General features: G+C 65.1%; 117 protein-coding genes, 1 tRNA gene and 2 pseudogenes (2 of these 120 running past the window's edge). 64 read left to right on the plus strand and 56 right to left on the minus strand.

From position 1 onward, the window contains the following. On the minus strand, positions 1–252 hold the 5' portion of the coding sequence (locus FGF80_RS10365) for a hypothetical protein (RefSeq protein WP_006184070.1). The gene continues 48 nt to the left of window position 1, outside the view; 252 of the gene's 300 nt are visible here — the first part of the coding sequence; it begins with the start codon at positions 250–252; its stop codon lies beyond the left edge, outside the window. A 270-nt stretch (positions 253–522) separates the two neighbouring features. On the opposite strand from FGF80_RS10365, the gene FGF80_RS10370 reads away from it, so the two are divergent. The 3 genes from FGF80_RS10370 (at position 523) to menD (ending at position 4,351) form a co-directional block, all read left to right on the plus strand. Next, complete coding sequence (locus tag FGF80_RS10370) at positions 523–1,119, plus strand: sulfite oxidase-like oxidoreductase (RefSeq protein ID WP_138653834.1); 597 nt, start codon at positions 523–525, stop codon at positions 1,117–1,119. A gap of 61 nt (positions 1,120–1,180) precedes the next feature. Next, positions 1,181–2,524: an isochorismate synthase gene (locus FGF80_RS10375; protein WP_138653836.1), complete on the plus strand. Its 1,344-nt coding sequence runs from the start codon at positions 1,181–1,183 to the stop codon at positions 2,522–2,524. 12 nt (positions 2,525–2,536) lie between these two features. Beyond that, a complete protein-coding gene (gene menD / locus FGF80_RS10380; protein ID WP_138653838.1) occupies positions 2,537–4,351 on the plus strand; it encodes a 2-succinyl-5-enolpyruvyl-6-hydroxy-3-cyclohexene-1-carboxylic-acid synthase in 1,815 nt (604 codons plus the stop codon). Between the two features lie 2 nt (positions 4,352–4,353). Here the strand turns inward: menD and FGF80_RS10385 are convergent, their stop codons facing one another. After that, positions 4,354–5,364, minus strand: coding sequence for a J domain-containing protein (locus FGF80_RS10385; RefSeq protein ID WP_138653840.1), 1,011 nt, complete (start codon positions 5,362–5,364; stop codon positions 4,354–4,356). Between the two features lie 677 nt (positions 5,365–6,041). Between FGF80_RS10385 and FGF80_RS10390 the strand changes: the two genes are divergently transcribed. Continuing rightward, positions 6,042–6,659, plus strand: a complete 618-nt coding sequence (locus FGF80_RS10390; RefSeq protein WP_138653842.1) for a DUF4255 domain-containing protein — start codon at positions 6,042–6,044, stop codon at positions 6,657–6,659. A gap of 18 nt (positions 6,660–6,677) precedes the next feature. Here FGF80_RS10390 and FGF80_RS10395 read toward each other — a convergent pair whose 3' ends face one another. Next, a complete protein-coding gene (locus FGF80_RS10395) occupies positions 6,678–9,581 on the minus strand; it encodes an ATP-binding protein (RefSeq protein WP_175417019.1) in 2,904 nt (967 codons plus the stop codon). Positions 9,582–9,772: 191 nt separating this feature from the next. On the opposite strand from FGF80_RS10395, the gene FGF80_RS10400 reads away from it, so the two are divergent. From FGF80_RS10400 to FGF80_RS10490, 20 genes are all read left to right on the plus strand, one after another. Further along, positions 9,773–11,158, plus strand: coding sequence for an eCIS core domain-containing protein (locus FGF80_RS10400; RefSeq protein WP_138653844.1), 1,386 nt, complete (start codon positions 9,773–9,775; stop codon positions 11,156–11,158). Between the two features lie 5 nt (positions 11,159–11,163). After that, positions 11,164–12,114 (plus strand): hypothetical protein, encoded by a 951-nt coding sequence (locus tag FGF80_RS10405; protein ID WP_138653846.1) that lies wholly within the window; start codon positions 11,164–11,166, stop codon positions 12,112–12,114. Between the two features lie 13 nt (positions 12,115–12,127). Next, the gene (locus FGF80_RS19915; RefSeq protein ID WP_394348239.1) at positions 12,128–12,664 is read left to right on the plus strand and encodes an eCIS core domain-containing protein; all 537 of its coding nucleotides are present in this window, start codon (positions 12,128–12,130) and stop codon (positions 12,662–12,664) included. A 5-nt stretch (positions 12,665–12,669) separates the two neighbouring features. Further along, positions 12,670–13,668 (plus strand): hypothetical protein, encoded by a 999-nt coding sequence (locus FGF80_RS10415; protein ID WP_138653850.1) that lies wholly within the window; start codon positions 12,670–12,672, stop codon positions 13,666–13,668. Positions 13,669–13,707: 39 nt separating this feature from the next. Further along, on the plus strand, positions 13,708–14,127 hold the full coding sequence (locus tag FGF80_RS10420) for a hypothetical protein (RefSeq protein WP_138653852.1): 420 nt from the start codon (positions 13,708–13,710) through the stop codon (positions 14,125–14,127). After that, positions 14,124–15,062, plus strand: a complete 939-nt coding sequence (locus tag FGF80_RS10425) for a hypothetical protein (RefSeq protein ID WP_238705276.1) — start codon at positions 14,124–14,126, stop codon at positions 15,060–15,062. The genes FGF80_RS10420 and FGF80_RS10425 overlap by 4 nt, the downstream gene beginning before the upstream one ends. A 162-nt stretch (positions 15,063–15,224) precedes the next feature. After that, positions 15,225–16,043: a DUF4157 domain-containing protein gene (locus FGF80_RS19595; protein WP_138653854.1), complete on the plus strand. Its 819-nt coding sequence runs from the start codon at positions 15,225–15,227 to the stop codon at positions 16,041–16,043. A gap of 5 nt (positions 16,044–16,048) precedes the next feature. Next, entirely contained in the window at positions 16,049–16,987 is a 939-nt protein-coding gene (locus FGF80_RS10435) for a hypothetical protein (RefSeq protein ID WP_238705373.1), read from the plus strand. Positions 16,988–17,107: 120 nt separating this feature from the next. Beyond that, entirely contained in the window at positions 17,108–17,248 is a 141-nt protein-coding gene (locus tag FGF80_RS19175; protein WP_175417021.1) for a hypothetical protein, read from the plus strand. Between the two features lie 914 nt (positions 17,249–18,162). Next, positions 18,163–19,386 carry an eCIS core domain-containing protein gene (locus FGF80_RS10440; RefSeq protein ID WP_138653856.1) on the plus strand — a complete coding sequence of 408 codons (1,224 nt, stop codon included), beginning with the start codon at positions 18,163–18,165 and terminating at the stop codon, positions 19,384–19,386. Positions 19,387–19,388: 2 nt separating this feature from the next. Then, on the plus strand, positions 19,389–20,393 hold the full coding sequence (locus FGF80_RS10445; RefSeq protein ID WP_138653858.1) for a hypothetical protein: 1,005 nt from the start codon (positions 19,389–19,391) through the stop codon (positions 20,391–20,393). Between the two features lie 12 nt (positions 20,394–20,405). Next, the gene (locus FGF80_RS10450; RefSeq protein ID WP_238705277.1) at positions 20,406–20,984 is read left to right on the plus strand and encodes a DUF4157 domain-containing protein; all 579 of its coding nucleotides are present in this window, start codon (positions 20,406–20,408) and stop codon (positions 20,982–20,984) included. A gap of 2 nt (positions 20,985–20,986) precedes the next feature. Next, positions 20,987–21,901 carry a hypothetical protein gene (locus FGF80_RS10455; RefSeq protein WP_138653860.1) on the plus strand — a complete coding sequence of 305 codons (915 nt, stop codon included), beginning with the start codon at positions 20,987–20,989 and terminating at the stop codon, positions 21,899–21,901. 155 nt (positions 21,902–22,056) lie between these two features. Continuing rightward, positions 22,057–22,944, plus strand: coding sequence for a 1,4-dihydroxy-2-naphthoyl-CoA synthase (locus tag FGF80_RS10460; RefSeq protein ID WP_006185113.1), 888 nt, complete (start codon positions 22,057–22,059; stop codon positions 22,942–22,944). 42 nt (positions 22,945–22,986) lie between these two features. Further along, positions 22,987–24,165, plus strand: coding sequence for a DUF7350 domain-containing protein (locus FGF80_RS10465; protein WP_006185112.1), 1,179 nt, complete (start codon positions 22,987–22,989; stop codon positions 24,163–24,165). A gap of 65 nt (positions 24,166–24,230) precedes the next feature. Further along, complete coding sequence (locus FGF80_RS10470) at positions 24,231–25,175, plus strand: 1,4-dihydroxy-2-naphthoate polyprenyltransferase (protein WP_138653862.1); 945 nt, start codon at positions 24,231–24,233, stop codon at positions 25,173–25,175. Continuing rightward, on the plus strand, positions 25,172–26,269 hold the full coding sequence (locus tag FGF80_RS10475; RefSeq protein WP_138653863.1) for a mandelate racemase/muconate lactonizing enzyme family protein: 1,098 nt from the start codon (positions 25,172–25,174) through the stop codon (positions 26,267–26,269). The genes FGF80_RS10470 and FGF80_RS10475 overlap by 4 nt, the downstream gene beginning before the upstream one ends. Further along, the gene (locus FGF80_RS10480) at positions 26,266–27,798 is read left to right on the plus strand and encodes a class I adenylate-forming enzyme family protein (RefSeq protein ID WP_138653865.1); all 1,533 of its coding nucleotides are present in this window, start codon (positions 26,266–26,268) and stop codon (positions 27,796–27,798) included. The genes FGF80_RS10475 and FGF80_RS10480 overlap by 4 nt, the downstream gene beginning before the upstream one ends. Before the next feature lie 82 nt (positions 27,799–27,880). After that, on the plus strand, positions 27,881–28,684 hold the full coding sequence (locus FGF80_RS10485) for an NRDE family protein (RefSeq protein ID WP_138653867.1): 804 nt from the start codon (positions 27,881–27,883) through the stop codon (positions 28,682–28,684). A 72-nt stretch (positions 28,685–28,756) separates the two neighbouring features. Continuing rightward, positions 28,757–29,107 (plus strand): helix-turn-helix transcriptional regulator, encoded by a 351-nt coding sequence (locus tag FGF80_RS10490; RefSeq protein WP_138653869.1) that lies wholly within the window; start codon positions 28,757–28,759, stop codon positions 29,105–29,107. A 90-nt stretch (positions 29,108–29,197) separates the two neighbouring features. On the opposite strand, the pseudogene FGF80_RS10495 reads toward FGF80_RS10490, so the two are convergent. The 4 genes and pseudogenes from FGF80_RS10495 to gatC all read right to left on the minus strand — a co-directional run bounded on the left by FGF80_RS10495 (position 29,198) and on the right by gatC (position 32,012). Continuing rightward, a pseudogene (locus FGF80_RS10495) lies at positions 29,198–29,820 on the minus strand (formate/nitrite transporter family protein). A 104-nt stretch (positions 29,821–29,924) separates the two neighbouring features. Next, positions 29,925–30,338 (minus strand): hypothetical protein, encoded by a 414-nt coding sequence (locus tag FGF80_RS10500; protein ID WP_138653871.1) that lies wholly within the window; start codon positions 30,336–30,338, stop codon positions 29,925–29,927. A 124-nt stretch (positions 30,339–30,462) separates the two neighbouring features. Beyond that, a complete protein-coding gene (gene gatA, locus FGF80_RS10505) occupies positions 30,463–31,731 on the minus strand; it encodes an Asp-tRNA(Asn)/Glu-tRNA(Gln) amidotransferase subunit GatA (RefSeq protein WP_138653873.1) in 1,269 nt (422 codons plus the stop codon). 2 nt (positions 31,732–31,733) lie between these two features. Beyond that, positions 31,734–32,012 (minus strand): Asp-tRNA(Asn)/Glu-tRNA(Gln) amidotransferase subunit GatC, encoded by a 279-nt coding sequence (gene gatC / locus FGF80_RS10510; protein WP_138653875.1) that lies wholly within the window; start codon positions 32,010–32,012, stop codon positions 31,734–31,736. Positions 32,013–32,202: 190 nt separating this feature from the next. Between gatC and FGF80_RS10515 the strand changes: the two genes are divergently transcribed. Both FGF80_RS10515 and FGF80_RS19775 read left to right on the plus strand, forming a co-directional pair. Next, positions 32,203–33,192: a transcription initiation factor IIB gene (locus FGF80_RS10515; RefSeq protein ID WP_138653877.1), complete on the plus strand. Its 990-nt coding sequence runs from the start codon at positions 32,203–32,205 to the stop codon at positions 33,190–33,192. Between the two features lie 136 nt (positions 33,193–33,328). Next, positions 33,329–33,454 carry a hypothetical protein gene (locus FGF80_RS19775; protein WP_007108561.1) on the plus strand — a complete coding sequence of 42 codons (126 nt, stop codon included), beginning with the start codon at positions 33,329–33,331 and terminating at the stop codon, positions 33,452–33,454. A gap of 107 nt (positions 33,455–33,561) precedes the next feature. On the opposite strand, the gene nirK is transcribed toward FGF80_RS19775, so the two are convergent. After that, entirely contained in the window at positions 33,562–34,614 is a 1,053-nt protein-coding gene (gene nirK, locus FGF80_RS10520; protein WP_175417022.1) for a copper-containing nitrite reductase, read from the minus strand. Between the two features lie 267 nt (positions 34,615–34,881). On the opposite strand from nirK, the gene FGF80_RS10525 reads away from it, so the two are divergent. The 3 genes from FGF80_RS10525 (at position 34,882) to FGF80_RS10535 (ending at position 38,949) form a co-directional block, all read left to right on the plus strand. Then, a complete protein-coding gene (locus FGF80_RS10525) occupies positions 34,882–35,790 on the plus strand; it encodes an alpha/beta fold hydrolase (protein WP_138653881.1) in 909 nt (302 codons plus the stop codon). 157 nt (positions 35,791–35,947) lie between these two features. After that, positions 35,948–36,391, plus strand: a complete 444-nt coding sequence (locus FGF80_RS10530) for a DUF3054 domain-containing protein (RefSeq protein WP_138653883.1) — start codon at positions 35,948–35,950, stop codon at positions 36,389–36,391. 86 nt (positions 36,392–36,477) lie between these two features. Next, on the plus strand, positions 36,478–38,949 hold the full coding sequence (locus tag FGF80_RS10535) for a heavy metal translocating P-type ATPase (RefSeq protein ID WP_138653885.1): 2,472 nt from the start codon (positions 36,478–36,480) through the stop codon (positions 38,947–38,949). Between the two features lie 381 nt (positions 38,950–39,330). On the opposite strand, the gene FGF80_RS10540 is transcribed toward FGF80_RS10535, so the two are convergent. From FGF80_RS10540 to FGF80_RS10590, 12 genes are all read right to left on the minus strand, one after another. After that, on the minus strand, positions 39,331–40,050 hold the full coding sequence (locus FGF80_RS10540; RefSeq protein WP_138653887.1) for a hypothetical protein: 720 nt from the start codon (positions 40,048–40,050) through the stop codon (positions 39,331–39,333). Positions 40,051–40,134: 84 nt separating this feature from the next. Beyond that, positions 40,135–41,880, minus strand: a complete 1,746-nt coding sequence (locus FGF80_RS10545; protein WP_138653889.1) for a cytochrome c oxidase subunit I — start codon at positions 41,878–41,880, stop codon at positions 40,135–40,137. A gap of 2 nt (positions 41,881–41,882) precedes the next feature. Further along, positions 41,883–42,425, minus strand: coding sequence for a cupredoxin domain-containing protein (locus FGF80_RS10550; RefSeq protein WP_138653891.1), 543 nt, complete (start codon positions 42,423–42,425; stop codon positions 41,883–41,885). Positions 42,426–42,429: 4 nt separating this feature from the next. Continuing rightward, positions 42,430–42,579, minus strand: a complete 150-nt coding sequence (locus FGF80_RS19180; protein WP_162471319.1) for a hypothetical protein — start codon at positions 42,577–42,579, stop codon at positions 42,430–42,432. A gap of 143 nt (positions 42,580–42,722) precedes the next feature. Then, the gene (locus FGF80_RS10555; protein WP_138655517.1) at positions 42,723–43,385 is read right to left on the minus strand and encodes a cytochrome c biogenesis protein CcdA; all 663 of its coding nucleotides are present in this window, start codon (positions 43,383–43,385) and stop codon (positions 42,723–42,725) included. Between the two features lies 1 nt (position 43,386). After that, on the minus strand, positions 43,387–43,917 hold the full coding sequence (locus FGF80_RS10560; protein WP_138653893.1) for a TlpA family protein disulfide reductase: 531 nt from the start codon (positions 43,915–43,917) through the stop codon (positions 43,387–43,389). 3 nt (positions 43,918–43,920) lie between these two features. After that, positions 43,921–44,667 (minus strand): SCO family protein, encoded by a 747-nt coding sequence (locus FGF80_RS10565; protein WP_138653895.1) that lies wholly within the window; start codon positions 44,665–44,667, stop codon positions 43,921–43,923. Between the two features lie 148 nt (positions 44,668–44,815). Next, entirely contained in the window at positions 44,816–45,394 is a 579-nt protein-coding gene (locus FGF80_RS10570; protein WP_138653897.1) for a plastocyanin/azurin family copper-binding protein, read from the minus strand. 226 nt (positions 45,395–45,620) lie between these two features. Then, positions 45,621–47,051, minus strand: coding sequence for a heme o synthase (gene cyoE, locus FGF80_RS10575; protein ID WP_138653899.1), 1,431 nt, complete (start codon positions 47,049–47,051; stop codon positions 45,621–45,623). Between the two features lie 90 nt (positions 47,052–47,141). Continuing rightward, on the minus strand, positions 47,142–47,405 hold the full coding sequence (locus FGF80_RS10580; RefSeq protein ID WP_138653901.1) for a DUF2249 domain-containing protein: 264 nt from the start codon (positions 47,403–47,405) through the stop codon (positions 47,142–47,144). A 76-nt stretch (positions 47,406–47,481) separates the two neighbouring features. Next, the gene (locus FGF80_RS10585) at positions 47,482–47,715 is read right to left on the minus strand and encodes a DUF2249 domain-containing protein (RefSeq protein ID WP_006187302.1); all 234 of its coding nucleotides are present in this window, start codon (positions 47,713–47,715) and stop codon (positions 47,482–47,484) included. A 66-nt stretch (positions 47,716–47,781) separates the two neighbouring features. Beyond that, complete coding sequence (locus tag FGF80_RS10590; protein WP_138653903.1) at positions 47,782–48,009, minus strand: DUF2249 domain-containing protein; 228 nt, start codon at positions 48,007–48,009, stop codon at positions 47,782–47,784. A gap of 135 nt (positions 48,010–48,144) precedes the next feature. Between FGF80_RS10590 and FGF80_RS10595 the strand changes: the two genes are divergently transcribed. The 6 genes from FGF80_RS10595 (at position 48,145) to FGF80_RS10620 (ending at position 53,962) form a co-directional block, all read left to right on the plus strand. Next, positions 48,145–48,819 carry a helix-turn-helix domain-containing protein gene (locus FGF80_RS10595; RefSeq protein WP_006187300.1) on the plus strand — a complete coding sequence of 225 codons (675 nt, stop codon included), beginning with the start codon at positions 48,145–48,147 and terminating at the stop codon, positions 48,817–48,819. 240 nt (positions 48,820–49,059) lie between these two features. Next, positions 49,060–50,724 carry a 4Fe-4S ferredoxin N-terminal domain-containing protein gene (locus FGF80_RS10600; RefSeq protein ID WP_138653905.1) on the plus strand — a complete coding sequence of 555 codons (1,665 nt, stop codon included), beginning with the start codon at positions 49,060–49,062 and terminating at the stop codon, positions 50,722–50,724. Beyond that, positions 50,721–52,073, plus strand: a complete 1,353-nt coding sequence (gene nrfD / locus FGF80_RS10605) for an NrfD/PsrC family molybdoenzyme membrane anchor subunit (protein ID WP_138653907.1) — start codon at positions 50,721–50,723, stop codon at positions 52,071–52,073. Before FGF80_RS10600 ends, nrfD begins: the two co-directional genes overlap by 4 nt. After that, positions 52,070–52,378 carry a hypothetical protein gene (locus tag FGF80_RS10610; protein WP_006187297.1) on the plus strand — a complete coding sequence of 103 codons (309 nt, stop codon included), beginning with the start codon at positions 52,070–52,072 and terminating at the stop codon, positions 52,376–52,378. The genes nrfD and FGF80_RS10610 overlap by 4 nt, the downstream gene beginning before the upstream one ends. Before the next feature lie 149 nt (positions 52,379–52,527). Continuing rightward, positions 52,528–53,619 carry an Mrp/NBP35 family ATP-binding protein gene (locus FGF80_RS10615; RefSeq protein ID WP_006187295.1) on the plus strand — a complete coding sequence of 364 codons (1,092 nt, stop codon included), beginning with the start codon at positions 52,528–52,530 and terminating at the stop codon, positions 53,617–53,619. Between the two features lie 46 nt (positions 53,620–53,665). Beyond that, positions 53,666–53,962: a hypothetical protein gene (locus tag FGF80_RS10620; RefSeq protein ID WP_006187294.1), complete on the plus strand. Its 297-nt coding sequence runs from the start codon at positions 53,666–53,668 to the stop codon at positions 53,960–53,962. Between the two features lie 14 nt (positions 53,963–53,976). Here FGF80_RS10620 and FGF80_RS10625 read toward each other — a convergent pair whose 3' ends face one another. The 3 genes from FGF80_RS10625 to FGF80_RS10635 form a co-directional block, all read right to left on the minus strand. After that, positions 53,977–55,110, minus strand: coding sequence for an asparagine synthase C-terminal domain-containing protein (locus FGF80_RS10625; RefSeq protein ID WP_138653909.1), 1,134 nt, complete (start codon positions 55,108–55,110; stop codon positions 53,977–53,979). Next, positions 55,107–55,790, minus strand: coding sequence for a PHP domain-containing protein (locus tag FGF80_RS10630; RefSeq protein ID WP_006187292.1), 684 nt, complete (start codon positions 55,788–55,790; stop codon positions 55,107–55,109). The genes FGF80_RS10625 and FGF80_RS10630 overlap by 4 nt, the downstream gene beginning before the upstream one ends. A gap of 106 nt (positions 55,791–55,896) precedes the next feature. Beyond that, entirely contained in the window at positions 55,897–56,277 is a 381-nt protein-coding gene (locus tag FGF80_RS10635; RefSeq protein ID WP_006187291.1) for a hypothetical protein, read from the minus strand. A 206-nt stretch (positions 56,278–56,483) separates the two neighbouring features. Here FGF80_RS10635 and purL point away from each other — a divergent pair, with 206 nt between their 5' ends. Further along, entirely contained in the window at positions 56,484–58,634 is a 2,151-nt protein-coding gene (purL, locus tag FGF80_RS10640) for a phosphoribosylformylglycinamidine synthase subunit PurL (protein ID WP_138653913.1), read from the plus strand. 169 nt (positions 58,635–58,803) lie between these two features. Then, positions 58,804–59,391: a response regulator gene (locus FGF80_RS10645; RefSeq protein ID WP_006187289.1), complete on the plus strand. Its 588-nt coding sequence runs from the start codon at positions 58,804–58,806 to the stop codon at positions 59,389–59,391. A gap of 1 nt (position 59,392) precedes the next feature. Here the strand turns inward: FGF80_RS10645 and FGF80_RS10650 are convergent, their stop codons facing one another. From FGF80_RS10650 to FGF80_RS10665, 4 genes are all read right to left on the minus strand, one after another. Further along, positions 59,393–61,246 carry a PAS domain-containing sensor histidine kinase gene (locus FGF80_RS10650; RefSeq protein ID WP_138653915.1) on the minus strand — a complete coding sequence of 618 codons (1,854 nt, stop codon included), beginning with the start codon at positions 61,244–61,246 and terminating at the stop codon, positions 59,393–59,395. 233 nt (positions 61,247–61,479) lie between these two features. After that, positions 61,480–62,712 (minus strand): GNAT family N-acetyltransferase, encoded by a 1,233-nt coding sequence (locus FGF80_RS10655; protein ID WP_138653917.1) that lies wholly within the window; start codon positions 62,710–62,712, stop codon positions 61,480–61,482. Between the two features lie 128 nt (positions 62,713–62,840). Next, positions 62,841–63,998, minus strand: coding sequence for a pyridoxal phosphate-dependent aminotransferase (locus FGF80_RS10660; RefSeq protein WP_138653919.1), 1,158 nt, complete (start codon positions 63,996–63,998; stop codon positions 62,841–62,843). Between the two features lie 2 nt (positions 63,999–64,000). Next, positions 64,001–64,486: an Lrp/AsnC family transcriptional regulator gene (locus tag FGF80_RS10665; protein ID WP_006187285.1), complete on the minus strand. Its 486-nt coding sequence runs from the start codon at positions 64,484–64,486 to the stop codon at positions 64,001–64,003. Between the two features lie 255 nt (positions 64,487–64,741). Here FGF80_RS10665 and FGF80_RS10670 point away from each other — a divergent pair, with 255 nt between their 5' ends. Then, complete coding sequence (locus FGF80_RS10670) at positions 64,742–65,896, plus strand: ABC transporter substrate-binding protein (protein WP_138653921.1); 1,155 nt, start codon at positions 64,742–64,744, stop codon at positions 65,894–65,896. A 180-nt stretch (positions 65,897–66,076) separates the two neighbouring features. Here FGF80_RS10670 and FGF80_RS10675 read toward each other — a convergent pair whose 3' ends face one another. Further along, positions 66,077–66,688 (minus strand): hypothetical protein, encoded by a 612-nt coding sequence (locus FGF80_RS10675; RefSeq protein WP_138653923.1) that lies wholly within the window; start codon positions 66,686–66,688, stop codon positions 66,077–66,079. Between the two features lie 117 nt (positions 66,689–66,805). Between FGF80_RS10675 and FGF80_RS10680 the strand changes: the two genes are divergently transcribed. The 3 genes from FGF80_RS10680 to FGF80_RS10690 all read left to right on the plus strand — a co-directional run bounded on the left by FGF80_RS10680 (position 66,806) and on the right by FGF80_RS10690 (position 68,571). Further along, positions 66,806–67,006, plus strand: a complete 201-nt coding sequence (locus FGF80_RS10680; RefSeq protein ID WP_238705278.1) for a hypothetical protein — start codon at positions 66,806–66,808, stop codon at positions 67,004–67,006. Positions 67,007–67,122: 116 nt separating this feature from the next. Beyond that, on the plus strand, positions 67,123–67,686 hold the full coding sequence (locus tag FGF80_RS10685) for a thioredoxin family protein (RefSeq protein WP_138653925.1): 564 nt from the start codon (positions 67,123–67,125) through the stop codon (positions 67,684–67,686). A gap of 96 nt (positions 67,687–67,782) precedes the next feature. Then, positions 67,783–68,571 (plus strand): HpcH/HpaI aldolase family protein, encoded by a 789-nt coding sequence (locus FGF80_RS10690; protein WP_138653927.1) that lies wholly within the window; start codon positions 67,783–67,785, stop codon positions 68,569–68,571. 51 nt (positions 68,572–68,622) lie between these two features. Here FGF80_RS10690 and FGF80_RS10695 read toward each other — a convergent pair whose 3' ends face one another. After that, positions 68,623–69,741, minus strand: a complete 1,119-nt coding sequence (locus tag FGF80_RS10695) for an NADH:flavin oxidoreductase/NADH oxidase (RefSeq protein WP_138653929.1) — start codon at positions 69,739–69,741, stop codon at positions 68,623–68,625. Between the two features lie 130 nt (positions 69,742–69,871). Here FGF80_RS10695 and FGF80_RS10700 point away from each other — a divergent pair, with 130 nt between their 5' ends. Further along, positions 69,872–70,714, plus strand: a complete 843-nt coding sequence (locus FGF80_RS10700) for a BtpA/SgcQ family protein (RefSeq protein WP_138653931.1) — start codon at positions 69,872–69,874, stop codon at positions 70,712–70,714. Between the two features lie 11 nt (positions 70,715–70,725). On the opposite strand, the gene FGF80_RS10705 is transcribed toward FGF80_RS10700, so the two are convergent. From FGF80_RS10705 to FGF80_RS10730, 5 genes are all read right to left on the minus strand, one after another. Further along, a complete protein-coding gene (locus tag FGF80_RS10705) occupies positions 70,726–71,964 on the minus strand; it encodes a tripartite tricarboxylate transporter permease (protein ID WP_138653933.1) in 1,239 nt (412 codons plus the stop codon). A gap of 724 nt (positions 71,965–72,688) precedes the next feature. Next, positions 72,689–73,585, minus strand: a complete 897-nt coding sequence (locus tag FGF80_RS10715; protein WP_138653937.1) for a halocin C8-like domain-containing protein — start codon at positions 73,583–73,585, stop codon at positions 72,689–72,691. Positions 73,586–74,041: 456 nt separating this feature from the next. Next, entirely contained in the window at positions 74,042–74,389 is a 348-nt protein-coding gene (gene rpl12p / locus FGF80_RS10720) for a 50S ribosomal protein P1 (RefSeq protein ID WP_006187273.1), read from the minus strand. A gap of 18 nt (positions 74,390–74,407) precedes the next feature. Further along, complete coding sequence (locus FGF80_RS10725) at positions 74,408–75,445, minus strand: 50S ribosomal protein L10 (protein WP_006187272.1); 1,038 nt, start codon at positions 75,443–75,445, stop codon at positions 74,408–74,410. Between the two features lies 1 nt (position 75,446). Beyond that, positions 75,447–76,079: a 50S ribosomal protein L1 gene (locus tag FGF80_RS10730; RefSeq protein ID WP_006187271.1), complete on the minus strand. Its 633-nt coding sequence runs from the start codon at positions 76,077–76,079 to the stop codon at positions 75,447–75,449. 275 nt (positions 76,080–76,354) lie between these two features. Here FGF80_RS10730 and FGF80_RS10735 point away from each other — a divergent pair, with 275 nt between their 5' ends. Beyond that, complete coding sequence (locus FGF80_RS10735) at positions 76,355–76,963, plus strand: hypothetical protein (protein WP_175417023.1); 609 nt, start codon at positions 76,355–76,357, stop codon at positions 76,961–76,963. Positions 76,964–77,189: 226 nt separating this feature from the next. Here the strand turns inward: FGF80_RS10735 and FGF80_RS10740 are convergent, their stop codons facing one another. The 4 genes from FGF80_RS10740 to FGF80_RS10755 form a co-directional block, all read right to left on the minus strand. Next, positions 77,190–77,678, minus strand: a complete 489-nt coding sequence (locus FGF80_RS10740; RefSeq protein WP_006187269.1) for a 50S ribosomal protein L11 — start codon at positions 77,676–77,678, stop codon at positions 77,190–77,192. A gap of 98 nt (positions 77,679–77,776) precedes the next feature. Beyond that, positions 77,777–78,079, minus strand: a complete 303-nt coding sequence (gene cutA / locus FGF80_RS10745; RefSeq protein WP_138653939.1) for a divalent-cation tolerance protein CutA — start codon at positions 78,077–78,079, stop codon at positions 77,777–77,779. 59 nt (positions 78,080–78,138) lie between these two features. Then, entirely contained in the window at positions 78,139–78,330 is a 192-nt protein-coding gene (locus FGF80_RS10750; RefSeq protein WP_006187267.1) for an HEWD family protein, read from the minus strand. 130 nt (positions 78,331–78,460) lie between these two features. Further along, positions 78,461–79,972 (minus strand): phosphoenolpyruvate carboxykinase (ATP), encoded by a 1,512-nt coding sequence (locus FGF80_RS10755; RefSeq protein WP_138653941.1) that lies wholly within the window; start codon positions 79,970–79,972, stop codon positions 78,461–78,463. Between the two features lie 356 nt (positions 79,973–80,328). On the opposite strand from FGF80_RS10755, the pseudogene FGF80_RS19995 reads away from it, so the two are divergent. Beyond that, positions 80,329–80,514 (plus strand): annotated as a pseudogene (locus FGF80_RS19995) (disk-shape morphogenesis protein volactin); the annotation flags it as partial. A gap of 45 nt (positions 80,515–80,559) precedes the next feature. Here FGF80_RS19995 and FGF80_RS10760 read toward each other — a convergent pair. Further along, complete coding sequence (locus FGF80_RS10760; RefSeq protein WP_138653943.1) at positions 80,560–80,691, minus strand: rubrerythrin-like domain-containing protein; 132 nt, start codon at positions 80,689–80,691, stop codon at positions 80,560–80,562. A gap of 212 nt (positions 80,692–80,903) precedes the next feature. Here FGF80_RS10760 and FGF80_RS10765 point away from each other — a divergent pair, with 212 nt between their 5' ends. Together FGF80_RS10765 and FGF80_RS19780 are read left to right on the plus strand one after the other, a co-directional pair. Further along, entirely contained in the window at positions 80,904–81,086 is a 183-nt protein-coding gene (locus FGF80_RS10765; RefSeq protein WP_006187265.1) for a DUF7501 family protein, read from the plus strand. A gap of 315 nt (positions 81,087–81,401) precedes the next feature. Next, complete coding sequence (locus FGF80_RS19780) at positions 81,402–81,542, plus strand: rubrerythrin-like domain-containing protein (protein ID WP_006187264.1); 141 nt, start codon at positions 81,402–81,404, stop codon at positions 81,540–81,542. Positions 81,543–81,607: 65 nt separating this feature from the next. On the opposite strand, the gene FGF80_RS10775 is transcribed toward FGF80_RS19780, so the two are convergent. Then, positions 81,608–82,078 carry a hypothetical protein gene (locus tag FGF80_RS10775; RefSeq protein ID WP_138653945.1) on the minus strand — a complete coding sequence of 157 codons (471 nt, stop codon included), beginning with the start codon at positions 82,076–82,078 and terminating at the stop codon, positions 81,608–81,610. Between the two features lie 197 nt (positions 82,079–82,275). On the opposite strand from FGF80_RS10775, the gene FGF80_RS10780 reads away from it, so the two are divergent. Further along, complete coding sequence (locus tag FGF80_RS10780; protein WP_138653947.1) at positions 82,276–83,061, plus strand: HAD-IIA family hydrolase; 786 nt, start codon at positions 82,276–82,278, stop codon at positions 83,059–83,061. A 110-nt stretch (positions 83,062–83,171) separates the two neighbouring features. Further along, positions 83,172–83,399: a hypothetical protein gene (locus tag FGF80_RS10785; RefSeq protein WP_138653949.1), complete on the plus strand. Its 228-nt coding sequence runs from the start codon at positions 83,172–83,174 to the stop codon at positions 83,397–83,399. Positions 83,400–83,604: 205 nt separating this feature from the next. Here the strand turns inward: FGF80_RS10785 and FGF80_RS10790 are convergent, their stop codons facing one another. From FGF80_RS10790 to FGF80_RS10800, 3 genes are all read right to left on the minus strand, one after another. Next, positions 83,605–84,405, minus strand: a complete 801-nt coding sequence (locus FGF80_RS10790) for an ABC transporter ATP-binding protein (RefSeq protein ID WP_138653951.1) — start codon at positions 84,403–84,405, stop codon at positions 83,605–83,607. A gap of 63 nt (positions 84,406–84,468) precedes the next feature. Further along, positions 84,469–86,100: a hypothetical protein gene (locus FGF80_RS10795; protein WP_138653953.1), complete on the minus strand. Its 1,632-nt coding sequence runs from the start codon at positions 86,098–86,100 to the stop codon at positions 84,469–84,471. Between the two features lie 185 nt (positions 86,101–86,285). Beyond that, complete coding sequence (locus tag FGF80_RS10800; protein ID WP_138653955.1) at positions 86,286–86,708, minus strand: SRPBCC family protein; 423 nt, start codon at positions 86,706–86,708, stop codon at positions 86,286–86,288. A gap of 119 nt (positions 86,709–86,827) precedes the next feature. Here FGF80_RS10800 and FGF80_RS10805 point away from each other — a divergent pair, with 119 nt between their 5' ends. From FGF80_RS10805 to FGF80_RS19185, 7 genes are all read left to right on the plus strand, one after another. Further along, complete coding sequence (locus FGF80_RS10805) at positions 86,828–87,748, plus strand: ABC transporter ATP-binding protein (protein WP_138653957.1); 921 nt, start codon at positions 86,828–86,830, stop codon at positions 87,746–87,748. Further along, positions 87,745–89,613 (plus strand): ABC transporter permease family protein, encoded by a 1,869-nt coding sequence (locus FGF80_RS10810; protein ID WP_138653959.1) that lies wholly within the window; start codon positions 87,745–87,747, stop codon positions 89,611–89,613. The genes FGF80_RS10805 and FGF80_RS10810 overlap by 4 nt, the downstream gene beginning before the upstream one ends. Further along, positions 89,603–90,757 (plus strand): ABC transporter permease, encoded by a 1,155-nt coding sequence (locus FGF80_RS10815; protein ID WP_138653962.1) that lies wholly within the window; start codon positions 89,603–89,605, stop codon positions 90,755–90,757. The genes FGF80_RS10810 and FGF80_RS10815 overlap by 11 nt, the downstream gene beginning before the upstream one ends. 94 nt (positions 90,758–90,851) lie before the next feature. Then, positions 90,852–92,714, plus strand: coding sequence for a formate/nitrite transporter family protein (locus FGF80_RS10820; protein ID WP_138653964.1), 1,863 nt, complete (start codon positions 90,852–90,854; stop codon positions 92,712–92,714). Positions 92,715–92,777: 63 nt separating this feature from the next. Continuing rightward, positions 92,778–93,149, plus strand: coding sequence for a hypothetical protein (locus tag FGF80_RS10825; RefSeq protein WP_006186781.1), 372 nt, complete (start codon positions 92,778–92,780; stop codon positions 93,147–93,149). Further along, positions 93,136–94,866, plus strand: a complete 1,731-nt coding sequence (locus FGF80_RS10830) for a hypothetical protein (protein WP_138653966.1) — start codon at positions 93,136–93,138, stop codon at positions 94,864–94,866. Before FGF80_RS10825 ends, FGF80_RS10830 begins: the two co-directional genes overlap by 14 nt. Then, positions 94,850–95,005 carry a hypothetical protein gene (locus FGF80_RS19185; RefSeq protein WP_161605719.1) on the plus strand — a complete coding sequence of 52 codons (156 nt, stop codon included), beginning with the start codon at positions 94,850–94,852 and terminating at the stop codon, positions 95,003–95,005. The genes FGF80_RS10830 and FGF80_RS19185 overlap by 17 nt, the downstream gene beginning before the upstream one ends. 27 nt (positions 95,006–95,032) lie before the next feature. Here FGF80_RS19185 and FGF80_RS10835 read toward each other — a convergent pair whose 3' ends face one another. The 5 genes from FGF80_RS10835 to FGF80_RS10855 form a co-directional block, all read right to left on the minus strand. Then, the gene (locus FGF80_RS10835; protein WP_006186779.1) at positions 95,033–95,254 is read right to left on the minus strand and encodes a YgaP family membrane protein; all 222 of its coding nucleotides are present in this window, start codon (positions 95,252–95,254) and stop codon (positions 95,033–95,035) included. A gap of 247 nt (positions 95,255–95,501) precedes the next feature. Beyond that, the gene (locus FGF80_RS10840) at positions 95,502–95,744 is read right to left on the minus strand and encodes a hypothetical protein (protein ID WP_138653968.1); all 243 of its coding nucleotides are present in this window, start codon (positions 95,742–95,744) and stop codon (positions 95,502–95,504) included. 105 nt (positions 95,745–95,849) lie between these two features. Beyond that, a complete protein-coding gene (tenA, locus tag FGF80_RS10845; RefSeq protein ID WP_138653970.1) occupies positions 95,850–96,527 on the minus strand; it encodes a thiaminase II in 678 nt (225 codons plus the stop codon). 119 nt (positions 96,528–96,646) lie between these two features. Further along, positions 96,647–97,186, minus strand: a complete 540-nt coding sequence (locus FGF80_RS10850; protein WP_006186776.1) for a CBS domain-containing protein — start codon at positions 97,184–97,186, stop codon at positions 96,647–96,649. Positions 97,187–97,373: 187 nt separating this feature from the next. Beyond that, on the minus strand, positions 97,374–97,730 hold the full coding sequence (locus FGF80_RS10855) for a DUF555 domain-containing protein (RefSeq protein ID WP_006186775.1): 357 nt from the start codon (positions 97,728–97,730) through the stop codon (positions 97,374–97,376). Between the two features lie 304 nt (positions 97,731–98,034). Between FGF80_RS10855 and FGF80_RS19190 the strand changes: the two genes are divergently transcribed. Together FGF80_RS19190 and psmB are read left to right on the plus strand one after the other, a co-directional pair. Continuing rightward, a complete protein-coding gene (locus FGF80_RS19190) occupies positions 98,035–98,205 on the plus strand; it encodes a hypothetical protein (RefSeq protein ID WP_175417024.1) in 171 nt (56 codons plus the stop codon). 171 nt (positions 98,206–98,376) lie between these two features. Next, the gene (psmB, locus tag FGF80_RS10860) at positions 98,377–99,108 is read left to right on the plus strand and encodes an archaeal proteasome endopeptidase complex subunit beta (RefSeq protein WP_006186773.1); all 732 of its coding nucleotides are present in this window, start codon (positions 98,377–98,379) and stop codon (positions 99,106–99,108) included. A 163-nt stretch (positions 99,109–99,271) separates the two neighbouring features. On the opposite strand, the gene FGF80_RS10865 is transcribed toward psmB, so the two are convergent. Next, positions 99,272–100,396, minus strand: coding sequence for a Gfo/Idh/MocA family protein (locus FGF80_RS10865; RefSeq protein WP_138655518.1), 1,125 nt, complete (start codon positions 100,394–100,396; stop codon positions 99,272–99,274). A 343-nt stretch (positions 100,397–100,739) separates the two neighbouring features. Here FGF80_RS10865 and FGF80_RS10870 point away from each other — a divergent pair, with 343 nt between their 5' ends. After that, complete coding sequence (locus FGF80_RS10870) at positions 100,740–101,435, plus strand: ThuA domain-containing protein (RefSeq protein ID WP_006186771.1); 696 nt, start codon at positions 100,740–100,742, stop codon at positions 101,433–101,435. Between the two features lie 9 nt (positions 101,436–101,444). Here FGF80_RS10870 and FGF80_RS10875 read toward each other — a convergent pair whose 3' ends face one another. Then, complete coding sequence (locus tag FGF80_RS10875; RefSeq protein ID WP_138653972.1) at positions 101,445–102,737, minus strand: TIGR00341 family protein; 1,293 nt, start codon at positions 102,735–102,737, stop codon at positions 101,445–101,447. Between the two features lie 116 nt (positions 102,738–102,853). After that, positions 102,854–103,705, minus strand: a complete 852-nt coding sequence (locus FGF80_RS10880) for a translation initiation factor eIF-2B (RefSeq protein WP_138653974.1) — start codon at positions 103,703–103,705, stop codon at positions 102,854–102,856. 204 nt (positions 103,706–103,909) lie between these two features. Between FGF80_RS10880 and FGF80_RS10885 the strand changes: the two genes are divergently transcribed. The 4 genes from FGF80_RS10885 (at position 103,910) to FGF80_RS10900 (ending at position 106,348) form a co-directional block, all read left to right on the plus strand. Further along, the gene (locus tag FGF80_RS10885; RefSeq protein ID WP_006186768.1) at positions 103,910–104,230 is read left to right on the plus strand and encodes a hypothetical protein; all 321 of its coding nucleotides are present in this window, start codon (positions 103,910–103,912) and stop codon (positions 104,228–104,230) included. 54 nt (positions 104,231–104,284) lie between these two features. Further along, a complete protein-coding gene (locus FGF80_RS10890) occupies positions 104,285–105,361 on the plus strand; it encodes an Mrp/NBP35 family ATP-binding protein (protein ID WP_006186767.1) in 1,077 nt (358 codons plus the stop codon). Beyond that, positions 105,358–105,633 carry a hypothetical protein gene (locus FGF80_RS10895; protein ID WP_006186766.1) on the plus strand — a complete coding sequence of 92 codons (276 nt, stop codon included), beginning with the start codon at positions 105,358–105,360 and terminating at the stop codon, positions 105,631–105,633. The genes FGF80_RS10890 and FGF80_RS10895 overlap by 4 nt, the downstream gene beginning before the upstream one ends. 112 nt (positions 105,634–105,745) lie before the next feature. Next, the gene (locus tag FGF80_RS10900; protein WP_006186765.1) at positions 105,746–106,348 is read left to right on the plus strand and encodes a uracil-DNA glycosylase; all 603 of its coding nucleotides are present in this window, start codon (positions 105,746–105,748) and stop codon (positions 106,346–106,348) included. Between the two features lie 29 nt (positions 106,349–106,377). On the opposite strand, the gene FGF80_RS10905 is transcribed toward FGF80_RS10900, so the two are convergent. Beyond that, positions 106,378–106,596, minus strand: a complete 219-nt coding sequence (locus FGF80_RS10905; protein WP_138653976.1) for a hypothetical protein — start codon at positions 106,594–106,596, stop codon at positions 106,378–106,380. 111 nt (positions 106,597–106,707) lie between these two features. On the opposite strand from FGF80_RS10905, the gene FGF80_RS10910 reads away from it, so the two are divergent. Then, positions 106,708–107,448 carry a hypothetical protein gene (locus FGF80_RS10910; RefSeq protein WP_138653978.1) on the plus strand — a complete coding sequence of 247 codons (741 nt, stop codon included), beginning with the start codon at positions 106,708–106,710 and terminating at the stop codon, positions 107,446–107,448. A gap of 41 nt (positions 107,449–107,489) precedes the next feature. After that, positions 107,490–107,573: transfer RNA gene (locus FGF80_RS10915), tRNA-Ser, on the plus strand. 183 nt (positions 107,574–107,756) lie between these two features. On the opposite strand, the gene citE is transcribed toward FGF80_RS10915, so the two are convergent. The 4 genes in view from citE to FGF80_RS10935 are tightly spaced (at most 57 nt apart) and all read right to left on the minus strand, a layout consistent with a single transcriptional unit that may run on beyond the window. Next, a complete protein-coding gene (citE, locus tag FGF80_RS10920) occupies positions 107,757–108,800 on the minus strand; it encodes an L-malyl-CoA/beta-methylmalyl-CoA lyase (protein ID WP_006186762.1) in 1,044 nt (347 codons plus the stop codon). 57 nt (positions 108,801–108,857) lie between these two features. Next, complete coding sequence (mch, locus tag FGF80_RS10925; RefSeq protein ID WP_138653980.1) at positions 108,858–109,925, minus strand: 2-methylfumaryl-CoA hydratase; 1,068 nt, start codon at positions 109,923–109,925, stop codon at positions 108,858–108,860. Then, the gene (locus FGF80_RS10930) at positions 109,918–111,195 is read right to left on the minus strand and encodes a methylaspartate ammonia-lyase (protein WP_138653982.1); all 1,278 of its coding nucleotides are present in this window, start codon (positions 111,193–111,195) and stop codon (positions 109,918–109,920) included. Before FGF80_RS10930 ends, mch begins: the two co-directional genes overlap by 8 nt. Beyond that, on the minus strand, positions 111,196–111,968 hold the 3' portion of the coding sequence (locus FGF80_RS10935) for a methylaspartate mutase subunit E (RefSeq protein ID WP_006186759.1). It continues 661 nt past the right edge of the window; the window shows 773 of its 1,434 coding nt (coding positions 662–1,434); the start codon falls outside the window, past its right edge; its stop codon occupies positions 111,196–111,198.

Below are 111,968 nucleotides of genomic sequence, written 5' to 3' on the forward strand. Positions count from 1 at the left end.
GGGCTGGGTCAGCGTCTGCAGCTGTTTGCGCATCCGCCGCTGGTTGAAGTAGCTCGCGAACGCGAGGATCGTCGGGGGCCACAGGCCGACGAACGTTCCGAGTTCGCGTTCGCCCTGAATGAAATAATAGTACAGCGCGAGGCCGACCGACGCCGCCGACGCGACGAACGCGGGCCCCATCGCCTGTTCACCGACTTCCGCCGTTGTCTGTCCGGACATCTCCCGCTCCGTGAACTGTTCTGTGCTTGCCATGCATCGCTATCTCTCGCCGAGACCGTACTAAGTGGTGGCGAGGGTTTCGCGGGAAACACTCGAGTTGTCCCTCGCTTCGTGACCGTTACAGTCAGTTTCGACCCCCGTCCCCGAGTGTCAATCGGGTGTTTCTCGCGGACTGCTTGTGTGTGCGGGCGATCGATGGCTCCGGCCGTCCTGTATCGCGGATGCGAACGTGCCCAGTCGCCCGGCGGTCGGCGACCGACGACGAGGCGTCACATCTACGTCTTTCGGGACGTACCCACGAGTATGGATGTAACGGACGTGACGGATCTCTATCAGGAGTTCGGTGACGAGCGGCTGCCGCCGGGACAGCGCGAAACCAGTGCGTTTCCCGTCCTCTCGAAGAGTGGGACGCCCGACTGGGACCCCGACACGTGGGAGTTCACCGTCACCGGCGCAGTCGACGAGGAACTGTCCGTCTCGTGGGACGAGTTCCGGGACCTGCCAAGCGTCACCCAGCGCCAGGACTTCCATTGTGTGACCGGTTGGAGCAAGTTCGACTGCGAGTTCACCGGCGTCCCCTTCCCCGAACTCGCCGAACGAGCCGGCGTCCACGACGACGCCGTCCACGTCATGTTCTCCGCGCTTGATGACTACACGACGGATCTGCCACTCGAGGACTGCATGCGCGAGGAGGTCCTCTTTACCTGGGCGTTCGACGGCGACCCGCTCCCCGAGGATCACGGCGGACCGCTCCGCGTCGTCACGCCACACCGGTACGCCTACAAGGGTGCGAAGTGGGTCGATGGGATCGAGTTCCTCACCGAGCCCCAACGTGGCTACTGGGAGCGGCGGGGCTACTCGCAGACGGCGGACCCGTGGCAGGAGGAGCGGTACAGTTAGCGTGCCCGTTCCGGTCGGCGAATAGTTAGGCTGAAGGCCGGGCGGTCCTGACGTGCGGTCGATGGATCGATCGTTGGGCGATGGCCGACTGACGGGTGACACGGCGTCGGTTGACGGTGCCGATGACCTCGTCAGCCGGAGTCGCGAACTCGAGGGTGTTTCTTTCAGTGCGATTCTCGACGGGAGCGCCGAGTCACGCGTCCAGTGGGCTACGCCCGGCGGTCTCGAACTCGTCGGTCGCGGCGTCGCCGCTCGCTTCACCGCCGCCGGTCCCGACCGGTTCGACCGTGTGCGAACACAGGCGAGCCGCGCCTTCGACGGGCTCGTCCACGACGGCCCCGAAGCGGCCCGCCCGCGAGCCTTCGGCGGCGTCTCGTTTCACGACGGCCACGAGCCGGCCCCGCCTTGGACCGGGTTCGACGCCGCCTCCTTCGTCGTCCCGCAGGTGCTTGTCGCCAGGACCGACGACGGGACGTGGCTGACCGCGGTCGGAAATCGCAGCGACAACGTCGACGACCGACTCGAGCGCTGGCACGAGCGCCTGACGGCGCTGCCGGCGATGCGACCGAGCGGGTCGACGCCCGGCGTCGCCGCGACGCGGCGCACGACTTCCCCCGCCACGTGGACCAGCCAGGTCGAGGCAGTGCTCGAGCGGATCGCCGACGGCCGCTTGACGAAAGCCGTCCTCGCGCAGGCCCTTTCGGTGACGCTCGAGGGGCCAGTCGACGTTCCCGCGACCCTCGAGCGCCTGCGTCGACGGTATCCGAACTGTTACCGGTTTCTGGTGAGCCACGATATCGGCGGCACGTTCTTCGGTGCGCCGCCCGAACGCCTGGTTTCGAAACGCGGCCAGCGCGTCGAGACGGAAGCGCTCGCCGGGTCGGTGCCCCGCGGGGAGACGCCGGCCGAAGACGAGGAGTACGTCGACCGCATGCGAGCCGACGAGAAGTTCCAGCACGAACACGGGCTCGTCGTCGACGCGATCCGAAAGCAACTCGCCCCGCTCGCGCGCGATCTCACCGTGAGCGATCAGACGATCCGGCGACTGGCAACGATTCAACACCTCCAGACGCCGATCGAAGCGACGCTGTCGGGCGACCGCCACGTCCTCGAGATCGTCGAGGCGTTGCATCCGACGCCCGCGGTCGGCGGCGTCCCACCCGACGTGGCCTGGGAGACGATCCGGGACACGGAGACGTTCGAGCGGGGCTGGTACGCTTCGCCGGTGGGGTGGTTCGACGCCGACGGCGACGGCGAGTTCGCGGTCGCTATTCGGTCCGGCATCGCGGCCGACGGAACGGTGACGCTCTTCGCCGGGAACGGCATCGTCGGCGATAGCGACCCCGACGAAGAGTGGGACGAAGTACAGTTGAAGTACCGTCCGATCCTCGATGAACTACAGTAGTACCTGACTCCGATGTCCGCACCGAACCGCGCGACCCTGTGGGGTCGCATCCTCGCCGACGAATTCGCGAAGGGGGGCCTCGATGCCGTCTGTATCGCCCCCGGGAGCCGCTCGACACCGCTGACGGTTGCGTTCGCCGAGCATCCCGAAATCGATGTTTACTCGCAGTTAGACGAGCGCTCGGCGGCCTACTTCGCGCTCGGACGCGCCCGCCGGACCGGCGAGCCGACGGCGCTGGTCTGTACCTCCGGAACGGCAGCCGCGAACTTCCACCCCGCCGTGATCGAGGCGGCTCAGGCGCGAGTACCGTTGCTCATATTGACGGCGGACCGGCCGCCCGAACTCCGCGACAGCGGTGCGAACCAGACGGTCGACCAGACCAAGCTCTACGGCGACGCCGTCCGCTGGTACGCCGAGCTTCCGGAACCCGAAGCCGACGAACGGAAGGTCCGGAGCCTCCGGACGACCGCCGCGCGGGCGCTTTCGGAGACCCTCGGCGTCGAGCCCGGTCCAGTCCACCTGAACTGTCCGTTCCGGAAGCCCCTCGAGCCGATCGCGGTGCCGGGCGACGTGCCCGACTCCTTTGTCCAGACGACGGCCGGACGGGGACGTGACGGCCCCTTCGTCGATACCGGCGGCGGAACGCGGACGCTCGCGGACGACGATCATCGTCGACTCCAAAACGCGCTCACGGCCGCCGACCGACCGCTGATCGTCGCCGGCCCCGCCGATCCGGCGACGCTCGCGGATCTCGAGCCCGCGGCCGTCGCCGACCTCGCGGACCGACTCGGCGCGCCGGTCCTCGCGGACCCGCTCTCGGGACTCCGATTCGGCCCCCACGTCGGCGGAGCGGACGACGGTGACGACGACTCGCGAACGATCTACGGCGGCTACGATACCTACGTCCCCGAGTTGCCGTCGCCGGATGTCGTGCTCCGGTTCGGTGCGTCCCCCACGTCGAAACCGCTCCGCAACTGGCTGCGGGACGCCGACGCTCGACAGTTCCTCGTCGATCCCGCAGGCGCTTGGCGCGAGGCGACCTTTACCGCGACCGATCTGCTCGCGGCCGATCACGGGACCGTCGTCGACGAACTGCTCGAGACGGTGACGGCCGCAGAGGCGGGATCCGACGACGCGTGGCGGGCCCGGTTCGACGCGGCCGAGCGCCGCCACTGGGCGATCCGCGACGCGGCGCTGACCCCTGACGCACTCGAGTCCGCCCCGTTCGAGGGTGCGATCCTCGCGTCGGTGGTCTCGAACGCGCCGGACCCGGCGACGGTCTTCGTCTCGAACAGCATGCCGATCCGGGACGCCGACCGGTTCGCCCGGCCGCGGACCGCCGCCGTGACGATGCTCGCGAATCGCGGCGCGAGCGGGATCGACGGGATCGCCAGCACGGCGCTCGGTGCCGGCAGCACGACCGACGAGCCGCTGGTGCTCGTGACCGGCGACTTAGCGTTCTATCACGATTCGAACGGGCTGCTTGCGGTCGATCGGTGCGATGTCGACGCCACGATCGTCCTCCTCGACAACGATGGCGGCGGCATCTTCCACGAACTCCCCATCGAGGCGTTCGATCCACCGTTCACCGACCAGTTCAAAACTCCCCACGGCGTCGGGTTCGACGCGCTCGCCGACGCATACGGTCTCGAGTTCGATCGCGTCGCGCCCCCGGCGTTTGCGGACGCCTACCGACGGTCCCTCGAGCGCGCGGGGACACAGGTACTTGCGGTCGAATTCGATTCGGCGGCGAGTCACCGACGACGCGATGCACTCGAGACGCGAGTCGAGGACGCGCTCGACGGGTTCGAGTCCGACCGCGACTGAGTTCAGGGCCGCAGGACCCACCAGAGTGCACCCGCGTATCCGAGCGGAATCCAGGCGAAGGCCAGCGCCAGCAGGCCGAACAGCGAGAGGAGTTCGACCGATTCGAAGCGGACGATGCCGACGGGAAAGAGCACGCTCCAGACCCCGAACGTCACGGCCGCGATCCGCGGCATCGTCAGTAGATAGCCGATCAGTGCGAGCGTACAGGCGGCGACGACCGCGTTGACCGGGAGCGAAAACAGCGGCGTCAGACTCGCGGCGACGAAGAGCGGATAGAGGAGCGCAGCGGTGCCGAGCGAGATGACTGCAGTCTGATCGATCCTCGGCCCGTCCCACTCGAGGTCGACCTCGTCGTTCCAGTCGTGGACGGAGTACGTGGTCTCCTCGGGGTCCGCTGTGTCCGTCGCATCCGTCGTCGCGTCCGACGTGGCCCCCGAGGATGTGGCCGTTTCGGCGCTCGAACGCGCCGTCTCGGTCCCGTCGAACGACCAGCCGGCCGCCGCTTGCCGTTTCGCTCGTTGCCGGCGGCGCTTGGACCGCTGTCGCGCGTGGTGGCTCTTCGTTCCGTCAGTGTCCTCGGTGTCGGTTCGCTCGCTCGTCCGCCGGCCGTTCGCGGTCGTCCGTCCGCTGGCCGTATCTGACTCGGCCGTTCCCCTCCCGTTCGTCGTCTGCCCTCCAGTCGCCCCCGTCTCGCGCCCGGTCGACGTCCGCCCGCCATTCGTTCGGCTCGAGGCCGCGGCCGACCGCGCGGACGCGTCGCTCGAGTCGTCGGTGGCCGCTCCGTCGCCGAGGTCGACGTACGCCTCGTGGCCGAGGCGGTCGTACCGCGCGCGCTCCGTCTCGTCCATGAGCACCGATTTCGCGGTCATCACCCGCTGGAACCGCTCGGATGCGTCGGGGTCGTCGGAGTGATCCGGATGCGTCTCGAGGACACGTTCACGATACGCGGCGCTAATTTCGTCCTGGCTGGCGTCCGGATCGACGTCGAGAACGTCGTAATACGTCTCCCCCATCGAACGGCCGTTCGTTCGGTATCCCTGACCAAAACGATAGGGATTATTGACAGTCACTCGCCGTCCCCGATCAGGCTCGGGGAAACCCGACTCGAGTCCGGACAGCGTGTGGCAGCCCCCGGTTTCGCGGTCTCCCCCGGCCGGCCGTTACACCCGCGAGGTTGGTGTGTTATGGAACGGATATATGATATTACGCTATATGCATTCAGTATCTGATCTTGGCACCGATCTCCCATCACCGGCGACCGAGCGGCGCTGCCGCTCGCCCGTTAATCTCCGGATGACTCTCCGCGTCGAATAGCCGGAGTATAACAGACAGCACGTCAGCAATGGCGTACAGGAGGAGCACCAGTGTCCGATACGGAGACCTATAGTAGCAACTGAAAGTCAATGCACACCTGATCGCACGACGGCGTTGCGATCAGTGTGTAAATCGTTTCAGTTGCTACTATAGACGCCGAGCACGACCGATTTATCCAAGTGCGATTTTGATCTTGATCGATGTCACCGAGCCAACGCTCGGCCATCCAAACATAGTAGTCGACCGGACGTTCACTCGGACGTATGGTCTCTCAGGATCGCCCTCGATTCGCCGCTGGGGTCTCCCGTCAGCAGTCGAATCGTTTCGGCAGTTGTGATCTCCGATTACCGACTTCGTCCCCGGAGGTGTCTCTCTGATGGGGTCGCCGACGGCGTTCAAGGACCTTACGACGCTTCTGGTCGATCTGCTTCGCGTTCGCCTGGCCAGTACCGAAGACGACGACCTGTTAGAGACACACCAGATTCAGCCACTGCCACCCACGGCTATCGAAGACGATTCGAACGTCCGACTCGGCCTCTACTTGCACAGTATCTCCACCCACTCCGGGGAGGGCTCCGAGTCGCCGACAATCGATGACGGACACAAGATTCGACCGCCCCTAGCGCTCGATGGCCAGTACCTGTTGACCGCGTTCCCGAACGCGAACGCCGAAAACGAAGCCGAAGGCATCCACGACCAGCACGAGGTATTGGGGAAAGCAATGCAGGCGTTGTACGATAACAACCTCATCGATCCCGAAACGCTGCCCGACTCCCTTGGCGACCAACAGCTCTCGATCACCTACGATGGCCAGGACCAGCAGGAGGTACTCGAGGTGTGGAACTCGTTCCCCGATGTCCCCAAACAGCCCTGTGCTAGCTACCGGGTCGGCCCAGTCCTCATCGATTCGACCCAGAAAACGGCGTTCGAACGCGTCAGCGAACGCGACGTTCACCTTTCGCGAGGCAGCGAGCAGGATGGAGAGGACCAGTAACGCGTCCCGCGGGCAACCTCACTCCTCGTCGTCGGTCTCGACGGGCGTCCCGTGTGAGATCGACACGATCCGCCAGCGGCCGTCGTCGAGTTCGAGTTCGAACGTCATCGGGATTCGGTGCGAGCCGGATTCCTCGTCGAACTCCAGGGCGACGTGGGCCGGCTCGTCCGTGGTGCGGCGGAGCCTTCCGGCGACCGACGCGTCGTTGATGTTCTTGGCGACGACCTCCTTATACGAGAGCGGGTCGACCGCCGCATCCGAGTGATAGAGCGCCTGGATGGCCTCGTGGTCTTTGGTTCGGATACCGTCGTAGAAGTGCCAGATGACGTCTTCCGGCTCGAGATCGCCGGTGCGTTCGGGGCTCTCGGATGGCGATGCCGGCTCGGCAGCCGCCTGCTCGGCGGACGACGCCTGCTCTTGCTCGGCCTCGCTCGAGGGCGTCCGATCGTCGTCGTCCGTGGCTTTCGGTTCCCGATCCGTGGGTGACCTCGCCTCGGCGGCGGTCTCCGACTCGGACTGGTCGTCGAGACCGTATTTCAGTTTGAACAGCGTCTCGACATCGCGGCCGACGGTCTGGTTCTCGTAAGTCCGGAGTTTGTCCTCGTACTGGAAGAACTCCCCTTCGATGGCGACACCGCCGGCCTCGTTGGCGTACTGCAAGCCGAGAACGACGTGGTCGAAGGTAATGGTGATGTCGTCGAGGGCGGTTGCCGAGTCCGTCAACGGGTGGCCGTCGTGGGCTTCGGTGGCGGCGATGTAGGCCGCATACTTCGCGACTTTCCTGATGACCGCCGGCGTTATCGAGAACAGTCCGAGGAACTCGTAGTCGAAGCCGTCGGTGTCGACGGTGGCGTCGTCGGGCCAGACGTCCTTCCAAATCCGGCGGCGAATCCGTTCCTGCGGAACGTCGAACAGGACCGAATGGGCGATGCGGCGTTTGAATGCCGGGTCGATCCCGCTGCGTTTGTTCGTCGTCAGCAGCGCGACGCCGTCGAACGACTCGAGGCGCTGCAACAGGAAGTTCGTCACGTTGTTCGCGTAGCGGTCGGTCGAGTCGCCCACATCCGTGCGCTCGCCGAACAGCGAGTCGGCCTCGTCGAACAGCAAGATCGCGTTCGAGCGTTCGGCTTCCTCGAGCAGCGCCGCCAGCCGGCTTTCAGTATCGCCGATATACTTGTTGACGATCTGGGAGAGGTCGACCCGGTAGAGATCGAGGCCGGTTTCGTTGGCGATGACCTCGGCGGCCATCGTCTTCCCGGTCCCCGGCGGACCGTAGAAAAGCGCGACGACGCCGTCGCCCCGATCCCCCGGTTCGCCGAACCCCCACTCGCTGGTGACCTGGCCGCGGTACTGGAGGTGGCCACAGAGTTCTCGCAGGTGGGTCTTCGGTTTGTCGTTCAGATAGATGTCGTCGAAGGTATACCCCGGTTCCATCGGCTCGGCCAGCGCCTCGAGGTTGCTCGCCGAGTAGCGTTTACACGCCGCGTAGCAGTGCTCGCGGGTCAACGCTTCGTCGACAGGAGCGAACAGGTCTCCTTCGTGAGCCTCGGGTTCGTCGCGGTCTCCGAGGGCATCGCTGTCAGCCTCGGTGCGACAGAGATAGCGGGCGGTCTCGACGGCACGACGGATGTCCCGCTGTGGCAGCCGGAAGTTCGTGCCGAGGTTCGTCACGAGGTACTCCTCGGCGAACTCCCCGCGGTACTCCTCCCAGACGGCCACCCGCGTCTCGTAGTCGGGAAACGGACAGTGGGCGGTCTCGACGCGATGGTGCTCGAGGTCGACGTCGGGCTTCCAGGGATCGGTGTGGGAGAGGAAGACGTCGCCGGGTGCGTCGTCGAGGCGGTCGACGATAGCGTCGACTGTGGGGCGATCCTCGGCGGCCGTGACCGACACGTCGCCATCGTCGTCGTCGATCGTCGGTCCGTCGTCGCGGTTGGTGACTGCCTCGACCCCCTCAAGATGAATGGCCGCGTTCTGGAGGGCCGCCTCCCGGACGAGTCGGGTCAGCCTGTCGTCGTCCTCGAGAACGTCGACGGCCCTGGCCCGAAGAACGGGCGTCTCCGACGCGGTGAGCGCGCCAGGAAGCCGATTCTTTCCGGTCCCGTCCTCGCCGGAGAAGTAGTAGATCGTCGACCGGTCACCGTCGCTCGAGCGCTCGTCGATAGCGGTGAGCGTTTCGGTGGTCTCCTCGTCGAAGACCAGTTCCGAACGGTCCCGCTCGGAGTGCTCGAGGGAAACGCTGTCACGAAGCGCCGGATCGAGGGTATCGTCGCCTTTCAGATACCGAACGATACGTTCATCGACGACGACGGTATCGAACGGGTCCGGCTGGGTCGGATCGGTCGAAACGCGCTCGAGCACGTTGTACTCGAACAGCGGCGATCGCGGCGAGAGGGCGTCACCGAGTCGGGAATCGGCATCGTCGGTCCCGTGACCCATGGCCATGAGGATCGTCTCCAGCAGGTCGACCGTCGGCTGGATCGATCGGTTGACGCCCCGAACCTTTCCGTAGAGGCTGTACACGCTTCGGTCGAACACCGGTGCGAGTGCGAGCAAAAACGCATCCAGTTGCGCGCGTGAGAGATCGAGGACTCGGATCAGTCGGTCGAGACGCAGTTCGGTATCCGTTTCTCTGGTGGCTTCGAGGTCCTCTTCGATCGACGCTGCTTTGGTCTGGAGGTCCCGCTGGAGGTCCTCGAGACCTGTCGGAGTCCCTGACGCGAGGTCTCCCTCGGCAAGGGACCGGACGTGCGTTCCGACTGTCGTCAGTTCCCCGCCCGGGCGGTCGCTCCGCGAAGCGTGGGCCGATTGCGGGTCGGCGCTCGCTCGGCCCGAGACGAGCGACGTGTCCGAAAGCATCGTAAGAGCGGACAGCAGCCGATCGAACTCCGCCTGCAAGTGGTCCCCGAAGTGGTCGTACATGTCGCTATCCCAGCCCAGTACATTGATAGTATTTTATATTTATTGCCAGCAGGTATCCGCCACGGTAGAAAATACTATCGCCATAGATGAGCACAACAATTATAGTCGCGTGATTTGACCACTCTGGTATGCATTCGCCGGACGCTCTACAAACAGTCGCCCGCGCCGACTGGAGACCGGAGTGGTGATCCATGGGGGAGCACACAAAGCGGGAGCGAACGACGCGTTCGAAGCACTCCACCGACTCCCGGGAGCGTGATTCCCGGACGACCTCGAGGACGGAATCGCGATCACGGACGAGCGATCACCGATCGGGGGAGACCCGCACCCGATCGGCGGACCACGACGAACTGATCGCCGGCCCGGCCGCCAACCCACCGACGGTCCCCGAGGGAACGGCGCTCCCGGCACCGGGCGAACGCGCACGGCGCAAGCGCGAGTGGAGCATTCAGCGCTCGCTCGAGGGCACCGACACGACCGAGGGCGAGGTTCCCGGGCAGGTCCTGGATGTGATCGGCAGCGGGGGGCGGCCGCTCGAGTTCGGTCTCCAGCGCACGTTGGAGGACCGGATGGACGCCGATTTCGGGAACGTGCGGGTTCACACGGGGCCGAAAGCAACCCAGGCGGCCGAGGCGATCGACGCGAAGGCGTTCACCTGCGGGAACGACATCGTGTTCAACGCCGGCGAGTACGACCCGCAGTCGGCGGACGGCCAGTTCCTGCTGGCCCACGAACTCGCCCACGTCAAACAGCAACACGGCGGCGCGCCGCTCTCGATGATGCCCAAGCCGAATGGGGAACTCGAGATCGATCCCGATCCGGGCCTCGAGCGGGCGGCCGACGAGGCCGCGAAAGAGGCGCTGTCGGGCGAAGAGTCGCTGACGGTGAATCGGCTGGGGACGGATGTCCACGTGCAGCGACTTGAGAAGGGCAAGATGTTCAGTGCATTGGCACTGTTTGAGTCGGAAAACCAAGAGGAGGACGTGGGATCGTTCCAGCAATCTCAAAACAGTCGGCGATTCGAGTTTCTCCTCGATGCGATCACAACGTACAAACAGGGCGAGCAGTCTCTCGAGAACGTCAAATCGGGGGCGGCAGCCAAAGAGAATATCGAGAATATGATCGACGTGGCAGGCGGAGCGGTGACTGAAGACGGTGAAATCACCGATATCGATGCAGACGAGGTTGGTCTCAACGACGAGGCAACGACCTATCTGGACATTGATTTCCCCGACGAGACGGAACTCGACCAGCGCAAACAGAACCTCGAACAGGCGTTGCAGGAGAAACTCGACCAGGTTGCGCTGACCGACGACCAGCGCACGGAACTCGAATCCGGGATCGACACTGGCCTGATAGATGATCTCTCCGTAATAGCCGCGTTCCAGCTCGTATCGATTATTAGTCCACGACTGGCTCTATTTGGAAAGCTTACAAAATCTCTGATCACAAACAAGTGGGGCACCCTCGACGGTGATATCGTCGACCGTGCTGCACAACTACAGGACGAAATCGAGGGCGAAATCTCACCTGAAGGCTTCGAGCATGGTGGCCAAGATATTGAAGGGGTCCGGTGATCGAAATGCAGGCAAAAATTGTGGGAGAAAATGAAAAAGGAGTCGGGATAGATGTTATAGATAACAACAATTCAAACCATGAAATTACATTCGAAAGAGGGTCTTTCGAAATAGTTTATCATCAATGCGAGAGATATGCAGACAAACCAGGCGACCGCACGCCGGAAGAAAACGAACACAACAATCAGGCTCGCCGGTATGCGAAGTGGCACGTCTACCGCGAGCGTGGCTACGATACGGTCCCACCGATGGAGAATCCGGACCGCATCGTCGGCGCAATGCTTGCGCTTGCCGACTGTTCGTCGGAAACAATCCAAGAGCAGTTCGGTCGTCTGCAGGTTCAACTCGATCAACACTCCCGAGACACGGGAGTCTTCCAGCTCCCCTTTTCAGATTTCGAACCGGGAGACTTCCTCGTGTATCGACAGGACATCTACGTCCAGCCAGACCCAACGGGAGCTGAGCCACCACTGGTGGATCAGTTCGCCGATACCGTTGCCAGCCCACAGGACACACTCAAACAGATCGTCGGCGACGACGGGCTTTCGTTCGAACAGTTAGCGGAGTTCGTCGGAACAGACGCTGAGCCGAACGTATTCCCTGACTTCGAAATCGAGACGGTCTCGGATCCTCATTATCTTCTGGTCAAGGATGGCGAAGAACGCACACACTGGAGCGAGCAGCCACGTGACCGCGATCCTGATGCACGCATCGAACTGCTTCCGCTGGATTTTGACGTGTTCGACTCCTTCCAGCAACTCCTCCTCTCACACCTGGCCAATCAGGTTCGGGACTACTACCTGTTGATGGGCTGTAAACCGCCAGTTGCGTTCCAGCAACAGGGACTGGGAACGTACACCGGATTCAAACGCCAGCAGATCCTCGACATGTACGAGGAGTATTTCCTGGCAAGCCATCAGCCTGCATCCTGGCAGCCCGGCTCTCTCGAAAGTTAGTCAATTCGAACCCGTGAACGGCCAGTCTCTTTCCACATCCCAGACCGAACCCATCTTGCTCGAGCCAACCGTCCAGTACGTACTGGGCAGCGCTAACAGCACGCCGTTCCATCCCGACTCGCAGCGCTCAGTACAGGAGTTACTCGAGGAGTGGATGGAGGAAGATTTCTCGAACGTACGGATCCATACAGGTGCGAAGGCTGCCAGGGCTGCTGGCGCGGTCGTCTTCAAGTCGGGGGAGTACGATCCGTCGTCACCAGACGAAAAGTCTGCAGTCGAGCGAGCAATCAGTGAGGGAGCCGATGTAGCCGGTGGGACAGTTTCCAGTGTCGTCCTCAACTATCTCTACGGCACAGGATTCGACACTACTTTGGTCGACTTGTTCGAGTCGTTGCTGGAAAATGAGCCAACGGCGTTTGCGGCAGGGGCAATCACCGTTTCGGTCATCTATAAAGGAATCAAAACTGCAAGGGGCTATCTCCGTGACACAGGTGACGAGATCGGCGATATCATCGATACTGATAACACAGACAGTACCCGATTCGATTAGAGACTATGAATGCTGAAATCATTGATGAAGACGATCAAGGAATTGGTGTTAGGGTAGTTGATAATAAAGGGGTTAAGCATACGATCGCAATCGGATTTAGTGGTGAGGTACAGGGTCATTCACAGGAAGGATATCCAGATGATTCAAATCACCGAACACCGGAAGAACATGAGATGATTCATCAGGCTGAAAACTATGCTAAATTCTATATTTCGAATAAAAATAATCATGGAAAATTTAGAATGAAGCCTCAAATCAATCGTTTAGAGCGTGTTAAACAGATAATCTCAAATCTATCAGATACAGAATTTGAGGCATATTTCGGTGATTTGTACAAACAAGTGCTCGGAAAACACCCCGATATCGAACCGCCAGTTGAGAGGCCGCCTGAAGTCGGCTTACACGACTTCGTCCTGTTCGTGGTCGACGTCTATCTAGACGACGAGGAGAACATCGAAGCTGTCTCGGATATTCATCTCGTGTATTACGATGACGAGAAGAATCAACAGGAACTACGAAACGACGATCCATTCGAAGATCGAACTCCAGATGCGAGCGTTCAGTTGGTCGCAGACTTCATTCCGTCACTCGACGTATTCCGAGAGTACGTAATCTACAATCTTCGGTGCCAAATTCGAGATTGTTACCACGAAATGGGACTGGAGCCACCCGAGGAATACCGTGTCTTGGGGCGTGGCGACCACGAAATCGCCAAGCGATACCGGAATGACGATATTCCACAGTACGATCACTATCACGACGAAAGTGCGGAGGTTCCCGGGTACGAACTCGACTTCGACTACGGATTCGGCGATCTCGGGAAAGCCAGTGCCAAATCACTCGTTGACGACGACACTGATTACAGTGACGCCGACATTCAGGCTCTGTTCGATCCAACTGGAGCCAGCGGTGGTGGCCTGTTGGACACTGTCCGGAATGCTATAGGCGGTGAACGCACATCGAACTCGGAGTCCGGTGAGGAAACAGAGACGGGTTCCAAATGAATTGGCCGGTCTGATAACGTCACTCGGGAACGCTCAGAAATGGATGAGGTAACTGCCGACGTAGAGCAAAAAGGAGTCCTCGAAGGCCGCCTCTATATGAAAGAGCACGATATCGGGGAAAAATTGGCGGAACTCAACGACGAACTCGAGGACAAACTCGAGGACGTGGCGTTGACAGACGACCAGCGCCAGAAACTCGAGAGTGGGATCGACACTGGCGACTGGGTTAACCTCGGGACACCCATCGCGTCGTATCTCGTGGGCTCTCTGCTCACGCCGCTTGCAGGGTTAGTCACGGGACTCGGCCTCGTGAGCCTGAAAAACTGGTTCGGCAACCTCGATGGCGATATCCAGGAGCGCATGCAGAAACTCACCAAACAACTCGAGGATCAAGGTTATCTGACTAGTGAAGGTGAGTCGACTGGTGACTTGGATATGGATTCGGAGTATGAACAATGAAGGCAGTTATTACAGGAGAGTCCAAACGAATCGGTGTTAAAGTTCAGGATAATAATGGTGTAGATCACGGAATCGAAATGATATGTGACGGAGAGATCAAGTACCACGAGCAAGACGGCTACTCGGACTACCCAGCAGAGCGTACACAGGCGGAAAACGAGCACGTCCGACAGGCCCGGCGCTTTGCCAAGTGGCACGTCTACAAGGAACGGGGGTACGAGACGCTGCCTCGCCACGAGAATCCGGACTGTCTTGTCGCTGCGATGATCGCGGTGTCAGCACTCTCCAGCGACACCGTTGAGGGGCACTTCGGCGACCTCAGGACCCAACTTGAGAGCCACTACGACGATTCATCGTTGGACCTCCCCTTTGATGACGCGCACCCCGATGACGTGTTCATCTACCGGAAAGACCTCTATCTCTCGCCCGATCCTCTGACAGAGGATTCATCGCTGGCCGAGCAGTACAACGACCTTGCGGCTGAGATTCGGGCAGACCTGAGCGCAGTCTTCGACGAATCCGATAACCTCGAACACCAACTCACGTCTCTGTTCAACCACGAGGACCGACTGGAGACTGAGCTTCCGTCGTTCGACCTGGAAGCAGTGTCAGAGATGCACTCTCTACACACTGACGGTAGAACCGAACAAACCACGACAGCCGAATCACCGCTGGACCGCGAGCCCGATGCACAGATCGAACTCCCGCCGCTAAATCTTGAGCAGTTCGAACTGTTCAAACTCCTGTTAGTGACGAATCTGAGCGCCCAGGTTCGCGATCGATTCTTGATGATGGGTGAAGAGCCGCCGGAAGCGTTCCAACACCAGGGCTTTGGCACCTATCGCGGCACAATCAAACAGCAGATCAATGATATGTACGAGCGATATTATCTGTTTTCTGAGTCACCGAGTACGTGGACCCCTACGCGCTCCTAAGATGGGCAAGCGACGGGCAAACCGGAACGACGGTCACATCAACACCTCGAGACCGATCGTGAAGGGGAGCAAGGGCACACTGCGTTCCGGACTCGAGCCCAAACCCACTCGAGTACTCGATCGACGACGCGCCAGCAGGGGCCCGTCGCACGAACCGACCCGATGCTGGCCCATGAACTTGCCCACGTCAAACAGAAACACGGCGGCGCGCCGCTGTCGATGATGCCCCAGAGGGACGCCGACCTCGAGATCGATCCCGATCCGGGCCTCGAGCGGGCGGCCGACGAGGCCGCGAAAGAGGCGCTGTCGGGCGAAGAACCGCTGACGGTGAATCGGCTCGGCACGGATGTCCATGTGCAGCGACTGCCGAAAGGGAAGATGTTCGACGCGCTCGCGCTCTTCGAAGGTCAGGACGACGCAGGTGAATTCCGGGAGACGCAGAACGAACGGCAGTACGCATTCCTTCTGGACGAGATTGCGACGTACGCAGAGGCGAATAGTCGGTTAGCAGAAGTCGATTCGATGCGCGAGTTCCAGGAACTCGTAACGGACATCGATGTCGAGGAGACCGATCTCAGTGAGAAAGGGACAGAATACGTAGACAAAGAACTCCCGTCGAAGTCCGAAATCACGCAGGCAAAGGAAAACATCGAGAAGTCGCTGCAGGATTCGCTCGATCAGATCGCCCTTACTGACGACCAGCGGGACCGCATTAAGAGCGGGCTTTCAAGCGGTCTCTGGACGGACGTGGGTGCATCGACTGGGGCGACAGTGTTGGCAGCACTGTTGACCAGTTCGACAATCGGCGGGGCGGTGGCAAGTATCGGGTTCGGAACCGTCTATGCCTACGCGGACAACAACTGGGACGGGCTCAGTGGCGACCTAGATGAGCAAGCCCAGCAGCTCATGGAGATCATTAAGGAAGATATCTGGCAGGCCGAAGAGGGCGACTCGACTGGCGATGCCAAGAGTAGAAGGTGATTAGAATGGATGCCCTAATTACAGGAGAGTCCGAGCGAATTGGTCTCAGCATCATTGATAACAATGATGTTGAACATCTGGTTGAAATGGGTTCTGACGGTGAGATCAATTATCATGAAGTGGAGGAATACGCAAACGATCCGGCTGGCCGAACGCCCGAAGAGACCGAGCACGGTAATCAGGCTCGCCGGTTTGCCAAGTGGCACGTCTACCGCGAGCGTGGTTACGAGACCCTACCCCGATACAAGAACCCGGATGCTATCGTCGGCGCAATGCTGGCCGTCGGTGCGACGCCGCCAGCAACAGTCGACGAATACTTCGGCGAGTTCATCGAGTGTCTTCGACTTCACGATGCTGACAGGACTGCGGAGTTGCCCGTCGACGGGATCGATCCAGCCGACATCATCGCCTACCGGCAGGATCTGTACGTCGAACCGGACCCGCTCGAACAGGAGCCGCCGATGACCGATCGGTTTGCCGAGTATTTCAGCGACCCGGCACAGACCCTCGAGAACGTGTTTGGCGATGTGGATCCCTCGCTCGAGGATCTGACGGCGCTCGTTCAGGGCGAGGCGGAACTGGCTGTCTCTCTCCCGGAGTTTGAAATCGAGGCGGTTTCGGACGTGCATTATTTGCATGGCGATAGGATCACTGCCGAGCGAACCACTGGGGACGGCCCCCACGAGCGCGAACCGGACGCGAGTCTGGAATTGCTCCCGTTAGACCCCGAGGTATTCGATTCGACTCGCGAGTTGCTGTTCTCCCACCTCGGGAATCAGGTCCGCGACTGCTATCTCCTCATGGGGTGTGAACCGCCGAGCGTCTTCCAGCAGCAAGGTCTCGGGACGGTCGAAGGAACGAGAAAGCAACAGATGTACAACCAGTACGAGGAATACTACTCGACAGACAGCCCGGTGTCGTCTTGGAAACCAGGCAACGGCTAACGCACAGGCGGATAGCACAGATTCCAGACCGCTCGTCAGGGGTTCTCGAAACCGCAGCCGATGTACGTCGTCCATGATGTGGTCGAATCACGCCAGCGATTAACCGTCCCGCAGTCACTAATGCTAAAGCCGGACTCGGAACTCGAGATCAGTCTCGAGCCGCGATTCGAGCGGGCGGCCGACGAGGAGGCCACAGATTCGGACGATGCGATCATCGGCCAGAACGGGATTCGGCGCTACCCGGACGCCGCTCGAGTGTGAGCCGTCGGTTCTCGACCGGTTCAGGGCACGGGGCCTGCTGCTGAGCGTGTACTCCCCGAAGCGTTCCGGGCATCGGGCTGGGGGGATTGCGGTGGCGTCGTGCGCAGAGGATCTAATCAGTGGGAGGCCACTGCGTGCTGTGTGACCCGTTGTGTACAACTTTCGCCACGAGGCACTGGCTGGTGCCGTTCGACGCCCGATCCGTGTCCGAGAGCCGATCCTTCCAGTTGCTTCCCACTAGATATAAGTCACTCTAGCCGATAGTTTCGATCGGAAGCCGTCGTCTCCAGAACAGTCGCGGGGGGCATGCGCTGAAATGCCCCGGGTGCTACAACACCCGAGACGTGGCTTCCAACCCGGAGAGGTCGAAGCCATGCTTGCGTATCCGCTCCCGAGACATAAACGTCTCGCCCGACAGTCCGTTCGCTCGAGACGAAGAGCGGTGCGTCCGAGGTGCGTTTTCGAGTCATTTCCGACCGGGAGCGATAGCCCTGTCGGCTGGCTCGGACGGCGGCGAAACCGGCGAGGGTGCACCTCGCCGCGCTCGCTCGAGCGGCCGCGTCATGGCGGCGACCGATCCGGACCGCTGCGCTGGACCGCGACCCACGGCCGGACCCGACTCCTCCTCCCCCGTCGACATCGATCCCGGCCGTGACGATCGCGGACGCTTCCAGCCCTCTCCGCCGCCGTCTCGACTACCGATCCGTCACGTAGCGGCGACGGTCTCGCGCTCGCCTCGAGTCGGTGGTGTCGACGGAGTAACGTCTCGGCGTCGATTCTTTGCCCGGCGTCGCCCCGTGTACTACGCGGGGAGAAAGTATTATACTATGATAGGAGCAAGTGGAAGCAAATGAGCCGTCGATTCCGCGACGGACCCGGGACGGTCCGCTACGGCGGGCGAGGAGGGAACAGCGATGGGACATAAGAACCGCACCCGGTCGAACCGCGAGTCCGAGGCCGAGGCGGAATCCAAATCCTCGAGCAGGACCACAACGACGACGAGTTCGGTCCAGCGGACGCGCAAGCAGCACCCGGATGCGGTCGACCGGCCGGATGTCGTCGAGCATCCAGCCGCCGTTGAGTACCCGGACGCTGTCGAGCATCCGGGCGCAGTCGAGCACCCGGCCGCCGTCCCCGCTCTCGGGGACGACGACTTCTCGATCCGCGAGGAGAACATCCAGCGCGCGCTCAAGGGTGCGGACACGACCGAGGACGAGGTCCCCGACGAGGTTCTGGACGTCATCGGCAGCGGCGGCATGCCCCTCGATTTCTCGATCCAGCGCGAACTCGGCGAACGGATGGACGCGGACTTCTCGGACGTACGCATCCACACCGGCGGGAAAGCCGCTCAGGCCGCCGAATCGATCGACGCGAAGGCGTTTACCTGCGGCAACGCGATCGTCTTCAATTCGGGCGAATACGATCCCCGGTCGGCCGACGGCCAACACCTGCTGGCTCACGAACTCGCCCACGTCACACAACAGGACGGCAGCGCACCGCTCTCGATGATGCCCCAAGAGGACGCCGACCTCGAGATCGACCCCGACCCGCAGTTAGAGCGGGAAGCCGACGAGGCCGCCACCGAGGCGTTATCGGGTGAGGAACCGCTGGTCGTGAATCGGATGGGGACAGATGTACACGTTCAGCGGACGGCCTTGGGGAAATTGAATCCGTTCAGTAATTCAGACGGGGAAAAAGCGGGAGACCTAGTCGCTGACGAGGTGAAAGCCGAGCCCGAAGCGTTGGCTGAGGAAGTCCGACGGATCAAGGTCAATCAGGCCAAGTTGTTCAATCAGGTTAACAGTGAGCGAGGGACGGTCGACACTGTCGGTGAAGCTGCTGGCGCAGGTGTCGTCGGCGGAACCGTCGGACTCGCAGTCGGTGCCACAACTGCAAATCCCGTTCTGGGGGCGCTCGCTGGGGGTGCGGCCTCCGATGTCGGCAAGACATTGTATGGCAAACTCTGGGGGAAAGGCCGAGATGCGATCGCCGAAGCCGAAATCCCCGATATCGGCACCGAACGCCTCGACGGCATCAAAGAGACAATCGACGATCTCATCGATGAAAAGCTCCGCAAGCGATTTGGTGGAAACGATCACAGTGGTATTGATGGCGTCGCCAAAAGGAGAGATGATTGAATATGGATGGAATGATAACTGGGGAAAATGACGAATTGATCGGTCTTAGCATCCTTGATAATAATTGTGTTGAGCACCTTATCGAGATAAGGTTTGATGGTCAAATATCTGGCCATCAATGTGATAAGTATGCTGATAAGGCATCTAACCGAACTCCAGAAGAAAACGAACTGAACGAACAAGCCCGACGCTTCGCGCAGTACTACGTCTACTGTGAGCGCGGCTACGACACTGTAACCCCACGACGCATCCACCCGGAACGTATCAACGCCGTCCGTGTCGCCGTTGCATCCCTCTCGGAAGCCGAATTCGAGCGGTACTTCGGCGATCTCTACCGGCAACTCCGGAGTTACGACGACTCAGCGGTCAATCGCGCGATCGACATTCCCGACGAAGCGACAAGCGCTGACTCACTTCTCTACCGGAAACACGTCTATCTCGGCCTGAACCCGCTCGAGACCGAACTCGGTGCCGAAGCCGACGCGATCGCCGCCCGCCACGGTCTTGATCTCGCAGCCGATCGGCTCGATTCCATGTCACCCGAAGACATCTCGGACGCCGAGTTGGACGACTGGCGGGCCGCCACAGCGGAACTCGGCGCACTGGCGGAGACGGCCGACATCGATCTCTCCGAGGGGTTGCAACTGGCCGGGGTGTCGTCGCTACGGGCGGTCTACCTCGACGACAGCGGCGAAGAACACGTCACCGACGCTGACGACCCGTTCGATCGCCAGCCCGATGCATGGATCGAACTTCCAGTGATGGACCCTGGAAGCCTCCCGGAGTTTCAGGCGTACATCAACCACAACCTGGCCTGTCAGGTGCGCGACTTCTTCGTCCGAATGGGACTCGAACCGCCCGAACCGTTCCGAATCCTCGGCTACGGTGATTTCGAAGCCGCAGAACAGTACACGCGTCTGGACCTGTACCCCAACTACGTTGATCCACACGAGGAGACGGCCTTCGCCGACGGGTACACTGGTTCAAACGCGGGACCGACTCAGTGAGATCGCTCGAGGGTGTCCATATCCGATCCCGACCCGCAGTTAGAGCGGGAAGCCGACGAGGCCGCAACGGAGGCACTCTCGGGTGAGGAACCGCTGGTCGTGAATCGGATGGGGACAGATGTACACGTCCAGCGGTATCCCGGCGAGGGAGTGGTTGCCAAAGCCGGCACTCTCCTCGAGAACGGGACGGAGAAAGTCGACGACGCCACACGCAAACGATACCGGCTCAGCAAGGAGCAACTCCTGGATGTCGTTACGTCCGTCGAAACCCCGGCCGGACTCTCCGAGTGGCTCGAGTATCACGATATCGACGTAGCCAGCCGGGTGCAAGATGCGGCCAGTAGCCCGATCAAAGGGATGACCAAAGGCTGGACGGTTGGATCGGCAGTCGGGGCGATAGCTGGACCGGCTGGGGCAGTGGCCGGTGGCCTCGCTGGCGTTCCGCTCGGGGCCGTCCTCACCACGAAATTCGGCCAGCACGTCGCCGGCGAGGTCCAATCGCTCTTGCGAGACCGACTCGGTCTCAATACTGACCAGGAATTCGATCTTGCCGACGATACCGGATCATATAGCGAGAAGATTAACTTCTAACTATGAAAGCAGAGATTCGAAAAGAAACAGACGACGGGTATGGCGTTTCAGTGGTTGATAACAATGAAGTTAAGCATAAAATAGGAGTCTGTTACGACGGCGAAATAGACGGGCATATTCAAGATAGGTACCCGGACAAGGCAGCGGAACGCACCCATAGCGAGGGGGAACACGTTGGGCATGCACGCAGATACGCCCAGTATTACGTCGCTCGAGAGACCGAGCACGACACGATTCCGTGGGATCTGGATGGAGATCGATTCGAAGAGGTACGGCAGGCGCTCGAGGGACTCTCGGACGGGGAGATCGAGACGTGCTTCGGTGAGCTCTTGGACCAGAGTCTGAGCCACTACGACGACGATCCCGAGGTAGACATCGGGGACACGAGCCGTCCGCACGAACTGCCTGCGGAGAAGATCGGGCCCGAGGGGGCGGTCGGGTACAAACAGGAGATCTATCTGGATGCTGCCGGGGAGATCGAGGCGGTGTCGGGGATCGGAATCGAATACTACGTTGCGAGGGGCGAGCGCCGGACTGTCTGGCACGGTGATGGGCTGGAGAGAGAGCCGGATGCCTGCGTCGATATTTTGCCGGCTCCGCTGGTCGATCCCGCGCCGTTCAGGGACTATCTGAGCTACAATCTGCGGTGTCAGATTCGCGACTGCTATCTCATGCGGGGCATGGAACCGCCCGCAGAATACAAAGTGCTCGGACACGGCCAGTATCGCTTTACCGGCAAGTACGAGAACTTCGATCTCTACCCACCTTACCATCTTATCGACGCCGATATCCCCGGCTACACCCACGAGTTCCGCCCCGACCTCCCGATAACCTGGGGCGAACTCGCCGGAATGACCGATCCCGGCCGTGGTGACTCGCTTTACGCACAGATCAAGGGTGCTCTGTTCAGTCGATAGCTGTCCATCAGCGTGAGCCGGTGACACGGGGCCGTTCCTGGGTGGGTGCCCCAATACCGCTACTCCACTCGCCTCGAGTCAGTGCTGGTCGGCGGTGCCGGGATACTGTCGTGGACGCGAACGTATTTCATCCGTCGCGGACCAACCATCGGTCAATGGTTTCGGAACTGTTCGACGCGGAGCAGTGGGAGCCGATCGACGGATTCGATTTCCGGGATATTACCTATCACCGCGCGGTCGATTCCGGGACGGTCCGGATCGCGTTCGACCGGCCCGACGTGCGCAACGCTTTCCGGCCGGGGACCGTCGACGAACTCTACGACGCGCTCGACCACGCCAAGCGCCAGACCGACGTGGGCTGTATCCTGCTGACCGGGAACGGGCCGTCATCGAAGGACGGCGGCTGGGCGTTCTGTTCCGGCGGGGATCAGACGATCCGCGGCGAGGACGGCTATCAGTACGAGGGCGACGAAAAGCGGGCGTCCGAACAGGGCCGACTGCACATTCTTGAGGTACAGCGGCTGATCCGTCACGTTCCGAAAGTGGTCGTCGCCGTGGTGCCCGGGTGGGCCGTCGGCGGAGGGCACTCGCTGCACGTGGTCTGCGATCTGACGCTCGCGAGCGAGGACCACGCGAAGTTCCTCCAGACCGACCCCGACGTGGCCAGCTATGACGCCGGCTTCGGCTCGGCCTACCTCGCCAAACAGATCGGCCAGAAGAAGGCCCGAGAGGTATTCTTCCTCGGGAAGACCTACGACGCCGCGGAGGCCGCGGAGATGGGCATGGTCAACGAGGCGGTCCCCCACGAGGAGTTAGAGGCGACCGCCCTCGAGTGGGGCGAGCGCATCAACTCCAAGAGTCCGACGGCGATGCGGATGCTCAAGTACGCCTTCAACATGACCGACGATGGCATGATCGGCCAGCAGGTCTTCGCGGGCGAGGCGACGCGGCTGGGCTACATGACCGACGAAGCGGCGGAAGGCCGGGACGCGTTCGTCGAGGGCCGCGATCCGGACTTCGACGACGTCCCGTGGCACTACTGACGCGACCGAGCGGGGACGACGGAAGACGAAACTACAGTTGACATGCACCGACGAACGTTCCTCCGGCGGGCGACCGCGCTCCCGGCGACACTGGCCGTTGCGGGCTGTGCGGCACCGGGCACCGAGTCCGGCGGGAGCGACGGCAGCACCGACGGGGCAGGGAACGCGGACGGGGCGGGGATCGCGCCGATCCCGCGGATCGAGAACCCGCCCGAGGCGGTCTACCTCCCCGGACACCGGAAGTCGATGCGGGTCCTCGAGCCGGTCGCGGCCGGCGACTACGCGCTCGCGCCGATGCTCACGTATCCGCATCCGTTCTGGACCGTCACCGGAACCGACCGGCACCGCGTCGACCCGACGGCCGGTCGCGGTGTCCACCTCATGCTCGTTTGCTGGGACCGGGAGACGGGGATCGTCCTTCCCGGGGACGCCGAACCGAGAGTGACGATCACGCGGCGGGGCGAGCGGGTCGCGTCCCGACAGCTCTGGCCCATGCTCTCCCAGGAGATGGGCGTCCACTTCGGCGACAACGTCACGCTGCCGGCGGACGACACCTACACGGTCAGCGTTTCCCTCCCGCCGCTCCCGACGCGGCGGACCGGCTCCCTCGCGGATCGATTCACCGAGGGCGGGACCGCGACGTTCGAGTTCACGTACGATCGGGCGTTCCGCGAGGACGTGGTCGAGGGGATCGACCTGCTCGAGCGGGAGCGCTGGGGAGACCGCGGGGCGCTCGAGCCGATGACAGGCGGCGACGGGAGCGCGAACACCGCGCTCCCGTACTCCGCGCTGCCGCCGGCCGCCGACGTGCCCGGGACGCGGCTGGTCGATCCGGACGCAGCGGCCAGCAGCCTCCCCAGCAGCGGCGACGCGACGTTCGTCGTCACCTTGCTCGAGCCCGACTCACGCCTGGCGGACGGCGAGCGGGGGTACCTGCTGGTCTCGCCGCGGACGCCGTACAATCGCGTCCCGCTGGTGAACACGTCGCTGCGCGCCGCGGTCCGCCGGAACGGGGCGGGAGTCGGCGACGAGGCCCTCGAACTGACGGCGACGCTCGACGCCGAGGTCGGCCTACACTACGGCCGCTCGGTGGCGGACGTCCGCCCGGGTGATTCGATCACGTTGACGGTCGCGTCGCCACCGCAAGCGGCCCGTCATCAGGGATACGAAACGGCCTTTTTCGACATGGAGCCTCTCGAGTTGGCGGTCCCGCCGGCGTAACGCGCGGTCCCGTCAGCGGCCCGCAATGCCAACGTTGACACTCTTTCGAGTGGGACACTCGTACAATGAGTTCGGCCGAGGTCGAAATCTCACGGACGAAGGCGTGGCTGATGGCGGCCCGCCCCCAAACGTTGCCCGCGGCTGCGGCCCCGGTCATCGTGGGGACGGGGGTAGCGATCCACGAGGGCGTGTTCGCGCCGCTGCCGGCGGTGCTGGCGTTCGTCGGGGCGGCGCTGATTCAGGTCGGGACGAACTTCGCGAACGACTACTACGACGCGATCAAGGGTGCCGACACCGAGGACCGCGAGGGCTTTACCCGGGTCACCCAGTCGGGGCTCATCTCCCCCGAGCAGGTCAAACTCGCGACCATCGTGACGTTCGGACTGGCGATCCTCACCGGTACCTATCTCGTCTACGTCGGCGGACTCCCGATCCTCGTCGTGGGGCTCGTGAGCGTCTTCTGCGGGTGGGCCTACACTGGCGGCCCCTATCCGTTGGGCTATCACGGACTGGGCGACCTCTTCGTGTTCGTCTTCTTCGGAGTGGTCGCCGTGACGGGGACCTACTACGTCCAGGCCGCGGCCGTCCGCGCGGAGCCGCTTTCGACGGCGGTTCCCGACGGCACGGTTACGGGCGCGGCCGTCGCGGCGAGCCTGCCGATTGCGGGGCTCTCGACGGCCATCATCATCGTGAACAACGTTCGCGACAGGGAAACCGACGCCGAGACCGGCAAGCGGACGCTGGCGGTCCGGCTCGGTTATCGCTGGAGCCGCATCGAGTACGTCGCCATGCTCGCGCTCGCCTACGTCGTGCCCGGCTGGCTCTGGCTCCGGACGGATGTCGGGCTTGGCGTGTTGCTCCCGCTGGTGACGCTCCCCTACGCCGCGATGGTCGCCCGCACGGTCTGTACACGAACCGACGGTGAGGCGCTCAACCCGGCGCTCGAGCGGACGGGCAAACTACTCGCGCTGTACGCGATCTGTTTCGCCGGCGGGCTGGTGGTGCTATGAGCCTGCCCGACGAACTCGATCTGGAGTATCGGTCGTTCTCGCTGGCGCTGGGCGAGCCCCTCGAGACGGCAGACGGGACGATCGAGAGCCGGGACGGCTTTCTCGTTCGGCTGGTCGACGGCGGCGCATCGGGTGGGAACGGCCCCGGCGACGGGTCGGTCGTCGGCTACGGCGAGGCGACGCCGCTGTCGGGCTGGACGGAGTCGCGCGAGGACTGCGAGCGAGCGCTCGAGCGCGCACGCGACGCGATCCGGACCGGCGGCCCGAGCGAGGCGCTCGAGGCGGTCGACCGGCAGGTCGCGGCCCGACACGCGCTGGCGCTTGCGCTGGCGGACCTGCAGGCGACCCGCGAGTCGACGCCGCTGTACCGCTATCTCGGGCAGGGACCGATGGTCGGCCGGGTGCCGGTCAACGCGACGATCGGCGACGGATCGCCGGCCGAGACCGCCGACGCGGTCCGCGCCGCCGTCGGTCGCGGGTTCGACTGCTGTAAGCTCAAAGTCGGGCTCCGGAGCGTGGATGCGGACATCGAACGCGTCCGACGCGTTCGCGAGACCGTCGGCGACGGCGTCGAACTGCGGGCCGACGCCAACGAGGCCTGGACCTACGAGGAGGCCCGGTCGGCGATCGACGCCTTCGACGACCTCGGTCTCTCGATCCTCGAGCAGCCGCTGCCGGCGGGCGCGCTCGAGGGCCACGCCGCCCTCCGCGACCTCCGGACCGGCGTCTCGGTCGCGCTCGACGAGGGGCTGCTCGAGCACGGCGTCGATGCGATCTGTGACGCCGAGGCGGCGGACGTGGTCGTCCTGAAACCCATGGCGCTGGGTGGGATCGACGTGGCCCGCAAAGTCGCGGCCTGGCTGACCGAACTCGATATCACGCCGCTGGTGACGACCACGATCGACGGCGTCGTCGCCCGGACGGGCGCGGTCCACCTCGCGGCGGCGATCCCCGACGTGCCGGCCTGTGGGCTCGCGACCGGCGATCTGCTCGCGACCGATCTGGGTCGCGATCCCGTGTTGTTCGAGAAGGGGTCGGCCGTCGTTCCGCAGGCGAAAGGACTCGGCGTCGGCGACGTGTGGGGTGAGCGATGACCGCTCCCGTCGACTGGCCGACGCGCGACCTGCTGTCTCATCGTACGTCGACGACACCGGACGAGACGGCGCTTATCGACGCCGATAGCGGTCAGACGTGGACGTACGGGGAGTTCGATCGACGTGTCGATGCAGTCACGGAACGGCTCGAAAACGTCGTCTCCGGACCCGACGACCGTCTCGGCGTCCTCATGGGGACGCGAGCCGCGTTCGCCGAAATCTACTTCGCCGCGATGCGTCGCGGCGTCACGGTCGTTCCGCTGAACGTCCGCGAAACGGCCGCTGAACTCGAGTCGAAGGCGACTCGAAGCGCTCTCGACGCGGTCGTCTGTGAGTCGGAGACGGAGGCGCTCGCGCTCGATATCGCCGACTGTCCCGTCGTCTCAGTTGACAGTCCCGAGCACGACGGCGTCGAATCGCTGCAGCCGGTCACCGAGGCGGACGCGATCCCAGTGCCGCTCGAGCGGGACCAAACGCAGCTACTCATGTTCACCTCGGGGACCTCCGGCGAGCCGAAGGCCGTCCGGTTGACCGTCGGCAACCTCGTTGCAAGCGCGACCGCCTCCGCGTTCCGGCTCGGTGTCGGCCCCGACGATCGGTGGCTGTGTTGTCTCCCGATGTATCATATGGGCGGGCTGGCACCCGTCGTCCGGTCGACGCTGTACGGAACGACCGCCGTAATTCAGCGCGAGTTCGATCCCCGGGAAACCGCCCGCATCATCGATGACGAGGACATCACGGGCGTCTCGCTGGTTCCGACGATGTGCAAGCGCTTACTCGATGCCGGCTGGATGCCGCCTGACACGTTGCGATTCGTCCTGTTAGGCGGCGCGCCGGCCTCGAGCGAACTGCTCGAGCGCTGCCGCGAGCGTGACGTGCCGGTCTGTCCGACCTACGGCATGACCGAAACGGCCTCGCAGATCGCGACGGCGCTGCCGGACGTGGTCGCCGCCCACGAGGGGACTGTTGGACAGCCGCTCATGTTCACAGACGTCACCGTCATCGACGAGACCGGCGCGGCGCTCGAGCCGGGCGAACAGGGCGAACTCGTCGTCTCGGGGCCGACGGTGACGCCGGGCTACCTCGACGCCGACGAGACCGCGGCGGCGTTCGGCGACCACGGCCTCCACACCGGCGATGTCGGCTACCGCGACGAGGGCGGCCGGCTCTGGATTCTCAATCGCCGCAGCGACCGCATCGTCACCGGCGGCGAGAACGTCGATCCCGGCGAAGTCGTCGCCGCGCTCCGGGACCATCCCCGCGTCGACGACGCCGCGGTGGTCGGACTCGCTGACGAGGAGTGGGGAGAGCGCGTCGCCGCGCTCGTCGTTCCCGAACCGGGGACGGCGAGTTCGCTCGAGCCCGAGTCGCTGTTCGCCCACTGTGACGAGCGCCTCGCGGGATTCAAGCGACCGAAAACGATCGGTATCGTCGACGCGCTCCCACGGACGGCCTCGGGGACCGTCGACCGCGAGGCGGTTCGGGAACGACTGCGCGCGGACGGACGGGACGTCACCGACGGGGCGTGACCGCCGCTCGCTCGCCGTTCGCTTCCCCTCGAGACTGCCGCTGGAACCGAAGTTAAGGCGGTGGCGTTCCTACCGTCGTTCCGTGTGTACGCTCACCCTCGCCTGGCAGGTCTTCGACGACGCGCCGGTCGCGGTCGCCGCCAACCGCGACGAAGCCCTAGGCCGAGACTCGACTTCGCCCGCCGTCTACGCCGAGGAGCCGCTGATCGTCGCGCCGCGGGACGCCGCGGCCGGCGGCACGTGGATCGGCTACAACGAGTACGGCGTCTTCGTCGGGCTCACGAACAAGTGGACCGACGCGGACCTCGCCGGCGACCGCTCGCGCGGACGCCTCGTCGCCGACGTGCTCGAGGCACGATCCGCCGCGGCGGCGAAATCGATCGTCGAATCGGCGACCAATACCGACGAGTACAGCGGTTTCTACCTCGTCGTCGCCGACGCGGCGGACGCGTTCTGTTATCAGTGGGACGGCACACGCTCCCTGACCGCGTTCGAACCCGGCGTCCACGTCGTCGTCAACGTCGCGGTCGACGACGATGTCGACATCCCATCCGTTCGGCCCGACGCAGGTCGGGAACAGGCGGCCAACGCTCGAGCGGTGCGAGCGACGCTTGCAGCCGAGCCGAGCGAGACGGCTGCCGACTGGCTCGAGCGGGCGAGTGCTGTTCTCGGTGACCACGAGTACGGGGTCTGTATCCATCGCAATGGGTTCGGAACGCGGTCGTCGTCGCTGATCGCGCTCGGCCCCGAGACGACGCGGTACGACTTCGCACCGGGGCCGCCCTGTCGGACGAATTACGAGAGGGTGACCGTCACCGGGGCGGCCGCCGATGTCGCCGACGGGCGATGTGACGATCCGGCGGTCGACGGCGAAGGGCACATTTAAGCGGCTCGCACTATCTCGTATGGATATGGACGCACTCCTGCCAGTAGCGACGCACACGGCGAGGTGGTCACCGTGAGCGTGTCCGCGGCCGAAGCCGACCTCACCGATGACGAGCGGGCCGGTCTCGAACTCGTGCGTGAGTCCGGCGGCATCCACCAAAGCGACTTCTGGAAGGAATTGGACGTCTCCTCGCGGAAGGGCAGCCGGATCGTCGAGTCGCTCGTCGAGAAGGAACTCGTCGATCGGGAGGAGACGGTCTACGACGGCCACAACACCTACTACATCTCGCCGACCGCTCGGGACCTCGATTTCACCCTCCTGATGGCCGGCGACATGCTCTCGCCCTTTATCGGCGAGGAGGAGGTCGACCCCAACAGCGACGCCTTCTCGCAGTGGATCATGAACCTCGCCTACGAGGAGTAACTCGTCTCCCGCGGTCGGCGGACATCCCGTCTCTTTCATCAGTCGCCGTCGCTGGTTCGACGGTCGCTCGAGCGTGGACCGTCGCGTCGGTCAGCCGTCGTTCCCCTCCGCGCCCCGCACCTGAGCGACGTGCGCGAACGTGACCAGCCCGATACCGCCGACGACGGTGCCCGCGGCCGAGACCGCGAGACCGACAGGAGACTCACGAATGCCCCGCCGACGATCGCGCTCGCGAAGATTCCCTTCGGGGGGCGGTTGACGATCCCCTCGGCGGTTCGGGACAGCGCGTGTGTCGACTCCGGCGGAAGCACGCCCTCGACGGCGAAAACGACCGCGAAGAGGAACCCACCGAGGAGATTGCAGCCGAGCGTGACCGCCCACAGGCGACCGGGTGGAACCGGCAGCCACGTGCCGTCTCGAGCGACCGCCGCCGCGACCGGATCGAAGACGTTCTCGTTGCACAGTTCCGCGCGGCCGACGACCAGAAACACCATGCCGACGCCGAAGGTGAGCGCGTCCGCCACGTGTGCGGCCGTGCCGAACTGCGGTTCGACGAGTCGGTCGACGACCCCGAGCGCGACGATGCCGAAGACGATCGTAACCCCCGCGATGAAGCTGGTCGCGGCGAGTTCGAGCAGCGACTGCTCGAGTCGCCGTTGTCCCTCGTCGACGGCGCGGTCGAATATCCCGGCGGGATTCGGAACCGTGGACACGGACTAGTTACGGTTCGTTGATGAATACGAGCGAGACATGAATACGCCGGATGCCGATGTACCGAGAGTCGGGGCGGAACTCGGCTCCGGCGGTCCGGTATCGGTCACTCGTAGAGAGCGAATCGCTCGATGAGAACGAACGGCTCACGTTCGCGGTTGTAGTAGGGCACGTCCCCGTCGAGCGCCTCGATGAGCCGCCGATGGACCTCACGTGCGGCCCGGCCCTCGTCGGGCGCTAGGTGATGTGTGCCTCGCATGTCGGTCCAGAACCCGCCGTCGAGCCAGAGCAGGGTTTCGTCGCTCGACTGGTAGACGATCTCGCCCTGTTCGGTCAAGCCGTCGATCGCGAACTGACGGCCGGAGAGTTGCGCGCGAGCGAGGACGGCGATGAGCTGGCGACGCGAGACCGGTGCGTGGAGCGCGACGTCGTCGATCGTCTCATCGAAGTACGCCTCGACGAGATCACAGGCCCGCGAGAACTCGTCGAATTGGACTTCCTGGTTCCGTGTGATCTTCATGACGTTCAAACCGACCGGGCGTTCGGTCGGGCTACTGTTACCAAAATCAGCATAAAAATCTATGCCTCGAGTGTCGCCGTTGCCGCCGTCGGAGAGTCGATCACGCCGCTGGCGCTTTGCGGTCTCAGGCGAGCGCGCTCGCGGCACGGATCAACCGCTCCTCGCCGAACGCGGGGCCGACGAACTGGAGGCCGACGGGAAGGCCGTCGGTTTCGCCCGCTGGAACCGAGATCGCCGGCAGATCGGCGAGGTTGACCGGCACCGTGTTCGCGTCGGCGAGATACAACTGGAGCGGGTCGTCTACGCTCTCGCCGAGTTCGAACGGCGGGACCGGCATCGTGGGGCTCGCGAGCACGTCGGCCTCGGAAAGCGCCTCGTCGAAGTCCTGTTTGACCCACGCGCGAGCGTCCTGTGCTTTCTTGTAGTACTTGTCGTGGTAGCCCGCCGAGAGCGCGTAGGTCCCGAGCAGGATGCGCCGCTTGACCTCGTCGCCGAACCCTTCTTCGCGGGCCCGGGCGAAGGTCTCGTTCCAGTTGCCGTCGTAGCCGCCCGAATGCCCGTAGCGGACGCCGTCGAACCGCGCGAGGTTCGAGGACGCCTCCGACATCGCGATCACGTAGTAGGCTTCGACGGCGTGTTCGACGGAAGGCAGGGAGACCTCGTGGTACGAAGCGCCGCGCTCCTCGAGGTCGTCCAGCGCCTCCCAGAACGTCTCGACGACACCCTCGTCGGCTCCCTCGAGCAACTCGGTCGGAACGCCGATCGAGAGCCCGTCGACGTCGCCGGTCGCGGCGTCGGCGTAACTCGAGTCGTCGCCCTCGCTGCGAGTGGTCGCGTCGCGGTCGTCGCTTCCGGCGATCACGTCGAGTAACTGCGCGGCGTCTTCGACGGTTTCGCCGAAGGGGCCGATCTGCTCCAAACTGTTGCCGTAGGCGATGAGGCCGTATCGCGAGACCAGCCCGTATGTGGGTTTGATGCCGACGACGCCACAAAAGGCGGCCGGACAGCGGACCGAACCGCCGGTGTCGGAACCGAGCGCGAGGTCGGCCTCGCCGGCGGCGACGGCGGCCGCGGAGCCACCGGAGGAGCCGCCGGGGACGTGGCCCGGCGCGGCGGGGTTGTCCGTCTCGCCGAAGTAGGAGGTTTCAGTGGTCGTCCCCATCCCGAACTCGTCCATGTTGGCCTTGCCGACGATGGTCGCGCCGGCCGCCTTGAGTCGGGAGACGACCGTCGCATCGTAGGGCGGGACGTAGTCCTCGAGCATCCGGGAGCCACAGGTCGTCCGGACGCCGTCGGTCGAGATGTTGTCCTTGACCGCGACGGTTTTGCCGGCCAGCGGGCCGTCCTCCGCGCCTTCGATCCGCTCCTCGGTAATGAAGATATCGTCCGACATGATCACGAGACGTTGGGGCCTTTGAAGTAGCCGTCCTCGGTTTCCGGCGCGTTTCCGAGCGCGGCCTCGCTCTCGAGGGACTGCCGTTCCTCGTCGGGACGCATCACGTTCGTGAGGTCGGTCTCGCGATCGACTTCCGGCACCTCGTCCAGGGTCTCGAAGTACTCGAGGATGTCCGCGAACTGCTCGGTGAACCGGTCGACCTCGTCGTCGTCGAGGTCGACGCGAGCCAGGTCCGCGACGTGGCGGACGTCCTCGGGACTGACGGCGTCGTCGCTCATACGTGTTCGCACCGGCCTCCGGAGAGTAAGGGTTTCGATACGGTCGGGACGACCGCGGCTCGTTCCCGGGGTTGGGTGTCGGACGACGCTGCCCTGTTCCCCGACGGCGATCCCAGCGTTTAAGTGACAGCAATTCGTTACGATAGGGCGAGAGAACGTCTTCCAGCGGCAGGCTCCCGATTCGCCGACAATGACTGACACTCCCACCCGAACGCAGACCGACGAGCGAACCCGGACCGCGCCCGAAACCGAGAGCGACGCGTCGGCCGAAACGACCACTGAGCGAGCGCACTGTCCGGAGTGTAACGGCCGGCTGATCGCCGACGACGAACACGCCGAGACAGTCTGTGCGGACTGCGGGCTCGTCGTCGAGGAAGGCGAGATCGATCGCGGCCCCGAGTGGCGCGCCTTCGATGCCGCCGAGAAAGACGAGAAGTCCCGCGTCGGTGCGCCGACGACCAACATGATGCACGATCAGGGGCTTTCGACGAACATCGGCTGGCAGGACAAGGACGCTTACGGGAAGTCCCTGAGTTCCCGCCAACGCGAGAAAATGCAGCGTCTTCGCACCTGGAACGAGCGGTTCCGCACTCGCAACTCCAGAGAACGAAACCTCAAGCAGGCGCTGGGCGAAATCGACCGAATGGCCTCCGCGCTCGGCCTCCCCGACAACGTTCGCGAGACTGCCAGCGTTATTTACCGCCGTGCGCTCGAGGATGACCTCCTGCCGGGGCGTTCGATCGAAGGCGTCGCGACCGCGTCGCTGTACGCCGCCGCTCGCCAGGCCGGAACCCCGCGTAGCCTGGACGAAATTTCCGCCGTCTCCAGGGTCGACAAAGCCGAAGTCGCCCGAACCTACCGGTACGTCATCCGTGAACTCGGACTGGAGGTACAGCCAGCCGATCCCGAGAGCTACGTGCCCCGCTTCGCCAGCGATCTCGACCTCTCCGACGAGACCGAACTGCGCGCTCGCGATCTCCTGGCGACGGCCAAGGAAAAGGGGATTCACAGCGGCAAATCCCCCGTCGGCCTCGCCGCAGCGGCGGTGTACGCCGCCGCGCTTCTGACGAACGAACAGGTCACCCAAAACGACGTCAGCGAGGTCGCGAGCATCTCCGAAGTGACCATTCGGAACCGGTACCACGAACTGCTCGAGGCCGAAGACGGGGCGGCGGTCTGAGTCGTCCGAACCCGCCGACGAACCGCTCGTTCAATACCGTGTTACCGACTGTTAATACGATACTACTGTCTCGCTCGCTCGTGAGCGAGCGGTTAACAACTGTATACTCAAGGCCGATTCCGTCGACGCTGACAGTATGCACTGCGATAACTGTGACGCCGACGAGGTCGCCTACACGTTAACGACCCACGTCGAACCGGCGGGGCAGGACCACGTCCAACTGCACTTCTGTTCGACCGACTGTCTCCGCGTCTGGACGTAACGGCGTTCCCCGCGACTGCGGGGCGGTTCGGCGGCTACAAGCAGCGCGTCCGTAGTTCCCGAAAACGGGTGATCAAATGGGAAATCAACTCGAGCGGGAGAGTGCCGTTACGGGTCCGCGTCGTAGATGTCCCGGGTGGGGTCGCCGCTGACGTCGACGACGCCGAGCGCGCCGCGGCGAGCGGCGCGGGTGAGGGCGTGGTCGACGATCTTGACGGGGCCGGGGACGGGGAACTCCATCTCGGCCGCGGCGGTGGTGCCGGGGGCGACGGGTGCGGTTTCGACGTTGCGGTCGGGGTCGGTCAGGAGGTCGCCGTCGCGGTAGAAGCGACTCCAGACGTTGCCGATGGCGTGCCAGGAACTCAGCAGGTTCGGGCCGCCGTTGGCGAAGTACACGCGGGCGGTCTCGCCGGTGGTAGCTTCCATGGGGACGCCGCCGTCGGGGGTGAAGCCGTAGGCCTGGCCGTTGAACACCACGTAGGTGGGTTCCTCCTTGAGCATGGCGTCGAAGTCGAAGCCGTGGTGGCCCTCTTCGCCGAGATCGCCGTCCGTGTAGATCTCGTGCTGGCCGAGGTAGAACTCGTTGTCGACCTCGGGAAGGCCATCCTCGGGTTCGACGAGGATCGAGCCGAACATACCCGAACTGATGTGCTGGTCCATGTTCGGGATCGCGCAGTGGTAGATGAACACCCCCGCGTAGTCGGCGGTGAAGCTGATCTGCGTGGGGTCGTCCCCGGGCGCGATCGTGGTCGCGTCGGCCCCGCCGCCGGGGCCGTAGACCGCGTGGAAGTCCATGTTGTGGGCCGCCACGTTCAGGTCGTCGGGCACGTCGAACGTGAGGTTCACCCGGTCGCCCCGGCGAACCCGGAGCATCGGCCCCGGCACCTGCCCCTCGAAGGTCATGTAGTCGAAGGTGACCCCCGGCTCGATCTCGGCGGTGACCCGCTCGGTCCGGATCGTGACGTCGTGTTCCCGGGGCTGGTCCCAGTCGACCGGTGGCGGGATGTCCGTGGGGTCCCGCGCGATGCGGTCGACGTCGACGGACTTGGCCGCCGGCAGCCCGCTCTCAGCCGCCGGCTCGTCTTCCTCACTGTTCGCCTGACTCTCGCCACCGAGGCAGCCGGCCACCGCCAGCGCGCCAGTCGCTCCGATCGCCTGCATCGCCCGTCGTCGAGTAAGATTGGATTGGGTCATCGTCCTATCTGAACGTAGTGGTGGACGTATGATCAACCATCGCGATGGTTCTCGTCGGATAGTAATCCGATCGTCGAAACCCGGGATATAGTGGCCTATTAAATACTCCATTCCGCCGGTTTTCGCTGCTCGGTCCGAATTCGGCCCGCTTCGGCGGTTACAATCCGGGCGAGTGGTACCCACCGAGTGCAGCCGACCCAAACGGATATGTTGGCTCTCGGTCAAGTCGACGGCATGGAATCACGCGGGAGCGCTTTGGACGAGGCGCTCGAGTCGACCGTTCCGTCGGTCGAACTGCGCTCGAGTCGACGAACGGTCAATGGAGTGGATCTGTACGTCGTCGCCGCCGGTGACGAGTCGGCTCCGCTGGTGGTCTTGCTCCACGGGTTTCCCGAGTTCTGGTACGGCTGGCGGCGGGTGATCGAGCCGCTCGTCGAGGCCGGCTATCGGGTCGTCGTGCCGGATCAGCGCGGCTACAACCGAAGCGAGAAACCCGATGGCGTCGGTTCGTACCGGCTCGCCGAACTGACGCGGGACGTGGTCGAGCTGATCGGGACCGAGGATCGCGAACGCGCGGCCGTCGTCGGCCACGACTGGGGCGGCATGGTCGCCTGGTCGGTTGCGGCCCACCATCCCGAGGTCGTCGATCGATTGACTATCGTGAACGCCCCGCATCCGACCGCGTACCGCCGCCAACTCCTGTCGAATCCGGCGCAGCTACGCCGGAGCTGGTACGCTCTCTGGTTCCAGTTGCCGTGGCTTCCCGAACGCGTCGCCCGGTACGACGACTACCGCGTCCTCGAGCGAACCCTGCGCGAGACGGCCGCACCGGGAACGTTCCGCGAGGACGAACTGGCACGCTATCGCCGCGCCTGGGACCGGAAGGGGGCGCTGACGGCGATGCTGAACTGGTATCGAGCGGCCGCCCGGTATCCGCCTCGGATGCCGACTGACCCGATCGAACCCCCGACGCTCGTCGTCTGGGGCGAGGACGACACCGCGCTCGTCCCCTCGCTCGCGGTCGACAGCGCGATGCTGTGTGCTCAGCGCCGGCTCGAGTTGCTCCCGGAGACGAGCCACTGGGTGCCACACGAAGCGCCGACGCGGCTCACCGACGAAATCCTCACACATCTGGCTGATTGACCGGCTCCGGTGATACCGGGTGCCGACCGGCCGGACGGAACACGTTCGGGAGAGGAACCGCATCCGATGGGAGCGTCGCTCCGAACGAGTCGCTCCGTACCGGGCTACCGGCGATCCCGGCCCGTCTCGCCGGTCCGTGCGGCGCTCGACGACTAGCATGATCGAATCGCGCATCCACCCGAAGTCGGTCGGTCGAATCGTCGTCGAACCGTTCGTCCTGTCGCTGGCCGTCGTCGACGCGCTCGTCGTCGTGGCGTTCATCGGCGTCGGGTTGTTCATGCACGCGATCGAACCGTGGGCGTTTCCGGCCTACACCATTCGAACGGCGACGCCGTTCGTGATCGGCTGGGCGATCGCCGCGCCGTTGGTCGGGGCCTACCGGAGACAGGTCCTCGAGTCGGTCGGTCGGACGCTCGCGACCGTCGCCGCCGCATGGATCGCGGCGACCCTGATCGGTGGTGCCATCCGTTCATCCGCGCTGTTTCCCGGCGGTGCGCCGCCGGCGTTCCTGTTGGTCAATGCTAGCCTCGGGCTCGGCTTTATGCTCCCGTGGCGGCTCGCGGTGACGGGGGGCCACTGCTGGCGGTCGAACCGCGGTTGAAACCGACTCGACTGTCCCGCGGGTGACTTCCCCGAACGAGTTCGGGGCCACGGCTACCCGGCTCGTCGACGACGTTCGACCGTGAGATGAGTTCCTGCTCGCTCTGCGGGCTGCCGATCCCCGACGAACCGGTGACCGCGGCCGACGCCGAGGGGACGTTCTGCTGTCGCGGCTGTCTCGAGGTGAGCGCGACCCTCGACGGCGTCGACGGACTCGAGCGCGAGGACGTGGTCGATCGCACGCGGGAGTCGGCCGACCGCGAGGTACCTGCGGGAGCCGCGGAGACGTTCCTGGCGGTCGACGGGATGCACTGCTCGACCTGCGAAGGGTTCGTCTCGCTGCTGGGCGAGGACGAGCCGGGTATCCTGACCGTCGAGGCGAGCTATGCGACCGACACCGCCCGGGTGGTCTACGATCCCGAGCGGCTCGAGCGGGCCGATCTCCCCGAAACGCTCTCGGGCTACGGCTACGAGGCGCGGTTCCGTGACGGCGACGGCGGCCGGCGAGACGAGACGGAACTGGTCCAGCGACTGCTGGTCGGCGGCTTCCTCGCGATGTTGATCATGCCGTGGTACCTGTTCTACCTCTATCCGAGTTACGTCGGCATCGAGACGGGCATCCTCTCGGTCGACGCGACCTCGCCAGTCGGGATCTACCTGCCGATGGCGATGATCGGGCTGTTGACCGCCGGCGTCCTGTGCTATACCGGCTACCCCGTCCTGCGGGGCGCGTACGTTAGCCTGCGGGTCGGCCAGCCGAACATGGACCTGCTGATCGCCGTCGCCGCCGTTTCGGCCTACGCCTACAGCACGGTCGCGCTGGCGACGGGCAGTACCCACCTCTACTACGACGTGACCGTCGCCGTGATCATGATCGTCTCGATTGGCACCTACTACGAGCGCCGGATCAAGCGCCGGGCCACCGATCTGCTCGCGGACGTGACCGCCGCGCAGGTCCGGGAAGCGACCCGCCGAATACCGGAGGGGACCGAAACGGTCCCCGTCGATCGGCTCGCGGCCGGCGACGAACTGCTCGTCAAGCCGGGCGAGCGGATTCCGGTCGACGGGATCGTCCGTGAGGGGACGGCGGCGGTCGACGAGTCGGTCCTCACGGGGGAGTCCCTGCCGGTCACCAAGGAGCCTGGCGATCGGGTCGTTGGCGGCGCGATCGTGACCGACAGGGCGCTCGTCCTCGAGGTGGGCGCGGACGCCGAGAGTACGCTCGACCGGATCGCGACGCTCATGTGGGAAATCCAGAGTACGACTCCGGGCGTCCAGCGGCTGGCCGACCGGCTCGCGACGGTCTTCATCCCCCTCGTCGTGACCGTCGCGGTCCTCGTCACGGCCTGGCGGCTCGCGATGGGGACGGCGGTCGGCGACGCCGTGTTGACGGGGCTGACGGTACTCGTCGTCTCCTGTCCCTGTGCGATGGGGCTGGCGACGCCACTGGCGGTCGCGTCCGGACTGCGCGACGCCTTAGAGCGCGGTATCGTCGTCGCGAACGCGACCCTGTTCGAGTCGGCGTCGGCCGCCGAGACGGTCGTCTTCGACAAGACCGGCACGCTGACCGCCGGCGAGATGTCGGTCCGCGAGGTCCGCGGCGAGGACGCAGCGATCGCGTTCGCCGCGGCCGTCGAACGCCGCTCCGAACACCCTGTGTCGGATGCCATCGTTGCCCACATAGCCGACGGCCCGGCGACCGCGGAGAGCGGTGAACCGGTCGCGTCCGACGGCGGCACCGTCGACGCCGCGGCGGCCGGCGACCCACTCCCTCGCGGCCGCGACCTCGCGGTGACGGACTTCGAACGACACGCCGGCGAGGGCGTGAGTGCGACGGTCAATATCGAGGCGTCCGAGCCGTCGCTCCCGGCCCGTCGCCGCGTCGTGGTGGGAACGCCCGACCTCGTCGAACGGCTGGTCGGTCCGATCCCGGCGACGCTCGAGGCGGCGATCGACGAGGCTCGAGCGGACGGCGACCTCCCCGCGGTCGTCGGCTACGACGGGCGGGCGCGGGCCGTCGCGATCGTCGGGGACCGCCGACGGGCGGCGTGGCGAGAGGTCCTCGCGTCGGTCGCCGACCGCGAGGTGATCGTCCTGACGGGCGACGACGAAGCCGCGACGACGACGTTCCGCGACCATCCGGCGGTCGATCGGGTCTTCGCGGGCGTCCCGCCTGACGGGAAGGTCGAGACCGTACGCCGACTCGCCGACGAGGGACCCACCGCAATGGTCGGCGACGGGACCAACGACGCGCCCGCACTGGCGGCCGCGGATGTCGGGATCGCGCTCGACAGCGGGACCGCTCGCGCGACCGACGCCGCCGACGCGGTCGTGACCGGGAGCGATCTCCGCGCCGTCCCCGCCGTGTTCGATCTCGCGGCGGGCACACGACGGCGCATCCGCGAGAACGTCTGCTGGGCGCTGCTGTACAACGCGGTCGCGATCCCGCTGGCCGCGGCGGGGTTGCTCAACCCGCTGTTCGCTGCCGTCGCGATGGCGACCAGCAGCGCCATCGTCGTCGTCAACTCCTCGCGGTCGGTACTTTCGGACGATCGATGAACTGGGAACCGGGACGCCACGAGGACTGAACGCCGGACACGTCACCGCCTCGATACCGACCCTCGATGACTGAAACGGCCGTTTTCGCTCGAGTCGGGTTTATGTGTCGGTTCACCAACACGGTAGTATGCGAATCGACGAGCGATGCTAGCGACGGGCGGCGCGGTAACGGGAGCGATCGCCGACTGTCTCGACGGCAGTGCCGTTTCGGTCGCAGATGTCGCGCCAGTGGCGTCGTCTACGCGGTCGACGAAACCGGCGCGGCCAGGATCAGATACGATGACACGACGACGGTGGAGTCGACCGAGCGGGAAGCCAGCGCCCCGGATCCGCTCACGGCGGGCGATTTCGTTGCGGCCCTCGTGTGATGTGTCTCGAGGGCTATGCCTCGGACACCGACGATACGGGCCGCCGGTACCGTCGAAGCGTCTCGCCGTCCGCGTCGCGGAGTTCGACGATAAACTCCTTCTGACCGACCGTCTCCTCGAGGTCGGCCGCTTGGAACGTGATGTCGTACGGCGGGTCTTCGGTCCGCGCCACCTCGTTCCTGCCGCTGGTCACGACGACGCTGTCGATCCCCTCGGACTCGGAGAGTTCGCAGGTGATCTCTCCGGCCGCTCGCGTACAGGTGAGATCGGGATTTACGTCCGCGCTCGAGTCGCCCTCGAGGGTCGGCTGGAAGTCGAGTACCATCGGCGAGATCGGGGCCGTCCCCAGAATCAGGACGATCACGAGGAAGACCGAGAGATTGATCTTGGACCCGTTGCGGGCGATCGTCCGGACGATGGACCGGTCGGCAGTTCGCCGAAGCCGGATCACCAGCGGGACGATCACGGCGTGGGTCAGCGGCCCCCAGAGGATGAGGACGAAGCCGTAGGCCCGCACGTACTCGAGGATCGTCCATTCGACGCCGTACGAGAACAGGAGGTTCGACGCCGTCCAGCAGAAGAAGCCGAAAAAGAGCAGACCGACGCTCTTGAACAGCCGCCAGATCGGCGTGTTCGCGTAGTACACGCTCAAGACGTCACGCCAGGCCTGTCGGAGGACGCGCCTGACGTACTCGAGCGGCGATGCGGTCGCGTCGGTGTCGGATGCTATCATGCGTTCGTCGGGGATCGGATGAGTCGGGAGTCGATTCGCCCGCGAGGGCGGTCGGTTCGGCCGTCGGGAATTGGGGCCGATCGGTCAGGCTCCGATCGACCAGAGTTGCGTGAGCAGATACCAGTTCAGCAGGTAGGTGATCACGAACGCCGCGAGGAAGACCAAACAGAGGACGAACGTCCCCCGCATCTCGTAGGCGTGGACGGGATCGTCCGGGTCCTGTGCCATACCGAGCCCGCCGTCGGCGACGAGGTCGGCGTTGTCGGCCGCGTTCTCGACACGGTCACCGAAGACCAGCGAGCCGACGGCTACGAGGACGAACAACACCCCGCCAGTGATCGCGAGCAGGGCGAAGATCCCGAAGACGGCAAACAGCGGCGCGGCGGCCGAGAGGCTGAACTCGGTGCCGGGGATGTTCTCAACGACCTCGGCGGTCCGGCGCGGGATCCCGTAGAGGATGCCGACGTACATCATCATCAGGACGGCCACGCCCATCGCGGCCGAGTAGAAGTACGGTTGGATCGAGGCCAGCCGCTCGGAAATATACTGGCGCATGAACATCGTCCGGATCACGAAGAAGACCAGGCCCATGAACGCAACCGTGGTCCCGAGGACGACGGTGCCGTGGAAGTGTCCGACGGTCGCGAACGTGTTGTGCCAGGTCATGTTGAGCTGGAGCTGGCCCATCATGACGCCCGTAATCCCCCCGAGGAAGCCAAAGAGGATGATCGAGAAGATCGTTGAGGAGAACACGGGGTTCGACCACGGCGCGGATGTCAGCCAGCCGAACAGGCCGCCGCCTTTCCCGCGTTTGCGCCGGCCGGCCTCGAGGCCAGCTGGAATGGCGAACGCGTGGATCAGGCTCGCGAACGTCGCCCCGTAGAACGCGTAGGACGTGTTCCAGATCCGCCAGCCGGTCGAGACGGCTGGATCGGACAGCAGGTGGTGTGCCGCCCCGAGATTGATGAAGAACAGGTACAGGATGAAGGCCGTCCGCGAGACCTTCTCGCTGGCGACCTCCGCGCCCGCGACGACGTGGGTCAGGAAGTACCAGACCGCGATCATCGCCACGAGGTTGATCTGCTGGGTGCCGTGGCCGATGATCCAGTACATCTGGCGGTACCAGGCCGCGTCCCACCACTCGATGATCTCGAGCCGCCACAGCAGGGCGGGGCCGAACGCGAGCAGGCCGCCGATCAGCGCCTCGACGGCGATGATCGACGTGACGAATGCGGCGAAGCTGACCAGCGGCAGCGTCTTGCCGGGGTTCTCGCGCTTCTCGAACCACATCGTCGCGAAGAAGGGCAGCGCCGCGACGACCGTGCCCAGAATGAAGACCACTGCACCCGCGTAGAACAGCGGCGAGATCGGCATCGGAACGTAGGCCGTCAACAGCGGTGCCTCGTTGGGTGCCTCGGTGGTCCAAATGGCGTAGTTGACCAGGACGGCCCCGCCGGCCATGACGAGCCAGCCGGCCTTCGCGACGTTCGTAAACGGCAGCCGTCTGCCAAGCACCATCGGACCGCCGACGTAGAGGATGGCGATTTCCATGAACACCATCCAGAAAATCAGCAGGTTCCAGGCGTGCAGGCTCAGGTGGGTGTAGAAGGCCCCGGGATCGAGCAGCCCGATCACCTCCCAGCGGGTCATCGCGACGGTGAAGGCGAAGATACCACCGTACAGCAGGGCGACGACCGCCGTGAGCCCGAACAGCTTGACGTGGTTATCGACGGAACGGTGGACCTCGAGCCCCGTCACGGAGCAGGTCCGGAAGCCGTCATCGCGGTACTCGTTGTCGAACAGGCCGAGAACGTCCAGTCTGTGTGCCATCGTTATCCCTCCTCCACGACGATCGTGCCGTGCATGCTCCGGTGGCCCTGCCCACAGAACTCGTTACAGATGATGTGGTAGGTGCCGGGTTCGTCGAATGTCATCGGCACGACCCACTCGTAGCCGGGCAGCACCTGCAGGTTGATCTGCTTGCTCAGCGCGTCCTCGGGTCGGAGCGAGAAGCCGTGTTGGACGTCCATCGAGTTGAGGTGGAAGTCGTACTCCATCCCCGTCTCGAGGACGACCGGCGCACCGTCCCACTGGAACCGCATCGCCTGGAGATAGACGTCCTGTTCCGGCGGGACGAGTCCGTCGTCGGTGTCCTCGGCGCGCTCCTTGTAGTCTGCCATCTTCTCGCGGTACTCCTCGGCCTCGACGCGAAAGGTCTCGCCGATGGGGTTCTGGTCGCCGACCCGCGTCCAGGCGCTCATCCAGCCGAAGAGGATCAGCGACCAGCCGACGCCGAGCCCGAGCCAGATCGATTCGCGCCTGTTGACGGGTTGGTCCCACCAGTTGCCGTCCGGGGGTTTGATCGGTGATGTCATCGAATCACCCCAATGGTACCGAGAAGACATCTATCCAGCCCCACGCGACGTACGACAGTGCGAAAAACAGGAGCGCTGCCGCTGCGAGTAGCCAGATGCGGTCGTACAATCGTTGCATCGTCGGCTCTGATTCGGTTCGTTGTGACGGTGCCATAGCTCTGTTCGATCCGGTTTCATTGTGGAACTCGCATACCGATTCCCCCGCACATATTCCCATCAGACTGTCTGCAGAGCCGAATTCGATGTTGGCCGGTGCTAATACTGACAGAACGAAGAAGAGCCGCCGCCGGGTCGAGGTCAGACTGCGGCGACGTATAGCTGGCCGAGGCCGGCCACGACCAGCACGACCCCGGCCAGTCGTACCACGCGGTCGACGTAGCCGGCGACGCGGCCAGCACCCAGTGCGTAGCCGAATGCCGTTGCGACCGTGATCGCGACCGTCAGTGACCCGAACCCGATGGCGTACGTGCCGAGTACCAGCGCCGTCTCGAGCGGCGGCATCGTCAGCGACCGAAACGCGAGCCCCAGGAACAGCGGGAGGACACAGGCGACCGCCGCCAGCGCGTACATCGCGCCGAAGAGACCGAACCCGAGAACGGTCGACCGCCGTTCGGGCAGGAGGACGTGGACGGCACCGCTCCCGCCGTACACCACCCAGATCCCGAGCGCTACCAACCCGACGCCGACGCCGTACTCGAGGAGCGGCAACGCCTGGCCGACCGTCTCACCCGCGACGACTGCGACGATCGAGAGCGCACCGAGGACTCCCACTGCGCCGGCGGCGGCGGCGAGTCCGCGGGCGAGCGTTCCCGACAGCGGCGGCGCGGTCTCGTCGCCGGTCGCGGCGACGTAGTAGCCGACGTATCCGGGCAAGAGCGCGTACGCACACGGCGAAAAGAATGTGGCGATGCCGGCACCGAGGGCGAACACCACGGTGCCGAGGAGTTCGCCGCTCGTCACGTCACCCACCCCCGGCAGCGTCGATCGCCGATCGGATCTCGTCGGCCGATTTGCGCCCGCGGCCGGACCACGTGACTGCGTTCGCTTCGTCCAGCACGAACGCGTACGGGACGCCCGAGGCGTCGAGGGCCTCCGTCAGTTCGAGATCGGAATCGAGTGCGACGGGCCAGTTGCCATCGTGATCGCGCCACCAGGTCGCGATGTCCGCTCGAGTGATGGTGTTCCCGACGGGTTCGCTCGTCGCGGAGACGAACTGGACCTCGTCGTCGACCGTCTCGTGGACCGCCGCGAGCGGTTCCATCTGGCTCTCACAGACGGTACACCAGGTGGCGAACAGTTCGACGAACGTCACGCGGCCGCGTTCGGGAACGCTGGCGGTGCCCGCGGTACTTCCGGGTGCGTCGATCGTCTCGAGTTCGATCGGATCGACGGCGTCGCCGCTCTCGAGGGGGGTCCATCCGCCGGCCGCGAGCGCACCGCCGCCGAGCGCGGCGAGTCCGGTGACTCCCACGAGGACCTCGCGACGGCGCATCGGTCACCACCCCTCCACGACGGTCCGGGCGTCCTCGACGATTTCGTTCCCGCCGGGAGAGCCGCCGGTGTAGGCCCGCTCGACGACGCCCTCCTTGTTCACGAGTAGGATCAGGGAGGTGTGGACGAACTGTCGGCTGTGAGCCATGTCGTCGTGACCCATCTCGTCCCCGTCGTCGGACGACTCGTCGCCCTGCTCGAACGCGACGCCGAACGTGTCTTGGACGATGGCTTTCGCGTCGTCGGGCGTTTCCGGCCGGAGGAAGTACCAGTTCCCGGCGTCGAAATCGACGCCGTGGTCCGTCCCGTAGGACTTGAGGACGGCCGCCGTGTCGTGTTCCGGATCGAACGTCATCGGGAGGAACGCGATCTCGTCCGCGTAGTCGCGATCGGTCGCATCGGCCTGGACTCGCCGCAGGGCGGCGGTCAGTCCCGGACAGACGGTCGTACAGCTGGTGTATACGAACGTCAGCATCAGGTGACGGTCGCCGGTGAACGCCGTGGTCGTAATCGAGCGGTCATGGAGCGGTGCCGGGACCGTCGCTTCGGGGATCCCCTCCCCGTAAATCGGGTGTGGTATCCCCGATTCCTTGATCCGGTCGTGGTTTTCGGGCGGTGGCAGGACGGGCCGGTCGCCGTCGCTCTCGGCGCTGTTCAAGGCCGAACACCCCGCGACGGACGCGCCGATGGCCGCTGCGCCCACTGTCCGCAGCACCGTTCGTCGATCGAGAGTCTGATCTGTGCGGCTCATGATAGGTGATCGTTGCGGCTGTCGGTGGTAAAGCGCTGCTCGGATTCCCGCCCCGATAGAACTGGTCGAACATATTCGACGGTTGCCCGCCGAACGGCGTGTCCGCCGGACGGCTCGAGGCGTGACGGCCGACCCGAGACGCCGCCGTTCATGCCTCCTCGAGTACGGGACGGGTTTCCTCGTTGAACAGTTCGATCGCGTTGACGACCTGTAACGGGAGTTCCGGCTGCGGGTCGGCCATCGCAGGCTCGTCGGCGGGATCGGGCCAGCCGACGACGATTCGGCCCACGTTCCCGGCGACTTCGTGTGAGGTACAGACCTGCTGGGTGTCGACGTAGTCGTAGACGCCCTCGGTATCGAATGTGTGTTCGTGTTCGGAGCCGACCCCGGTCAGTCGATCGCTTCCCCACGGTTCGACGCCGTCGGGGGTTCGGTGAGGGCCGTGACTCCCCTGATGATAGCCGGTAACGTCGTGGCGACCGGTCTCGACGAGCCACTCGACGGTCCCGCCGGGAACGACGTGGACGATCTGTGGGTCGAACTCGGGATACGGCCGGGAGTTCGCCGTGATCGTGACCGCTTCGGCGGGAGTGCCGAGTTCCCCGGCGTTTTCCGGGGGCTGCTCGTCGCCCGGCTGATCGATGCCCTCGGCGAGACAGCCCGCCAACGCGAGGCCGGCTGTACAGGCGGTCGAGCGGAGTACGGTACGGCGTGAGAGGTGTGTCATGGGTCTGTGATCCGGCGTGGCGATCGATCGAACGGGTCTCGAGTCGCTGCACTCACGCTCGTCTAGCGGGGCTAGCTAGTTCAACCGAACCGACGGTTCTCGGACGGTAAGAGTGGGGCCGGACATGTTCAGGAGCGGGCTAAAAGGCGATTGTCCGTCGCGGCTCAGTACGCGGCACCGGGCCGCTCGTTCGATCGTCGACGATGTCCCGTTGCAGTTCGTCCGATCAGCTCCCGATGACGAGCGTCTCGAGGACGATCGCCAGGAGGATCGCCCCGAGGTAGTAGTTCGAGACGTAAAACGACCGCAGTGCGACCTCGTCGGTCGGCCGGCGGAACTGGCGGACCACCGAACACAGGAAGACGGTGCCGAGGGCGATCGACGTGACTCCGTAGACCCAACCGAGCCCGGCCACCCAGCCCAGACCGCTGGCGGCGAGTAGCGTCGCACCGAGGTAGAACGCGACGTGGCGACGCGCCGCGGCGACGCCTTCGGCGACCGGATACATGGGGAAGCCCCCGCGTGCGTAGTCGTCGCGATACGCGATCGCGAGGCTGTAGAAGTGAGCGGGCGTCCACAGGAAGATCACCGCCGCGAGGGCGACGGCGGGAAGTCCGACGCGCCCGGTGACGGCGACCCAGCCGATGACCGCGGGCAACGCTCCCGCACCGCCGCCTAACACCGTGTTCCAGGCCGTGTTCGGCTTCAATACTGCCGTATAGAGGACAGCGTAGTACCCGATCGCCGCGAGGGTAAGCACCGCCGCGAGCCCGTTGACCCACGTCAGGAGAACGATCATCGAACCGACCGTGAGCCCGACCCCGAACGCCACGGCGTTGCGCGCCGGAACGAGGTCGTGGACGAGTGGCCGATCCGAGGTCCGGTCCATCCGCCGATCCCGGTCGCGCTCGTAGACGTGATTGAACGTCCCGCTCGCCCCGATCGCGAGGACGCCGCCGGCGAGCGTCGCGAGCGCCGTCGACGGCTCGAGCGCCGCACCGGAGAGCGTCGCCAGCCCCATCCCCGCCAGCGCGACCAGACAGAGCAGCCACATCAGCCGCGGTTTGGTCAACGTCAGGTACGCGCCGGTCGTTCGTTTGAGCCGGGCGATCCGGCCGGTCGGCTGCGGAGTCGACTGCGGGGCCCCGCCGGCGTCGTCGCCGGCAGTCGACGCATCTGGCGTCGGGGTCATCCGGCCGGGTTCCGCCTCGAGCGTCCCGTCTTCAAGAGTGAACACGAGCGCGACGAGGAGACAGGCGAAGATGGCCATCGCGAGCGCGAGGTGGATGGGGCCCGCGATCGACGGGCCGCCGACGGCGATCGTCGCGCCGAGGAGGACTTGGACGGGAAAGAGGACGAGCGCACAGCCGACGAGGCCGGTCACGCGACGGCCGACCTCGACTCGGCGGGCGGCGAATCCGGACGCGAGAACGAGGCAGCCGGCCACGAGCGCTGCCGCGCGATGGCCCCAGTAGAGGAGGGTGTCGCCGGTCGCCGAACCGACGATCGGATCAGTAGCACAGGTCGGCCACGCACTGCAGGCGGCCGCGCTGTCGGTCGTCGAGACGGCGGTCCCGAGCGCCACGAGGACGTACGCCGCGATTACCGTCGCTGCCAGTACGTCCGCGAACCGTCGTCGGCTGAGTTCCGTTGTCATCCCTGCGTACTCTCCCGGCCGTGATCGTCCCCGTTCCCGTGACCCTGCGACCGGTCAGTCGTCGGCCGATTCGCCCGCCGTACGACGGCGTCAGCCACGCCAGATGACGGTCACGACATCGTTGTCGCGTTCGACCGTCTCGTAGCTGTAGCCGCGGTCGTCCAGTTTCGGAAAGAGGAATTGGGGAACGCGGTCGTTTCGCTGGACGAGAACCGTCTCGTCGGACAGGTCGACGAGCGTCTCGAGCGTCCGTTGGAGCGGCTCCGGCGGGCCGGCCGACCGGATGTCGATCGTCTCCTGCGGTCGGTCATCCGGTGCATCGGTGCGGTCGACGATCGAGGATGCTGATTGCATGGGTATTGGTTCGGTCCGGTGGCGGCTATCTCTGCTCCCGTACGTGTTCGGTCGATCGGCTGCCCGGACGACGCGATCAGGCCTCCGTTTTCGGGAACGTGGCGACGAACTCGTCGGGAGCGACCTGTTCGACCTCGTAGCCGTCGGCGTCGAAGCTGTCGACCTCGGCCTCGAACTCGTAGAACAGCGGTTTGGGCTCGTGGTCGTTGACGATCGTCAACGATTCGCCCGGCTCGAGGGCGTCGAACTCGTCGTGGATCCTGGGATGGCGGTTCACTGGCGGAATGTCCCTGACATCGAGTCGTGTCATGCAGTCCGTACTCGGATCGAGCCCCACATCGACTTTCGCACGAACATGATCGGGGACGGCCCGTCGCTACGTACGGTCGATACGGACGTGCCAGACGCCGCCGTCGCGTTTCTCGCTCTCGTGGGTGAACCCGCGGTCGTCGAGCACCTCGTAGAGCGGTTTCGGTTCGAACGGGGCGATCAGCCGGAGCCGCTGCCCCGTCTCGAGATCCTCGAGGGCGGCCATGATGTCGTCGAACGGCGGGCCGTCGATCTCTCTGACATCCAGCGTTCGGTCCGTTGATTTCGTTGCCATCGGTTCCGCGTTCGATCCGGGATCGGTTGGACGTTCGTCCGAACGTGTTCGCAGCCCTCGGTCTTCCCGCGGGACGAGAATCCACCGAACATATTCGTAGCCACCGGTATATAGGTTCGAGCGGAACACGTTCGTATGGCTCAAGCAACCCTTACACTCACGATGCCCGAGAACGTCTGGATTCAGCAGATTTCGACGGAGTACCCCGAGTCGACGTTCCGGGTTCTCGCGGCCGTGCCCGGCTCCGAGTCCGGCTTCGCTCTCGTCCGGATCGCCGGGCCGGTGGTCCCCGACGTGATCGAAGCCATGAACGACCACCCGCAGCTGACCGAAATCACGCTCGCCCAGTGGAGCGATAACGAGGCGACGGTTCACTTCGAGACGACGGCACCGCTCCTGTTGTTCTCCTCTCGAGCGTCCGGCATGCCCATCGAACTCCCGGTCGAGATTCAGGACGGCGAGGCGAGGATCGACGTGACCGGCTCCCGTGAGCGTCTCGCCGAACTCGCCGAACAACTCGAGCACTTCGGACTGCAGTATCGGATCGAGCACGTCCGCGAGCGACTCCACGAGAGCCAACTGCTCTCGGAGCGCCAACTCGAGGTCATCGTCGCGGCGGTCGACGAAGGATACTACGACACCCCGCGGCGGTCCTCGCTGACGGAGCTGGCCGACCACCTCGATATCGCCAAGTCGACCTGTAGCGAAACGCTACACCGCGCCGAAGAGGCGGTAATCAAACGATTCGTCGAGGACCTTCCGAGCGTCGACAGCGGCGACCCGATCGAGGAAGAACTCGCGAGCACCTAAATAGGGCCGTTGGGCAGGAACCGCGTTCCCCGTCCGATCACCGGCCACGTTTCGGACCGCGCTATTTGTACTTACGAACATGTTCGTAGCTATTCTCACGCGATGGAAATCGGCTCGGCATTTCATCCGAGTACGGTTGTGAGAGGGCGAATGAGGATAGATAAATGAACGATTTCAAGTGCATGCCGTCGAGTACCTCCGGCATGACACCAGTGTCATATTCAGAGGTGTTCTGATCTAATGAGCACGGACGATGAATCATTCCACCCGCTCGGGGACGAGTGGGAGGACGAACTCGAGACGATGCTCGACGATACCGAGTACGATAGTGATCTCGGTATGGAGATGGCCCAGGACGCGATGCGGGTCACTAAGGGCGAACTCTCCGAGGCCGAATTCCACGAGAAGCATCACGAGGCCGTGATGGAGGAGTTCGGCGAGGACGAGCGTCCAACCAAAGAAGCCTACGAGGCAGCACAGGAGGAGGCCAAGGGAACCGCCTCCAGAATGCTCGGTGCCTTCGACGGCGACGGCGAGGAGACGCGTCGCGAGACGATGAAGAAGATGGGCGTCGGTGCAGCGGCCGTCGGGATGGGTGCGTTCAGTTCTACCCGAGACGGTCCCATGGAGAGTCTCTCCGCCGAGGGCGGCCACTCGGAGACCACCGAACACAGCGACACGCAGTGGGGGATGACTATCGACCTCGAGCGCTGTGACGGCTGTCTGACCTGTATGTCGGCCTGTACCCAGGAGAACGACCTCGACGCCGGCGTCAACTGGATGTACGTCATGGCCTGGGAGGACGAACTCCACGAGGGCCACGAGGAGGGTACCGACACCGGCGTCTACAGCTCCGATTTCAACATGGGGAGCGACTTCAACATGCTCGTGCGGCCGTGCCAGCACTGCACGGACGCCCCCTGTGAGAAGGTCTGTCCGACGACGGCCCGGCATACGCGTGACAAGGACGGGCTCGTCCTGACCGACTACGACGTCTGTATCGGCTGTCGCTACTGTCAGGTCGCCTGTCCCTACGGCGTCAACTACTTCCAGTGGGACGAGCCCCACACGGACTACGAGGACATCCCGAAGGCACAGGATCGCGATGTCGACAGTCCCGACGAGATCACACACGCCCAGTACGAACACGGCGAGCGCTGGGTCGACAGCCGCGCGCCTCGTGGTGTGATGAGCAAGTGTACGATGTGTCCGTCCATGCAGGACGGTCAACAGGGCGAAGAGAAAGTCGGGACGAGCGCCTGCGAGTCGGCCTGCCCGCCGAACGCGATCCAGTTCGGGAACGTCAAGGACGAGAAGAGCGATCCGTCCCAGCACCGCGAGCATCCGAGCAAGAGCCGGGCCGTGATCCGTCTCTCGGACGAGCACACCGACGCGAGCAAAGGCGTTCCGTCGCCGGAGACGATCGACGAGACGCTCAGCTCGGACGACGACATCGAGTCCGCCCTCGAGAAATTCGAGAACCTCGACCAGGAGACCCTCTCGATCATGAAGGCGGTCGAACTCGTCAGCGATCGCACCGAGCCCGGTGACGAGGAGAACAACAGCATCCTCCGCAAGGAACAGGAGATCGTCGCCTCCGTCGACGCCTTCGAACAGTACGTCGACCTCGAGACCGACGAGGCCATCACCCAACTGCAACTCGGCGACGGAAGCGAGCGCCAGGCCAGGTTCCGCATCCAGCAGTACACCGGCAAGCCGAACTCGTTCAAGCTGCTCGAGGACGTCGGGACGCACCCGAACGTCACCTATCTCGGCGAGCAGCCCGGACCGGAAGCGGAGCAGGTCGAAGGACCGACGAAGTACGAGGACATCGGTCTCGTCGACAAACGGCAGGATCTCCTCGACGAGGAAACCGTCGGCGGTGTTGACGGGGTGTCGCTATGAGCACGAAGGAGCCGTCCGAAGCGGACATCCTTCGCCCGATCAACACGCTCACCAAGAAGTACTTCCTGATCTACGGCATCGCTGCCATCGGCCTCCTCGCTTTCATCGTCGCCTGGGGATACCAGCTCCAGAAGGGACTGGTCGTCACCGGCCTCGGCGACTGGGGCAGCGGCGGCGGTTCGACCTGGGGGCTATACATCGGCGCGTTCATCTGGTGGGTCGGCGTCGCTCACGGCGGCATCATCCTTTCGGCCGCCGTTCGCCTGCTCGGTATGGACCGATACATGCCGATCGCCCGACTCGCGGAGATGACGACGATCGGTGGCCTCTCGGCCGCCGGCTTCTACATTATCGTCCACATGGGCCGTCCGGACCGGATGGTCACGAGCATCATCGGTCACTATCACATCACGGTCAACAACTCGCCGCTGGTGTGGGACGTGACGGTCATTACGGCGTACTTCGTGCTGTCGGCCACTTACCTCGGCCTGACGCTCCGGTACGACGTCAACCGCCTGCGTGACGATCTCCCCGACATGTTCGAGCCGATCTACAAGATCATGACGATCGGCTACACCAAGCGAGAGGACGAGGTCATCCAGCGGATGGTCTGGTGGCTCGCGGCGGCGGTCATCATCATGGCCCCGCTCCTGCTTCACGGCGGCGTCATTCCGTGGCTGTTCGCGCTGCTGCCGGCGATGCCCGCCTGGAGCGGTGGGATTCAGGGGCCGATGTTCCTGAGTATCGCACTGATGTCCGCGATCAGCGGCGTGACGATCATCTCCTATGGGTTCCGCCGTGCCTACGACTGGGACCACATCATCACCGACGACATCTTCCGCGGGCTGCTCCTGTGGCTCGGGTTCTTCACCCTGTTGTTCCTCTGGTTCCAGCTTCAGGCCGTCTTCAACGGCATCTTCCTCGGTCCGCTCGACAAGGCACACGCGGCCGAAGCGAAGATCGCCCACCCGCTCTACCGTATCGCGATCGGGCTCATCTTCGGCTCGCTCGTGTACATCTTCGCGCAGGGAATCCGCCCGTCGCTGTTCAGCAAGAAACGGGCGCTCGTCGTCAGCTGTGCGGTGCTCATGGGTACCCTGACCGAGAAGGTCCTGTTCGTCGTCGAAGGGTTCATGGACCCGCACTTCAACATCTACGCCAACACGCCCGGATCCTACTTCCCGAGCGCGATCGAATGGCTGTCGCTCGTCGGAACGACTGCGCTGGTCGTACTTTTATTCCTCAACCTCTCGAAGCTCGTCCCGGTGGTCGAACTCCACGCGATCGAACACCTGCGCGGTGAGCACGAGCACAGTGAGGAAGCGACCGAACCGGAGGTGGAAGCATGAGTACTACGCAAACGATCCTCTCGACGCTCCTGTACCACGGCTACGACGGCACGTCCGGCTTCACCGGCTTCGCCAACGAGGGGACCTGGATCATCTTCGCCGTCATTCTGGTCCCGGTCTACATCATGCTCGCGGCCTGGTTCCTCGGGAAACCACGCGACACGAAAGCCGGATTGACCGGCGTAAGCTACCTCGTCGGCCTGACGACATCGATGTGGGTCGGGATGTTCGTCCTGACCGTGCTGATCGGCGTCGTCTTCTACGGCGGCCCACCGGAGCCGATCAGCAGCGTCGGCCCGCCGTAACCGTCACTCGAATCGCATCCGAACACCGCTTCGTTTTTTCGCGCCGCTGTGACCGTCCCCCAGTACGCGGTCCGTGAGCCGCCGCTCGAGTATCGAACCATCACACGTATCCCGTTGCATGCCCTCCATTCGGCTAGCATACAGTCACTATGAGTATCACAGAACACGAACTCGAAATCAAACTCGAGGGGGTCGAAGATCCGGACATCGGCGAGGATATCGTCTCGCTTGGGCTGGTCAACGATGTCACTATCGACGACGAGACCGCCCGTATTTCCCTGGCGTTTAACGCGCCCTACGCGCCCTCCGAGATGGAGATCGGAAACCAGGTCCGCGAGATTATCCAGGATGCTGGTCTCGAGGCCGACCTGCGGGCGCACGTCGGCGAGGACCACGGCTTCGACGACGAGGTCCTCCCGCGGGTTCGCAACGTCATCGCCGTCTCCTCCGGGAAGGGCGGCGTCGGGAAGACGACGGTCGCGGCCAACCTCGCGGCCGGACTCGAGAAACGCGGCGCGATGGTCGGCCTGCTCGACGCGGACATTCACGGACCGAACGTCCCGCAGATTCTCCCGCCCGAGAGCGACCCCGGCGTCACGCCGAACGAGGAGATCGTTCCGCCCCGGTCGGACGGCGTCCGCATCATCAGTATGGGAATGATGATGGAAGACGAGGACGATCCCGCGATCCTCCGCGGTCCGATGGTCAACAAGTTCATGATGAAGTTCCTCGAGGGCGTCGAGTGGGGGCGGTTGGACTACCTCATCGTCGACCTGCCGCCGGGGACCGGCGACGCGACGCTGAACCTGCTTCAGTCGATGCCCGTGACGGGGTCGGTCGTCGTCACGACGCCCCAGGAGATGGCGCTAGACGACACCCGCAAGGGGATTCAGATGTTCAACAAACACGATACGCCGGTGCTGGGTGTCGTCGAGAACATGAGCTCCTTTATCTGTCCGTCCTGTGGCGATCAGCACGGCCTGTTCGGCACCGGCGGCGCGGACACCATCGTCGACAAGTACGACGTCCCGCTGCTCGGTCGAATCCCGATCCACCCGGACTTCGGGGCCGACGGCAGCCAGGGTGCGCTCGTCAAGGACGACGACAGCGAGGTCCAGAGCCACCTCGAGGACGTCGTCGGCGAGGTCGCGGATCGGATCGGCGAGACCAACCGTCGGACGGTCTCGGAGAACATCACGCAGGAACCCGCGAACAAACTGCCGACCGAGACCGAAGACTAACGTCCGTCGCAGCGAGCACGACGTACGGACCGCAGGGTGGATTTTCGTGCTGGCCAGTCCCGAAACGGAGCGGTGCGGCACGGTCGAGGTCGCGGAACTGGTCGTCACCGACGACGTGCTCGTCAAGGCGTTCGCCCGCGGTCCGACTGCGGCACTCGACCACGACCACGCCGACAGCACGAACGTCTTGCACGTGCTCGAGGGGACGGTTACCGTCGTTCACGGCGAGGAACGCGAGCGGGTCGATGCATCCGGCGTGGGTCACCACGAGCGCGGCGTCGCCCACGGCGCGAGAAACGTGACCGTCGTCTTCACCGCGAGCCGCTGTCCGCTCCCGTCCTGATAGGCGACGCGGGGTCAGTCGCGGCTGGTCGGGCCATCCGAACACAGCGCGGCGACGTACTTGGTGACGTGATCGTCGATCCGGCGCTTGTAGCCGGCTTGGCGAGCGAGCCGGTCGAGTTCGCGGGCAACGAGGCTGCCGTATTGGACCGCCTTCTTGTCCCGCGTGGCGACCTCGCCGGGGAGATACTCGGCAGCGATGCGACGGAAACCACGCTTTCGTTCGTCCTCGTCGGCCAGTAGCTCATCGGGCAATCGGAGCGCAGCCGCGACCACGGCGTCGTGGAGGAAGGGCGCGACCGGCTCGAGGCCCGTCGCCTGAATCGTCAACACGTCTCGAGGGAGTTGGGCGGGCAGGCTGCGAATCCCCTCGCGAACGGCCCCGCGAACCGTCTCGGCCGCGACCCGGTGGTCGAGTCGGACGACTTTCTCGTAGCCGCCGAACAGTTCGTCGGCACCCTGTCCGACGGCGAGCGCGTCGAACCCGTCGGCGGCGACGCGTTCGCCGACCAGAAACAGCGGCAGCGCGATCTGGATGTCCATTGCGTTCGTCCGGCCGGTCGCCCGCGCCACGTCGGGGACGGCGCGCTCGAGGTCGGCCGGCTCGAGGTCGACGACCGTCAGGTCGCGTCCCATCGCGTCGGCCGCCATCCGTGCGGCCTCGACGTCGTGACTGTCCGGAAAGCCGACGACGTACAGCGGCGCGTCCAGCAGTTCGGCGACCAGCGCCGAGTCGACGCCACCGGAGAAGGCGACGGCGATATCGCGGTCGTCCCGCCGAGCCGCGTCGGCCGCGGTTTCGATCGCGTCGGCGAGCCCCTCGAGAGCGGCGTCGGGCGCTGCTGGCGTCGGATCGGGGAGCGACCAGTGGGACTCGGGATCGGGAAGCGGCTCGCCGACGGCCGCGGCCGCGCCGGCCGGAAAGAGCGTCGGCTCCTCGAGTGCGGTCGGCTCGAAGGCCCACGCCGGCTCCGCGCGTGTCGTGCTCGCGTCGCCGTCGACGAAGAGGGGGACCCGTCCGAGCACGTCGCGAACGAGCCGGTCATCGACCACTCCCGCGAAGCCGGTCGTTCCGGGGAGCGGGTCGCGATTCTCGAGGGCGGTGCGAACGATCGGTGGCTCGGTGCCGCGGAGGCGTGGTACTGTCACTGGAGGTGTTTTAGAACGCGGCTCAGTCGTCGCGTGACGCCGCCGGCGAACTGCCGGACGCTGATCCGCCAGGGGGTTCGTTTGCCCTCGACGGTCGTCCGTCCGGCGGCAATCGCGTCCAGAATCGCGTCGACGGAGCGTTCGTCGGCGTCAACGCGGGTGATCGCCTGGCCGACCATCTCGCTGATGTGAGCGTCGCTCCCGGCGGTCATCGGCAGGTCCCGCGAGCGGGCATAGCGTTCGGCCTGTCGGTTGGCGCGCCCGGTAAACAGCCGGGAGTTGTAGACTTCGATCGCGTCGCCTAAGGCGAGTTGGTCCCGCGAAACCCGCGCCATGACGCCGTGGCGAGACTCCTGAAACGGATGGGGAATCACGGCCAGGCCGCCCTGGTCGTGGATCGCCTCGAGCGTCGATTCGAACGACAGCCCTGGCGGAACGGCCTCCTCGAGCCCCAGACCGAGTACGTGGCCCGCCTTGCTCGAGATTTCCATTCCCGGAATGGCGACCAGCCCGTAGTCGGGGGCGCGCTCGACGGCCTCGAGGCTTGCGTCGATCTCGTCGTGGTCCGTCACGGCGATCGCGTCGAGACCGATGGCTTCGGCCTGCTCCAGAATGAGCTCGACCGGGTCGCGACCGTCGTAGGACAGCGATGAATGCGTGTGGAGTTCGACCGACAGCACGACCGCACGTTTAGGCGGCCTGATCAAAAACGACTCGGTCCCGACCACGGTCGACGAACGTGACTATCGCCGCGACTCGAGACGGCGGGTCGTCCCGTCGACGGGACTACTCCTGATACGGGTCGTCCGAGTGAACGTCGATATCGTACGTCGACGCCGCGCGTTCAAGCCGTATTCGTTCGTCGACGACGGTCGGAACGAACCCCTCGTGGTCGCCCCCGGCCAGCCAGCCCGCGCCGACGAGAATCGCCACGACGAGCGCACCGACTACCGCGCGCTCGACCAGGACGCCGCCGACGCCGACGGCGATCGCGATCCCCGTCATTCCGAGCCGTCGAACCCGAATCCGCTTTCGCAACTCGTTCTCGTGGGCGGCGACGATTCGGTTTCCCTCTCCCGCGGGCACGGACCGGTAGCTGGGGCCGGATGCGGTCTCGTAGCGAAGCACATCGACCCAATCCCTGTCGTCGAATTCGTCCTCAACCATCGACCGTGCCGTCACACTGCGGATAGTAAACGTTCGCGACGGGACGCCGACTTGCCTTCCCGACGATCACGCGCGATCTACGCCGACACCGCAGTGACCACCCTCTCGACCGAACCGTGCCGCTGCTCGCCCGCTCCGAGGCGTATTTTATCCATGAACGTGCATATAGAAACCCATTTACCGGCCGACTTTCATCACCTAGGTGAATGAGTCTTGCCGATTCGGACCGCGAACTCGTCGTCTCCGAGTTAGATCGGGAGCCGACTCGAGCGGAGGCGGCGCTGTTCGAGAACCTCTGGAGCGAGCACTGTGCGTACCGCTCCTCGCGACCGTTGCTGTCGGCCTTCGACAGCGAGGGCGAGCGGGTCGTCGTCGGCCCAGGCGACGACGCGGCGGTCGTCGCGCTCGATGGGGAGACCTACGTCACGCTGGGGATCGAGAGCCACAACCACCCCTCCTACGTCGATCCGTTCGACGGCGCGGCGACCGGCGTCGGCGGTATCGTCCGGGACACGCTCTCGATGGGTGCCTACCCGATCGCGCTCGCGGACTCGCTGTACTTCGGCGAGTTCGACGACGAGCACTCGAAGTACCTCTTCGAGGGCGTCGTCGAGGGGATCAGTCACTACGGCAACTGTATCGGCGTTCCTACGGTCGCGGGCAGCGTCGATTTCCACACGGACTACGAGGGGAACCCGCTCGTCAACGTCGCCTGCGTCGGCCTGACGACCGAGGAGCGGCTCGTGACCGCCGAGGCCCAGGAGCCCGGCAACAAACTGGTGCTCGTCGGGAACGCCACCGGCCGCGACGGGCTCGGCGGCGCGAGCTTCGCCAGCGAGGACCTGGCGGAGGACGCCGAGACCGAGGACCGCCCCGCCGTCCAGGTCGGGGACCCCTACGCGGAGAAGTTGCTGATCGAGGCCAACGAGCAACTCGTCGACGAGGACCTGATCGAATCGGCCCGCGACCTCGGTGCCGCCGGTCTCGGCGGTGCATCCAGCGAGATGGTCGCCAAGGCCGATCTCGGTGCCCACATCGAACTCGATCGGGTCCACCAGCGCGAACCGAACATGAACGCGCTCGAGATCCTACTCGCCGAATCCCAGGAGCGGATGTGCTACGAAGTCGAGCCCAACAACGTCGAGCGGGTCCGCGAAATCGCCGAGCGGTTCGATCTGGGCTGTTCGGTCATCGGTGAGGTCACCGAGGGCAACTACGTCTGTACCTTCGAGGGGAGCGAGTCCGGAGAGCGCGAGACGGTCGTCGATGTCGACGCCTTCTTCCTCGGCGAGGGCGCGCCGATGAACGACCTCGAGAGCGAGGTGCCCCCCGAACCGGAACCCGACCTGCCCGACCCGGACCTCACTGACGCCTTCGACGCGGTCGTCTCGAGCCCGAACACGGCCTCGAAGCGGTGGGTCTACCGGCAGTACGATCACGAGGTCGGCGTCCGCACGAGCGTTGGACCAGGCGACGACGCCGCGATTATGGCGGTCCGAGAAGCCGAACAGGGGCTCGCGCTATCTACCGGTGGGGCACCGAACTGGACCGACGCCGCGCCCTACGAGGGGGCCCGCGCGGTCGCGCTCGAGAACGCGACGAACATCGCGGCCAAGGGGGCGACGCCGCTGGCCGCGGTCGACTGTCTCAACGGCGGCAATCCGGAGAAACCGGACGTGTACGGTGGGTTCAAGGGAATCGTCGACGGACTCGCCGAGATGTGCGAAACCCTCTCGACGCCGGTCGTCGGCGGGAACGTCTCGCTGTACAACGACTCCGTCGCGGGACCGATCCCGCCGACGCCAACGCTGGCGATGGTCGGTGCCAAGGACGGCTACGACGCCCCGCCGCTGTCGGTCGCAGCCGACGGCGACCTGCTGCTCGTCGGTGATCGCGGCCTCGCAACCGACGACGTCCGACTCGGTGGCTCGGAGTACCTCGCGCAGTTCGACGGCAGCGACCGGTTCCCGGCGCTCCCCGACGACCCCGCGGCCCTGATCGAGACGCTCACAGCGGTCGCGGACGAGGACGCGACGCTCGCGGTTCACGACGTCAGCCACGGCGGTCTCGCCGTCGCACTCGCCGAAATGGTCACCGCGGACGCCGGTCTCGAGGTGTCGATCCCCGGCGACGATCCCGCGGGTACGTTGTTCCACGAACAGCCTGGGCGGGCACTGATCCAGACCGACGCGCCGGCGGCGGTCCGCGACGCGTTCGACGGCGTCGCACCCGTCGTCGAACTCGGGACCGCGACCGACGACGGAGCGTTGACGATCGACGCGGGCGGGCGGACGATCGAAACCGACGCGGCTACGATCCGCGAGCGACGCGCGACGATCGACCGCGACCTCGAGTAACGAGCCGTCGACGAAGCGACCGACCACGACCCGGGTTACCATTCGTGTCACTCTGCCAAAGAGGTAGTAATAACTATCCGTGACGTGGTTTCGCTGATCTATTGTCCGGAATATTGATATACAGTCGGGACCACCTACCCGACGAACCGATAGTCTCGGAGGAACTTCGATGACAATCGACACCCCGTCCGTCCTGATCGTCGAAGACGAACCCGACCTCGCGGATCTCTACGCCGCTTGGCTCGAGGACGACTGCGACGTCGAGACGGTCTACGACGGCAACGACGCGCTGGACGCCATCGACGGCTCGGTCGATGTCGTGCTGCTCGACCGGCGGATGCCCGGACTCTCCGGCGACACCGTTCTCGACACGATCCGGGAGCGGGGCCTCGACTGCCGCGTCGCGATGGTGACGGCGGTCGAACCGGACTTCGACATCATCAGGTTGGGATTCGACGACTACCTCGTCAAGCCGGTCTCGAAGGGCGAACTGGTCGACATCATCGACCAACTGCAGCTCCGAGCGAGCTACAACGAGAAACTCCAGGAGTTTTTCGCGCTCGCGTCGAAGAAGGCGCTGTTGGACGATCAGAAGACCGACGCTCAACGGAAGTCGAGCCAGGAGTACGCCGAACTCAGGGATCGACTGGCGGTCCTCCGGGTCCAGGTCAACGACACGATGCAGTCGCTGTTCGAACAAGACGGCTACCGACAGCTCTGTCGCGACATCGCGGGCGAGTCGGTGATTCGAGAGTGAGTTACTCGAGCCGGCGCTCGAGTGTCGTCACGCCCCGAAACTCGACCCGCGTGCCGCCGTCGCCGTTGGTGACGGTACACTCCCAGTCGTGAGCCTCGGCGATGGCACGGACGAGCGCGAGACCGAGTCCGTCGATCGCGGTCTCGTCGTCGGCGGTCGGGTCGAGCACGCGATCGTGTGCGTTCGGCGGGATTTTCGCCGCGTCGTCGAGTATGTAAAAGCCGCGGCTCCCGTCGTCGTCGAACCCGACGAGCCCGATCCGGACCGCCACGTCGCCGTCGGCCCGTGCGACGGCGCTGTCGAAGGCCGTCTCGAGCAGGTGGGAAAACCGATCAGGATCGGCCCGGAGCACCGCCGAGCCGTCGACGACGACGGCTGCCTCGTCGAGACGGGACTCGCTGACGGCGTCGGCGATCGCCGACTCGAGGCGAAGCCGGCTGCGAGTCCCGACTCGCGAGGCGTTGCGGGCGAACTCCCGGATGTCGTCGACGAGCCCTTCGGTGCGGTCGAGCGTCGTTTCGACCGTGTCCTCCGCCAGGGGAAACTCCCACTCGTCGGCCCGATCGTCCTCGAGCGCGTCGGCGACGGCCTCGAGTTGGCGTTGCAGATCGCTCGAGAGGACGTCGGCCACGGCTTCGAGGCGCTCGGTCTGGCGCTCGAGTTCGGTCGTCCGGTCCCGAAGGACCTGCTCCCGCTCGGCCCGATCGAGGGCGGCCCGCGTGTTTTCGACGAGCGTCGAGATGAGATCGACGTCGGTCTCGTCGAACCAGTTGGGATCGAGCGAGCCGGTCATGAGGACGCCGTGGGTACCGATCGGAGCGATGATCTCCGACCCGATCGTCGTTTCCGGGTTGTAGAGGCCGTCGACCGACTCGAGGTCGTCGAACAGTTCGATTTCGCCGGCCTCGAAGACGTCCCAGACGAGCCCTTCACCGGCGTTGAACCGCGGGAGGCCGCCCAACTCGTCGTGGGCATCCGCGGTCCCGGCGACGGGCTCGAGGTAGCCTCGTTCCTCTTCGAGGAGCCAGACGCCGCTGATCGGGAGATCGAGCAGATCGCTGCCGGCGTGGACGGAGATCGCACAGATCTCCTCCGGATCGTCCGACTCGAGGAGCCACCGCGTGATCTCGTGGAGGGACGTGACGACGCGGTCGTACTCGTGTCGATCGGTGACGTCTCGAATCACGGCGGCGACGGTCGCCGTGTTGTCCTCGATCGGCACGAACCGGAACTCGGCCATCCGGTCGTCACCGTCCGGGCCGACGTAGGGGAGTTCGAGCTGGCGGCGATCCGCGTTCCTGACGTCGACATCGGTGATCGCGCGGCCGATGTCGACGGCGTGTTGATCGTCGATTCCGGCCAGTTCGGTGAGCGTTTCGACGTGCTCACCGACGATGGCCGCCCGCTCCGCGCCCAGAATCGACTCGGTCGCACCGTTTATCGTCACGATTTCGCGGTTGCGGTCGAGCGTGACGACGGCGTCGTGGACCGCCTCGACGACGGCGGCGTGTTGGGCCAGCGTCGTCTCCTGTGCCTTCCGCTCGGTCACGTCGCGCATGTACACCGAGAGGCCGGTGGGAGACGGATACGCCCGGGCTTCGAACCACGTCTCGAGGGGCATGTGATAGATCTCGAAGGAAACCGGCACCTGCTCGTCCATCGCGCGATGGAACCCGTCGGGGAACTGTGTCTCGACGGTCTGGGGGAACTCGTCCCACATGACGCGCCCGATCAGTTCCTCGCGGGACCGCTCGAGTAGCGTCTCCGCTCGCTCGTTGAGATAGGTAAACCGAAAGCCCGTATCGAGGGCGAAGAAGGCGTCGGTCACCCGATCGACGATCGGAACGGATCGCATCGTCACGGCTCTCCACCCCGACCCGCCGACCGACACCGACCCTCCTCGCGCTCGAGGCGATCGCCACTCACAACGATAGTCATCATCGACAGACAGTTAGCACGTAGTTAGTGAACGTCCTATTTCAGTGCCGTGGCCGAGCGTTTGGATGGTATGCTGTGACAATCGCTGTCCGTCGTCAGTCCCTCTCCCCCGCCGGTCGAAGCCAGCAGCCGACGCAGCGTCGCGTGCGATCAAAACCGATCACCGAGGTAGACCTCGGTTTCCGGAAAGAGCGTCGACAGCGCCTCCACGGCCTCCGAATCCGCCGTCTCGATCTCTCCGGTCCGATCGAGGTTCGCCGCAGATCGGAACCCGACGACGAGCTGCGAGAGTGCACCGATCTCGAGGCGAACGTCAGCGTCGGCCGCCGATGTCGACCGGTCGCCGAGACGGGTACAGTCCGCGTGGTCAGCCGCGACCGCCAGCCGGAACACGTCCTCGTTCCACTCGGCCAGCGGGTCATCGACGGCGATCGTTAGGCTGACGTCCGGAGCCGGGTACGAGAGTGCGGAGAGCGTGTCCGCGACATCGACGAGACGGACCATCGGCCCGTCCTCGACGTGGGTCTCGATCCGGTCGGGATCTCGAGCGAGATCGCGGAGCGGAACGGCCGCGGGAACGCGAAGTCGCACGCGATCGACCTGTGACGCGTGATCGTGACAGAACGACAGCAGCGACAGGGTGGCATCGCGATCCGCGGACACGAACTCGGAGACGGCCATCGTCCGGTCGCCCATTTCGCCGTCGAGCGTGTAAACGAGATAGCCCCGCACCTGCCCGTCGCGTTCGTACGCGTAGACGAACGGGTCCCGATCGTGGCCGGCGAACACGCGATGTCGCCACCAGTCCGTGTCGCGCTCGAGGGCCAGCGAGTATCGGTCGGCGTGGGCGTCGTAGGCCGGTCCGAGCGACTCGAACTCGTCGGCCGCGAATCGGCGGACCGACCCCGCGTCCCGATCGACCGTGGCGGTCGCAAACGAGAGCACCGAGGGCTCGCACTCGTGGGTGACGATCCGATTGCACGTGTCCCAACCGTACTGCCGGTAGAACCGATAACTGAACGGCCACAGTACGGAAAACCGGATGTCACGGTCCCGATACTCCGCGAGCGACTCGGCGAGCAACTGCCGGACGTACCCCCGTCGGCGGTACTCGGGTGGCGTCGCGACGGACGCGAGTCCGGCCGTTCGGTGGCTTTCGTCGCGAACACGTGACTCGAGCCAGTAGTGCCGACAGACACAGCGGGGCTCGGTGTCGTCGGCCGCATCGGCTTCGTACACGCCGCGACGGGACCCGAGCGTCGCGCGGGGCGTTTCGTGCTCGTCGGGGTCGTACGCCGGCACCCCCTCCTCGGGCCGGAACGCGTAGCTGCGGTACTCGTGAAAGACGTCCCGCTCGTCCGGGATGGGACGATAGTCGGCCATATACACGAGAGTGCGGGCGACCGGGAAAACTGTTCGTGATCGCTACACCCGGTGCGTGGCCGGCGTTTCCGGTTGGGCGGACTACTCGAGGGGCGTGTTCTCGAGCAGCAACGCCGGTCACTCCCGTTTCAGGCGTGTTCTTCGACGAACGCCTCGATCCGGTTGAGCGCCCGTCGGAGGTCCTCGAGGCCGGTCGCGTAGGAGATCCGCAGGTGACCCGCGCCGCCCTCGCCGAAGACGTCGCCGGGGACGACGGCCACGCCCTGTTCGCGCAGGACCTCCTCGGCGAACTCCTCGGCGGTGAAGCCATCGGGGACCTCGGGGAAGCAGTAGAACGCGCCCTTGGCCTCGAAGACGTCCATCCCGATTTCGCGGAACCGCGAGAGGACGAACTGCCGGCGGCGGTCGTACTGGGCGATCATCTCCCGGACGTCGTCCTCACAGGAATCCAACGCCTCGAGCGCGGCATGCTGGGCCGTCGTCGGGGCCGAGAGCATCGTGTACTGGTGGATCTTGTTCATCGCACCGATGGCATCGGCGGGACCCAGGGCGTATCCCAGCCGGAGGCCGGTCATCGCGTGGGCCTTCGAGAAGCCGTTGAAGACGATCGTCCGCTCGCGCATCCCCGGCAGCGTCGCGATGGAGGTGTGCTCGCCGTCGTAGGTCAACTCGGCGTAAATCTCGTCGGACAGGACCGTCAGATCGTGCTCGCGGGCGAACGCCGCAACCGGCTCAAGGTCCTCGGCAGGCATGATCGCGCCCGTCGGGTTGTTGGGATAACAGAGGACGAGCACGTCCGCGTCGGCCGCGCCGGCCGCCTCGAGTGCCTCGGCGGTGAGGCGGAACTCGTCTTCCTCTGTCGTCGGCACCGGCAACACGTCGCCGCCGGCGAAAATCACGCCGGGTTCATAGGAGATGTAGGCCGGCTGGGCGATCGCGACCGTGTCGCCGGGGTCGACGAAGGCCCGGAAGGCCAGGTCGACAGCCTCGCTCGCACCCGCCGTGACGATGATCTCCTCGCCGGGATCGTACCCCAGATCGAACCGATCGGCGACGTAGTCGGCGATCGCCTCGCGGAGCTCTCGCTTCCCGCGGTTGGCCGTGTAGGAGGTTTTCCCCTGCTCTAAGGACGCGATCGCGGCGTCGCGGGCCGCCCACGGCGTCGCGAAGTCGGGTTCGCCGACGCCCAGCGAGATGACGTCGTCGCGTTCCTCGGCGATCTCGAAGAAGCGTCGAATTCCCGAGGGCGGCACCGTCCGCACGCGGTCTGACAGTTCGAACGTCATGGTCAGGGTGAGAACGAGAGGCGGTCGTCCCCCTCGCCGTCGCCGAGTTCGATCCCGTTCTCCTTGTAGGAGGCCATCACGTAGTGGGTGACCGTCTGGGTAATCTCGGGGACGGGTGCGACCTTTTCGCTGATGAACTGCGAGACCTCGCGGATGGAGTCGCCCTCGACCTCCATGTCGAAGTCGTAGTCGCCGCTGATCAGCCGCAGGGCTTTGACCTCCGGGAACCGTGCGAGGCGCTCCGCGATGTCGTCGTAGCTCGTCTCGCGGTCGAGCGTGACGTTCAACTCGACTTCGGCGCGGACGCGCTCGTCTTCCAGTTTGTCCCAGTCGACGACCGCCTGGTAGCCCCGGACGACGTCCGTCGCCTCGAGTTCCTCGACCGTCGCCTCGACCTCGTGTTCCTCGAGGTCGGTCATTCGCGCGATATCCGCCGTAGAGTACCGCGCGTTCTCACGAAGCAACTCGAGCACCTCGCGTTCGCTCATACAGCGTGCAAACGCGAGCGTGTGTAAAGGTCTAACGTTGTTCGGCCGGCGGCCCGTGGGGACGGTCGTCGAGTACGGGACCCACGACGAGGTGCTCGCGATGGACGGTCCGTACGCGACGCTGTGGGCTGTCAAGCCGGTGAAACCGGTGCGATACCCAGTCTCCTCGAGACGCCCCGTGGTTCCGCCGGCCGAACAACGTTAGACTTGCCTAATAACCGGAGCGTTTATCGTGTTTTAGGTCGGCCTAAAATCATGGGGATAGATGAGACAACACACGATGTACCGACACGCAGAGACACGCTAAAATACGGCACAACGCTCGCGGCCGGCGTTGCCCTCGCCGGCTGTTCAGAGTTGGCCGACCAGAGCAAGCAGGGCGAGACGAGTGGGAACGACTCGTACTCGGTGTCGATGGAACCGATGGGAAGCGTCACCTTCGAGACGGTACCCGAGCGCTGGGTCGCGTACGACGGCGGATACGCGGATATGGCCGTCGCACTGGGGCAAGCTGATGGATTAGCGGGGCTCGGCGGAGCGAACCGGTACTACACCTACGTGTACGACGAACTCCCCGGAGTCACAGTCGATCGAGATATCCTCGAGTCCTATCCGGAGGTTCGGACCAAAGAGGAGTTCTACGAACTCGACAGCGACGTGCACCTGTACGACCCACAGATGCTCATCAACTGGTTCGGGTGGGACGATGCGGATATCGACGAAATCACGTCGATGGTCGCGCCGTTCGTCGGCAACCTGATCTTCCGTCGATCGGACGAATGGCACGACTACCGCTACTACACGTTGTACGAGGCTTTCGAGAAAGTAGCGGCAGTGTTCCAACAGCGTGATCGCTACGAGGCATTTCGCGAACTCCACACCGCATTCATCGCGTCGGTGCAGGAGCGGCTCCCACCGGCCGACGACCGCCCGTCCGTCTTCCTCACGTTCGAGGGTGCCGAAGAGCCGGAGGCGTTCTCGCCGTACCGGCTCGACGACGAGGGGACGAGCAAGAAACAATGGCGGGACCTCGGTATCCACGACGCGCTGGCGGGGACGGGAACCGAGAATCTCAGCACCACGAACCGGGGAAAACTCGATTACGAGAACCTGCTCGAGATCGACCCTGATGTGATCCTCATCCGCGGCCACGAGCGGAAGTCCGCGACGGAATTCCGTGACACGGTTCTCGACTATATGCAGCGCCATCCCGTCGGGAGTGAACTCACTGCCGTACAGAACGGGCGCGTGTATCGCGGCGGTTACCTCAACCAGGGCCCGATTCACAACCTCTTCCTGACGGAACGAGCAGCGAAGCAACTGTTCCCAGAAGAGTTCGGCGATGTGACCGGCGACGAACATCTATTCGATCGACAGGAAGTCGCAAACATCATCAACGGAGCGATCTGACCGCACGCACTGACGACCGACGGCAGTCCCGTGAGCGAGATCGGTTCTCGGAACGCGATACGAGGGCGCTCCGTCGCAGGCCCACACTCGAGCGGCCGCTCACCTGACTCGCGTCACGATACCGACGATCTCGTCGGCTGCGGCGACGGAACCCGGCGAGACGGCGCTGTCCCGGCTGTATCAGCGATAATTCTTGAACAGCAACGCCCGCACGTCGTCTTTCGTCTGGACCTGTTCGCTCGAGCCGTCGGGGAGGTCGACGGTGTACCGGAAATCCGCCGCGTCGGACTCCGCCCACTTGTCGTCGTGGGTCTCGAGCAGGCTCATCATCTCGTCTAACATGTCGTCGTCGTCGGCCGAGCCGTCGCCGTCGGTGTCGGCGCTCGCGTCCTCATCGCCGTCGTCGGCGTCCGGGTCGGCTTCGCCGTCGTCCGATTCAGTTCCGGTCTCGTCCACGTCGTCGGTCGGGGTCGTCTCGCTCGAGCCGTCGGCGTCTCCCGCGTCGGCCGGCGGGTCGGCGGCGTCGCCTTCGTCGTAGGAGACCGTCTCGAGGTCGTTCGGATCGTTCCTCCCGTCGATGGCCGCGCCGACGGACGCCGAAACGTCGTCGGTCGCCGAGGATTCGAACTCGTCGGCGTCGATTTCGATTTCCTCGTCGAGGTTGTCGATCAGAAACTGGACGGCGTCCTGTTCGCGGACGAACCCGTACTTGCCGACGACCGATTCGGAAATCTCCTCGCGGAGGTGCTGAATGAACGCGTACTGCTCGTCGGTGACCTCGAGCGTCTTCATACCCAGTCGATGCGGCCGGGGGTACAAATATGTAGGTCGTCACGGGGAACGCGAGGGCTCGACTCGCGATATCTGTCAGTAGGATTAAATGTTCCTATCGGCCAGTTTCGGACACCCATGGATGAGGTACTCGAACTCGCCGACGTCGTCGCCGATTCGGAACTCGAGGGGTTGTTCGTCTGGCTGCTCCGGCTGGTGGGCCTGCTGGCGATCCTTGGCGGTCTCGGACTCTGGCTGCTGACCGACATCACCCTGGTCGTCCCGCTCGCCCTGCTCGTCGGCGGGTCGCCCTGCTGGTCGTTCCCGGGATACGTCTAGCGGTCGCGGAACTGTTCGGATAGGCGGGGTGCCAGCGGCCGCGCGTCGTGGACCGCCTGTGGAGCCCGACTCCCCCGAACGTGACGATTAAGGCCGCACGAGCCGAACGGTCGGACATGGTTCTCACAGAGTCCGAGTCGGAACTCGACGCCGGCGACCCCGCTCCAGAGTTCGAACTCGAGGGTGTCGACGGCGAGACGTATTCGCTCGAGAGCTTCGCCGACGACGAGGCGCTGTTGCTCGTGTTCACGTGCAATCACTGTCCGTACGCGCAGGCGAAATTTGACTTGCTGAACGAACTGGCCGACGAGTACGACGACGTTTCGGTCGTCGGGATCAACCCCAACGACGCCGCGGAGTACCCTGACGACTCCGTCGAGCAGATGCGGGAGTACGTCGACGAGGGGACAATCGAGTACGACGCCTATCTCCGCGACGAGAGTCAGGACGTCGCCCGCGCCTACGGTGCGGTCTGCACGCCCGATCCGTTCCTCTTCGCTCGTGACGACGACGAGTTCGAACTGGTCTACCACGGCCGTCTCGACGACGCACTCAACCCCGACGACGAGCCGAGCCGGTACCACATCCGTGAGGCGATCGACGCCGTCCTCGCCGGTGCGTCGGTCGACCTCGAGTGGCAGCCCTCCCGTGGCTGTTCGATCAAGTGGACGGACGACTGACGTGCCCGTCCGCGGTTGTTTTCGATCCCTTCGATTCAGGCCGGGAACGCCGGTGGCCGCAGACTTTAGTCGCAGGCGAGCGTGACTTTCGGCCGTATGAGTCAGCCACCGCGCGGTAACGCGCTCCGCGAGACGCTCGCGTCCGGCGACGTGGCGCTTGGCGTCCTCGAGAACACGTACAGTCCGACGGTCGTCGAACTCTACGCGGCGCTGGGCGTCGATTTCGTCTGGATCGACCTCGAGCACGGCGGCCCGAGTCCGCGGGACGCGGGCCGGCTGGAGGAACTGCTGCGCGCAGTGGACGGCACCGAGACGGAGCTGTTGGTGCGACTCCCCGATACCGATCCGTCGCTGGTGCGGAAAGCCCTCGACGCTGGCGTTCGGAACGTCTTCCTCCCGCGAGTCGGTAGCGCCGAGGAACTCAGGGCGGCGGTTCGGGCCGGTCGGTTCGAGTACGACGGCGAACCCGGCCGCCGGGGCATGGCGAACCCGCGTGCCGGCCGCTGGGGGCTGACCGACGAGTACGTGACCAGCGAGGACGAGTCGGCCGTCGTCGGGGTCACGGTCGAGACGCAGTCCGCGCTCGACGAACTCGACGATATCCTCGCGGTCCCCAAACTCGGCTTCGTCTTCATCGGCCCGCTCGATCTCTCGGTCTCGCTGGGCCATCCCGGCGAGTTCGATCATCCGGAGGTCGAGGAAGCCGTCGAGACGATCCGGTCGGCCGCCGTCGAGGCGGACGTCCCGGTGGGCGGACTCGGCTTCGGCATGGACGACGTCAACGAAAAGGCCGCGAACGGCTATCAACTCCTGAATATCGGGACGACGACGGGCGCGTTGCAGTCCTCGGTCACCGGATGGCTGGACGGATTCGACGGCGCGTAACTCGCGTCCCATCCTCCGGACCAGTTCGAACCCGCAGCCGAGTCGACCGCGTTACCGCTTCGCGGCGCGCCGGTACTGGGCCGGCCACGCGTTCGCGGCCGCGTCCGGGTCACGCTCGAGGTCGTCGGCTGCGCGGAGGCCGAAGTACGGATCGCGCAGGAACTCCCGGCCCACGAGCACGAGGTCGGCGCGGCCGTTGCGGACCAGCGCGTCTGCCTGTTCCGGTTCGGTGACACCGCCGACCGCACCGACGGCGACATCTGCTTCCTCACGGACCCGCTCTGCCAGCGGCACCTGGAAGTTCGGGCCGCCCGAAATCGACTGTTCGGGGTGGAGCGCGCCCGAACTCACGTCAACCAGATCGACGCCGAGATCGGCGAAGTCGTTCGCCAGTCGGACCGACTGCTCGATGTCCCACGAGTCGCGGTCGTCGAGCCAGTCCGTGCCGGAGATGCGGACGAAGACCGGCTTATCGTCCGGCCAGACCTCGCGGACGGCTGCGACGACCTCGCGGACCAGTCGCGTTCGATTCTCGAAGCTGCCGCCGTAGTCGTCCTCGCGGGTGTTCGTGACCGGCGAAAGGAACTCGTGGAGCAGGTAGCCGTGGGCCGCGTGGATCTCCGCGATCTCGAAGCCGGCCTCGAGCGACCGTTCGGCCGCCGCGCGATAGGCCTCGATGACGCCCTCGATATCGTCCTGGTCGGCCTTCCGCATCGCCGGCCGGTCGCCGTCGAACGGCGGGTAGGCGTCGGGGGACGGCGAGAGGACTTCCCAACCGGACGCGCCGTTGGGATCGGTCCCGTCGGGCTGGATCGGGACGTGGCCCTCCCAGGGCCGTTCCTTGCTGGCCTTGTGACCCGCGTGGGCGAGTTGGATGCCGGGCAGCCCGCCCTGCTCGCGGATGAACTCGGTGATCGGCTCGAGCGCGGCCGCGTGTTCGTCGCTCCAGATCCCCAGGTCGTAGGGCGTGATGCGGCCGGCCGGCTCGACGGCCGTGGCCTCGGTCATGACGATGCCGGCACCGCCGACGGCCCGACTCCCGAGGTGGACGCGGTGCCACTCGGTCGCGAGCCCGTCGCGCTCACACGAATACTGACACATCGGCGAGACGGCGATCCGGTTTTCCGCCTCGCGGTCGCGCAACGATAACGGAGAGAGTACGTCTGCCATCGCCGGAACGTTACCGCGCTGCGGAAAAAACAGCCGTGGAGGGAGCGGGGCTTGCCGGATCGTCCGTACAACGTGTCTCTGCCGGTGGAGCGATCCGCACTCATTTATCCGGCTCGCTCCCATCACCGATATGGCCACGGCCACAGCACTTCCGGAGCGATTCGACGCCGACCACCCCGTCATCGGCATGGTTCACCTCCCGCCGCTCCCCGGCGCACCGGCCTTCGACGGCGATCGCCGGACCGTCCGAACCCGCGCACTCGAGGATGCCACCCGGCTCGAGGCGGGCGGCGTCGACGGCATCGTCCTCGAGAACTTCGGCGACGCGCCGTTCCACCCCGATGACGTTCCGAAACACATCGTCGCGGAGATGACGGCCGTCGCGACGGCACTGACCGACGCCGTCGACGTGCCGGTTGGAATCAACGTGCTCCGCAACGACGCCCGCGCCGCGCTGTCGATCGCGGCGGCCGCCGACGCCGCGTTCGTCCGGGTCAACGTCCACGTGGGCACCGCGGCGACCGATCAGGGTCTCGTCGAGGGCCGGGCCCACGAGACGCTCCGACTCCGTGATCGGATCGGGGCCGATGTGGACATCCTCGCGGATGTCCACGTCAAGCACGCGACGCCGATGGGACGGCGGGATATCGAGCGAACGGCCCTCGAGACGGTCGAGCGCGGCGCGGCCGACGGCGTCATCGTTTCCGGAGCCGGAACCGGCGTCGAAGCCTCCCTCGCGGACATCGAACGCGTCACCGACGCGCTCGCGGAGCAGGGTCACGATCGGGTTCCGGTGTTCGTCGGGAGCGGCGTGACGAGCGAGACGGTCAGTGAGTGCTTCGGCGCGGACGCGGACGGCGTCATCGTCGGCACCACACTCAAACGCGGAGGTGAGACGACCGCCCCGGTCTCCCGGGAGCGCGTCGAAGCGCTCGTCGCGGCCGCTCGCGATGCCACCTCCAGCGACGACTGACGGCGACCGGATCAGAGGCCGAGCATCAACGGTCCGATCAGTACGCCCATCAGGTGGACGCGGCGACACCGCACCCGAACCGGCACCAGTCCGATCGCGGTCGCAGCGGCGAAGATCGCGATGCCGACCGGGCCGGTAAACAGGTACGACAGGGCGAGCAGGACGGCGAGGACGGCAACCGACACCTTCCAGTAGGCCAGCCGGCCGACCACCTCGAGATAGACGTCGCCGACGACGATCACGACCGCGAACCCGATCAGCCCCGCGAGGACGACGCCGACGAGCAGGAGCGGTAACTCGAGCGGCGCGGCCGTGCGCTCGAACGCGACGACGACGCCGGTCCGGGGCTGACCGATCGCGACCAGCGCGAAGAGAGCGAAGATCGTGTTCGACGTGTCGACGCCGCTGGTCGCGACGATGTAGCCGCGGTCGCTGGCTCCGTTCGGGACGAGCGCCAACACCCCGACGGCGGCGATCGCCGCCGTGATTCCGGGCAGATAGCCGACCACGGCACCCGCAAGCGCGCCGGCGGCGGCGGTGACGCCGATGAACGGTCGCGAGGCCCGTACGCCGTCGTCCTCCTGTCGCGGAATCCCGCTACCCCGGATCGCGTCGATCAACACCGGCGCGCCGAAGAGGCCGGCGAAAAGGGGCGCGAGCGTGCCGCCCGCCTCGAGCGGGGCGTCGGTGGCGAGATCTAGCGTGAGCGCGCCGAGGCCGGTCGCGAGCGCGAACGAGAGTACCGCGCCGAACCGGCTGCGCCAGGTCGGCTCCGAGGCGATCAGCGCGACTGTGACCGTCGCGAGAACGAGCGACAGGTGGGCCCGGAGCGTCGGATAGACGGCCGTCACGGCCCAGGTGACGGGAACGGCCAGCGGAACCGCCGCGATCACGGCGAGGATGCTGCCGAGCGCGGAGAGCCGAACGGCCTCGTACCCCCGCCCCTCGAGAACCATCCGATGGCCCGGCAGTGCGGTCATGGCCATCTCCGCGTCGGGAACGCCGAGCGCCATCGCCGGGACGGCGTTACAGAAGGTGTGGACGACGCCGGCCGCGAGCATCGCACAGCCGACGAACAGCGGCGGTGCGGGGACCGACGGCGCGGCCCCGGCCAGCAGGAACGCGAAGTTGTTGGCGTGCACGCCGGGGACGAGCCCGCTACAACACCCCAGTAGGGAGCCGGCAAGTACCCAGCCCAGCAACTGGAGGGTTACTGCCGGCTCGCTCACGACTTCGATCGGCGCGGGCATCTCCGGCTTTGGCCGCGGCTTCGTTTATATGATCTCGGGCATCGCCTCACTGTTCCGGATCGTGATCGATGATTTCCTGGGGGAAGCCGGTCTCGTCGTCGGTTGGAATCGCGCTATCCGCAACGACGAGAGCCGCCGGAGATTGCTCGCTTGCGACGTAGCCGCGAGTACGAGCGCGTCGAGCAAGTCGTCACGGTTGGACCGTGAAGCCGTCGATGTGGGTTTCCTCGAATCCCCCCGTAATGCTCGCCGAGATTACCTTTCCACGGGATCAAAGCAGTCTCGCTGAGCATCGACAGAGTCTCAAGGCGGGCCGCTCGCTCGTCGGTCATCGCTGCTGTTAATGCACACGACCTGATATGGTGGTACCGGTCGGACTGAACCACATTATACCCTCAATTTTGGACGACCTTCGTGCCGTGACTTGGTTCTGGCACGCTATACAAAAGCAAGACATTTAATATACCTAATATCAATTCGAAAATATGATAGAGTCGAATGAAAAGAGAGTAATCGTGGAACAGGGATTAATTCTTATTGTTATCTACTTTTTGGTGAACTTTATGCTTGATCGGGGCAGTATATTTGAGTTGGCAGCCGAGAGTTTCGTTATAGGTATTGGATTCATACTACTCATAGCTTCCTACAACTACTGTCGAAGAATTCTATAGAAATAAATACTATACCTACAGTTAATAAAATAAATGTCTGTGGGATGTTGAACTTATAGAACTGCGTCACAGAGGTCGAAGTTCTTGTTGCAGAACTTCTGGGCTGCTAGACTACCGCAATCCCAACTCGATGTTTCTTTCCTGCACACGGTTCTTGCGATAGTCGCACACGTGAGACTTCCTGGGATACCGCCAATATCAAGTACTGCGCAGATAGTCGAAGCACCCCCCCAACACCCATGCTTACAGACATGTTTGTATATCTGAACACAGAGACTGCATTTCAATGTGCATCCACAACCGTGCCCCTGTATCGTCACTTCCGAGGGGTCGGTTGGGTATACCCCCTTTGAGGGATTGACTGTTTCAGTCGTCGATTCTAATCTAACGCCTCCTTGGTTACTCGCTTGCTGAACAGTAACCTCGCTGGTCGTTACATCAAGTTGTATTGTGATATCTCCGTTTTCACCATCCTTGAAGCGTGTCGCCTTGGCTGAGACCGAACCATCCGATTCGAATACTACGTTGACAACCGTATCTCCGTCTTCATCGTCTGTTGTTCTTCCTTTTCGACCGCGATCTGGAGAAGATTTCACAGGGAATTCGACGATGTGCCGTGGACCGCTTTCTTTTGAGGACTCTTTCCACTCCGAACGCACTACTCTGGAATCATCGAGTTGGACTGCCCGGCGAGAAACTATCGACGACTCTCGCAGTAACGTTTTGTATTCAGGAGAGGCCAATGCCTTCAAAATGTATTTTTTCTTTTCATCGCCGGATAGCTCTTCTACATCTGGAAGGGGGACATCATCTGTATCTGATTGGCTAGCACTCCCGGTTCCTGAGATTCCAGTTAGGGCGAACATTCCTCCACTGATTGTTTGTAATGCGTTACGTCGATTGAATGATGGGGTACCGTCACTACCATTATCGTCTTCTTCTCGTGTCATCAAAACTAAGTCGAAAACGAATTATATTAATATTTCCTATATACAATTATACTCGGGATTATAGATATCTATCACGAGTCTTCAAGAGACGGTGACCGCTAATGTCCTCGGGGACGCACCAGTACGTGTCCTGAGATTGATCTTAGCAAGAAATACAAGATCTGAAGAAGGGATACGAGGTGGTAGTCACAGAGAGAGATGTGGCCTTCATCGCACTCAAACGCGTTCTTACCGTCGACTCAACCCTCAATCGTCCCACCAACGTCGCCGGGTGTATTGGTCTCGGCCCCGTAATTAATCGTCGCTCAGTAAGTAGCCTGACCGCTACTGTACTCACCATCGCCACTCTCGGAGACAATCTGATTCCGGTTTCGGCCTCGATCGGCGTCGCCACTCGACTTCGAGTCGAAAGAAAATTCGGGATTGCAACTCGTCGGAACCGAACCGACGGGAACGTTATCCGAAGAGTTCGCCGAGACCTTCGCCGTCGGCCTCGTCGTCATCGTCGTCGTCGTCCGTTGTGTCCGGCACGTCGCTGGTCTCTTCGGCCTCTTCTTCCTCGCCGCCGTCATCGGCAGCGGCCTCGCCACCCGCGGCACCGCCTGCGGCGGCCCCGCCAGCGGGGACGGCAGCGGCCTCGGAGACTGCCTCGTCGATGTCGACGTCCTCGAGCGCGGCGACGAGCGCCTTGACTCGGGACTCCTCGACGTCGACGCCGGCAGCGTCGAGCACGTTCGTCAGGTTGTCTTCGTTGATCTCTTCGTCCGATTCGTTCAGGATGAGTGCAGCGTATACGTATTCCATTGTTGGATCCTCCGTTGATTAACCGAACATCTCGCCGAGACCGGCCGCGCCGTCGCCGTCGTCATCGTCATCGTCGGTTTCGGCGTCTTCGGTCTCGGCCTCGTCGTCAGTCTGGTCGTCTGCCGATTCGTCCTCGTCGTCGGCCGCCGCCGGTTCGGCGGGAGCCGCGACGTCCTGAAGTTCGTCAGGAAGCGCCTCCTCGTCGTCGATCTGGCCGGCGAGCGCACGCAGCTGTGCGTCGGCCTTGCTGACGAGGTCGGGCATCAGGTCTTCGTCCTCGATGGCGGCCTGCAGGCCGAGGCTCTTGGCCTCGCCCGTGGCCTTGGCGATGAGCGTCGGGGCCGTCGTCGCGGTCGGGAAACTCGCGTTGATCGAGAGGTTCCGAGCGCGGGCGGCGGCCGTCGACACGTCGCTCCGGTAGGCCTCGATGTCGATGTCGAGATCCTCCGGGTCGAAGAGCACGCCCTCGGCGATGACGGCGCGCAGGTCGAGTCCGACCTCCTTGGGCTCGATTCCGAGTTCGTTGAGGACGTTCGCCAGATCGGCGGAGACTTCCTCGCCGGCCTCGAGGACCGTCGAGTCCTCCATGACCTGGATCGACCCCTCTTCGATGCGCGCGTTCGCACCGATACCCTGGAGTTCACCGACGAACGGTCCCGGGTCGACACCGGTGTCCCCTTCGGGGATCACGATGTCGTTCGGGGCGACTTCGCCTTCGTTGATCGGCGCGGGCGTCTTCGACGCCTCGAGTTCCTTGTACAGCGAGAAGGGGTTCTCGTCCGTCGCGATGATGCCGACCTGACCACCGATGTGCTCGACGAGGTCGCCGAATCCGGCGTCCTCGAGGGCACGCGTCTGCAGTGTGTTGCGGCTGACGCGCAACACGGCGGTACCGTGCAGGTCGCGACGCATGTCCTGGAGCTGCTTCGAGGGAATGCCGGCGATACCGACGACGCCGACGCTCTCGTACTCGTCGATGATTCGTGCGAGCTCGTCGACTTCCTCTTTCTTCCACTGGGGAAGGTTCTCGGTTTTGCGTTCAGCCTGTGCGCTCATTCTAGGCCACCTCCACGGACGGCCCCATCGTCGTCTTCACGTAGACGGCGTCGATGTTCTGGGGGCCCTTCTCGAGGTCGGCGTGCAGGCGACGCAGGATGACGTCGATGTTGTCGCCGATGTCCTCGGCGTCCATATCTTCGGCACCGACGAGCGTGTGGAACGTTCGTCGGTCGCCGGAGCGAAGCTGCACGGTGTTTTTGAGCCGGTTGACGGTTTCGACGACGTCGTCGTCGGGCGAGAGCGGGTCCGGCATCTTCCCTCGGGGACCGAGAATGGTACCCAGGTGCCGGGCGATGTCTTGCATCATCGCCTCTTCGGCGATGAAGAAGTCCGTCTCGTTGGCCATGTCTTTGGCCTCGTCGTCGTCCAGATCGGCCACGTCGTCCACCGAAAGCACCTCGTCCGCGGCCTCCTCGGCACGGACTGCGGTCTCTCCTTCGGCGATGACGACGATCCGAGTCTCCTGGCCGGTTCCGGCCGGCAGGACGATCGACTCGTCAACGCGGTTCGACGGTTCGTTCAGGTCTAGGTCGCGCAGATTGATCGCGAGGTCTACCGTTTCGGTAAAGTTCCGATCGGGCGAATCCTCGAGTGCGCGCGCTACTGCTGTTTCAATATCCGAATCTGCCATCGTTCACCTCCGTAGTACGCAGGACTGCTCCTACGGGTCAGTGAAACAGGCGATGCCTGTCTCCCTTGAACCGAGGGCCAACCCGAACTTAAACCCGTCGAACTACCAGTACGCTCGCCTCGCGGTGGGGTCGGCCCGTCGTCGCCGCGGGGACTGGATCGGCGAGACGGACAGCCACGCGGCCGCCTTCTTCCCCTCTTTTCATCACAGTAACGTATTATTCACGCTCACAACAACCGAAAACTCTATTATGCATGCTGATGAATCCTGTATCTATGTGGCCAGTAGACTTATATATCATTATCGGTCAAGCGGGGATCAGTTCGGTCGCCGTGTTGGCACCGGCCGGCGGTGAACTCGAGGCGTATCGATCGCTCGAGCCGTTCGTTCGGATGGGCGTCCAGTTCGCGGCGACCGCCCTCGTGGCGATGGTCGTCTTCGGATTGGCACAGAACAGCAGCAGGCTGGCCGTGTCGAAATCACGCCAGAGTCCCATTATCTCGCTTTGCATCGGGATTCCGGGGTTCCTCGTCGTGGGTGGGCTCGCAAGTACGGGATACCTGATCGTCGATACGGACATCGGAACGTTCTTCGGGATTCCGATGGTGATCCTCGGTGCGATCGTTCTCCCGGCGTCGATAGCGATCGGCTGCGTCGCGATCGGCCGAACCGTCGCCGCACGGCTCGGCGATGACCGGCTCGCGACCGGGCTGCTCGTCGGGGCGCTTGCGAGCGGGGCCGCCGGACTGTCGCTTCCGGCCACCGTCGCTCTCGTCGGGCTCGCCGGGACGCTCGGAACCGGTGCGTTCATCCGGGTTCTATTCGGAGCGTCCGGGGCGACCCATCCCGACGATCGGACCGTCCCGCCCGCGAACAAGATCTAAGTCGCCGCCCTAACTGCGTTCCCGCTCCGGACCCTCGGCTCGACGGGCGATTTCGTTTTCCTCCATCCGCCGACCATCGAACGCGAGCGTTGGCGATCTCGACCGATACTAGCGACAACGGCTGCTCGACGGGAGACGGAAACTGACCGGCCGTCCCGGCGTGCCAAACGGTATCGCCAACGCTACCCACCTCTACGAGAACGGAGAAGTACTCGCTGCGCCGTCTTCAGGCGCTCGCTTCGCTAGCGAGCACGTCGTCGTACTCGCCGTCGTCGACTCGCTGCTTGAACTCTCGAGCATCGTTGCCCTCGATGGTGACGCCCATCGAGGCACAGGTTCCGACGACTTCCTTCGCGGCGTTGATCGTGTCGTACGCGAGCAGGTCGGGGTGTTTCTGCTCGGCGATCGTCTTGACCTGCTCGACGGAAAGGTCCGCGACGAAGTCCTTCTGGGGCTCGCCGCTCCCGGTCTCGAAACCGGCTTCGTCTTTGATCAGTGCCGCCGTCGGCGGGACACCGACATCGATCTCGAAGGAGCCGTCCTCCTCGTAGTCGACGGTGACGGGGACTTCGGTCCCGTCGAACGCTTCGGTCTGGTCGTTGATCTCCTGTACGACGGCCTGCACGTCGACGGGCGTCGGTCCGAGCTCGGGACCGAGTGGTGGGCCAGGGTTGGCCTGGCCACCCGGAACGAGCACTTCGATGGTTCCAGCCATATCCGTGATATCCCGTGCGCGAGTTTTAAGGGTTGCTAATTCGGGCAGTCATCGTCTGTGACCGTCTGTCGTACGCAGGCCGAACGTGTGCCGTCCCATCAGTCGACGCGTTCCGTTCGCCACGCCGCAAACGACTCGAGAACGTCGCTCTCATCGAAGCGCTCGATACAGGGGACATCGTAGGGGTGACTGTCGCGAACGCGGTCGACGAGGTCGTCGTAGGCGTCGTCGGTAGTCTTCGCGAGTAACACGACTTCGTCGTCGCGGTGGAGTTCGCCCTCCCAACGGTAGGTCGATGTCGTCGATAGCCGGTTGACACAGGCCGCCAGTCGCTCTTCGACCAGCGTTTCGGCGAGTTCGTCGGCCGCCTCGGGCGGTGCCGTGATGTAGACGGTCGGCATGGAACGCGCTACGACCCAGTCGGGCAAAAACGTCCGTATCGTCGCTCGCGGCGCGTCGGCTAGCTGTCGGTCGCGTCGACAGGCGTGAAGGTACCGGTGATGTCCCACTCGTGGATGCAGTGTGGGTTGCCGACCTGTTTCTCGCCGCCGTCGCGGGCGATCTGCCAGGCCTCGAGGCGTTCGTCCCACTGTTCACCTCGACCACACGATTCACAGATTCTCGCGGTCGGTTTCCGCACTTGGGTACTCATTACCGAACCGTGAGAACTCGACACATATAACGGTGTGCGTGCGCGGCAAGTACTGCCACCCACCGGGATCGCAACGCGGTCTGAAAGCCGGGAGTGTCGTTCACGCTCCGAGACGGAGGAGAGCGATCGATCAGTAGACGGCGTCCGTGATCTCCTCGCGGAGTTCGTCGAACTGCGCCAAGTACTCGCGACGGTCGGTTCGCAGGTCCGCCAGGGCCGCGTCGTAGTCATCGACGTGGTCGGGGACGTAGTAGTCGTCGACATCGAGTCCCGGGATGGAGTCGGGGATCGTCAGCCCCATCCGCTCGTCGTGGGTCCACTCGATGGTGCCGCGGGCGGCCTCCGTGAGGATCGTCACGGACTCGGTGACGCCGATATCCGCCGACCGATCGCCGAGATAGCCCGTGTTGATGACGTAACAGTCGACGTCGAGGATATCGATCAGTTCGTGGAAGATGTTCCCCTCCTCTCCCTCGGGACCGATAATGAAGGGGTTGGTCCCGACGACGCGGATCGATTCGCCCGCCCGGGACGGATCGCCAGCACTCGTTTGGATCGACTCGCCGAGCATGAAGGCGACGGCGGCCTGCTCCTCGTCGAGTTTGGCGACCGGGGGCATCAGGGGATTGCGGGTGATGAAGAAGACCTGATCCATGCTGCCGAGGTCGATCTCCTCGTCGGCGCTCTCGAGTTCGTCGCGCTGGATGATGGCCCGGGAGTTCGACGTATAGCGTTCCTCGTCGAAGCGGACGGTCCCGTCGTCGTCGACGGCGACGTTCTCGAGGATCGCCGACTCGTCGGTCGCGGCCGCGTAGAGTTCGGGCTGTTCGTCCTTGTCGAGGCCGATCGTCTTGATGAACAGCCCCTCGCCCTCGCTGCCGGCGACGGAGCCGTCCGAGAGGAGGCCACAGACGTCGTCCTGGAGCATCGAGGCACCCTCCGGCTCCTCGAGCCAGCAGCCGTGGGAGGTCAGCGTGGATTTGCCGGTCGCGGACAGTCCCATGAAGACCTGACCGACGGTCCGGAGGTCGCCGTCAGCGTCGCGGACGCGGACGCGCTTGCTCCCCGCGTGGAGCCCGAGACCGCCCTGTTGTTTGATCCGGTACATGAACAGCCGGAGGAACGACTTCTTGGCCTCACCGGTGTAGTCGCTGCCGAGGACGGCAGTGAATCCGGTGTCGGGAAGCACACGGATCGCGGTCTCGTCGTGGTCGGGAAGTTGGACGGTGTAGAGATCGGGGTCTCGCCCGTCCGACGGCTCGAAGAGTTTCGCCCACGCGTAGGCGATCCGGGCGTGCTCGACGGGAACGAAGAGCCGACAGCAGAAACTCGCCTCCGGATGGCGGCCCATCAGTCGGTCGACACAGAGCAGTTCGATGTCGTCGGTGCTGTCGACGGCCTCGTCGATCAGTTCGTGATCGCGGTCGGTGAACTCGTCGTCGACGGCGTTTTTCGTCCGATCGGCGCTCCGCGAACGGAACTCGCTAACGTACGACGGCGACCCGAACTCGGTGGTCGTCTCGTCGGGCGCGGCGAGTTCGCGGAGTTCCTCGAGCGACGGATCGTACCGCACGTTCGGCGCTGTGGCTGGGTCCGGGAGCTGTCGGACCAGCGGACGGGACTCCATCCCGGTTTCAGACATACACGTGATGCACCACTGTCCTGATGCATAAGCATGGAGGATTCTATTCGCTGTGTGGTACGACATACCCCACTAAGAGCATTAAAATCCGGTTTGTGGCACTGTGATAGCTTCGAGAGGGAGCTTTACCACTCCATCGAAATAGTTCGTAATTGGAGGTGTGTCAATAGGTACTCGAGTAAGAAATAATTCTAATCGGCGATGGGCAGACGGGACGGCACCGGCCGGACTCGAACCGCGGTTCCGTGCTCGAGGTTTCCGGGGACCGATGCTCGGGCGATGCCGCCGTTGACCCGGTTTTCACATCTGGTACCGCGGGGCAAACGGCCAAGAGGGTCGTTCGAGTCACCGAACCTATGGCGTACGGTCTCGACATCGGACCAGGGGCGATCCGAGCCGTCACCGACGCGGGCGACGGGCCGACGGTCGAGTCGGTTCCGCCGGTCGTGGTCCCGGTCGACGACGGGTTCGACGCCGCGACACTCCCAGAGCCGGGAGCGACGATCGACGGGAACGACGCGACGTACGCGGTCGGCGCGGCCGCTCGAGCGGGGACACTATCTCGCACCGACCGATGCCGGGTGCAGCTAGTCGCGGATCGGGTCGACGTTTCGCATTTCGCCCCCACACTGCTGACAGGTGCTGAGGAGCGCGTCCCCGACCGTCTCCCGTCGGTTACACCGGACGCAGACGTACTCGCGTTGCTCCTCGAGTGCCATGAGAAACCATACACAGCAGAGTGTGTTAACTCTTTCCACGGTAGTCAACCGTCGAGTCCGATCGCGGTGTGAGTCGAGCTCGGAAGCGGTCGCTCGAGGTGCTATCGATCCCGACCCCGTCGACCCAAGCTATATGTCATTATACGCCATGTAATTATAATAGTTCCTAACGGGGGAGACTTATGTGGTCGTTCTTGATAGATGCTGGCACAATGGCGACGAACACGACGACCGACTGGATCGATCCGATCACCTGTCCGTTCTGCGGCGACGAACTCGCATCCCCGGGTGCCGGATTCGTCGACCACATCGACGACAACACCGACTGCGAAGACGGATTCGATCAGTGGCGACAGAACATCGCCGGCGACCTTGCCGGCGAATGGTCGGGCTAGCCCGCTCCGCCTCGCGTCGTGTTTCGGACCGCAAGCGACTGCCTCGAGTCGCGCCGTTCGGCCGAACCGGTGATGTGCCGATCGCGTTTTTCCGTGGTGTGACTCCGCCGTCGCGACGGCGACGACGCAACTCGCGACTGCCGGCCTCGAGATCGGAGTCCGTGACCGGTGGCGACGATCGGGATCGTTACGACGCATGTGCCCTATTATTGGATATATGGGCAAATACCGCTCAATTCTGACCAACATATCCCACCATACCGGACCACAACTGGTTCGGCGTAATCTATTTACCGGCACATTCTAACCATCCACATGGTCTACACCAATCCGTATTCACCCGACCGATCGCACTACGAATGCTGGAGTTGCGGGTATCGAATGACGGCCGGTTCGCTCGGCTCCTGCCCGGAATGCGGCGGGCAGATGCACAACCTCTCGGTTCCGCGGGATTGACTCACTGAGTCCGCCGGATCACGGCGCGAGCCTCACACCGGTCTCGAGGAGCGACACCGGCGCGGTCACTCGAAGTCGGGCAGGTCCTCCGGCGGTTCGTACTCGGCCTCCCAGTCGACGTACTCCTCTTTGAGCGTGACCGAGACGATCTGCCCGAACTCGGTAAGTTCGGCGTTGATCGAGGAAACCGTTCCCCAGGTATCGAGGTCGGGATGGTACTCCCGAGCCTGCCAGTCCTCCGGAATGCCGGGCGCGTGATACCCGACGCGGTCGGCGAAGTCGTCCCAGAAGAAGTCAAAGCCCGCGAAGAGATCGAGGTCGCGAGCGATTTCGTACTCGGCCGCCTCGAGGGCGGTGTCCGCACGCCACTCGTCGAACGCGTCCACCCACGCGCCGTCCTCGAGGAACGCCTGGAGTTCCTCGCGACGGTAGTCGATCTCCGCGGTCCCGTCGGCGCTGATGGTCGCGTCCTCGTACTCGTTCGGGTCGACGAACTCCAGTTCCGGCGGCTCGGGGGGCTCGACCTCGAGTGTCATGGGGGGTCGTAGGTCGGGTTGCCGGATAAGAATTCCTTCCGGTAGTCGGGCAGCCGAACGGTGACCGTCGAGGCCGAGCACCCTCCCGCAAGCGACGGCGCTGATTCCGTCGCGCCGCCGGCATCGTCCGCCGTCGGTCGTCGGGGATGCGACACGCATCCAAACACTCAATCGCCGACCAGCCGTACCGTCGAGCGATGACTGACTACGAGGCGGTGATCCTCGATGTCGACGGGACGATCGTCCGCGGCGAGGCGTTGCTCCCCGGCGTCACCGACGGACTGCGCGCGCTCGAGGCGGCGGGCTGTTCGCGGCTGCTCTTTTCGAACAATCCGACGCGGGGAGCCGATCACTACGGCGAGAAACTCGCGCCCCACGGGATCGACATCGATCCCCGCACCGTTCTCACGTCGGCGACCGTTTCGGCGGAGTACCTCGCGGCGACCCACCCCGACGAGTCGGTCTACCTCGTCGGCGGGGATCGACTCCGGGCCATCCTCGCCGACGCGGCCGTCGACCTGACGACGGATCCCGACGCGGCCGAGGTCGTGCTCGGCTCGTTCGACAGGAACTTCTCTTTCGGCACGCTCTGGGAGTCCCTGCGGGCGCTCGAGGACGGCGTTCCGTTCTACGGCACCGACCCGGACGCGACGATCCCGGTCGACGACGGCGAGATGCCGGGGACGGGGGCGGTTCTCGCCGCGATGGCGGCCGTCGCCGGCCGCGAGGCGGATGCGATTCTGGGCAAACCGTCCTCGGTCGCGGCCGCGGCGGCGATGGAGCGGCTGGACGCGGACCCGCGGACGGTCCTGGTCGTCGGCGATCGACTCGACACGGACATCGCACTCGGTAACCGCGCCGGCATGGAGACGGCCCTCGTGCTCACCGGCGTGACCGACCGCGCGGCTCTCGCCGATACCGACGCCGACACCGAACCCGATCACGTCCTCGAGTCGCTGGCCGCGGTCGAGACGCTGCTCTGAGTGCGACCGATCGGGACACGCGGATTGATCGCTGGTACATCCGTGTGCGATGAGGTCGACGCGGGCGCTCGAGAGGTATATTTATCCGTAACAGTCACCAAATAGGAGACATGAGAGAACGCATCACAGCGATGTTGCTCCGTGCGCGATATGCGGCGATCGGCGCGGCGGTCGGCGCAGCGATCGGCGGCCTGTTCAGTCGTAACGCGGCCAGCACCGGCGGCGCGGTCGGTGGCCTCGTGGGTGCGACGATCGCCGATACTCGCGGGACCCTCGCAGGCACGCTCGAGGAGGTCAAGGAACTCGACCCCCGGTCCGACGACCCTAGCACCGACTGACTCGGGTTCGGGACATCCCGTTCGACCGGGTTTCGGTTCTCCTCGTGTTCGGTGTGACAGACAGCTACCGCAGCCGCTGTGACGGAGGTGTGAACCGAACGTCAGCGGACCGGTCGCAGACAGTCCGTCTCGACCGATCGGAGCCGCTGCCCGTCACTCCACACCTGATCGCACGAGGGCTGCGCGATCAGTGTAGAACCCGGTTTCAGTTGGGACTACAGCGTTCGTCTCGCCCCCCGACGGAGTCGGACGCGCCCGCTTCGCCGTCCCGGTCGGTCGTGACTTCGAGGAAGATGTCCTCGAGCGAACTCTCGGCACCGGTTTCGACGCGGTTCGTGAGGTCGTCGGGCGGGCCTTCGGCGACCAGTTGCCCGTCGGCGAGGATGCCGACCGTCTCGGCGACATCCTCGACGACCGGGAGGATGTGCGTCGAGAGGAAGACGGTCGTTCCGCCGGCGGCCAATTCGGCGATGGCTTCACGGACGGTCCGCACCGCTCGCGGGTCGAGCCCGCTGGTCGGTTCGTCGAGGAATACCACGTCCGGTTCGTGCATGATCGCCTGCATGAGCCCGGTCTTCTGCCGCATCCCCTTCGAATAGGTCACGATTCGGTCGTCGGCGTCCGCGGCGAGATCGAACCGCTCGAGCAGCGTCTCGATGCGGGCCTCGAGTTCGGCCGGGTCCATGTCGCGCAACCCGCCGTGATACTCGAGTTGCTCGCGGGCGGTAAGCGCCTCGCGGATCGGCGGAGATTCGGGCAGGTACCCGATGTGGTCGATGAGCGACGCACGATCCGTGATGGGTGCTCCGGCGACGCGACCGGACCCGCTGGTCGGCGCTACCAGTGCCGTCAATAGCCGGATCGTGGTCGTTTTCCCCGCCCCGTTCGGGCCGAGAAACCCGTACACGGTGCCGGACTCGATCGAGAGGGTCAGGCCGTCGACGGCGGTCGTATCGCCGTAGACCTTCGTCAGATCGTTCGTGACGATCGCTGGCTGGTCGTGCATCGTTATCTCGCCGGTGCGTCCGTTCGTCGGTGATCGGTCGTGTTCCGTGTCATGGATTCGAAGTCATGTCAGTTGATACCGCTGGTATCGCCGCACGGCGATCCGGACGGCACCGCTCGCGATCGCGACGGCGACGAGGGTCGTAAGCAGCAGGGAACCGATCCGAACGGCGGCCGCCGGTGCGCCGATCCCGGCCCCACTGTCGGACACCACCGGCATGGTGCCCAGAAACGCGGGCAGCCCCGCGACCGACACGACCGCGAAGAGCAGCGCCAATCTGCGAAACGGTGCCCATCCCCGCTCCGCGTACGCCGGCACGTCGGTGAAGAAGGACGGAACGGGGGCGAGACCGTCGTGGTCGACTCCCATTCCGAGCGCGACGCCGACCGCGACGGTACACGCACAGATCGCCACGCCACTGAGGGCGACCGCCAGCGTCTCGAGGAGCGTGGCGGAGCTGAGCAGTCCGATCGGGACGACGACGGCCGTCACGGTCGGAGCGCCGACGACGAGCGCGGCCAGTAACAGGCCGCTGACGAACTGCTGCCCCCTGATCGTGGTAAAGAGCATCGGCAGGACGCGATACTCGACCCCGATCGGATCGGACCCGAACGCGACGCCGACCGCCATGGCGATGGCAAACGCGACCAGCAACAACAGCGGAACCCCGACGATTCCGACCACCGGAAAGCCGATTACGCCGACGAACAGCAACACGTATGCCATATTCAACACGCCACGGGGAGCGCGCCGTTCGACGAGCCACCGTTCTCGAGCGACCGTCCGGACCGGCTGGGAGACGGTGCCGGCGAGAACGCGATCCAACCGCCCGCCATCGACCAGCGGGTGCGATCCGTGGGTCCCGTCGGACCCGGTCGGCTCGGCCTCCCAGAGCCGGCGAGTGAGGACGGTCGTCCCACCCGCAAACAGCACCAGCGAGGGAAGAAGCAGCCCGAAGACGGCCAGCCCACGACGCGCTTCGATACCCGCTCGTTCCCCGGCACCCAGCAGCGCTAGATCGACGATCCACGTCCCCGACAGGGAGCCGACGCCGGCGAGGACGGGGAGTGCCGAGACCAGGGTGCTCCGAAACACGGCGACCACACTGAGTATCGCCGCCCACCCGAACAGCACGAACAGATCCCTGTAGAACCGTCCCCGCGCGAGGCGCGTGCCGACGAGTTGTGTGGCGAGCCTACCCGTAACGCCGACTGCGACCGCGAGTGCCGCCATCCCCGCGATCGCGATGATAACCGTGAGAGCGACCAGCGGTGACCGCAGTCCGAGCGCGAGGCCTCCGGCGACGCCGAGCGTCGGCACGGCGAGCGAGGCGGCGAGTCGTGCGGAGACGAATCCGAGCAAGCCAAGCGCGGGGGCCCTCGCCGGGACGGCCGTGAGAAGCATGTCGGGATTGAGGCGTGAAAACCGCTCGTGTGTCAGCGTGGCACTTCGCCACACCGCCCACGTGAACGCCACGACACCGGCGAGCCACAGTTCGGGGACCGGTATCGACTGCCCGGCGGCGAGATCGCGCCCGATCGACCGGCCGGCCGCGCCGAGGGCGGCGGCAACGGCGAGGCGGAGTCCGACGAGCAGTCCCCGGTGGAGCCGCGACTGGCCAGCATCGCGGCGATGACACCGCCACTCTGTACGGGCGATGCGGACGCTGTGCGCGAGTACTGTGGTGGCGCTCATATCGTCTTCCGTGGTTGGAGTCGTTGTCGGTCGGGGTCCGAAACGATCGGGCCGACTCGGGGTCGTCGGTCGGCGATCCGACCGCTCACGCTTGCCATGTTTCGGCCAGTGGTTATTAAAATTCCAACGTTTTCGACCAGGGATCGATCGGCCGTGACGGTCGTCCCGGGCAGCGGTCCGTCCCGCTACTCGACGGCCTGCTCGTCGTCCTCGAGCAGCGACTCGAGGGTTTCCAGCGCCCGCAGACAGACGGGGACGTATCCCGTGGCGTAATGTGGAAGTTCGACGGCGACGCGACACCGATCGGAGCCGAGATCGTCGACGCGATGGCCGGTGGCGGGAATCCCCAGCACGCGCCAGGTCCACCGCCGTGACGTACACCCGGTAATTCGAAACGGCAGCCAGACACCGGGAATCCGGACCCGGCCGGTCGTCCCCGGCCGCAGTCGGCGGTCCGTCGCCTCGACGCCGGTGATGAGCGGCGACCAGTCGGGCCACCGGGTGGTGTCGACGAGGGCGTCCCAGGCGTCGGTCGCGGGGACGGACAGAACGTGCGAGACTTCGAGACGGCGGCCGTCCGGCGTTCGCGTGGTCCCGACTCGGGTCATACGTTCGTCTATGGGGGCCGCAATCATGGGGGTTTGGGCCGCTCGTCGACCGATCGGCCGTCGAGACAGTCACGAGCCGCTAGATTTTACTCGAGCGGCTCCTTCCGTCGGGCTAACGCATGGCGATACTCGAGGTCACTGATCTCCGGAAGGTATACGGCGGGTTCACCGCGGTCGAGGGGAGTTCCTTCGAGATCGAGCGCGGGAAGGTCTTCGGCGTCGTCGGTCCCAACGGCGCGGGCAAGACGACGACGCTGAAGATGCTGGCCGGGTTGATCGAACCCACCGCGGGCACCGCCGCCGTCGCCGGTCACACCCCGGGCGACGCCGAGATGCAGCGGCAACTCGGCTTTCTCCCCGAGGAGTCCCCGCTCTACGAGGAGATGACCGCGATCGGCTACCTCGAGTTCTTCGCGGACCTCTACGATGTCCCCGGTGACGTGGCTCGAGAGCGGATTCACGACTCCCTGGACCGGCTCGACCTCGAGCACCGCGACCGACGGATCGGCAACATGTCCAAGGGGATGCAGCGAAAGGTCGCGATCGCGCGGGCGCTGGTGAACGATCCGGACGTGTTGATCTTCGACGAGCCGGCGTCGGGACTGGACCCGCTGACGACCAACTACATCATCGAGTTCACCCGCGAACTGAGCGACGAGGGGAAGACGATCGTCTTCAGCGCGCACAACCTCTTTCACGTCGAGAGTATCTGCGACCGAATCGTCATCATGAACGACGGGCGGATCGTCGCCCGCGGCACGCTCGAGGAGATTCGGGCGGCCCACGGCGGCACCGAGTACCACGTCTACGCGACCGCCGACGGCAGCGACGGGCTCCCGGACGGCCACGGTCCGATCGAGGTCACCCGCGAGAACGGACAGGTCCGCCACCTCGTCGCCGACATGAGCGCCGTCGAGGCCGTCCGAGAGGCCGTGGAAGCCGACGGGGGCCGCGTGACCGACATCCAGACGCAGACGCCGAGCCTCGAGGAGATCTTCCTCGACGTCGCAAGCGAGCCGACCGCGGAGGGGGAGTCGTGAGCGACGGCCGCGTTCGCGCGCTCGCCGAGCGATTCGGACGGGCCTGTCGCCACCTCCGCGAGACCAGCGCTCGTACGGGCCGGATCGCGCGCTGGGAAGTCCGCCGGAGCGCGGGCACCGTCGACCGGAAGACGGTGATCGCCCTCGTCGTGATGCTGCTCGCGGTCGGGACCGCCGGGTTCTCCGCCGCCGACGATGGGCTCGGCCTCGAGCGCGAAATCTACGTCGTCGGCGTCGACGAGGGGAGCCGGTACTACGATGTCGCCGCCGACAGCGAGCAGTTCCGGCCGGTTCCGCTCGCGGACGTTATCGCCGAGCACGACGGCGCGACAGACGGCGACGACATCGTCGTTCGCGGCGACGCGACCGTCGACGTCGTGGTAACTCGAGACGGCCGGATCGGCCACGTCGGCGAGAACGGGGCGGCCGCCTACGACGAGTTTCGTACCGCCATCGAAACGTACAACGCGAACCTGATGGCCGACGAAGAGGATCACGCCGCCGCGTATCCGGTGCACGTCACGCTCGAGTATCGGGATCGCGATCGCCCCGGATCGACCGTGTCGGGAGCCGATGACGGCGACGAAACCGCGGCGCAGACGGGGGCTGTCGATGGCTCGAACGAGACCGGTGACGGTGAGAGCGCTGCCGACGATGGCGGTGGCGACGAGCCCTTACAGGTGCCGGCCATCGGGGGCGGCGGTTCGACGCCGTCGACGGGGACGCCAGGCTCGATCGCGCCGCCGTTTCCCTTCACGTCGCTCGTCCTCGCGTTCCTGTTCGTCGTGCCGATGAACTTCGTCATTCAGGCCTACGGGAGCACGATCATGGACGAACGAGTCAAGCGGCGGGGTGAACTGCTGTTGGTCTCGCCGGCTTCGCGCTCCGAGATCGTCGCGGGCAAGACGCTGCCGTACCTGCTCGGGCTCGTGGGCGTCGTCGTCGCGATCGCGCTGGCGATCAAGGGCGGCCCGGTCGCGATCGCCGCGGCGCTGCCGATCGCCCTGCTCTTCCTGGCGGCGGCGTTCGTCGGCGCGATGTTCGCCCGGTCGTTCAAGGAACTCACGTTCGTGACGGTCACGATCAGCGTCGCGCTGACGACCTATACGTTCGTTCCGGCGATCTTCACCGACGTGACTTCGATCGCGTTGATCTCGCCGCTGACGCTGGTCGTGATGGACCTCCAGAACGAGCCGATTCAGCTCGGGGAGTACCTGTTCTCGACCGGCCCGTTCTACCTCAGCGCGGCCGTCTGCTTCCTGTTGGGGCTCGGCGTCTACCGCGAGGAGGACATGTTCGCTCAGAAGCCGATCCCGGCGAAAGTCCTCGACGCGATCGCGAATCGGGTCCGCGGCCCGTGGAGTCTCCCGCTGCTGTCGATCCTCTTTCTCCCCTTCGTCTTCGCCAGTCAACTCCTCTCGGTCGCGTTGCTGTTCGCCGTTCCGCAGTCGGTCGCCATTCCGTTGGTCGTCCTCGTCGCCGCGTCGGTCGAGGAGATCGCAAAGAGCATCCACGTCTACGCCGGCGTGACCCGCTCGCGATTCGACGCGACGCTGCGGACGGCCGTCGTAATGGGTGCACTCTCGGGGGGCGGGTTCTTCGTCGGCGAGAAACTCACTCACGTCGTCCAGTTCGTCGGGCTCCCGGACCTGGCCGTCGGCACCGCTGCCTTCGGCCCGGCCGTCTCGAGCGAGCCGCTGGTACTCGGGGCCGTCTTCCTCGCGCCGCTGGCCTTGCACGTCGGGACGGCCATCTGCTCGGCGGTCGGCGCGAGCCGTGGGCGGGCCGGCTACGCCCTCGGCCTCCTCACGGCGGTGCTCGTTCACGTGGCCTACAACCTGGGGGTGTTCGTCCTTGTCGCGTGATCGCGATCCCGAACGGACGCGGGACTCGAGCCGCCGAGGGCCGACCCCACCGACCCGACCGGACGACGAGGTCGAGTCGGGCTCGACGTGGGGTGCGCGGTGGGCGATTGCCCGCCGCGAGTTGCGCTCGCTGCGGTCCGAGAAGACGATCCTCCTGGCGCTCGCCATCCAGTTGTTCATCGCGGCGTTTTCCTCGTTTCTGGTCGTCGGGCTCGTCTCGCTGTACGATCCCGGCTCGATCGACGGCGACCGGACCGAGATCGCCGTCACCGGCAACGACACCGACACGATCCTCGCGGTCGCAAACGAGCAAGCGGGGGTCACCCCCCGACGCTACGACGACCCTGAGCGAGCCCACGACGCGTTCGACCTCCGGGAGGTGTCCGCCGTCGTCGAGGCCAACAGGCACGACGACGGCCGGCTCAGCGTCAGGGTCACTGCCCCCGAAGGGGACCTACAGACGAGCGTGCTCGTCGTCCACCTTCGGGAGACCCTGACTGCAGTCGAACGCATCGAGCGCCAGCGCAACGTCGACGCGGGGCGGCTCGAGCAGTCGCCCCTGCCGCTGCCGTCGTCGATCCAGGCCAGCTCGTACGTCGGCTTCACCTACACGATCCTGCTGCCGCTACTGTGCTTCCTCCCGGTGTTCATCAGCGGGTCGATCGCCGTCGATTCGTTGATCGAGGAACGCCAGCGGGGGACGCTCGAACTGCTCCGGGTCGCGCCGCTTTCGCTTGCGGGCGTGATCGACGCGAAACTGCAGGCGATCGCAGTGCTGGCACCGCTGCAGGCGCTCGTCTGGCTCCTCTTGCTCGCGGGCAACGGGACGACGATCGCAGCCCCTATCGCACTGGTTGCGCTGGTCGCCGCGCTCTCGCTGCTCGTCGTCACTGCGGGGATCGGGATCGCGCTGTGGGCCCCCGATCGGCGGCAGGCTCAGTTGCTCTACTCTACGGCGACCGTCGGCGCGTTGGTCGCCGCGACGGTGTTGCCCGAACACCCCGCGAACACCGTCGCGAAGCTCGCGATCGGCAATCCGACGGCGACGACGTGGGGTCTGCTCGTCGGCTACTGCCTGCTCGCCGTCAGCGCGTTCGCCGCGCTCAGGCGGGTCATCGGTCGCCTCGAGCCGGACTCGCTCTAGGGCTTGCGGAGCCGTCGTGTTCCCGCGGGAGCCGTGACGCCAACGTGGCGGCATATCCGAAGCGCTTAGTCTTTCTAGACGTGCGTCCCTGTTAATGAGCAATCCCGATCAAGAGCGACCGGACCGCGACCCGCCGATACGGGAGTCCCCGGCCCGCGAGCCACCCGAACAGGAACAGGTCCGAGAAGCGGTCGAGCGGTCCAGAAGCGGCGCTCCGGCGGTCGGTGCGGTCGTGCGCGACCGGTTTTCCTCCGATGAAATCTTCCAGCGGATCGTCGCGGCCGCCGACGAGGAAGTCACCTCTGGGGGTCGCGAACTGTTCTTCAGCGGCCTCGCGGCCGGCTTCGCCATCACGATCACGTTCCTGCTGTATGCCACGCTGACCGCTTCGACCGACGGCCACCCGATATTGAGCAAGCTGTTGTATCCGCTGGGGTTCATCTACATCATCATCGGCGGCTACCAGCTCTACACCGAGAACACGCTGCCGCCGGTCGCACTAACCCTGGAGCGGTTGGCCAGCATTCCCACACTGCTTCGGCACTGGTCGATCGTCCTCGCCGGTAACTTCGCCGGCGGCGCGCTCGGCGCGCTCGCGCTCTCCTATGGCGGCGTCTTCGACGACGAGTCGGCGACCGCCGCGATGGACCTCGCTCGACACGGCATCCAAACGTCGTGGTGGACGCTGTTCTCGAAGGCGGCGTTCGCGGGCCTGATCGTCGCCGGCGTCGTCTGGATCGTCTACGCCTCCCGCGACACCATCTCGCGGCTGGTCGTCGTCTACATGGCCTTCCTCGCGATCCCGCTCGGCGACCTGTTCCACGTCGTCGTCTCCTTTACCGAAATGCTGTACCTGGTCTTCGCCGGTGAACTGCACGTTTTCGTCGGCGTGACGGAGTTCGTTCTCCCGGTCCTGATGGGGAACACCATCGGCGGGATCGTGCTCGTGACCGTGGTCAACTACTTCCAGACCAGTGAACACCGCCTCGAGTCGGCCCGGTTCGAAGGGGCCGACCGCCAGCTTTCGATTCCGGAGTGGCTGTTCGGCAGCTACGCCGGTCGGTCGTACGTGCCGTTGATCGATACCGCGGAGCCCCATCCTAGCGAGAACGGTGATTATCGGGTTCTCGTTCCGATCGCCAACCCCCGCACGGAGTCGACGATCGTCGATCTGGCCTGTCGACTCGCCAGCGGCCACGAGAACGCGACGGTCCACGCCGTCCACATCGTCAAGATGCCGGGCCGGTCGTCGATGCGGTACGGTGCGGGACAGACCGAGCGGATCGTCTCCGAATCCGAGGATCGCATGGAGACAGTCCGGCAGCGTGCGGCCTCCTACGACGTCGACTTCGAGACGTCGACGGTCGTCTCCCACCGCTCGTTCGAGGACGTCTTCGACACCGCACAGCGGGAACGGGCCGATCTCGTGGTGCTGGGCTGGGGCGACGACCGGCCGTGGGGCCAGGGTCGCGCCGAGGGGCGGATAAACGAACTGACCAGCAACCTCCCGTGTGACTTCCTCATCCTCAAGGATCGGGACCTGGATACCTCCCGGATTCTGCTCCCGACCGCCGGCGGCCCGGACTCGGACTTGAGCGCCGCGGTCGCGCGCACGCTCCGGGACCGCTCCGGGGCCGAAATCACGCTGCAACACGTCGTCGCCAGCCCTGACGACCGGGAACGCGGCGAACAGTTCCTCGCCGAGTGGGCCGCCGAGCGCGACCTCGAGGACGCCGACCTCGTGGTCGATGACTCCGGCGATGTCGAACACGCGATCTGCCGACAGTCTCGGGACCACACGCTCGTTCTCATCGGCGCGACCGAGGAGGGCGTGATCTCGCGGCTGATGAGCGACTCGCTGCATATGGACGTCGTCAACGAGGTCGACAGCTCGGTCCTGTTGGCCGAACGGCCCAGCGAACGCACCGTCATTCAGCGGTTGTTCGGTCACTGGTAGTCGGCTCCGATCTCGGGCTGCGAGTGACCGTCTTTTTGTCGTCTCCCTCGAAACCGATGGGACATGAGTCATCGAAGTTACGTTGCTGCCGAACTCGCTGAGACGGCCGACCCCGACCCGGTCGTGGACGCTCTGGCTGGCGACGACACCCGGTTGAGCGGAGCCGACCGCTACGACGACGTGCTGACGTTCAGCGGGATGGAAGGGCCGGCTTCGGCTCTCGATCGCTTGCTCACCACCGTCAGTGACGCCCTCGAGCGGGCGGTGCTCGTGATCAATCACGATGGCGGGCGGGGTGAGATGATCGGCAGATACTACGAGAACGGGGCGGACGGCTTCGGGGCGGTCGAGGAGCTACGAACCGACTTCCGGTGGGAGCCGGGCGCGTACTTCGACTACTTCGCCGCAAAGTACGGGATTCATGCCGCCGTCTGACGACGCCCCGTCCCTGGAGACGCTCGCTACACGGGTCGCCGAGACACCGCCTGCGGACCGCCGTGAACCGGCTCTGGAACTCGCCAAGCGGCGGCTCGAGACCGTGCTTCCGTCCCAGTCGACGGCACTCACGGACGCCACCATCGACCGGCTGTGTCCCTGTCTCGATGATCCCGACCCGGCCGTTCGGAGCGCGGTGCTCGTCGTGTTGCGAAACGCGATGTACTTTCAGCTCCAGGGGGCCGAGATGGCGCTTTCCGAGCATCCGCCGGAAGCGCTCGCGGACCGACTGCTCGAGCGGATCGACGACGAACACTGGACCGTCAGACAGGCGGTCCTCCTGCCGAGGTACCTGCAGCCGATACTCGCGGCGACGTTCGAGAACGACGCCGACGTCGACGTGGACACCGACGCGCTGTCGGTATCCGCGTCGTGGCTGGCGGACCGCCTGTTCCAGCGGCTCACGGACCCGGTGCCGGTGATTCGCAAACGAACCAGCGCGCTCTTCTTCGAACTCGAGGACGCGTCGACGGTCGTGCTCGCCCACCCGGACCCGGACCGCGCGGTGACGACGCTGGTCGAGACGCTGACGGACCCGGCCGATACCGTTTTCAACAGGGGTGATGCCTGTGAACCGAGAAATGCGGCAATAGAGACGCTCCTCGAACTGACCGGGCATCGTCCCGAGTTGGTGACGCCCCACTTCGAGACGATGCTCGACTTCCTCACCGGCGACAACGGATACCTTCGATTTCGGATCGTCGAATTGAGCATCGACCTCCTCGAGCAGGGGGTGATCGGGTACGAGGCGATAGCCGACGATGTCATCGACGCACTGGAGCAGGGGTGCTATCCGTTGCGGACCGCGGAAACGATGCAACTGCTCGTCTCGGTCGCCCTCACACGCCCGGACGTGATCGACGACGTTGCGTCGACGCTCCGGACCGAACTCGCGGCGAACGATTCCAGACGGTTGTACGCGCAGCACACCGCCGCGGCGGACGCGCTCGGCAGACTCGTCCGCGAGAGCGAGCAGCCGTTCGGGGCGGTCGAAGAGACGGTGGCCGAGCGAACCGGCGATCGTTCGCTCTTCGACGCGGGTATCGATCCGCTGGTACCACTCGCCGAGGATCACCCGGCGTTCGTCGCCGATGCCCTCACAAACGGCTACGAGGCGTTGCGAGAGGTGGACATGTACGATGGGCGGTTCGACACGGAATTATTCGTCTCGGTTGCCGATCGCAACTCCGCGGCGGCCGAGCCCGTACTCGCCGCCCTCAGTGACGAGGCGAGCGTGCACAACGTCCGGAGGTTTCTGGCAAGCGTTTCCGAGACGTATCCGACGCTGGTCGCCGACATCGTTCCGGACCTGCTCGAGACCGTGGAGACGAACCCACCGATTCCGCGAACTGTCTGTCAGATCATCGCTACAACTGCCGGGACCGGCGTCCGAATCCCCGACGAACTCGTCGCGGCCGTCACGGAAAGCGTCGGGCCGATCGGGAACACGCCAGCATACAACAAAAACCGACGATACTGGGCCGTTCGGGCGCTGATTGCGCTCTCCGAGCGAAATCACGATGCCGTTCCCGACCGCATCGAGCCGTTCGTCGAGGCCTATCGAGACGGCCAACTCGACGACGCCGTCGATCCGCTCGAGTTGCCAGCCGCGAGGGAGGCAGGGTGGGAGCCCGTCGCCGATGAGTCCGAGCGATAACCGCGCCCGCCACTGTCGACAGGTCGACGTCACCATCGTGCCGGCGTCTCATCCGACCTGCGTCGAACACGGCGGGCAGGCCCTCGAAGCGCTCGAGGACCCCTCCAAGCCAGTTCCGATGGCCGGACACGAGCTGTAGGCGTTTCTCGAGGTCACGACCGTCGCGTTACTCTCGCGAGCATGACGCCTCGGTCGTATCGATGCCGAGCACGTAGTTCCCGCCACAGAACCGGGTCGTCGCGTTGAACAGTAGACCGGCCGCTGCGATGCCTGTCGCGACGGCGGTCCCGCGGCGGTCGGCGACGAGTGCCGCGACGGCGACCGCGAGCAAGCCGAGTCCCACGATTCCCCTGGCGAGTCGATCCAGTCCGCCGACGTTTCGTTCCATACACGACCAACGACTCGAGGGTAATAATCGATACCGCCAAACGGGATTACGGGACCGTCCGTGACGAGGTTCAGCGGCCGAACTGCCCCACGGCCGAGGAGGACACTACAGCACGTCTACGAGACGGTTCCGATAAGTCCGAGAATTGATGCATGCGAACGTACGAGAACGCGTCTCGGTCGGCTCGCGAGCCGTCCGACTCTCGAGCGTTCCGTCACGGTGTCCCACGCCGCTCGAGCGGGGTAACTCACAGCACGAGCGCAAGCGAGACGAGCAGCCCACCATGCCAGACGACGGTTGCGGCCGCGTACTTCGGGTCGGTCGTCGGGACCGGCGGGTTGCGGACGAGCGCCTCCCAGAGGAAGACGGTCGCCAGGAGCGCCCCGCCGAAGAGCCCGTGGCGAACGGCAATCGCGGGATGAAGCCCGGCGGCCGCGCCGAGCAGCAGCGACGCGCCCATTCCGCCGAGCAGGCGATCGTAGTAGTCCATGTCCCTACGGGGAAACACGGGCTCCAGTGGCATCCCTCTTGAGTCGATTCCGACTCTCACGGAGCCGGGCCGCGGTTCTCACTGCGAGCAGAACGGGACCGGTACTTACTCCCTCGCCGCCGAGAGTCCCCACGTCTCCTGCCGATATGCCATCTCCCAGAACCGATACTCGAGGCGCGCGCTCGTGAGGAACGCTGCCTCCATCGCCGGATACTGATCGGGATAGCGGTCGCCGCACCGATCGACGAACGCTCGCAACCAGTCGACGACCTCGCGGAACTCGTCGCTCGTGTACTTCTCGATGAAGGGCGTGTACCGATGGTCCGCCGTGGGTGCCAGATCCGCCATGTGGTCGGCGATATCGAGATAGCCCTGCCCGCAGGGATAGATCGCGGCCGCGATTTCCGGAAGCGTCCCCTCGTAGGCGGTTCGCAGCAGGAAGTTGGTGTAGGCGACGCAGGTCGGCGCTTTGTCGACCGACTCGAGGGCTTCCCGAGAGAGCCCGTACTCGGCGGCGAACGCGCGGTGGAGGTCCAACTCCTCGGCGAGCGTCGTGTGGGCGATGTCGAACAGTCGGGTCATCGTTTCCTCGTCGCGGGCCGTCGCGCCCGCGATAGCGAACACGCGGGCGTAGTCGAGCAGGTAGCGGTAATCCTGTCGGACCCAGGTCAGAAAGGCGTCTTCGTCGAGGGTACCGTCCGCGAGCTCCGTGACGAACGGGTGGCGTTTCTGTGCGTCCCAGATGTCCGCGCCTGCCTCGAGGAGTCGATCGCTGGTTGCCATGGTCGCCCGGAAGTAGGGCTGCGACGGTAATATTACTGGCCAATACAATCGCATGATCGGCCACAGTGCGACCACCTCGAATCGAAGCGGACTCGATCGGGAGTTCCGCCGGGGCGGCGTCAGGAAAGCCGCGCGGCGATGTCCGCCTCGGTGATGATCCCGACGGTTTCGCCGGCTTCGGTAATCATCACGGCTTTGTAGTGCTCGAGCAGATTGCTGATCTCGTCCAGCGTTGCGTCCTTCGAAACGGTCGGGAAGCTCTCGCTCATGTGTTTCTCGATGGATTCGTCGCGATCCTCGGAATCGAGGTGGACGAGGTCGCTCTGGCTGATCGACCCCACGGGGATGCCGTCCTGAATGACTGCCAGTTGCGAGTAGGCCTCCTCTTCCATCCGCTGGGCGGCCTCGCTGACGGGGTCGTCGGGGGCGACGCTGACGACGTCCTCGTTCATCAGGTCCGCCGCACGGATGACGTCGCTCTCGGCTTTTTCCAGGGCGTTGACGATCCGCCGGAGCGTCGACAGCCGCGGGTCCACGTCGCCGCCTTCGATCCGCGCGATCAGCGGCTGGGAGACGTCGGCCGTGTCCGCGAGTTCGCTCTGCGTGAGCCCGAGTTCGGTACGGCGCTGCCGGAGATCAGCGGGCGTCGGGAGTTCCATACGAATGGATAACCACGGGTTATAGAAAGTACTTTGGGTTACATTCGATCCGGGAACCGTCCGGGGAGCCGATTGGGACACGCCGTCCCCGCCCGCGGGGGTCGCCACTCGAAAACCGCACCGCGAGTCGCCCCGGTTGTCCGGACGTGAGAGAACAGTCCGCGATGCGACGTGTGCCCGGTGGTCGCTACTCGTCGTCCGCTTCGGTCTCGACGATGTCGACGACCGATAGCGGCACGTCGCGCAGCGCCCCGCCGACTTCGCTCTTTGCGATTCGAGAGGCGTGCTCTTCGCTGTCGGCGTTGAAGACCTCCATCTCGAGTGCGAGGCCGACTAGCGCGGTGTCGGCCGCGATGAAGGCCGAATCGAACGGCTCCCCACAGGCCGGACAGCCCGTCGCGCCGACCTCGACTTCGACGTAGTCCATGTCTTCGCTGTTGAGTCGCTTCCCGGCTTCGCTGACGGCGACGCCGATCGCGTCGTCGATCGCATCGACGTCACGAACGAGCCATGCCGCTTCCATCGCGACGAGATAATTGCCCATATGCTCCGGTCGGTCCGGGGGGTTTCCTGCTTTGCGGTTCGTCCGCGCCAGCGGTCGCTCGCACCGACCCCAGTATTGCAGCGCGCACGTCAGTCGGATGATTCCCATAACTTACGAGAAATCACCGGATCAATTCCCACCGCCATACCCGTGGATCGACTCGAGTACGCCTCGAGTTGTTCCCCCAACAAGCACGGTTTAATCGCAAGCGGGCGTCGACCCAAAAACGAGTTAACGATCATTATGATCTCGATTCTTCAAGAAGGCTTATATATACCCTCCGTCTGGGCATCGATGAACGCTGATGATATCCCGCGCGTACCACGCGACCCTGTTCGCACTGTACCAACTGTGCATTATGATCGGCATCGTCGCGATGCCGCTCGCGATCGCCGCCCGCCAGGCCGGCATCACCCTGCCGGTCCACCGCGTCCTCGAGAACGTCGAGGGGGCCTACGAAGCTGCACAGCACTGATCGACTGCTCGACTGCTGACTGGTTTTCCCGCACACCGATCCCCGACCCGCAGGAGCCGACCCCGCGGTCCGACTCGTCGCTCGAGCCGCCGGTCCTCGCAGCCGGTGAAAGCGGAAACGGCAGTGGTGACCGCCGGTGTTTTATACCGTCCCGGTCGTAGGGTTCGATCAATGCGTACGCCCACACACGACTCCGATTTCTCTCGGACGGTCGACCAGTTGGCCGACGATCCGAACCCCTACGAGCCGGAGGTCGGATCGATGCCCCAGAACGACCTGACGCAGGCCGATCTGGACAACGTCAACAAGACCGGGACGACGACGATCGGCATCTCCACCGCCGACGGCGTCATCATCGCGACGGACATGCGCGCCAGTCTCGGCGGGCGCTTCGTCTCGAACAAGAACGTCCAGAAGGTCGAACAGATCCACCCGACCGCCGCGCTCACGCTCGTCGGCAGCGTCGGCGGTGCCCAGTCGTTCATTTCGACGCTCCGTGCCGAGGTCAACCTCTACGAGGCCCGACGCGGGGAGCGAATGAGCATCGATGCGCTGGCGACGCTCGCGGGTAACTTCGCCCGCGGCGGCCCGTTCTTCGCCATCCACCCCATTCTGGGCGGCGTCGACGACGAGGGCAGCCACGTCTACAGCATCGACCCCGCCGGCGGCGTGATGGAAGACGACTACACCGTCACCGGCAGCGGGATGCAACTCGCCTACGGTCACCTCGAGCAGGCCTACGAACCGGACATGTCCAACGAAGAAGCCAAGACCGTCGCCGCACGGGGCATCAAGTCCGCCGTCGAGCGCGACACCGGCTCCGGGAACGGCGTCTTCCTCGCGGAGATCACCGACGAAGGCGTCGACATCCACGGGCACCACGATTTCGACGACGTCCTCTAAACCGGCCGATACGGGCGGCTTTTCCGAAGTCGACGAACGACAAGTAGCGTCGCCGCTTCAGTTTACATCGATCTCACGCCAGTCCCGTGCGATCGGCGCGCAGTGTCGCGGTCACCATCGTGCCGGTCGGAACGGATCGCTTCCGTGTCAGCGGATGAGTAACTTAGTCGAGTCGCGCTGACTGCTCGAGTCGAGCCTCGGCCAGCGGGGACTCCTCGAGTTGGACCGCACGTCCCGTCTCGCTCGAGCGGTAGATCGCGTCGATCACGCGCTGGACGGTCAGGGCCTCCGCGACGGTGTTCGTCCCCGGGATGCCGGCCGTCGCGATCGCCTCGAGGAACTGTTCGTCCTGTTCGGCGTAGCCGGTGACGGCCGAGTCGGCGGTCATGGCGACATCGGCGTAGTGATCACAGCCCGTGGTTCCGGCCTCGAGAATCCGGAGTTCGGTGTCGCCGATGTCGAACTGGGCACCGGATTGTGTGCCGCGCACGCGGAAGTCCATGCTCTCCTCGCGGTTCGTCGCCCACGCGGCCTCGAGCGAGATCGTCCGGCCGTCCGTTGTGCGGATGAACGCGCTGACGGAATCGTCGACCTCGTAGGCCTCGGCCTCCGCGTCCCAGTTGTCGCCGAACCCGTCGGGGTCGGCGAACTCCTCGCCGGTGCCGAACGTCGTCCGGGTGACGCCGCTGACTTCGGCGATATCGGGGAAGTCCAGCGCGTACAGCGCGAGGTCCAGCGCGTGAACGCCGATGTCGAGCAAGGCACCGCCGCCCGCGAGTTCGGGATCGGTGAACCACGATCCCGGCCCGGGGACCCCACGCCGGCGAACGTAGTTGGCCTCGACGTGCGTCAGATCGCCGAACCGACCGCGCGCGTGCTGCTCGTCGAACATGGCCATCGACGCCGCGTGCCGGTTGTGAAAACCGACCATACAGATGCCGTCCGATCGAGCCGCCGTCTCGGCGATCCGCTCCGCGCTCTCGAGCGTGTGTGCGAGGGGCTTTTCGACGAGGACGTCCAATCCCGCCTCGAGAGCCGTGACGGTGATCGGCTCGTGGAACCGGTTGGGGGTCGTCACGATGACGGCATCGACCGCGTCGTCAGCGACGAGTTCCTCGTGGGTCTCGTAGGTCCGCGCGCCGAAATCGCCGGCGAATCGATCGCGTTGCTCCGGAACGAGGTCCACGCCCGCGACGATCTCGGCACCGAGGTCACGGATGCTTCGCGCGTGGAGATTGCCCATGCCGCCGAGGCCGACGATACCGACCCCGATCCCGTCGCCGATCATGTCCAACCCCACGATTTCGTCGGAGTAGCAATGGCAGTAAAGCGAGAAACCGGCCATTTCGCTATCGGTTGCGTTCGATTCCGGTCCATACGGAGAAGGAGTGGGCGACCGAAATAAGAGTTATGACCGGTTAATCTATACAATTATTCTGTACTTCAGGTTTTAGAAGGTCATTCCCGCCCCCTATAGTGAATTGATGCGGAATATGTGAATTTCCAAGTGGCAAGACTGTCTTCGGTTTCCCGACCGGCGCTGTCGACCTGGTCATGTCCCGGCCGGATCGGTCGACCCGTTCCGTTGGCCCGACCGAACTATAAGTCGCTCGCAGGTGGAGGGAACCGCCATGGCCGACGTCACGATCTGGAACGAGTTCCGTCACGAACGCGAAGACGATGCGGTCGCAGCCGTCTACCCGGACGGCATTCACGCCCCCATTGCAGACGCACTCGCCGACGACCACGCGGTCCGAACCGCGACGCTCGACGACCCCGAGCACGGACTCACCGCGGCGGTCCTCGACGCGACGGACGTCCTGCTGTGGTGGGGACACGAGGCCCACGACGAGGTCCGAGACGAAATCGTCGATCGGGTCCACGAGCGCGTGCTCGAGGGCATGGGACTGATCCCGCTTCACTCGAGCCACTACTCGAAGCTCTTCAAGCGACTCATGGGAACGTCCTGTCAGTTGCAGTACCGCGAAGACGGGGGGACCGAGCGGCTGTGGGTCGTCGATCCCGGTCACCCGATCGCCGACGGACTCGACGAATCCATCGAACTTCCCGAATCGGAGATGTACGGCGAGCCGTTCGATATCCCCGAGCCAGACCGACAGGTGTTCGTCAGCTGGTTCGAGGGCGGGGAGGTGTTTCGAAGCGGCTGCTGCTACCGGCGCGGCAACGGCCGAATCTTCTACTTCCGCCCGGGCCACGAGACGTATCCGATCTACGAGCACGACGACGTTCGACGGGTACTCCGAAACGCGGTCGACTGGGCCGCCCCGACCGAGGGCTCGCCGCGGACGTTCGGAGAACGGGAGTAACGGTTCGACTCACCCGCTTCGTTGCGTCTCGACCAGTTCGACGACGACCTCGAGATCGACGCCGGTCGCCGACTCCAGGCGCTCGCGAACGTCGGTGGCGAAGTCATCGGGGAGTTGCTCGCCCGGCGGTCGTTCGACGAGGACGGTAACCACCGGATCAGCGCCAGTGTAGACGTCGACGAGTTCGTAGTCGACGGCGAGTTCCCGGAACTGGAGATCGGTGCCGTCGGCCAGTCGTTCTTCGTTCATCGTCTCGAGTTCGGTCCGGATGTCGTGTTCGACCGCCGCAGTTCGGTAGGTCCCGTACGTGACGCCGCCGAGAACGGCGGTGAGGATGGCGATCGCGACGAAGAGGACGGCGATTCGCGAACGCAGTCGCCCGTAGGCGCGCTCGATGTCCGCGGTCCGGTGCGGTCGGTAGCCCGAGAGCCACAACAGGAGCAACGCCGCGAAATTGATCGAGAGCATGTTGACCAACACGAGCGTGCCGGCAGTGAGGACGACCTCCGGACGGCCCCAGGCGATGCCGAGCCCCGCGGTGGCCGCCGGCGGAACGAGCGCGACGGCGATCGCCACCCCGACGAGAACCGACCCGACGTTGCGAGTGAGGCTGACGACTGCGGCCACGCCGGACCCCAACGCGAGAAACAACGCGAGGAGATCGGGCGTGATCCGCTCGTGGATCTGGGGCACCGTCGTGATGTCGAACCCCGGCGGGAGCAATATCGTCCCCCTGAGCGCCCAGCCGATTACCGCCGCCGTCGCGACCGAGACCACGAGTCCGACTCCCTGGAGCACGACGCCCCGCGTCGCGAGTTGCTCGTCGTCGACGACGACACCGACGCTCGCCGACAGCGCCGGCCCCATCAGCGGTGCGACGACCATCGCACCGATGATCGTCGCCGCGGAATCGAGCAACAATCCCGCCGTCGCGATCGCCGTACTCACGACGAGCAGGCTGAAATAGGTCGAGACGGCCGGTGCGAGGTCGACCGCTCGCGACCGGAGTTCTTCTCGAGAGATTCGCGTCCCCGACACCCGAGTAGACAGGTCGTCGGTCCGCTCCGAGACGACCGCCTCCGCGGCGGTGACGACCGTATACGAGCGTTCGTCGAGCCCGGCGGCTCGAAAGTCGGCCATCAGCCCCTCTACGGCCGGCGGCGGGACGGGAATCGAAACGAGGGCCTCGAACTCGCCGCGGTCCGTATCCCGTGAGACGCTGTAGTCGACGCCGGCTTCCTCGGCCGCCTCGAGAACGAGGTCCAACTCGCCTCGCGGCACGAATACCTGAACGAGACGCATACGGCCAGTACATCCGAGACCGGCATAGGCTGTTGCCACACGACGGCAACTGTCAGGTTCGGCGACCGCTTCGAGCGGCGTCGGCCGACACCGGTCGTAACTCCCCGCGGGGCGGTTCAGAACTCCTGTCGGCCCTCGTCCGTAATCACGCTCTCGAGCAGGTCGACCGGCGTCGCGTCGTAGGCGGGGTTCTCGATGGCGAACCGGTCGGCCGGCTCGGGCAGCACCTCGCTGCTCGGCCGGTACTCGTTCTCGAAGACGAACCCCTCGCTGACGATTTTCGAGGCCGAACCCAGGACGGTGACCGGAACGTCGAGTCGAGCGGCCGTCGACGCGATCGGGAACGTCCCGACGCGGTTGTACAGCGTCTCGTCGACGATACAGTCCATCCCGACGACGACCCGATCGCACTCCTCGAGGAGAAGTCCGTGCGCGTTGTCGGTGATCAGCGTCGTCTCGACCCCGTCGAACTCGGCGAGGGTTCGGGCCGTCTTGCGCCCGATGTATCGGGGCCGCGCCTCCGTAACGAAGACATCGAACGCCTTGCCGGCGTCGGTCGCCTGCTCGAGGGCCTCGGTCACCGTCGAGGAGTAGTCGTGGGTCAGGAGGGTCGCCCCGTCCTCGAGTACCGCCGCGGCGTTTTCGGCGGCCAGGCGTTTGCCGGCTTCGATCCGGGAGACGACCGCGTCGATCCTCTCACTGGTGAGTTGCTGGGCCGCCTCGACGCTGTCCGGGTCGGCCTCGGTCACGTCGTCGACGACCTCCCGGACGGCGTTCTGCAGCGAGGCGTGGGAGGGGTTCGCCCGCCGTAGGACGGAGCCGTTGCGCTCGAGGGCGCGCGTGTACTCCTCGACCGTTGCGAACTCCCGCCCGACCAGTTCCTCGAGGGCCTGGGTCGCGTGGACCGCGACCACCGAGGAACTGTGCGTCTGCATTTCACGGATTTCCTCGGCCGTCTCGTCGATCATACTCCGATGGTTTTCGGTCAGCGCAAAAGGTGTTCCGGGTGCACTCAGCCGTCCCATCGCAGATCCGTCACCCGGTCGCCGTCACGCGCTCTCGACGATCTCGAAATCGCGCCGCGGCCCAGTGCCAGAATGACCCAGCACCGAGTCGTCGATGATTTCACCGCTGCCCGCAGGCTTACGTCCTCGAGTCCCCTAGTGCCGCCGATGACCGTCACCGTCCGGTACACGTGTCCACACTGCGGCGCTGTCGTGAGCGTCGAGCGCCGGCCGGACCTCGCTGACCGATCCGTGACCAAACTACCCCAGCCGGGATGGGAGTACGCCGGCCCCGACGAGGAGTTCGAGTCGGCCGACGGCATCGAGTTCCTCTGCGGCGAGGACGGTCCCGTCACCGACCTCGAGGGCGAGCCCATCGAGGGCTGTGGCCGGCCGTTCTACCTCAACTTCGTCCGCTACGAGCAGGGTGTCGAACTCGAGCCGGAGCCGCCGACCTACGGCGGGCCGCGGTTCGATTTCAGTCCGTGAGCGGTTCCGCTGCCCGAACACAACCCTTTTCGACGCTGGCAAGTAGCTAGTGACATGAACGAAACCGCCGTTCGCGACCGGCTCCGGACGGTCGACGATCCGGAACTCGGCGACGACATCGTTTCGCTCGGGCTCGTCAACGAGATCGACATCGACGGCGACCAGGTCGATGTCGATCTCGCGTTGGGTGCCCCGTACTCCCCTAGCGAGAGCGATATCGCCGCCGCGGTTCGCGAAGTCCTCACCGACGCAGGCCTCGAGCCGGACCTGACCGCCAGCGTCCCTGACCGCGACGATCTCACCAGCGAGGAACAGGTGCTGCCGAACGTCAAGAACGTCATCGCCGTCGCCTCCGGCAAGGGCGGCGTCGGCAAGTCGACCGTCGCAGTCAACCTCGCGGCCGGTCTCTCCCAACTGGGCGCTCGCGTCGGCCTGTTCGACGCCGACGTCTACGGGCCGAACGTCCCGCGGATGGTCGACGCCGACGAGCCGCCGATGGCTACCGAGGACGAGACGCTCGTCCCGCCCGAGAAGTACGGCGTCAAGCTGATGAGCATGGCCTTCCTGACCGGCGAGGACGACCCCGTCATCTGGCGCGGGCCGATGGTCCACAAGGTCATCACGCAACTGACCGAGGACGTCGAGTGGGGTCACCTCGATTACCTCGTGGTCGATCTGCCGCCGGGGACCGGCGACACCCAGCTGACGATGCTCCAGACCATGCCCGTCACCGGCGCGGTCATCGTCACCACCCCACAGGACGTTGCGCTGGACGACGCTCGGAAGGGCCTCGAGATGTTCGCCAAACACGACACGGTCGTGCTTGGGATCGCCGAGAACATGTCGACGTTTGCCTGTCCCGACTGTGGCGGCGAACACGACATATTCGGCTCCGGCGGCGGCGAGGCGTTTGCCGAGGAGCACGAACTCCCGTTCCTCGGCTCGATTCCGCTCGATCCGGCCGTCCGCGAGGGCGGCGACGGCGGCAAGCCGACGGTCCTCAAAGATGGAGACGGGACCAGCGATGCCCTCCGGACGATCACCGAGAACGTGGCGAATAACACGGGTATCGTCCACCGACAGGCCATTTCCCAGAGCCGACGCAGCGAGACCTCCTCACCGGACCGATGAGCGACGACCAAGACGACACCGAGCGCGGAATCGCGACGGCCGACACCACCGGCTCGGACACCGAATTCGCGCCCGATCCCGAGCGCGTCGCGTTCCTCCGCGAGATCGCGGACGACGTGCGCGGCGACACCAGCGAGAGCAAACAGCTCGCCAACATCCTGTATCGGACCAGCGACCTCTACGACGAGGGCGAGGACACCTCGCCCGAGGAGATCGTCCGCAACGTGAAGTTCATTCTCGAGGTCACCGAACGCGGCGGGCTCGGTCGCTGAGTCGGCTGCCTCGAGACCGATCGGCCGGCCGCCGGGGCGCGTCGCTTTTGCCTTTCCCCACCGAGATACGAGTGTGGACGCGAATCAACGGTCTCGAGCGAACCCCTACGGCATGGACGAGGAGTGTCGGAACTGCCCGGCGCTCTGTGAGACGCGCAGTCGGGTCGTCCACGGCTACGGCGATGTCGGCGCTGACTTCCTGTTCGTCGGCGAGCGGCCGACGGCGCGCGCCGACGACACGGGCGTTCCGTTCGCCGGGGTCGGCGGCAGCGACGGCGACGGCGGACTGCGACGGCTGCTCGAGCGGCTCGGTCTCTGTGACGTGACCTCGCCGGCCGAAACGCCCGCCCTCGAGAACGTCTACCTGACGAACCTCACCCGCTGTCGCGATCCCGATCGGCGGCCGACCGACGAGGAGATCGGTAACTGCGACCCCTATCTCAACGCCGAGATCCGGATGATCAATCCGGAAATCCTCGTTCCCGTCGGCGAGCGCGCGCTGACCGAACTCGGCGTCGAGTACACGACGACCCCGGTCGACGACCTCTCGCTGCCCGCCGACCACGCGACGCGGATTCGGGGCCGCGGGTTCGAACTCGTTCCCATGATCGAGCCGCACGCACAGACGAGCGACCAGACGCAGGTCTGGCTCGAGACGTTCGTGGACCTGATGGCGTCGGACTATCGGCAGACGAAGGGACGGCAGGAACGGTGAGGAAGCGGCGGTGACAGCGACCCGAGCGGTTACCAGTACGGGTTCTCGCGCCAGCGTTTCGAGCCGATGCCGGAGGCGATCAACGCCGCGACGGTGAGAACCGCGACGGCGAACACACCGATCGTCGGGGCGAAGAGCGGGCCGGGTGAGTTAAGGAGATAACCAGTGCTGAATCCGTACACGCCCAGCGCTGCCAGCGTGGCGATTACGAGCGTCGCGAGCAGTCCGGCGAGCGACCGTTCGTCCATACCGTTCCGGAGGGACTACACCGTTATAATTCACCTTCATTTCCCATCGGTTTCGGTCCCGCGACCCCCGGAAGCGCCGCGTTCAAGAACCGTGCGCTCGGAGGATGGGGCATGATCGTCGTCGTCCCGATCGACCCGCCACGCGAGGGACTCGTCCTCTCGTCGCTCGCCGACGGATCGCCGTTGACCGAAGCCGAGGCCGCGTCGCTCTACGAGGCCGCCGTCGCCGACGTCTGCTGGGCCGTCGCACGCAGCGGCGGCGACCTCCTGCTCAACTACCGCGACGCCGAGACCCTGCCGGCCGACGAGGCCGACGGCGACCCCGAGGCCGAGGTGCGGGCGCTCGCGCTCGACGCGCTCGGCGAGGACGCGGCGATCCGGTTCGAACGGCAGGTCGGTTCGAACCGCGCCGCTCGCATCGGCAACACCGTCACGCACCTGCTCGAGCAGGAGGGAGCCCAGAGCGTGGGCGTCCTCGAGCCGACGGTGCCGCTGGTCAACAGAACGGAAATCGACGGGGCGGCGATGTCGCTCCGGCGTCACGAGGTCATCCTCGGGCCGTCCGACGAGGGGAGGGTCTATTTCGCGGGGTTCGCGGAGCCGATCGATTTCACTGATGCGTACGCCACGCCCTCGCTCTCGACGATGAGTCGCCGTGCGAGCGAGGGCGGTCTCGGCGTCGGCTTCGCGCCGATGCTCCCGACCGTGTCGACGCCGGCCGGGCTCCGATCGACCGTGGCCGGACTCGAGGCCCGACGGGCGGCCGACCGTCCGGGTGCCGAGGCGACGACGGCGCTGGTCGACGAACTGGGGCTGACGGTCGGGGACGACGGCGCGCTCGAGCGCGAGTAGACCGACAACCCTTTTTGAACGTGCGGAGAACGTGCAGGTGAGGTGGGGTGGCAGAGCGGCCCAACGCGCCTGCCTTGAGAGCAGGTGGCTGTCAAGCCTCATGGGTTCAAATCCCATCCCCACCGTTTTTCGCGGCGCAGACGACGAACGGAGTGCCAAGTCTCTCGAGCGGCGGACAGCGCAGGCCATCCAACGCCGACCGTCAGCCCGGACCGTCACACGGCGTATCGACGCGCAATGCCGGCCGGGACACACCCGGTACAAAAGTACGGCGCGGCGACGGCTCGGCACCGTCTCGAGCCCGCAGTTCAGCGATACGACAGTTCGAGATCGCGCGCTCGGTCGAGCAGTTCCGCGTCGTAGTACTCCTCGGTCTGTGCGGGTCGCATGCCGTCGATCGCGCGGACCTGCTGGACGGTGTTCCGGAAGTTCTTGAAGGTTGCTTCGTCGACCATCTGGCCGTCGATGGTGACCGCGCCGGTCCCCTCGCGTTTGGCTTCGTTGAAGCGTTCGATCTTGTGCACGTCACGCTCGAGTTCGTCGGGCGTGGGCATGTGGACGGTGTTGGCCTGAATCGTCTGCTTGGGGTACAGCGACCAGGAACCGTCGAGTCCGAGCTGGGCCTCGTGCTCGATCTGGTCGGCGTACTCGTCGGCGTTGTAGTAGGTCAGGCCGGCACGCTCCTTGAACAAGTCGTCGAAGGGGCCGCCGATCGAGAGCAGTCCGCCGGCGCTGGCCTCGTTCGAGAGGGCCTCGAGCAGGCCGTCCCAGCGCGGCATGCCGTCGCCGAGGTCGCGGCCACCGAGTTCGGCCGCGTAGTCGACGGGGCCGAAGACGAGGGCGGTGAGTCGGGAGTCCGCACCGAATTTGGAGATCTCGCGCAGGTCGGAGCGGGCGCGACCGGTCTCGACGATGACCGAGAGGCCGATCGAGCCGTCGTCGTAGCCGTGTTCGGCCTCCGCCTCGGCGACGACCTCGGCGGCACGTTTCACGTCCGCGAGACGGCCGACCTTGGGGACGACGACGCCGTCGATCTCGTCGCCGATCTCGCCGACCAGTCGGTCGATCTGGGTGCGGCCCTTCTGGCAGTACTCCTCGTCCTCGTAGCTCCACTCGACGCGAGGCCAGATCTCGCCGGGGAAGTCGTACTCGGGAACCTTCTCGATGGTGTTCTCGAGGCCCTCGGCTTTCATATCGGGTGCCGTCCCGTCTTCCATGTCGGGGACGAGCCAGTCGGGGGCCTGGAACCCCTCCGCCTCGAGCGCGGAGGTGAGGTACTTCGCCGAGTCGTCTTTCGGAACGGCGGCCGGTGCAGTCTGGAACGTACGGCAGAGTCGAATGTCGTCGGTCATGGTTTGTCTGGGAGTGTGTGTGTGTCTGTCTGCGGTCGTCTCTGATGGTCGTTCGTCTCAGTTCGAGCGCTTTCGAATCTCGGCGGTTCGCGTCCCCGAGTAGACCGGGTCGTCGTCCTGATTGAACGCGATGTGTTCGAAGGTGACGGTGCCGGCGGCGTCACTCGAGGCGTCGTCCTCGGCCTCGATGACGCGCGTAAAGGCGTAGACGGTGTCGCCGACGGCGACGAACGTGTGGAAGGATTCGTCGTCGAAGCCGACCTCGCGCCAGGTCCGCTCGTCAGAACGGGCGTGACCGAGCGCCGTCGAGCGGGTCACGTCGCCGTAGGTGACGATGTTGCCCGACGGCGAGTCGGCCATGACGTCGACGTTATGGTGCTGTTTGGCGGTATTGAGCGTCGATAGGGGCAACGAGGCGACTGTCACGTCGTCCTGTGTGCGGCCGCGCTCGTGGCGGTAGGCGACGGCCGCGTTCTCGTCGTCGGCTTGTTCGAGGGCCGCGACGAAGTCCTCGTAGGAGCCGCCGTCCGGCGAGATGAACTCGGCGGGGAGGTCGGGTTCGTCATCGCCGTCCCCGTCGGCGGTTGCGGCTCCGCTCCCGTCCGTGGCCATCGGCTCGCGGCGCGGGATCATGTTCGTCCGCTCGTAGGAACAGAGCACGTCGCCGGTCTCGGCGTCCGTGCCGCGGGTCCGCCAGGAGACGATGCCGTACTCGGGTCGGGAACTCGAGGTCGCCGTATTGACGACCTCGCTCTCGACGTGGAGTTCGGTGCCCGCGTAGACCGGCGCGCCGGGGAACCGAACGTCGGTTCGCCCGAGGAAGTAGCCCCCCTTCTCGCTCAGATCCTCGACGGTGATCCCGAGCGTCGCGGCGGTGAGATAGTCCGGGTGGATCGGCGGTTCGTCGAACCCGCGCGCTTCGGCGGCATCAGTGCGCCAGTAGGCGGGGTCGTGGTTGAGCGTCTGGCTCATCCACTGTTCGTTGCCCCACTCGGTGAGGGTGAGTCCGGGAGCGTGTTCGATGAGGTCCCCCTCCTCGAAGTCCTCGAAGCAGTTGCCCTTCTCCTTGGTCTCGACTTCCGCGAGCGCCCGTGCGAACGTGTCCGGATCGGTCCACTCAGTCATCTGCGGTCACCTCGTCAGTTTCGGTTCGCTGCTCGTCCCGTTCGCGGCGGGCGATCGTCCGCCGCATCTCGTTTTCGACGATCATGTACCCCTCGTCGAAGCCCATCCCGGGCTTGGCGAGCACCTGCGCGGCGTTCGTCGCGAGCGCGACGTGGGCACAGGCCCGCGCGGAGGTTTCCGTCTCGTTGCAGGTGCCGCCGAGGTAGGCGCGCGTGTCGGTCCCCTCGCAGTAACGGACCGCCTGCCCGCTGCGGTGGATGCCGCCCAGATCGGGCGTCTTCACCTGTACGAGGTCCGCCGCGCCCGCGTCGACGAACGCCTGCACGTCCTCGAAGGTGTTACACCACTCGTCGGCGACGATATCGACGCCGACGCTGGCCTCGGCGAGCCCCTCTCGGAGTTCGACCATCGCCGCGATCTGATCCTCGCGGTCGCCGACGTCCATCGGCCCCTCGATCTGGATCGGGTACGGCGCTGCGGCGTCCTCGAGCGCGGCGAAGTAGTCGACGACCTCGTCGCGGTCGTAGGGCGCGCCGAAGAGTTCCCCGATCATCCCGTACACGTCGATATGGAATCTGGGTTCGTAGCCGTCCGGTCCGAGTTCCTGTGAGCGCTCGACGAGCCACTCGACGTACTCGAGCAGCACTTCGCCGTTCTCGCCGATCTTCTCGACGCTGTTGATGAGCGCGTGGGGCAGGACGGGGACGCCCTTGACGAACATCTTTTCCGTATTATTGTAGCGGTCGTCGCCGGACTGGCCGAAGACGGGGACTGGCTCCGTGGCGGGCTCGGTACCCAGCGCGTCGGCCATCACGTCCGTCTTCGTGGTGTTTTCGGCCTCGGCTGCGGCGGCGAGTAAGGCCTGCGAGACGCCGTAGCGGATCGCGGTGTGGAGCCGGTCGCCGTCGACCTCCAACTGCTCGAGGGATTCGGCGTTGTCGAGGAAGTCGGTCGCGTCCCGGCCCTCGAGTGCGGCGGCCACGGGACCCTCGATGACGGGGGCGTACGCCGCGGCCTGAAAGAGCGGATCGCGGCCGCCGGCACCGGAGTACTGGACCGCGGCGCAGTCGCCCCGCACCACGGTGCCGTCGGCGAGTTCGATATCGACGATGAGCGTCTCGCCGGCCTGGCGAATCTCGTCGAAGCCGTCGGTGACCGGCTCGCCCTCGTAGGTGAAGCCGTCGTGTGCTGCTCCCTGCTTGATCGCGCGCTGGTCGTCGAAGAAGAACCCGGAGTAGCCGGGCGTGGCGTGTAATCCTGTAATCTCCATTTAGACGTCACCCTGTGGTCGGCCGATGAGTTTGCCGTCACTGATCGCGTCGACATCGTCCGCGACCATTCGGAAGGACTGATCGCGGCCCTCGGTCGTGGCGCGTTGCGAGAGTCGAGCCTTGTGTATTTCCTTGATATCGTCGTCCATCTCGAGGTCGGCCCACTCGAAGATGCGGACGCGGCCGTCGTCGTCCCGTGCGGGCAGGACGGCCCCGGCGGCGCTGTCGCTGGGTGCAAAGGGCACGTCGAGTGCGCCCGAGTCGAAGGCCTTGAGCGTCCCCTGGACGACGTCGCCGTCGCCGTGCTCGAAGATGGTGTCCATCAGACAGCGGGTCTCGCGTTCGATGAGGTCCTGTTCCTCCGCGATGCCATCGATGTCGATCTTTTGCTCGATGGCCATGTCGATGACCTGCCGCGTCGTGCGCAGGCCGGCGGAGTTGGCCTCCTTGGTCGGGACCCCCTGGAACTCCTGGGGGGACTTGGTGATGACCTTGTCCGGCTGGGCGATGGCAGCAGTCATGCCGCCGAGGCTGATGACGCCGTTGGCGCGGGCCTCGTCCGGCGGGAAGCCACCCATCCACTCGTGGAAGACGGTCGTGACGACGACCTCGTCGGGGAGGTACTCGTTGCCCAGCTTCTTCAGGGCGTTCAGGGCGGCCACGTCCTGGACGACGTTGCCGACCTGGCCGTAGCCGAGCGTGATCGAGCGCACGCCCTGGGTCGCGGCGAGTTTCCCCTCGACCAGCATGATCGCGATCGCGATCGACGGCG

The sequence above is a fragment of the Natrinema pallidum genome (genome assembly GCF_005890195.1).
In the GTDB taxonomy this organism is placed as follows: domain Archaea; phylum Halobacteriota; class Halobacteria; order Halobacteriales; family Natrialbaceae; genus Natrinema; species Natrinema pallidum.

Bases quoted from the DNA above. Each gene is read 5' to 3' on its own strand.
- FGF80_RS10685 (WP_138653925.1), top strand. From the start codon at position 67,123: ATGGTTCTCACAGAGTCCGAGTCGGAACTCGACGCCGGCGACCCCGCT.
- gatA (WP_138653873.1), bottom strand. From the start codon at position 31,731: ATGTCGGACGATATCTTCATTACCGAGGAGCGGATCGAAGGCGCGGAG.
- nirK (WP_175417022.1), bottom strand. From the start codon at position 34,614: ATGCAGGCGATCGGAGCGACTGGCGCGCTGGCGGTGGCCGGCTGCCTC.
- tenA (WP_138653970.1), bottom strand. From the start codon at position 96,527: ATGGCAACCAGCGATCGACTCCTCGAGGCAGGCGCGGACATCTGGGAC.
- FGF80_RS10600 (WP_138653905.1), top strand. From the start codon at position 49,060: ATGAGCACGGACGATGAATCATTCCACCCGCTCGGGGACGAGTGGGAG.
- FGF80_RS10390 (WP_138653842.1), top strand. From the start codon at position 6,042: ATGGGGTCGCCGACGGCGTTCAAGGACCTTACGACGCTTCTGGTCGAT.
- FGF80_RS10790 (WP_138653951.1), bottom strand. From the start codon at position 84,405: ATGCACGACCAGCCAGCGATCGTCACGAACGATCTGACGAAGGTCTAC.
- FGF80_RS10610 (WP_006187297.1), top strand. From the start codon at position 52,070: ATGAGTACTACGCAAACGATCCTCTCGACGCTCCTGTACCACGGCTAC.
- FGF80_RS10585 (WP_006187302.1), bottom strand. From the start codon at position 47,715: ATGACACGACTCGATGTCAGGGACATTCCGCCAGTGAACCGCCATCCC.
- FGF80_RS10405 (WP_138653846.1), top strand. From the start codon at position 11,164: ATGCAGGCAAAAATTGTGGGAGAAAATGAAAAAGGAGTCGGGATAGAT.
- FGF80_RS10645 (WP_006187289.1), top strand. From the start codon at position 58,804: ATGACAATCGACACCCCGTCCGTCCTGATCGTCGAAGACGAACCCGAC.
- FGF80_RS19190 (WP_175417024.1), top strand. From the start codon at position 98,035: ATGATATCCCGCGCGTACCACGCGACCCTGTTCGCACTGTACCAACTG.
- FGF80_RS10840 (WP_138653968.1), bottom strand. From the start codon at position 95,744: ATGGACTACTACGATCGCCTGCTCGGCGGAATGGGCGCGTCGCTGCTG.
- FGF80_RS10370 (WP_138653834.1), top strand. From the start codon at position 523: ATGGATGTAACGGACGTGACGGATCTCTATCAGGAGTTCGGTGACGAG.
- FGF80_RS10445 (WP_138653858.1), top strand. From the start codon at position 19,389: ATGGATGGAATGATAACTGGGGAAAATGACGAATTGATCGGTCTTAGC.
- FGF80_RS10420 (WP_138653852.1), top strand. From the start codon at position 13,708: ATGGATGAGGTAACTGCCGACGTAGAGCAAAAAGGAGTCCTCGAAGGC.
- FGF80_RS10565 (WP_138653895.1), bottom strand. From the start codon at position 44,667: ATGAGCCGCACAGATCAGACTCTCGATCGACGAACGGTGCTGCGGACA.
- citE (WP_006186762.1), bottom strand. From the start codon at position 108,800: ATGACCGACGACATTCGACTCTGCCGTACGTTCCAGACTGCACCGGCC.
- FGF80_RS19185 (WP_161605719.1), top strand. From the start codon at position 94,850: ATGAGTCCGAGCGATAACCGCGCCCGCCACTGTCGACAGGTCGACGTC.
- FGF80_RS10470 (WP_138653862.1), top strand. From the start codon at position 24,231: ATGAGTTCGGCCGAGGTCGAAATCTCACGGACGAAGGCGTGGCTGATG.
- FGF80_RS10870 (WP_006186771.1), top strand. From the start codon at position 100,740: ATGGCCGACGTCACGATCTGGAACGAGTTCCGTCACGAACGCGAAGAC.
- purL (WP_138653913.1), top strand. From the start codon at position 56,484: ATGAGTCTTGCCGATTCGGACCGCGAACTCGTCGTCTCCGAGTTAGAT.
- FGF80_RS10930 (WP_138653982.1), bottom strand. From the start codon at position 111,195: ATGGAGATTACAGGATTACACGCCACGCCCGGCTACTCCGGGTTCTTC.
- FGF80_RS10400 (WP_138653844.1), top strand. From the start codon at position 9,773: ATGGGGGAGCACACAAAGCGGGAGCGAACGACGCGTTCGAAGCACTCC.
- FGF80_RS10560 (WP_138653893.1), bottom strand. From the start codon at position 43,917: ATGCGCCGTCGCGAGGTCCTCGTGGGAGTCACCGGACTCGCCGCGCTC.
- FGF80_RS10425 (WP_238705276.1), top strand. From the start codon at position 14,124: ATGAAGGCAGTTATTACAGGAGAGTCCAAACGAATCGGTGTTAAAGTT.
- FGF80_RS10725 (WP_006187272.1), bottom strand. From the start codon at position 75,445: ATGAGCGCACAGGCTGAACGCAAAACCGAGAACCTTCCCCAGTGGAAG.
- FGF80_RS10835 (WP_006186779.1), bottom strand. From the start codon at position 95,254: ATGGAACGAAACGTCGGCGGACTGGATCGACTCGCCAGGGGAATCGTG.
- FGF80_RS10570 (WP_138653897.1), bottom strand. From the start codon at position 45,394: ATGACACACCTCTCACGCCGTACCGTACTCCGCTCGACCGCCTGTACA.
- FGF80_RS10780 (WP_138653947.1), top strand. From the start codon at position 82,276: ATGACTGACTACGAGGCGGTGATCCTCGATGTCGACGGGACGATCGTC.
- FGF80_RS10590 (WP_138653903.1), bottom strand. From the start codon at position 48,009: ATGGCAACGAAATCAACGGACCGAACGCTGGATGTCAGAGAGATCGAC.
- FGF80_RS10880 (WP_138653974.1), bottom strand. From the start codon at position 103,705: ATGATCGACGAGACGGCCGAGGAAATCCGTGAAATGCAGACGCACAGT.
- FGF80_RS10760 (WP_138653943.1), bottom strand. From the start codon at position 80,691: ATGGCACTCGAGGAGCAACGCGAGTACGTCTGCGTCCGGTGTAACCGA.
- FGF80_RS10750 (WP_006187267.1), bottom strand. From the start codon at position 78,330: ATGAGTACCCAAGTGCGGAAACCGACCGCGAGAATCTGTGAATCGTGT.
- cyoE (WP_138653899.1), bottom strand. From the start codon at position 47,051: ATGACAACGGAACTCAGCCGACGACGGTTCGCGGACGTACTGGCAGCG.
- FGF80_RS10730 (WP_006187271.1), bottom strand. From the start codon at position 76,079: ATGGCAGATTCGGATATTGAAACAGCAGTAGCGCGCGCACTCGAGGAT.
- FGF80_RS19175 (WP_175417021.1), top strand. From the start codon at position 17,108: ATGCTAAAGCCGGACTCGGAACTCGAGATCAGTCTCGAGCCGCGATTC.
- FGF80_RS10715 (WP_138653937.1), bottom strand. From the start codon at position 73,585: ATGACACGAGAAGAAGACGATAATGGTAGTGACGGTACCCCATCATTC.
- mch (WP_138653980.1), bottom strand. From the start codon at position 109,925: ATGACTGAGTGGACCGATCCGGACACGTTCGCACGGGCGCTCGCGGAA.
- gatC (WP_138653875.1), bottom strand. From the start codon at position 32,012: ATGAGCGACGACGCCGTCAGTCCCGAGGACGTCCGCCACGTCGCGGAC.
- FGF80_RS10535 (WP_138653885.1), top strand. From the start codon at position 36,478: ATGAGTTCCTGCTCGCTCTGCGGGCTGCCGATCCCCGACGAACCGGTG.
- FGF80_RS10885 (WP_006186768.1), top strand. From the start codon at position 103,910: ATGACCGTCACCGTCCGGTACACGTGTCCACACTGCGGCGCTGTCGTG.
- FGF80_RS10755 (WP_138653941.1), bottom strand. From the start codon at position 79,972: ATGTCTGAAACCGGGATGGAGTCCCGTCCGCTGGTCCGACAGCTCCCG.
- FGF80_RS10595 (WP_006187300.1), top strand. From the start codon at position 48,145: ATGGCTCAAGCAACCCTTACACTCACGATGCCCGAGAACGTCTGGATT.
- FGF80_RS10800 (WP_138653955.1), bottom strand. From the start codon at position 86,708: ATGACCCGAGTCGGGACCACGCGAACGCCGGACGGCCGCCGTCTCGAA.
- FGF80_RS10740 (WP_006187269.1), bottom strand. From the start codon at position 77,678: ATGGCTGGAACCATCGAAGTGCTCGTTCCGGGTGGCCAGGCCAACCCT.
- FGF80_RS10690 (WP_138653927.1), top strand. From the start codon at position 67,783: ATGAGTCAGCCACCGCGCGGTAACGCGCTCCGCGAGACGCTCGCGTCC.
- FGF80_RS10700 (WP_138653931.1), top strand. From the start codon at position 69,872: ATGGCCACGGCCACAGCACTTCCGGAGCGATTCGACGCCGACCACCCC.
- FGF80_RS19780 (WP_006187264.1), top strand. From the start codon at position 81,402: ATGGTCTACACCAATCCGTATTCACCCGACCGATCGCACTACGAATGC.
- FGF80_RS10895 (WP_006186766.1), top strand. From the start codon at position 105,358: ATGAGCGACGACCAAGACGACACCGAGCGCGGAATCGCGACGGCCGAC.
- rpl12p (WP_006187273.1), bottom strand. From the start codon at position 74,389: ATGGAATACGTATACGCTGCACTCATCCTGAACGAATCGGACGAAGAG.
- FGF80_RS10850 (WP_006186776.1), bottom strand. From the start codon at position 97,186: ATGGAACTCCCGACGCCCGCTGATCTCCGGCAGCGCCGTACCGAACTC.
- FGF80_RS10415 (WP_138653850.1), top strand. From the start codon at position 12,670: ATGAATGCTGAAATCATTGATGAAGACGATCAAGGAATTGGTGTTAGG.
- FGF80_RS10525 (WP_138653881.1), top strand. From the start codon at position 34,882: ATGGAATCACGCGGGAGCGCTTTGGACGAGGCGCTCGAGTCGACCGTT.
- FGF80_RS10890 (WP_006186767.1), top strand. From the start codon at position 104,285: ATGAACGAAACCGCCGTTCGCGACCGGCTCCGGACGGTCGACGATCCG.
- FGF80_RS10765 (WP_006187265.1), top strand. From the start codon at position 80,904: ATGGCGACGAACACGACGACCGACTGGATCGATCCGATCACCTGTCCG.
- FGF80_RS10795 (WP_138653953.1), bottom strand. From the start codon at position 86,100: ATGAGCGCCACCACAGTACTCGCGCACAGCGTCCGCATCGCCCGTACA.
- FGF80_RS10875 (WP_138653972.1), bottom strand. From the start codon at position 102,737: ATGCGTCTCGTTCAGGTATTCGTGCCGCGAGGCGAGTTGGACCTCGTT.
- FGF80_RS10900 (WP_006186765.1), top strand. From the start codon at position 105,746: ATGGACGAGGAGTGTCGGAACTGCCCGGCGCTCTGTGAGACGCGCAGT.
- FGF80_RS10665 (WP_006187285.1), bottom strand. From the start codon at position 64,486: ATGAGCGAACGCGAGGTGCTCGAGTTGCTTCGTGAGAACGCGCGGTAC.
- FGF80_RS10670 (WP_138653921.1), top strand. From the start codon at position 64,742: ATGGGGATAGATGAGACAACACACGATGTACCGACACGCAGAGACACG.
- FGF80_RS10785 (WP_138653949.1), top strand. From the start codon at position 83,172: ATGAGAGAACGCATCACAGCGATGTTGCTCCGTGCGCGATATGCGGCG.
- FGF80_RS10615 (WP_006187295.1), top strand. From the start codon at position 52,528: ATGAGTATCACAGAACACGAACTCGAAATCAAACTCGAGGGGGTCGAA.
- FGF80_RS10910 (WP_138653978.1), top strand. From the start codon at position 106,708: ATGATCGTCGTCGTCCCGATCGACCCGCCACGCGAGGGACTCGTCCTC.
- FGF80_RS10680 (WP_238705278.1), top strand. From the start codon at position 66,806: ATGGATGAGGTACTCGAACTCGCCGACGTCGTCGCCGATTCGGAACTC.
- FGF80_RS10695 (WP_138653929.1), bottom strand. From the start codon at position 69,741: ATGGCAGACGTACTCTCTCCGTTATCGTTGCGCGACCGCGAGGCGGAA.
- psmB (WP_006186773.1), top strand. From the start codon at position 98,377: ATGCGTACGCCCACACACGACTCCGATTTCTCTCGGACGGTCGACCAG.
- FGF80_RS10650 (WP_138653915.1), bottom strand. From the start codon at position 61,246: ATGCGATCCGTTCCGATCGTCGATCGGGTGACCGACGCCTTCTTCGCC.
- FGF80_RS10550 (WP_138653891.1), bottom strand. From the start codon at position 42,425: ATGACATCACCGATCAAACCCCCGGACGGCAACTGGTGGGACCAACCC.
- FGF80_RS10905 (WP_138653976.1), bottom strand. From the start codon at position 106,596: ATGGACGAACGGTCGCTCGCCGGACTGCTCGCGACGCTCGTAATCGCC.
- FGF80_RS10675 (WP_138653923.1), bottom strand. From the start codon at position 66,688: ATGAAGACGCTCGAGGTCACCGACGAGCAGTACGCGTTCATTCAGCAC.
- FGF80_RS10500 (WP_138653871.1), bottom strand. From the start codon at position 30,338: ATGAAGATCACACGGAACCAGGAAGTCCAATTCGACGAGTTCTCGCGG.
- FGF80_RS19775 (WP_007108561.1), top strand. From the start codon at position 33,329: ATGCACTGCGATAACTGTGACGCCGACGAGGTCGCCTACACGTTAACG.
- nrfD (WP_138653907.1), top strand. From the start codon at position 50,721: ATGAGCACGAAGGAGCCGTCCGAAGCGGACATCCTTCGCCCGATCAAC.
- FGF80_RS10460 (WP_006185113.1), top strand. From the start codon at position 22,057: ATGGTTTCGGAACTGTTCGACGCGGAGCAGTGGGAGCCGATCGACGGA.
- FGF80_RS10455 (WP_138653860.1), top strand. From the start codon at position 20,987: ATGAAAGCAGAGATTCGAAAAGAAACAGACGACGGGTATGGCGTTTCA.
- FGF80_RS10865 (WP_138655518.1), bottom strand. From the start codon at position 100,396: ATGATCGGCGACGGGATCGGGGTCGGTATCGTCGGCCTCGGCGGCATG.
- FGF80_RS10830 (WP_138653966.1), top strand. From the start codon at position 93,136: ATGCCGCCGTCTGACGACGCCCCGTCCCTGGAGACGCTCGCTACACGG.
- FGF80_RS10580 (WP_138653901.1), bottom strand. From the start codon at position 47,405: ATGCAATCAGCATCCTCGATCGTCGACCGCACCGATGCACCGGATGAC.
- FGF80_RS10820 (WP_138653964.1), top strand. From the start codon at position 90,852: ATGAGCAATCCCGATCAAGAGCGACCGGACCGCGACCCGCCGATACGG.
- FGF80_RS10465 (WP_006185112.1), top strand. From the start codon at position 22,987: ATGCACCGACGAACGTTCCTCCGGCGGGCGACCGCGCTCCCGGCGACA.
- FGF80_RS10705 (WP_138653933.1), bottom strand. From the start codon at position 71,964: ATGCCCGCGCCGATCGAAGTCGTGAGCGAGCCGGCAGTAACCCTCCAG.
- FGF80_RS10540 (WP_138653887.1), bottom strand. From the start codon at position 40,050: ATGATAGCATCCGACACCGACGCGACCGCATCGCCGCTCGAGTACGTC.
- FGF80_RS10825 (WP_006186781.1), top strand. From the start codon at position 92,778: ATGAGTCATCGAAGTTACGTTGCTGCCGAACTCGCTGAGACGGCCGAC.
- FGF80_RS10375 (WP_138653836.1), top strand. From the start codon at position 1,181: ATGGATCGATCGTTGGGCGATGGCCGACTGACGGGTGACACGGCGTCG.
- FGF80_RS10635 (WP_006187291.1), bottom strand. From the start codon at position 56,277: ATGGTTGAGGACGAATTCGACGACAGGGATTGGGTCGATGTGCTTCGC.
- menD (WP_138653838.1), top strand. From the start codon at position 2,537: ATGTCCGCACCGAACCGCGCGACCCTGTGGGGTCGCATCCTCGCCGAC.
- FGF80_RS10435 (WP_238705373.1), top strand. From the start codon at position 16,049: ATGGATGCCCTAATTACAGGAGAGTCCGAGCGAATTGGTCTCAGCATC.
- FGF80_RS10530 (WP_138653883.1), top strand. From the start codon at position 35,948: ATGATCGAATCGCGCATCCACCCGAAGTCGGTCGGTCGAATCGTCGTC.
- FGF80_RS10480 (WP_138653865.1), top strand. From the start codon at position 26,266: ATGACCGCTCCCGTCGACTGGCCGACGCGCGACCTGCTGTCTCATCGT.
- FGF80_RS10660 (WP_138653919.1), bottom strand. From the start codon at position 63,998: ATGACGTTCGAACTGTCAGACCGCGTGCGGACGGTGCCGCCCTCGGGA.
- FGF80_RS10735 (WP_175417023.1), top strand. From the start codon at position 76,355: ATGTGGCCAGTAGACTTATATATCATTATCGGTCAAGCGGGGATCAGT.
- FGF80_RS10475 (WP_138653863.1), top strand. From the start codon at position 25,172: ATGAGCCTGCCCGACGAACTCGATCTGGAGTATCGGTCGTTCTCGCTG.
- FGF80_RS10440 (WP_138653856.1), top strand. From the start codon at position 18,163: ATGGGACATAAGAACCGCACCCGGTCGAACCGCGAGTCCGAGGCCGAG.
- FGF80_RS19180 (WP_162471319.1), bottom strand. From the start codon at position 42,579: ATGGCACCGTCACAACGAACCGAATCAGAGCCGACGATGCAACGATTG.
- FGF80_RS10805 (WP_138653957.1), top strand. From the start codon at position 86,828: ATGGCGATACTCGAGGTCACTGATCTCCGGAAGGTATACGGCGGGTTC.
- FGF80_RS10545 (WP_138653889.1), bottom strand. From the start codon at position 41,880: ATGGCACACAGACTGGACGTTCTCGGCCTGTTCGACAACGAGTACCGC.
- FGF80_RS10385 (WP_138653840.1), bottom strand. From the start codon at position 5,364: ATGGGGGAGACGTATTACGACGTTCTCGACGTCGATCCGGACGCCAGC.
- cutA (WP_138653939.1), bottom strand. From the start codon at position 78,079: ATGCCGACCGTCTACATCACGGCACCGCCCGAGGCGGCCGACGAACTC.
- FGF80_RS10655 (WP_138653917.1), bottom strand. From the start codon at position 62,712: ATGGCCGACTATCGTCCCATCCCGGACGAGCGGGACGTCTTTCACGAG.
- FGF80_RS10515 (WP_138653877.1), top strand. From the start codon at position 32,203: ATGACTGACACTCCCACCCGAACGCAGACCGACGAGCGAACCCGGACC.
- FGF80_RS10855 (WP_006186775.1), bottom strand. From the start codon at position 97,730: ATGGGCAATTATCTCGTCGCGATGGAAGCGGCATGGCTCGTTCGTGAC.
- FGF80_RS10395 (WP_175417019.1), bottom strand. From the start codon at position 9,581: ATGTACGACCACTTCGGGGACCACTTGCAGGCGGAGTTCGATCGGCTG.
- FGF80_RS19595 (WP_138653854.1), top strand. From the start codon at position 15,225: ATGCTGGCCCATGAACTTGCCCACGTCAAACAGAAACACGGCGGCGCG.
- FGF80_RS10775 (WP_138653945.1), bottom strand. From the start codon at position 82,078: ATGACACTCGAGGTCGAGCCCCCCGAGCCGCCGGAACTGGAGTTCGTC.